Here is a 111,536-nt window from a genome sequence, read left to right as displayed (position 1 = left end):
CTCCTCCCAGTACACCTCCAGGTGCGGGTACGCCTTGCCGGCCTCGGTGAGGGCGTCGCGGAAGCCCTTCATGGTGCGGCGGCGGCCCTGGGCGCCGGAGACGCCCTCGACGGGCGGGCGTACCGAAGTGGCCTCGGCGACCGGAAGGTTGTCCAGGCTCAGGCCCGGTCCGGGACGGAAGGAGTACCAGGCCTCGGCGAACTTGCGCGGGTCGTTGGAGACCTGACGGCCGCGCCACTCGCTGACCTTGCCGACCACGACGCACTCGCCGGTGCGGGTGTGCTGCCATTCCAGGGCGACGTGACCGCAGTCGTCGGCGAGCAGGAACTTGCGCAGCACGCCGGAGCTGGCGCCGCCGAGGGTGTTGCGGTGGCCCGGGAGCATCACCGAGAAGATCAGCTTGAGCAGGACGGACTTGCCGCCGCCGTTCTCCAGGAAGAGCACGCCGGCCGGCGCGGGTCGCCGGGGCGGGCCGGTGGGCTCCTCCTCGAAGAACTCCGCCTGGGCGGGCGCCGGGTGGGGCACCGGTTCGCCGACTCCGCGCAGGTCGAGCACGGTGTCGGCGTAGCGCGCGCCGGCGGGCCCGATGGAGTAGAGGCGGATCCGGGACAGCTCGTACATTTCGGCGGACTCTCGTGGTCTCTGGGAGGTCGTACGGAGGGCGGGGCGGGGCGGGCCGGGGCGGCTCAGGCGTGGAAGGGGAGCCCGGCGTCGGCGGCGAGGTCCAGGTCGTCGCCCTCGGGCGGCGGCAGGAGGGTGGGGGAACCGTCACCGACGGGGACCACGCCGAGTTCCAGGAGCTCGGCCATGGCCGAACTGCCCGCCATGTCGCGGACCTGGAGCTGGTAGCGGGGGGTGGTGCGGTAGGTGCCGCCGGAGTCGTCGCCGGTGCGCTGGAGGAAGCCGGACTCGGTGAGGAACGCGGCGGCCTTGCCGACGATGCCGGTGGTGGAGCCGGCGAGGCGGCGGGCGTCCTTGGTGGCCCCGGTCGCGCTGCGGCGCGTCCAGACCCGCCAGGCGGCCTCCAGGCCGGGGGCGTCGGAGGCCGGGTCGGTGTTCTCGCCGAGCTCCCCGGCGCGTTCCTCCAGGCGGCGGCAGGTCTGCCGGACGAAGGAGTCGACCCCGTTGACGGTGATCCGGCCGATGTAGCCGTCGTCGGCGAGGTCCTCGGGGCGGGGGAAGGCCAGGGCGGCCACGGCGAGGTGGGCGAGGCCGTGCAGGAAGCGGTCGCCGCCGTCGGCGGCGGTGCGACGCGCGTAGTCGCCCATGCGGACGGCGAAGACGGAGTCCTCCCCGGCGGCGACGGCCATCCCGGCGCGCGGGGACACCTCCAGGACGACGAGTCCGAGCCCGGTGGCGACGGCGTCGGCGAGCCGGCCGAAACCGGGGTCCTCGCGGTAGCGGCGCAGCAGTTCCGCGTACTCGGCGTCGCGGGCGGGCAGCAGCTTGGGCTGGAGCCCGAAGGCGACGAGCCGGGCCGCGTCCGCGGCGTCGGCGGGGGTGAGGGCCCCGGAGGAGACGGCCGCGACGGGCGCCGACGCCGCGACGGGCTCGGTCCACGCGGGGTGCTCGGCGTGGTGGTCGCTCACGGGTGGGTCTCCTCGGCGGTGCGGTGGTGGTTCCGTGCGGTGGTTCCGGGCCCGGCCGTACGCGACGTGCGGGGCGTGCGCGACGTGCGGGCCGCCTGGACGGCGGGCCGTACGGGCGCGCCGGCGGCGGTACGGGCGTCGGGGGCGGGGGCGCGGCCGGCCCGGGTGGGGGTCATGCCGCCTCCGAACGGTCCGCGGCCATGCCGGCGGCGTCCAGGAGGGCGGTGCCGACGATGAGGTCGGCGCCGCCGAACTCGGGGTCGTCGAGCCGGGTCCCGTCGTCCACGGCGAACAGCAACCGCTCCTCTCCCTGCCGGTACGCCGTGCCCACCGCGGGGCTCGCCGCGTGGACGGCCAGCAGCGCCACCAGGTAGGGCAGTTCCGGGTCGCTGCGGCGGGCTTCGGCCAGCAGTCCGGACAGCCGGCGCGGGGCGTCGTGGGGCAGGTCCAGGAGCCGGGTCGCGGCGGCGAGCTGCTCGTCGCTGAAGCGGCTGTCGTCGGGGGTGGCGATGAGGTCGGGCTCCGGCATCTCCACGCCCAGGTGTTCCCGCTCCAGCGGCGGGGTCAGCAGGATCTCGACGAGGTCGGCGACGCGCACCGAGACGGGCGTGCGCAGGCCGGTGCCGGCTGCGAAGAAGGCGTCGGTGACCCGGACGGCCTGTTCGAGCGGCAGGGGCAGCACCGGGGCCACCAGTTGGCCGTACAGGTCGATCCCGGAGCGCGGCGCGGGGGCGGCGAAGGCCTGCCGGTCCTGCTCGGCGCGGAACAGCGGGCCGGCGTCCAGCAGTCGGGACTGGAGCTGGGTGTGGCGGCGGATGCAGTCCTTGACGATGTCGACCAGCTCGGCGGCGCGCCGCTTGTTGTCGGGGTCCTCGGCCTCGTCGCGGGCCTTGCGGATGTTGGTGAGGATCGCGTTCTCGTGCCGGTAGCGGTCGGCGACGTGGTCGAGGGCCTCGGCGATCATGTCGGGGACGGCCTGGAGCCAGTCCACGGCCCGGACGTTGCGCCGCGTCGCGTCGAGGGTGCGCCGCAGGGTCTCCGCGTACTGGACGGTGCGGTAGCGGGCCTGCTCGGCCGCCAGCTGGGCGTCGGCGAGCCGGCCGCGGCTGATCAGCACCTCCAGCTTGACCTCGGCGGCGATCTGCGCGCTGGTGACATCGGTGTCGAGGGCTCCGACCAGGACGTTGACCGCCTCGTCCGTGGTGCGCAGGTACACCGCGCCGCCGTAGCCGGGGACCTCCTCGATCAGCTTGAAGTCGTAGTCGCGACGGACGTAGACCCCGTCGGACCCGAAGGTGCCGTAGATCGCGCGGAACCCGCGGTCCACGCTGCCGACGTTGATCAGGTTCTCCAGCACCCAGCGGGCGACCCGCTCGTGCTCGGCCGCCGGACGGGACGGCGCCTGGGCCGCGACGCGCGGCAGCAGCCTGGCCACTATCTGCTCGGCGTCCGCGCCGGTGTCGAAGTCCATGTTGAGCGTGACCAGGTCGATCGCGGACAGCGCGACCTCCGCCATCGCGTAGACCCCGTACTCGCCGGCCAGATTGGCCTTGCGGACGTCGAGGTCGTGCAGCGGGGCGGTGCAGGCGAGGGCGCGCAGCCGCCGGGCCAGGCCCTCGTCGGCGGCCGGGCCCGGCGCCGGGGACGGAAGGGTCTTCGCCGGGGCAGGGAGAGTCACGACGGAAAGACTAGGCGCTGACACGGACAACATCCCAAACAGCATGGTTCGGCCGGATCGTCCCCGGCGCCGTGGAAGGCCGGGGCCCCGCTGTTCTACGCTCGCGGCATGGCTTCCATGATCACACCCCGCGCGGCCGCGATCGACCTCAACGCCGACCTCGGCGAGGGCTTCGGGAGGTGGACGTTGACCGACGACGAGGCGCTGTTGTCGGTGGTGACGAGCGCGAACGTGGCCTGCGGCTTCCACGCGGGCGATCCTTCGATCATGCGCCGGGTCTGCGAACTGGCCGCCGAGCGCGGCGTACGGATCGGCGCGCAGGTCTCGTACCGCGACCTGGCGGGCTTCGGGCGCCGGTCGATGGACGTGCCGCCGGGCGAACTGGCGGACGAGGTGGCGTATCAGATCGGGGCGCTGGAGGTGTTCGCGCGGGCCGCCGGGTCCCGGGTGTCGTACGTGAAACCGCACGGCGCGCTGTACAACCGCGCCGTCCACGACGCGGGCCAGGCGGCCGCCGTCGTCGCCGGGATCCGCCTCGCGGCCGGGGCGGCGGGCCTGCCGGTCCTGGGCCTGCCCGGTTCGCTGCTGCTGACCGCCGCCCGCAACGCCGGCCTGGACGCCGTGCCGGAGGCCTTCGCCGACCGGGCGTACACGGCCCTCGGCACCCTGCTCCCGCGCGGCGAACCGGGCGCGGTGCTCCACGACCCGGACGTGGTGGTCGCCCGGGCCGTCCGGATGGCCGCCGAGGGCGCCGTCACGGCCGCCGACGGGACCCCGGTCGCGGTCGCGGCGCGCTCCCTGTGCCTGCACGGCGACACCCCGGGCGCCGCCGACCTCGCCCGCCGGGTCCGCGAGGCCCTGGCCGGCGCCGGGGTCGAAGTGGAGGCCTTCGCGTGAGGATGAACCCGCTGCCGGTGGGCGACCGCGGACTCCTGATCGAGGTGGGCTCGGCCGCCGAGGTCGCCGCCCTGCACGCCGAGGTGCTGCGCCGGCGTGACGCGGGCGAGCTGACCGGCGTACGGGACGTGGTGCCCGCCGCCCGGACCGTCCTGTTGGACGGGGTGCGCGACCCCGGACCACTGGCCGGGCGGATCGCCCGTTGGGAGGTCCCGCCGCTCGCGGAGAGCGAGGGGCCGCTGGTCACCGTCCCCGTCCGCTACGACGGCCCCGACCTCGCGGAGGTGGCCGCCGCGTGGCGGGTGGCGCCGGACGAGGTCCCGGGGCTGGTCGGCGCCACCCTCTTCCGGGTGGCCTTCTGCGGGTTCGCCCCCGGCTTCGGCTACCTGACCGGGCTGCCCCCGCACCTGCACCTGCCCCGCCGCGCCACGCCCCGTACGGCCGTCCCGGCCGGCTCCCTCGCCCTGGCCGGCGAGTACGCGGGCGTCTACCCGCGCTCCTCCCCCGGCGGCTGGCAGCTGATCGGCTCCACCGACGCGGTGCTGTGGGACCCCGCCCGACAACCGGCCGCCCTGTTCGCACCCGGGGTACGGGTCCGGTTCACCGAGAGCACCTCATGAGCGGGCTGCTGGTGCTGCGCCCGGGGGCCCTGACCACAGTGCAGGACCTCGGCCGGCCCGGGTACGCCCACCTCGGGGTGCCCCGGTCCGGCGCACTCGACGCCGGGGCGCACGCCCTGGCCAACCGGCTGCTGGGCAACCCGCCCGACGCGGCGGCGCTGGAGACCACCCTCGACGGCGTCCGCCTGCGCGCACTGACCCCGGTGACGGTGGCCGTGACGGGCGCTCCCTGCGCGGTACGGATCTCCGGTCGCCCGGCGGCCTGGGGAGCGCCGGTCCGGCTCCCGGCGGGGGCGGAGCTGGACGTGGGCCGGGCGGAGCCGGGAGTGCGCAGCTACGTCGCGGTGCGGGGTGGGTTCCGCGTCCCGCCGGTGCTGGGCAGTCGCTCGACGGACCTGCTGTCAGGACTGGGCCCGGCCGTCCTGACGTCCGGAACGCTGCTCCCGGTGGGCACGCCGGGCCCGGATCCGATCCACGGGGCGGACGCCCTGCGGGTGCCGGGTCCGCCGACCGAACTGGTCCTGCCGCTGAGCCTGGGCCCCAGGGCCGACTGGTTCACGGCGTCCTCGCTGCGGGCGCTGCTCACCTCGACGTACCGGGTGTCGGCGGCGTCGAACCGGATCGGCCTGCGCACGGAGGCCGGCCCCCCGCTGGCCCGCGACCGGGCGGGCGAGCTACCGAGCGAGGGCATGGTCCTCGGAGCCGTCCAGGTCCCCCCGGACGGCCTCCCGGTCCTGTTCCTGGCCGACCACCCGGTGACGGGCGGCTACCCGGTGGTCGGCGTCGTCCCCGAGGGCCCACCCCTGAACGCCGCCGCCCAGGCCCGCCCGGGCACCCGGGTGCGGTTCGTGGGGGCGTAGGGGAATGGGGTGGGGGTGGGGTGGGGGGCTCCGGGGCAGCGGGACCATGGCGGTCGGCCGGGGTCGGGGGTGGTCGGTGCGCCCTGGGTCGGGGTCGGAATGGGTCCGGGGGCTTCCCGCCAGTCCACTGTCCTTCCGTTTCGGTCCGGTCCCTCAAGGGCGCTCCCTTCGGTCGCGTCGCTTCGCGATGGCCTTCGGCCACCCTTGACCGACCGGCCCGAAACGAAATGCCAAAGACTGTCGGGAAGCCCCCGAGGAACGGCATGGGGGACCAAGAGGCAGGAGCGGGTCCGTCAGGGATGAGACGAGGGGACGGGCGTCGGCCGGCAGGGCATGCGGGCACGTCACAGCCCCTCTCCACACCCGACAGACGACCAAAGGCCCCATACCCGCCCGTCAGGACGACGAGAGGGGCCTGGATTGCAGGTGGGCGGGGCGGCTACGCGCCTTCGCTCGTCTCGGCATCCGGCGGTTGTGAACTGCTGCGGGTTGGCCCACGCGGTCAGCGCGGCGATGCGACCAGGCCTGTCGCGATGAGTTCCTTGGTGCGGTTGACCGCTTCCGAGATGTCGGGGTGGCGGCCCGCAGGCGGGAAGAAGTCGACCGCACCCACCGCTCCGTGGTTCGCCCACAGGCAGGTGGTCATGGGGTGGGAATTCCAGACGTTCTGCTGGCAGGTGAGTGCGGCCGTCGTCGTGGTGACCGTCGTGGCCTCGCCGACCAGGGTTCGTTCGCTCTCCTTCGCCAGTGACTCGGTGTACACGTCCTTGACGGTCTTGAGCGGGTCCGGGACGGCTTCGTAGAGGTCGTACTCGGCCGCGATGTGAGGTGCGGCCACGGTGCGTCCTTCGATGGCGAGACTGATCCGGTCCGATCCGTAGCAGGTGTACTCCTCGGAATCGTTCTTGCCCTTGTGCTTGGGCAGTGAGTCGTCCGTCTGAGCACGGAGCCCGTACCGGAGCGAACCACGGACACGGTCACAGGTTATGTCCTTCACCGTGGGCACCCGGGGCTCGTCGTACCGGATTCCCGTGTCCTTGCCGAGCGGCTCGGACTCCGGCTCCGAGGAGCTGCCACCACACCCCGCCAGCACCAGAACCATCCCCACAGCCCCGATGGCGCCCTTCCATCCGCGCACGTCCGCGTCCCCCACTCTTCATACGATCCGGTGATCAACTCCGAACCATATAGGTGGGCACCCGGCGGTCCCCCCGCACGTCCCCGCCCACCTGCAATCCAGGTCTCTCTCGTCGTCCTGACGGGCGGGTAGGGGGCCTTTGGTCGTCTGTCGGGTGTGGAGAGGGGCTGTGACGTGCCCGCATGCCCTGCCGGCCGACGCCCGTCCCCTCGTCTCGTCCCTGACGGACCCGCTCCTGCCTACTCGTCCCCCATGCCGTTCCTCGGGGGCTTCCCGACAGTCTTTGGCATTTCGTTTCGGGCCGGTCGGTCAAGGGTGGCCAAAGGCCATCGCGAAGCGACGCGACCGCAGGGAGCGCCCTTGAGGGACCGGACCGAAACGGAAGGACAGTGGACTGGCGGGAAGCCCCCGGACCCATTCCGACCCCGACCGAGGGTGCGCCGCCCACCCCCGACCCCGACCGACCGCCATGATCCCGCCCCGCCCCGCCCCGCCCCCCGAGCGACTCCTATAGCGCTACACCGCGGACTCCGGTGTGATGCGGCTGCGGACCGCCGACTGGACGTCCTCCTCCTCCGCCGGGTCCGTCGCCAGGCGGCGCAGGCGCGGGGTGACGCGGGCGTCCGCGGTCTCCGCGTGGCGGGCCGCGACCTCGCGGGTCGTCTCCTCGCAGTCCCAGAGGCATTCGACGGCGAAGCCGGCCGCGAAGGTCGGGTCCGTGCTGGCCAGGGCCCGGGCGGCGCGACCGCGCAGGTGGGAGGAGGCCGTCTCGCGGTAGATGTGGCGCAGCACCGGGGCGGCGCAGCCGATGGAGAGCCGGCCCGCGCCGTCCACGAGGGTGAAGAGGCGGATCGTGTCCGGGCCGGAGCCGCGGACGGTGGAACGCAGGGCTCCGAGGACGAGGGTGGCGTCCCCGGGCCCGCCTCGGGCCGCGAGGAGGGCTGCCGCGGCCGCTCCGAGGGCGTCGGGGCGGTGGATCCAGCGGCGGGCCCGGTCGAGGGCGGCGGGCCCGCACATGCGCTCGTAGGCGGCCACGGCGGGCTCGTCCCCGGCGGCTTCGATGAGGTCCAGGACGGCCGGGTTCTCCGGTTCGGCGAGGACCAGGTGGTGCAGGGCGGTGGCGCGGGCGGCCTCGCCCGAGGCTCCGGCGGCGGCCGCGAGGATGGCGGAGCGGTCCTCGGGCGCGGCCACGGCGGCGAGGCAGCGGGCCGCGGGTACGTGCAGCGGGGTGCCGCGGCGCAGTCCCTCGGCGGCCCAGTCGAAGACGGCCTGGACCCCCCAGCCGGGTCGGGGGCCGCTGGGCGTCATCTGGCGCTGCCAGCGGTCGAAGGAGCCCTGCTGGCGGGCGGCGCGCAGCCGCTCCCCGTACGCGGGCAGTTCCTCCCACAGACACCACGGGCGGGGCTCGTAGGCGTCGCGCACGGCGGCGGCCAGCCGCGCCTCGCCATCGGGGTCGCCGGGGAAGCGGGCGAGTACGGGCTCGGCGAGGGAGCGCAGGCCTTCGTCGTCGTCGCGCAGGGCGAGTTCGTCGAGGGCCCAGGCCCAGTTCGTGCCGGAGGCGGCGTACCGGCGCAGCAGCATGAGCGCGTCGTCGCGTCCGTAGGAGGCCAGGTGGCCGAGGACGGACAGCGCGAGGCCGGTCCGGTGGTCCTCCTCGTCGAGGAGGTCCTCGGCGTCGAAGAGGTGGGTCTCGATGGCGCCGAGGGGGCCGTCGAGGTCCAGGTACAGGCGGGCGTAGTACAGCGAGCGGTTCTCGACCTGCCAGTCCTGGCGCGGGTCGCGGAGCACGCACTGGTCGAGGGCCGCGAGGGCCTCGGGCCGGGGCGCCGCGAGGGCGTGCAGCGTGCCGTCGCCGCGGCCCCGCTGGAGGAGCCCGAGCAGCGTGCCGCTCGGCGCTATGACTGGTTCGAACATGGGAATGGCCTCAAATCAAGCTGGGGACGCAACCGGGAATCGGGATTCACAGGGCCGCGTAACAGCATGTGAGGACGTTCGCCGTCATGTTCCGCTCGATGTAGACCATTGCCTTCTCACTCTCGTCGGTGCTTCGCGACCGTGACGGCCGGTGCGGCAGGGGTGGGTGTGGACACCCGTCGTGTCCAGCCCGCTCCTGCCCGTCCGTCATGTCCGCGAATCGAATCCGACGCCATGATGACCCAGGCGGTTTGTGTGCCGCGACCACATTTAAGGCCGCTGTGACCAACCCGTGAGGTCGCGGGCCCGTCCTGGCCCGGGCTGGGCGCGGGAAAAAGCGGATTACTTGGCTCCGAAGAGTTCCAGCAGGTCGGCCTTGGCGAACATGCGGGCCGTGTCCACGGCGGACGGCGTTCCGGCGTTCGGGTCGGCCCCGCCGGCGAGCAGCGCGCGGATGACGGCCTCCTCGCCCTTGAAGACGGCTCCGGCGAGCGGGGTCTGGCCGCGGTCGTTGGCGCGGTCGGCTTCGGCGCCGCGGGTGAGGAGGGCCGTGACGGCCTCGGCGTGCCCGTGGTAGGCGGCGAGCATGACGAGGGTGTCGCCGCGGTCGTTGGTGAGGTTCGCGGGCACGCCCGCGTCGAGGTAGGCGGCCAGGCTCTCGGTCTCACCCTGACGGGCGAGGTCGAAGATCTTGGTGGCCAGTTCGATGACGTCCTCGTCGGGAGCGTCCTGGTGCTCACTCATCGGTCGTACCGCCTTTCACTCGCTGCTTGCTGGCAAGAGTTTCCCCAGGCCGCGGGGGCAGGGGGATGCACGGCACTGCGTCCGTACGGGTGAATCGCCAGGGTAGCGCCCGTTCCGGGACATGGTGGGGGCGTCTCAAGGCAAGGATCCCGGCCGACACCCTCCGGGGCGGACGCGCCAGCCGGGAGGGGCCGGTCAAGTGAAAAACGTGCCGATTCACCCGTATGCACCTTTTGTCGCATTGATACTTGCTGTGAGCCTGGAAGAACTGATGGTGACCGTCCCCACCCACCAGGAGAACTGCTCATGGTCCTGTCCATTTCAGGTGTCGTCCTGCTCGGCATCATCTGCTTCCTCTTCTTCAAGAAGGACGGGATGAAGCTGACGCACGCGTTCGTCTGCGCGCTCTTCGGCTTCTTCCTCGCCGGTTCCGCCATCGCGCCGAGCATCACGGCGAGCACGGCGAGCCTCGCGAGCCTTCTCGGCGGGATCAAGCTCTAGACCGCCTCGACCGCACCGTCCCGCACGACCCACAACTCCAGGAGACGACCGTGGCACGGCGCCCACTCCCCCGAATCCTCAGCAGCGGCACCCCGTCGCTCGCGCGGGGCCGCGACCTGGCTCGCTCGGCCGCCGACAACGCCACGGACGTCCTCCATCCGCTCCTCGTCATCGGACGAGGGCTGCGCGTCCTGGCCTCCACCGGGCGGCGCAAGTGGGCCGAGACCCCCAAGGACAAGCGTGGTCCCGCGCTGTTCCTGGGGGCGGCCTGCGCCCTCGCCGTCGGCCTCGTCCCCTACGGACCGCTCCTCGCCCTGATCACCCTCATGGCGGCGGCGGCCTGGCAGGGACGCGACCGCACCCCCGTCAGAACGGGACCCAGCGACTCCGAGGGCGAGCGCCTCGGCGCCCTCTACGAAGCCCTCGTGCCGTACTTCTCCATCGCCGAGGACCCGAGCCCCCTGTTCGCCCACGGCGGCAGCTGGGACGAGGCCTTCAGCGGCTACGAGTTCGACGGGGCCGGCCGCCTCACCCGGCTCCTGATCCGCTACCCCGCCTACTTCACCGACGGCGAGGCCGCCGCACGGGCCCGGATCGAGGCCCTGCTGCACGCCAAGTCCGGGCGCGGCCGGGAGTACCTCTTCGACTGGGACGAGGAGGGCAACCAGCTGTGCCTGAGCGTGCTGGCGGCGCTGCCGACCGGCATCGCCGCCCAGCCGTTCGTGACCTCGCCCGGCGAGACCGTCCTCGGCTTCACCGACGCCGGCGGGGTGCAGCGCACCCTGCCCGTCGTGGAGGGGGACGAGCCCCGTGACGTACCGCCCGTGCTCTGGCGTACGGGGCCCCGCTCCACCGAACCCCACCTGTTGGCCGTCGGCACGCCCGGCAGCGGCACCTCGAGCCTGCTGCGCTCGATCGCCCTGCAGGCCCTGCGCCACGACGGGGACGTCCTCGTCGTGGAGGGCGGCGGCAGCGGCGAGTACACCTGCCTGTCCGGCCGGGAGGGCGTGCTCGCCGTCGAGTGCGGGCCGACCGGGGCCCTGGCCACCCTGGAGTGGGCGGCCCAGGAGACCGAGCGGCGCCTGATCGCCACGCACCGGGCCCGCGAGGCGGGTCGTCCCGCGCCGGACGACACCCGGCGCCCGTTGTGGGTCCTGCTGGACCGACCCAGCGTGCTCGCGCACCTCGCGGCCGCCGACGGACGGCCCGACCCGCTCGCCCAGCTCCAGGTGCCGCTGCGGCACGGCCGCGCCGCGCACATCACGGTGGTCGTGGCCGAACAGTTCGAGCACCTTGAACTCCTGAACGACGCCGTCTGGCAGCACACCCGGGCCCGGGTCGTCCTCGGGCCCGCGACCGTCCAGCAGATCACCGATGTCCTCGGGCTGCCGCCGCACACCACCCCCACCCCGCAGCTCCCGCCCGGGCGCGGCTACGCCCGACTGGGTGTCGGCCCGGTGCACCGCCTCCAGGTGCCGGCGACGCCGGACCCGTACGACGACGCCGCCCACCCCGCCTACCGGCAGGCGGTGCTGGAGCTGCTGCCGCAACGCCGGGGCGCGGGCGCCGAGGAGCCGGCCGGCCGGGAGGAGGCCCCCCGGGAGGAGCACGCCACCCTCTCCGGGCAGTTGCGGGCGCAGCCGCCCGCGCAGGCCCAGGGGCCGTCGATCGACGCCTCCGAGATCCCGGAGGTCCCGGCCGACGCGCCGTGAGGCCGCGGATCAGGCCACGAAGGTACGGGGCGGCTCCGCGCCGCCCCCGCCGGCCCCGGTACCGACCAGGCGGGCCGCCGCCGCCAACCGCGCGGCGGCCTCGTCGGCCACCGGGCCGCCCACGGTGAACGGCAGCCGTACGTAGCCCTCGAAGGCCCCGTCGACACCGAACCGGGGCCCCGAGGGCACGCGTACGCCGACCCGCTCCCCCACCTCGGCGAGCCGCGACCCGGACAGGCCGCCCGCCCTGGCCCACAGGGTCAGCCCGCCCCGGGGCACCTCGAACTCCCAATCGGGCAGTTCCCGGCGCACGGCGGCGACCAGCGCGTCCCGGTTGCCCCGGGCCTGCTCCCGGCGGATGCCGACGGCCTCCTCCCAGCCCCCGGTCCGCATCAACCAGTTCACCGCGAGCTGTTCCAGGACCGGGGTGCCGAGGTCGGCGTAGGCGCGCGCCGCGACGAGGCTGCGGATGACGTCGGGAGCGGCGCGGACCCAGCCGATCCGCATCCCCGCCCAGAAGGCCTTGCTGGCGGATCCGACGGTGACGACGGTGCTGCCGGCGGGGTCGAAGGAGCAGACCGGCCGCGGCATGGCCTGCTCCGGGTCCAGCCGGAGCTCGGCCATGGTCTCGTCGGCGATCAGGACGGTTCCCGCCGAGCGGGCCGCCTCGACCATCGCGCGCCGCTGCTCGTCGGAGGCCAGCGCCCCGGTCGGGTTGTGGAAGTCGGCGACGACGTAGGCCAGCCGTGGGGCGGAGTCCCGCAGCACCTGCCGCCAGACGTCCATGTCCCAGCCGGTCAGCCCCTCGGCCATGGCGACGGGCACGAGGCGGACCCCGGCGGCGCGCATGAGCTGGAGGATGTTGGCGTAGGACGGGGACTCGACGGCGATCCGCTCGCCCCGTCCCGCGAAGAGGCTGCAGATGGCGTCGATGGCCCCCATGGCCCCGGTGGTGACCATGATCTGCTCGGGCATGGTCGGGATGCCGCGCTCGGTGTAGCGGTCGGCGAGCATCCGGCGCAGCGCGGGCAGCCCGGCCGGGTAGTCCCCGTGGGTGTGCGCGTACGGCGGGAGTTCCTCCAGGGCGCCTTGGACGGCCTTGGTGAGCCAGGGCTCGGGGGCCGGGAGCGCGGCGCAGCCGAGGTCGATCATCGAGCCGAGGGACTCGGGCGGCAGGGGTTCCAGGCCGCGGGCCGGCAGCGGGTTGCCTGCCGGTACGGAGGTCCAGCTGCCCGCGCCGCGGCGGGATTCCAGGAAGCCCTCACCGCGCAGGGCCTCATAGGCAGCGGCGACGGTGGTCCGGCTGAGCGAGAGGGCGACGGCGAGTTCCCGTTCGGCGGGCAGCCGGGCGGCGACGGGGACGCGGCCTTCCAGGACGAGCAGGCGGATGCCGTCGGCCAGGGTGCGGTACGCGGGCGGCTTGCGGGTGCCGGGTGCGCCGGGACGCTCCTGTTGCGAGCCGATGAGCCGGGCGAGCTGCGCGGCACCGACCGCTGAGGTCCACTGAGCCATGACGTCGGGCCACCTTCGTCGAATTGGCCCCGTCCGGCGGGGTTCGGGGCCGGTATTGGATTGACTGCGCGGGCCCAGGGTGTCACGGCGCGGTCCATTCGGGCCAGGTGGGGCTGCGCGTTCACCGGGTGGCCATGCGGCTGCTGCCGATCGGGGGGACGCAGGAGGCATACTGCGGCCGTGACTCACGTACGCCTTCGCCACCCGTATCTGGACCACCCGGCTCCAATTCCCTTCGCCCACCGGGGCGGGGCCGCGGACGGGCTGGAGAACACCGCCGCCGCCTTCCGCAGGGCCTCCGAGGCCGGGTACCGGTACTTCGAGACCGACGTGCACGCGACGGCCGACGGGAAGCTCGTCGCCTTCCACGACGCGACGCTGGACCGGGTGACGGACGGGAGCGGGCGGATCGCCGAGCTGCCCTGGAAGCGGCTGCGGGAGGTCCGGGTGGCGGGGAGCGAACCGCTGCCGCTGTTCGAGGAGCTGCTGGAGGAGTTCCCGGACGCCCGCTGGAACATCGACCTGAAGGCCGAGTCGGCGCTGCACCCGCTGGTCAACCTGATCGCCCGCGCCGGGATCTGGGACCGGGTGTGCGTGGGCTCGTTCTCGGAGAGCCGGGTGGCCCGGGCGCAGAAGGTCGCGGGCCCGCGGCTGGCGACCTCGTACGGGGTGCGCGGGGTGGTGGGGCTGCGGCTGCGCTCGTACGCGATCCCCGCGGCCCTGCGGGTCGGGGCGGTGGCGGCGCAGGTTCCGGAGGTGCAGGCGGGGATCCGGGTGGTCGACCGGCGGTTCGTGCGCACGGCGCACGAGCGGGGCCTCCAGGTGCACGTGTGGACCGTGAACGAACCGGAACGCATGGAGGCTCTGCTCGACCTGGGTGTCGATGGCATCATGACCGACCGGATCGACATCCTGCGCACGGTCCTGGACCGGCGCGGCGCCTGGGCCTGACGTGCTCCCGGGCCGCCGCGCCCGGGTCGGCGGGCCGGACGGTACGGGGACCAGCGAGGGGGCGCTCATGAGCGAGCGGACGGACAGCAGAACGGAACCCGGCGCGGAGGACGGCGGAGCCGCCGCCGCGCGCAAGCGCGAGCAGCACGGCTGGTACGTCTACGACTTCGCCTGCTCGGTCTACTCGACGAGCGTGCTGACGGTGTTCCTCGGCCCGTACCTGACCGCGGTGGCGAAGGCGGCCGCGGACGCCGAGGGCTACGTCCACCCGCTGGGCATACCCGTGCGGGCCGGGTCGTTCTTCGCCTACTCGGTGTCGGCGTCGGTGATCCTGGCCGTACTGATCATGCCGCTGGTGGGCGCCGCGGCGGACCGCGGTGGGCGCAAGAAGCCGCTGCTGGCGGTGGCCGCGTACACGGGCGCGGCGGCGACGGCCGGCATGTTCTTCCTGGACGGTGACCGCTATCTGCTGGGCGGTCTGCTGCTGATCGTCGCGAACGCCTCGCTGGCGGTCTCGATGGTGCTCTACAACGCCTTCCTGCCCCAGATCGCCACGCCCGAGGAGCGGGACACGGTCTCCTCGCGGGGCTGGGCCTTCGGCTACACCTCGGGCGCCTTCGTCCTGCTGCTGAACCTGGTGCTGTTCCAGGGGCACGACGCCTTCGGACTCTCCGAGGGCGAGGCGGTGCGGATCTGTCTGGCGTCGGCGGGCGTGTGGTGGGGTGCGTTCGCGATCATCCCGCTGCGCAGGCTGCGCGACCGGGCCGTGGTCAAGGAGGGCGGCGGCGCGCCCGCGGTCAGCGGCTGGCGCCAGCTCGTCGCGACGCTGAAGGACATGCGGCGCTATCCCCTGACCCTGTCCTTCCTGCTGGCCTACCTGGTCTACAACGACGGGGTGCAGACGGTCATCTCGCAGGCTTCGGTGTACGGCTCGGAGGAACTGGAGCTGGAGCAGTCCACGCTGATCGTGGCGGTGCTGCTGGTCCAGGTGCTGGCGGTGGCGGGCGCCCTGGGGATGGGCCGGCTCGCCCGGACGTACGGGGCCAAGCGGACGATCCTCGGTTCGCTCGTCGCGTGGACGCTCACCCTGGCGGCCGGCTACTTCCTGCCGGCCCGGACCCCGGTGTGGTTCTTCGCCCTGGCCGCGATGATCGGACTGGTCCTCGGGGGCAGCCAGGCCCTGTCCCGCTCCCTGTTCTCGCACCTGGTGCCGGCGGGCAAGGAGGCCGAGTACTTCTCCGCGTACGAGATGAGCGACCGCGGTCTGAGCTGGATCGGACCGCTGGTCTTCGGCCTGACCTTCCAGCTCACGGGCAGCTACCGCGACGCGATCATCTCGTTGGTGGTCTTCTTCGCACTGGGTTTCGTGCTCCTCGCGAGGGTGCCGGTGCGGCGTGCGGTGGAGGCGGCGGGGAATCCTGTTCCCGAGCGGGTCTGAGGGTGGATCCGGCCTGGACGCGGATACGAATTCGGAACGAATTTCGACGTTGAAGCGAAGGGCCGGTAGTGTACGCCTTTGGCCTGCCAGCCGGACCGTTACTGCGCGCTCGAGAAGTGTGGACGTTGGGTGACATCTGCTGCCAGATGTGACAAAACGGGCAGTGGTGGGTACAACAAGGGGCGGCACGACGGGCGACGCACGACCCGGAGCGGGAATCTATACCGCCGACCGGACGTTGACCGGATGACGACGACAGCGACACCTGTCCTGTGGGCGACAAGCCCGGGAGGCACGATTCATGAGTGAGCGAGCTCTCCGCGGTACGCGGCTCGTGGTTACCAGCTACGAGACGGACCGCGGCATCGATCTGGCCCCGCGCCAGGCGGTGGAGTACGCATGCCAGAACGGACATCGATTTGAGATGCCGTTCTCGGTAGAGGCAGAAATTCCGCCGGAGTGGGAGTGCAAGGCGTGCGGCGCCATGGCACTCCTGGTGGACGGGGACGGGCCCGAAGAGAAGAAGGGCAAGCCTGCGCGAACGCACTGGGACATGCTCATGGAGCGACGCACCCGCGAGGAGCTGGAGGAGGTGCTGGCCGAGAGGCTGGCCGTCCTGCGTTCCGGCGCCATGAACATTGCCGTGCATCCGCGGGACAGCCGCAAGTCCGCCTGACAACGGACGAGGATCACGCAATAAGCCGAGGGGCCCCGCCACACAAAGTGGCGGGGCCCCTCGGCTTTTCCGTGCTCGCGGCTCTCGCGCGCTCCCGCGTCCTACGGGGCCAGCGGCGGCCGGTAGGAGGTGTCCGGGCCCTGCTGCCGGCCCGGGCCGTCCTCGCGGATGACCTCGCCCGGTACGACCTTGCCGTCGGGGTGGTGGATGCGGGCCTGGGTGAAGGCGTCGCCGAGGCTGCCGGGGGTGGCGGACGCCATCCTGCGCTCCACGGCGCGCTCGGTCCGGCGGGCGATCAGGGCCCGCACCGGCGGCAGCAGCAGGAGCAGCGCGGCCACGTCCGAGAGCATGCCGGGCAGGATGAACAGCAGTCCGGCCAGCATGGTCAGGCCGTTGCCCGAGCCCTTGGTGGGCTGCGGGGAGGGAACCTGGCCGGCCATGGCCTGCTCCTGGGCCTGCTGGAAGGTCCGGGTCAGGTTCTGGAAGGCGCGCCGCCCGGCCCGCTTGATGAGCACCACGCCGAGCAGCATGGAGCCGGCGATCAGGAGCGCGACGGTGAGGCCGCCGGCCGCGTCGGCGACCAGGCCGAGCAGCCAGATCTCCAGGATGAGCCAGGCGGCGACCGCCAGGGGGATGAAGGTACGGGCGGGCGAGCGCCGCCGGGGGGCCGTCGAAATGCCGGTCGTCATACCACCCAGTGTGCCTGGGCCGGGTTAAGAACGAGCTCAGTCGCAGGTACCGGGCTTCCCCTAGGGGAAGCCCGGACCTCGCGACACGGGGCCGGACCTGCGCGAACGACGCGCAGAACGGTCGCGCGGGACCCGGGCGGGGTCAGGAGGGGCGCTTGCCCGTCAGCTTCGCGGCGCGCTCCTTGAAGCCCCACTGGGTGACCCGCCACAGGGCCTCGACCACGATGTCCTTGCTCATCTTGCTGTCGCCGAGCTCGCGCTCCACGAAGGTGATGGGCACCTCCACCACGCGGAAGCCCGCGCGGACGGCGCGACGCGCCAGGTCGACCTGGAAGCAGTAACCGGCGGACGCGACCTCGTCCAGGCCGAGCCCCTCCAGGGTCTCGCGGCGAAACGCCCGGTATCCGCCGGTGACGTCGCGGATCGGCACGTCCAGCATGAGCCGCGAGTAGGTGGACCCGCCGCGGGAGAGGAACTCCCGGCTCTTGGGCCAGTTGACGACCCGACCGCCCGGCACCCAGCGGGAGCCCAGGACGAGGTCGGCGCCCTGGAGCGCCGTCAGCAGGCGGGGCAGTTCCTCGGGCTGGTGGGAGCCGTCGGCGTCCATCTCTACGATGACCCCGTAGCCGTGCTCCAGGCCCCAGGCGAAGCCCGCGAGGTAGGCGGCCCCGAGGCCCTCCTTGCCCTTGCGGTGCAGGACGTGCACGTGCTGGTCGTCGGCGGCCAGCTCGTCCGCGAGCTTGCCGGTCCCGTCGGGGCTGTTGTCGTCCGCGACGAGGACGTGGGCCTCGGGGACAGCGGCGCGCACCCGGCCGACGATGAGGCCGATGTTCTCCGCCTCGTTGTACGTCGGAATGATCACCAGGGTGGTGCCGAGCGGTCCGCTGGTCCGCTGTCCGCCGTCGCTCACTTGGTCCCCTTGCATGTTTTCGCGTCCAGCCCGCCTGGTACGTCCCGTCACTACTGGATGATTTTAGAACAGCGATCGGGGCCGGCGGGCCTTCGGGCCGGCTCGGCCCCCCGCTGGCTGCGGGTCGCCGTGACCGTTGTCTACTGGACCGCCGGGCCCCGATCCGGAGCCACCTGCCGGCCGGCGAAACCTTCCCTCGCCCCCGAGGCGCGGGTGCGCTGAGCAGACGGCTCCGTCCGGTACGGGCGTCCTGTGGTGGACCCGGCCGAACCTATCCGGCCCCGGGCGCCCGGACCGAACCGAGGCCGGGCGGATCACCCCTGTGGCCGTACGAATGCCTCCCGGCCGCCGACGACCGTCGCGAGGCACACCGGCAGGTCGGCGCCGGGGCTCAGATCGGGCAGGCCGGGGGTGCCGGAGCGCGGGTCGGTGGACCAGCGGGCGACCCGGTCGTCGGGGGCCTGGACCACCAGCTCCCGGGTCTGCCAGACGGCGTAGTCGGCGGGGGCCCCGGGAACGAGGACGCCCGCGTCGTCCCGGCCCATGGCCCGCCAGCCGCCCCGGGTGTGCGCCGCGAAGGCGGCCCGTACGGAGATCCGGTGCTCGGGGGTGCGGTGGAAGGCGGCCGCGCGGACGGTCCCCCACGGGTCGAGGGGGGTCACGGGCGCGTCCGAGCCGAAGGCGAGCGGGACGCCGGCCTTGAGCATGGCCGCGTACGGGTTCAGGGTCCGCGCACGGTCAGCGCCCAGCCGGTCCGCGTACATGCCGTCCTCCCCGCCCCAGGCCGCGTCGAAGGCGGGCTGCACGGAGGCGGTCAGGCCGAGTTCCGCGAAGGCGGCGATGGTCGCCGGGGTCATCATCTCGGCGTGCTCGACGCGGTGCCGGGCCGCCCGGATCCGGGCGGGGCCGACCTCCTCGGCCGCCGCGCGGACCCCGTCGACGACGGCGGTGAGGGCGGCGTCCCCGATCGCGTGGAACCCGGCCTGGAGGCCGGCCCGTGTGCAGGCCGCGACGTGCTCGGCGACCTCGGCGGCGCTCAGGTAGCCCGTCCCGGTGTGCGGGGCGTCGGTGTACGGGGCGTGCAGGCAGGCCGTGTGGGAGCCGAGCGCCCCGTCCACGAAGAGGTCACCGGCGGCGCCGACCGCTCCGAGCGCCTTGGCCCGGTCGAGGTCCCGGTCGGCCCAGTAGCCGAAGACCCGCGGTCCCGGGCGCTCGGCCGCCAGCTCCAGCAGGGCCGTGAAGTCCTCCTCGGAGGAGATGTCCGGTCCGCCGCACTCGTGCACGGAGCCGATGCCGAGGGAGGCCGCCCGGTCCAGGGCGGCCCGCTGGGCCTCCGCGCGCTGGGCGGGGGTGACCGCGGCCAGCGCCGCCCGGCGCACGGCGTGGTGGTCGTCGCGGGTCAGCGGCTCGTCCCCGTCGGGCCGTACCGCGGGCACCAGGGCCAGCAGGGCGGTGGTGACGACCGCCGAGTGGACGTCGATGCGGCTGAGGTAGAGCGGGCGGCCGCCGGTCGCCGCGTCGAGTTCCGCCCGGCGCGGGGCACGGCGTTCGGGCCAGCGGGCGGCGTCCCAGCCGTGCCCGAGCAGGACCCGGTCGGTGGGCCGGGCAGCGGCGTACGCCCGTACGAGTTCCAGCGCGTCCGGCAGCGAGCGGGCGCCCGTGAGGTCCAGGCCGGTGAGGGCGAGTCCGGCGGAGGTGGTGTGGACGTGCGCGTCGGTGAAGGCGGGGGTGACGAGCGCCCCGTCGAGGTCGACGACCTCGTCGACGCCCTGCGCGAAGGCGTCGGCGGCGCCCTCGGAGCCGACCCAGGCGATGTGCCCGCGCTCGACGACCATCGCGGTGGCGAACGGGTCGGCGGGGCTGTGCACCTCACCGCCGCGCAGGAGGACGGTACGGGCGGGTGCGGTGGCTCCGGCGGCGTCGGCGGAGGCGGCGGTGCGGTCAGTCATGCGGACCAGTCTGGCCCCTGGGCCGGCCCCGCCGGGACCCGGGTGGGCGGCCGGCGCCGGCCCGCGGGTCAGACCCGGGGCGGGCGGGCCTCGTAAGGGGTGGAGAGGACGACGGTCGTGCGGGTGGAGACGTGGGCCAGGGCGCGCAGTCGGCCCAGGAGGTCCTCCAGCTCCAGCGGCGTGGCCACCCGGACCTTGAGGATGTAGTTCTCGTCGCCCGCGACGCTGTGGCAGGCCTCGATCTCGGGGACGCCGGCCAGCCGGTCCGCGATGTCGTCGGGCGCGCTGGGGTCGAACGGCTTGACCGAGATGAAGGCGGTCAGGGGCAGCCCGACGGCCTCCGGGTCGACCACGGCCGCGTAGCCGCGGATCACTCCGCGCTGCTCCAGACGGCGTACTCGCTGATGGACCGCCGACGTGGACAGTCCGGTGGCCTTGCCCAGATCCGTGTAGCTCATCCGCCCGTCCCGCACGAGCAGATCAACGATCTGGCGGTCCAGCTCCTCCATTGCGCTCATAGCCGCTCAACCTACGGCCCAGAACCGCTCCAGGCACAGCGCTGTCCACGCAGAAGTGGCACCTGCGGCGGGCATGTGACGAATGCCACAGGCGTGTACGGGCGTACACCGCGCGCGTGTGGTTACTCGTGCCGCGCGACGGGAAGTGCTTGCTGTGGCCGTGGCCGAAGAACCTGACCGCCCGGCCCATCCAAGGGGGAATACATCCATGCTGAACACCAAGCGCGCCGGTCGCACCGAACCGGAGCCCCTGGAACTGCTCGACAACGCGTACGCCGAGGACGACGACCACCTCGAATCCGAGGACTTCGACGTCCACCACGCGGTCTGCCCCGACTGCGCGCAGTCGATCGCCCTCGTCGCGGACGAGGAGCGCCTGCCGCAGCACGCGCTGTGCCTGACCCCGTGGAACCCCTTCGGGCTCACGGTGTGCGCGGGCACCGGGCGGCCGGTCGCGGACGCGCTTCCCATCCTGGGCCTGCTCCAGTCGGAGCAGCAGGAGCTGGAGGCCGTCGTCCGCATCGACCTGCCGCAGGGCCTGGACTGGCGGACGCAGCCCTTCTCCCACGTGGGCGGCCCGGGTTCGCGTCCGGTCCGGTGGGCGGCGGCCCCGCCGCCACAGATGCGTCGGCACGCGCAGGCCGCCTGAGCCGGACTACCAGTACGTTCCCTGCACCATGGCGGCGAGTGCGGCATGGTGCAGGATCAGGCCGTCGGGGTCCGCGGGGACCTCGACCTCGCCGAAGTACGCCTGCCGGTAGGCGATGCGCAGCATCACGATGCCGTGCCGCAGGGCGGCGTAGAGGGTGTGGAACTCCATGTCCCGCGGGACGTGGCCGGTCAGTTCCGCGTAGCGGCGTTCCAGGTCCTCGCGGCGCAGGAAGTCCGGCAGGCCCGGCTGGCCGAAGCCGACGGTCAGGTCCTGGAAGAAGCGGTGCAGGAAGACCGTCCAGCCCAGGTCGACCTCGCGCGGGGCGCAGGCGGCCATTTCCCAGTCCAGGACCGCGACGGGTTCGAAGCCGTCGGGCTGGTAGATGACGTTCCCGATGCGGGCGTCGCCCCAGTTGAGGACGGGTTCGCCCTCGTCGGCGGGCCAGAGCTCCTCCAACCGGTCGAACGCGCGCTCGACGAGCGGCGAACGGGCCAGGCCGTCGACCACCCACGCGTAGTAGGCGTGCTGCGCGTCGACGTGTCGGCGCAGCGGACTGCCCTCGCCCGGTGGCAGCAGGAACGTCGCCTCCTCGGCCGGGAAGCCGTCGTGCAGGCGTGCCAGCAGCGAGACGCTGGCCTCCTGGAGCACCGCGCGTTCGGCGTCGGTCGCGGCGTGCAGCCAGTTGCCCTCGTACGTGTAGGGCATCACGTCGGGCGGTACGCGGCCCTCGGCGCGGGCCATGACGAAGAACGGGGCGCCCAGCGGTGCCGGATCCTCCTCCAGCCACTGCACGCGCGGTACGGGCAGGTCGGTGTGGCGGGCGACGAGGTCCATCACGCGGTGCTGGCGCGGCATGTCGTAGGTGGGGAACACGGTGTAGGCGGCCGGGTCGGCGGCGAGCCGCAGGGCGCACTCCCGCAGCGGGGTGCGCGGGTGTTCGATGTCGAAGAGCAGGGTCTCGCTCGACATGCCGTTGGAGCCCGGGACGTGGACGTTGGTGACGCGGGCGCCGGGGAGCCGTACGTCGAGCCAGGCGGCGAGGCGCCGGGCGAGTTCCTCGGGCTCGCGGGTGGAGGTGCGGGGGCGGGGAGCGGTGGCGGCCATGACCGGCCCTTCCTTCGGGGCTGCGGGCAGCGGGGTCAGGGGGCGACGGAGGAGTAGTCCGTGAAGCCGGTGGGGTCGTGGCGGCCGAAGCTGCCGTGTTCGAAGATCCCGTGGCCGATCCGGCCGTCGAGGGTGAACCGGGCCGCATGGTCGGTGACGCCGAAGGCGGCCATCGGGTGGGCGGTGGGATCGGAGAGGTCGTAGACGCGGCGGTCGGTCCAGCCGCGACCCTGCCAGCTGCCGTGCTGCCAGTCGTCGGCGGGCGGGTAGCCGGCGCCGACGGCGAGCGGGGAGGAGGCGAGGATCTCGACGCCCAGTTCCAGCGGCTTGCGGGAGGGATCGGTGAGGTGGACGACCGCGCTCTCGGGGTGGCGGGTGCCCGGCCGGTAGCGGATCTCGGTGTGCGGCCAGCCGAGCTGGACGTCGTGGCGGCCACTGCCCTCGGGGAAGACCTGTACGGCCTCGTTGAGGGTGCGGTGGCCGTCGGCGTCCTCCTGGGCGATGACCATGAGGAAGCGGTCCTCGAAGCGGACCGGGATCCAGAGCCAGTGGAAGCCTTCGGGCCGGTGCTCCTGCGCCGCCCTCCCGCCGTCCTCGCCGGGGATCGGGCGCACGCCCCAACTTCGGTCGCGGGTGCCGGTCCACTCCCCCGCGGTCAGGGTGATCTCCTCGCCGCCGGCCCGGATGCGGCCGGTGACATCGCCCGCCTGGACGAAGCGGCGGCCCTCCAGCATCAGCCGGTCGCCGCGGCGCTGGACGTGGTGGGGCTCCCAGACGGCGGGGAAGGCGCCGGTCCAGGTGAGGTCGTACGAGAGCCCGTCGGGATCCGCCGGGTCGGGGTCGCACCGGAGGGTGAACTTCCGGAGGGGGACGTCGACGGTGACGGACAGCGGGCCGACGGAGAGGTTCATCCGGTCGTCGGTGAGGGCGTCGGAGGCCCGCACGGCGCGGAGTTGGTCACCGGTGCGCAGCGTGGCGTAGGCGTCGATGACCCCGGCGTTGGGATAGACCCCGAGGCCCAGGATGAGGACGGCCCGGCCGGCGTGGTCGAAGACGTGGAAGATGCAGCGGTCGTAGGCGTTGCGGTCGCCGCTGACGAGGTGCTTCATCGACAAAGGGGCCTGGTGGACGGGGTATTCGTCGAGGGGGACGGGACGGTCCGCGGGCATGGCAAACCTCCAGGGCACGGGGGCGGGGCGCTGCACGGCAAATATGACGGTACGTCAGAAACTTGGCGGGGGGCCATAGTTGTGGCACATCCTGACAGTGCGGCACGGTCGGCCAGGGCGGGCTCCGGCCCGCGCCGACGCACCCCTCGCGCCCCGGCGTGCGCCGGGGCGGCGGCCGTGCGCGGGGGCGGCCGGTGGGAGGGGTCGAACGGATGGGCGGGGCCGGCCGGCGATTACCCGGGGCGGACGCGCCGCGTTGCCCCGGCATGAGCACGGTTGAGTCCTCCCCGTCACGGACGGGACGCCGCAGGCGGCCCACACCGCCCGGATTCGAAGAATCGGTTCAGCAGGCGGAACGTCACCTCGGGGACCGGCCGCCGGCGGCGGACCGGTCACAGGCCGAGCGCCGACAGGCGGAACGTCTCCAGGCCGAACGCCTGCAAGCCGAACGGTTGCAGGCCGAGCGCCTCCAGGCGGGCCGGTCGGCGACGGAACGGCCGCCGGGCGAGGTCCGGCAGCCGGGCCGGCAGCGTCACCCCGATCCGCCCATCTACCTCGACCTGATCGCCCGCTGGACCGAGGCGGGCCGCACCCTGCCGGGGCGGCGCGACCCCGAATGGCACCGGGTCGCCTCGTCGCCGATCTGGCCGAGCGGCCCCTTGTACGGCGGCTGACCGCGCGGGCGGGGCCGGGGGCGGGGAGCCGACCCCGTCAGGCGGGACCGGGGCCGGGGCGGGCGCGGTGGCCGCCCCCGCCTCCGCCCGGACCCGGGCCGCGGGGCCGCGCACGGCGGCTGCGGTGCTCGGCGCCCCGTCCGACGGCCCGGCCCGGATCGCGGCTCCGCGGAGGCCCGCCCCGCGGGGGCCGCGCGCCCGCAGCCCGGAGCGGGTCGCGGGGCCGCGTACGGCCGCCGGGCGGCTCGGCCCTCCACGGGGCCGCATGCGGCGGCCCGTCCCGGAGTCCCCGGCGGGGGTCGTGTCAGCGGGTTTCGGGGCCGGCCAGGTGACGGGCGATGACCATGCGCTGGATCTGGTTGGTGCCCTCCACGATCTGGAGCACCTTCGCCTCGCGCATCAGCCGCTCGACGGGGAAGTCCGCCGTGTAGCCGTAGCCGCCGAGGACCTGGACGGCGTCCGTGGTCACGGACATCGCCGCGTCGGTGCAGAACAGCTTCGCCATCGCGGCCTGCCGGGAGAACGGCTTGCCCGCGTCCCGCAGTCGCGCGGCGGCCAGGTAAAGGGCGCGGCCCGCCTCGATCTTGGTGGCCATGTCGGCCAGCATGAAGCGCAGGCCCTGGAAGTCGGCGATGGGGTGCCCGAACTGCTTGCGGCCCAGCGCGTACGCGAGGGCCTCGTCCAGGGCGGCCTGCGCGACACCGATGGCACAGGCGGCGATGCCGAGGCGGCCCGCGTCGAGTGCGGCCAGCGCGATGGTGAAGCCCTGGCCCTCGTCGCCGATCCGCCGCGCGTCGGGGACCCGTACGCCGTCGAAGTGAAGCTGGGCGGTGGGCGAGCCCTTCATGCCCATCTTCTTCTCGGGGACGGCCGCCGTCAGGCCCGGGGCGTCGCCCGGGACCAGGAAGGCCGTGATGCCCTTGGGGCCCGGCACGCCGGTGCGCGCCAGGACGGTGTAGAAGTCGGCGACCCCGCCGTGGGTGATCCAGGCCTTGGTGCCGGTGATCACCCAGTCGTCGCCGTCACGGACGGCCTTGGTGCTGAGCGAGGCGGCGTCCGAGCCGGCGGCCGGCTCGGACAGGCAGTAGGCGCCGAGCAGCCCGCCGCCGAGCATGTCGGGCAGATGGGCGCCGCGCTGCTCCTTGGTGCCGTAGCCGGCGAGGCCGTGGCAGGCCAGGGAGTGGACGCTGACGCCGAGGCCGACCGTCAGACGGGCCGCCGCGAGCTCCTCCAGGACCTGGAGGTAGACCTCGTACGGCTGCTCACCACCGCCGAACTCACCGGCGTACGGGAGACCGAGCAGCCCGGACTCGGACAGCAGGGTGAAGACCTCGCGGGGGAACCGGCCGGCCTCCTCCTCGTCGGAGGCGAGGGGGCGGATCTCCCTCTGGGCGATCTCGCGCACGAGCGCCAGGAGGTCGCGGGACTCCTCGGTGGGCAGCTGACGGTCCACCGTCTGTGGGGCGCGGTCGGTCATGGCGGCGCTCTCCTCCCTGGTCGGGCACGGCGGCGACGCGTGAGGTGTGGGACGCGCCGCCGGGTCTCGGTGCTCTCACAACCGACACGGCCCTCCCGGGTCACGGAAGGGCTCGAAGAGCGGCTGCGGCGGGTTGAGTATGCCCGATCAGACGCTTTCCGTCACCGGTGCTTGATCATCACCGTGGCCGAGGGGGTTCGACGCTCCGTCCAGTGCCGGCGGAGGGGCGGGACACTGCGGGACGAACTCCTCGATCACGGTCAGCGTCGCACGGAGCTGGCGGGCGAGCAGCGCTCCGACGGCCGCCCGGTCGGGTTGCCCCTCCGCTCCCATGGCGCCGATCCAGTCCAGCGTGACGCCCTCGACGCCGGAGAGCCAGCCGACGAGGGCGAGGCGGGCGAGCGGCGGGACGGTACGGGTGCCGTAGGCGCCCTCCGCGATGGTGGCCGTCAGTTCCTCGCGCACCGCGTCCCGGATCGCGAGCACCTCCGCGTCCGAACCGACGCCTCCGGTGACGATCGTGCGGTAGGCGGCGTGGTGGTGCTCGGCGTAGTGGAGGTAGCCGTCGATGGTGCGGCGGACGCGCTCGACGCCGGGGAGGTCCGTGTCCCGGCCGGCGCGGGCGACGAGTTCGGCGACGGAGTCCTCGACGATGGCGAGGTAGTAGCCGCGCTTGCTCGTGAAGTAGTAGTAGATCAGCCCCTTGGCGACGCCGGCCTGCTTGGCGATGTCGTCCATGGAGAGGGCGTCGTAGGAGGTGCTGTCGAACAACTTGCGGCCGGTGGCTATGAGTTCGGCCCGCCGAACCTGCGAACGCCCGGTCCTGCCCCGCTGTTGACTATTATTCAAATTCAGCCCTAGCCTCGAACTGCCACAGGATGCCCGCAGTATGGCAGACCTGCGTGCCCGAGCCGGCTCGGCTCAGTTCCTCCGCACATCCCCGCGCACCGGACGACGTACGGGAGGCACCACCATGGGCAAGGACGGGAAATCGGCCCCGTTGGGCCGGGTCCACTGGAGGAGGTCGGCGCTCGTCGCCCTGCCCGCGCTCGTCGCGGTCGGGGTGCTGGGAACGGTCATGGCCCAGGGCGCGCTCGCCGCGTCCTTCGCCGTCTCGGGGACCGCTTTCCAGGTCTCCTCCTCGAAGCTGACCAGCAAGGGGCTGGCCTCGTACGTACAGACGGACCGTTCCGTCGACGGCACGGGGCACCCGGTGGCCCTGCTCGGGATCGGGGACGCCACCCTCACCGACATCTGCCAGTCCGCGCAGGTGGACACCCCGCTGGGCAAGGTGGTCTTCAAGCTGACGGCGGGCGGTCCGGCCGGGGAGGTGACCGCCAGCAGCCTGATCATCGACGGGGAGGACCTCGACGGCGACGCCACCTTCGGCACGGCCCAGATCGGCCGGGACGCCTCCACGCTCGACCAGGTGGAGGGGGTACGGGGCGAGCCGGGCAGGTTCGGGCTCCAGGCCGGGAACATCGAGGTGGTCGGCGTGAAGTCACACGCCTGGTCCGCCACCGGCGGGAACTTCCGGCTCAAGGGTCTGCGGGTCGCCGTGGGCCTGGACGGCCGCACGTGCTTCCCGTAGCACTCCGCGGGCGGCTTCCGCTGCCGGAGCGGCGGCGGCGGCTGCGGACCTGGCGGCGCACCCGGCCGTTCTGGGGCGGGCTGCTGCTGGTGCTGGGCGGGGTCGAACTGCTGCTGGTGCCGCTGTCCCCGTTGGCCGTGCTGGTCAGCCTCGGTCCGGGCGGGATCGCCGCCATCGGGATCGGGGTCGCGCTGATCGTCGCGGGGCTGTTCCTGTGGTTCCTGCCGCAGTCCCGCTCCTACGTGTCGATCCACGCGCTGCTGCTGTCGGTGCTGTCCTTCGTGGCGACCAACCTGGGCGGGTTCCTCGTCGGGATGCTCCTCGGCATCGCGGGCGGCGCCCTCGCCTTCGGGTGGACGCCGGACTCCGGGGCCCGGGACGGGGACGACGCCCCGCAGGACGGGGCGCGGGAGTGGGCCGGGGAGGGCGGTGGGCCGAGGGCGATGGCCGCGGCGCTGCCGGTGGCGTTGCTGGCCGCACTGGCGACGGGCGCTCCGGCGGAGGGCCGGGCCGAGGCGGCGTCGTCGGTGACGGGGGCGCCGGTGGTCGCGCGGACTCCCCCGACCGTCACGACCTCGTTGTTCGCGCCGCGGGGGTTCGCCCTCGCCGGGGTCACCGAGGTGCACACGGTGGACGGGCCGCGCAGGGTCCTCGTGCTCAAGATGGCCGCGGCGTCGCTGAGCGACTACCGGCTGCGCACCCGGGACGGGGGCGAGGAGTACGGGCTGGCCGCGCGCTCCCTCGAACTGCGGGGCGACGTGACCTTGTACCTGACGCGGTTCAGCGGGTGCATCGAGGGGCTGCTGTGCGTGACGTTCAGCCCCGACGGGCTGCCCGCTCCCCCGGTCATCCCGCCGTTCGTCTTCATGACGCGGGTCAGCGCCGAACAGGCCCTGGTGACCTCCGACGTGATCGTCACCGACGGGCTGCGCCTGGAGGCCTCGTAGGGCCTCCCGGCGGGAGCTACATCCAGCCGACCTGGGTGACGAACATGGCGACGACCACCACGAGGGTCCAGCCGAGCACGTGCTCCAGCCACGAGGAGCCCTCGTCGGGCCCGCCGGTGGCGACGGTTGCGGGGCCGGCGGCGTTGAAGGTGGCGCTGTCTGCGGTCATGCCGTCCAATGTGCCGGCGTGCGCGGCCGTCGCGGTAGGACGTCCGTCACTGGTGGCGCGCGTCACGTCGCCGGGCCCCGGCCGGGCCCGGCGGGCTGCGGCCGGGACCCGGCGGCGGGTACCGCGTACGGTCAGGTCATGCCGTCACGCCGGCGGCCGCCCATGGCCACCATGGCCAGACCGAGGCAGAGGGCGATGGCACCGGTGATGATGTTGCTGACCACGCTGCGGGTCGTGTCCATCTCACCGGCGATGACCCACGGGGCGATGATCGTCCAGGCGCCGATCGCGACGGCCGTCCAGGCCATCGCGTGGGTGCGCTCGTACGCCGACCCGAGTCCGCCCATGCACAGGCAGAACGCCAGGCCGGCGATGAGGTTGTTGATGGCCAGCGGCGAGAGCGCGCTGAACCCCGCGATCCACGGCGAGGCGGCCAGGTACAGGCCGGTGATCAGGGCCAGTGCCTCGACTGCCTGCGCCGCGGGAGTGCTGGTCACCCGCTCGAACCTGGTCCGCATTTCGGCGAGGTCCGGGTGGCTTTCGATTCTCGGATGGGTGGTCATGGCGGGCTGCCTCCTACGAGAAGCCTTATGTGCCCTTTATCCCCATATTCCGACTTTTGACCCATCCGTGCCAGAGGGCATTTTCACAACACGCCGACCGCCTTCAACGCGGCGGCCTGGACCGGACCCGGGCGGGCCGGACCGTAGAGGTAACAGATGCCCCCGGTCCCGGAGACGGTCTTCCCGGCGGCGTTGTGGCGCTTGGTGCGCAACCAGTTGTTCTCCCACTCCCGACGCTTGTAGACGCGGCGGACCGCCGGGTTGTCGGGTGAGTTGGGGTCGTTGGCGATCACGTCCCCGGCAGCGGTGAAGCCGATCACGGTCATCAGGTGGCCGGCCGTTCCGTAGCCCGCCCCGGTGAGTTCCTCGGCGCGGAAGGACTGGGAGGTGATGACCGGGATGCCGGCGCGAACCAGGGTCTCCAGGTCGGCGAGGGAGGTGAGCCGGGTGACGACGCCCGCGAGGCCCCGGTAGGTCGCGGCGTAGGCGGCGTTGAAGGGCCAGTTGCCGCAGCCCTTGTACGCGGCGTCGTAGGTGGAGCGGGCCGCGTGGCAGACCTGGGGGTCCCGGTAGGAGGTGTTGACCCAGGACAGCGCCTTCGCGGAGGCCCGGCCGCCCCAGAACTCCACGACCATCTGGGAGGAGGTGGGGCTGCACCAGGCCTCGCCGCCGTTGTCGTACTCCGGGTACCGACCGGCGTGGATCTCCTGCGAGTAGCGCGGGACCTTCAGCTCGTGGGCCTTCCCGGAGGGCGCGGAGGCGGCGACGGCGAACCGGTCGGGGACGTCAGAGACCATCGCGCCGGCCAGCCGGACGGTGGGGCTCCGGTCGGCGCCGGGCTTGCGGTACAGGGTCAGGCGCAGTTGCCAGTCCCTGATCCGGATGCCGGAGGCGGGGTTGTCGACGGCCAGGCTGTCGGTCCACACGGTGGTCCTGCCGTCGGTCTGGCCGTCGACGGAGGTGCGGCGGATGTCGCCGTCGCCGGCGGCCCATCGGCCCATCACGTACCAGGGGCCGACCTTGCCGTCGGTGTAGGTGCCGCGCAGTTCGATCTGGATCCAGGTGCCGGCGGGTGTGAGGGCGTTCCAGGACGCGATGGCCTCGGTGGCGGGGACCGTCGAGCGGTGGACGGGCGAGGTCCAGGTGGCGTACTCCCAGGTGGCCTTCCTGGCCGTGTGGGGGTCGGTGTAGGTGGTGCGACCCGCCGCGGTCCCGATCTCCAGGCCGGGGCGGGCGCCGCCGACGGCGGTGGTGCCGTCGTGGGTGCCCGCCCGCCAGTGGGCGAGGGAGTACCAGAAGCGGTTGTCGACGGTCCGGGTGGTGGCGGTCGCGGTGGCGTCGGCGCCGGGGGCCGCGGGCCCGGGCAGCGGTCCGGATCCCGGCTCGGAGGACGGGGCCGGGGCGGCCGAGGCCCGTCCCCCGGGAAGGCCGACCGTGGTGGCGGCGGCGAGGGCGACGGCCAGCAGGGCCCGGCGCGGCGTGGGTGCGGTCATCGGCGTTGGCCCCCAGGGCTCGGTGCGGTGGATCGGCTCGTCCACCCTTCCAGTTCCCGCAGGCCGTGGGCCGAAGCCACGGGCACGTGTCGGGGTGAACGGACCCCTCCGAACGAGCGCCCTAAGCTGGCCGGGTGGAGCCACAGCAGTCACTTGAGTCACTCGCGCGGGAGCTCGCCGCCCTGCCTCCCTCCCTCGGCCCGGTCCGACTGATCGGCGTCGACGGGCACGCCGGATCGGGGAAGAGCACGTTCGCGGGCAGGCTCGCCGACGCCTTGGACGGGGCGCCGGTGCTGCACCTCGACGACGTGGCCACGCATGAGGAGCTCTTCGACTGGTGGGGCCGGTTGGACGCGCAGGTGCTGGAGCCGCTGGCGGCCGGCCGGGCCGCCCACTGGGCCCCGTACGACTGGGTGGAGCGGCGCTTCGGGCCGGAGCGGGTGCTGGAGCCGGCGCCGGTGGTGCTCGTCGAGGGGGTCGGCGCCGGCCGGCGGGCCCTGCGGCCGTCGCTGGCGCGGCTGCTGTGGATGGAGACCGCCCGTGAGACCTCCTGGGGGCGCGGGAGGAACCGGGACGGGCGCGAACTTTCCGACTTCTGGGACGGATGGGAGCGCGCCGAGCGCGCGCACTTCTCGGACGACCCTTCGCGCCCCTTCGCCGACACCCTGGTACGCCAGAGCGGTACGGGATACGAGTGGACTTCAGGGGCTGGTGCGGCCTCGGGAACGGCCGCTTCCGTCACCGAGAGCGACGGGCTGCCCCAGGCCTGAGCGGGCTCCGCGCACCGGCGCCCGGGGGCCTCCTCCGACCTGCTTGACCACGCCCCGGCGACGGCCTTACGTTCTGAATGCGCGGTCCGCGAAGGCCGCCGCGGACACGAAGCCCCCGGTTGTTCCCCCGTGACCGGGGGCTTCGTTCTGCCCCGATCACAGCCCCCGACCGGCGCTCCGCGGGCCGCTCCGCCGCCGATTCTCACCGTGCGTTACCATGCGCGTTCGGAGCGCACGCGCGTCCCGTCCCCGTCGCACCCTGGGTAAGGTGCGTCACCGCAGGTACGATGCAGCCCTGATTTCATCGGCGGGGTGGACAACTCGCGTGCGCAGCGCGGGGGTTGCCGCGTACCACGGGGCTGGCTTGTGGGGGATGTGATGGACTTCGGCATGCCGGGCAGCGCACACGCCCCGGCCGAACTCGCCTGGCTGCGCGGAGTGGACGCCTGCACCATGGGCGCCTATCCGCAGGCCGAGGAGGAGTTCCGGACGGCCGTGAGGTTCGACCCCGCCATGGCCGACGCCTGGCTGGGCCTGCACGCGCTCCGCGTGGACACCACGAACGCCCTGCTGCGCATGTACGCGCACCGGGACCGCTTCGGCGAGCAGCGGGCGCGCCACCGGCGGACGCTCAACTCCTGGTACTGGTTGGGCTGGTGGGTGCAGCCGGTGCTGGAGAGTCGGCGCGACCTGCTGCTGGCCCACGCCTCGCACTGGCTGGACGGCCGGCACGTGCCGGAGCTGGACCAGGCCCTCGCCGCGCTGCCGCCGGTGGACGCCGACCCGCAGGTGCGGTTCCTGCACGCCTGCCGGGCCTACCTGGTCAAGGACTGGGAGCAGTTGGTGCGGCACACCGAGCCGCTGGTGGACGATCCGCTGCTGGGCATCGAGGCGGGCCTGTTCGGCGGGATGGCCCGGGTGCGGCTGGAGATGTACGGGCAGGCCGAGCCGATGCTGTCGGCGGCGTTGATGCGCTGTCGCAGCGAACAGCCACAGCGCAAGGAGCTGCGGTACTGGCTGGCGCGGGCGCACGAGGGCACCGGGCGCAGCGCCGCCGCCCTGCCGCTGTACCGGGCGGTGCACCGGGTGGATCCGGCGTTCATGGACACCGCGGCCCGGCTGACGGCCATCGCCGACAGCAGCGACCCCGACGACATGGCCGGGTGCGCGGGGCTCTCCGGGCACGTCACCGAGGGGCTGGCGGGGCACGGCCTGTCGACGGCGGGCGGGGACTACGCGGCGGTGGCGCTCGGCGACCCCTTCCAGGACATCGCGGCGGACGGGCAGGTGGACCCGGATCCGCCGACGCCGCTGGACCCGCCCACCGAGCAGCGTTTCGTACCGTCGGCGGGTACGGGGGGGCTGGAGGGCGTACGGCACAAGGTGTCCGTGCCATCGCAGGGCGCCCCGGCCGGGCTGCCGGCCGGACCCGCCGATCCGCAGGCGTTGGCGCAGGCGCTCGCCGAGCTGGAGCGGATGGTGGGGCTCGATCCGGTGAAGCGGCAGGTCAAGGCGTTGTCGGCGCAGCTGCACATGGCCAGGCTGCGGGCGGCGCAGGGGTTGCCGGTGCAGCCGCCGAAGCGCCACTTCGTGTTCTCGGGCCCCTCGGGCACCGGCAAGACCACGGTGGCGCGGATCCTGGGGCGGGTGTTCTACGCCCTGGGGCTGCTCGGCGGCGACCATCTGGTGGAGGCTCAACGGGCTGATCTGGTAGGCGAGTTCCTCGGGCAGACCGCGGTGAAGGCGAACGAGCTGATCGATTCGGCGATCGGGGGCGTGCTGTTCGTCGACGAGGCGTACAGCCTGTCCAACTCCGGCTACAGCAAGGGTGACGCGTACGGGGACGAGGCGCTCCAGGTGCTGCTGAAGCGGGCGGAGGACAACCGGGACCACCTGGTGGTGATCCTGGCCGGCTATCCGGCGGGGATGGACCGGCTCCTCGGCGCGAACCCGGGGCTGTCCTCGCGGTTCACCACGCGGGTGGATTTCCCGAGCTACCGGCCGCCGGAACTCACCTCGATCGGCGGCGTGTTGGCCGAGGCGAACGGGGACCGGTGGGACGAGGAGGCCGTGGAGGAACTGCGCAGCATCAGCGGGCACGTCGTCGAGCAGGGCTGGATCGACGAATTGGGCAACGGCCGCTTCCTGCGCACCCTGTACGAGAAGAGCTGCGCCTACCGGGACCTGCGGCTGGCGGGCTTCGCCGGTGAGCCCTCGCGCGACGACCTGGCGACGCTGCGGCTGGCGGACCTGATGCAGGCGTACGGGGAGGTCCTGTCGGGCCGCGGCCCCCAGGAGCGGCCGGAGTCACCGCCGCTCTAGGGCCTGTTGCCGGGCTCCCCCGCGGTCCCGGTGTCGGGCGCGGCTCCGTAGCGGTCGGCGAGCGCCCCGGCGCGCTCGCGCAGGCCGGCGCGCAGCCACTGCGGGGTCAGGGCTTCGGCGTGCGTGGCGAGCTGCCACAGCGCCCATTCGGCGTGACGGGCGTCCTGGAACGTCACGGTCAGCCGGGGCCACCCGTCCGGGTCGGCCTCTTCGGCGAGCACGTCCAGCGCGGTGTCCAGCAGTTCCTCGCGCCGCGCCGGGTCCACGCGTACCCGCACGGTGACCTGGTCACCGCCCGTCCGGAACCGCGTGCTGCGGTCCTGCCAGGCCCGGTCGAGGTCGACCCGCTCCGGGCGCCGCGCGGGTTCGTCGAGTTCCTCGGCGGCCAGTACCCGGGACAGCCGGTAGGTGCGGTCGGCGCCCTCTCGCGTGGCCAGCAGGTAGCCCCGCTCCCGCACGGTGACCAGGCCGATCGGGTCCACCGTGCGCCACTGCGCAGGCCGGCCCGTGGCCGCGTAGCGGATGCGCAGCCGGTGTCCGGCGAAGACCGCGCGCCTGACCTCGGAGACGACTGCGTCGGGCAGTTCCTCGGCGACGACGCGGCGCGCGAGGAGGTCGGTCTCCGGGTCGATGAGGAGGCGTTCGGCCACGCCGGTCGCGGTGTCCCGGTGGCTGTCGGGCAGCGCGTCGACCACCTTGAGCATGGCGGAGGCGAGCGCCGAGCCGAGGCCGAACGCCTGGGCGCCGCGCCGCGATCCGGCGACCAGCAGGGCGAGCGACTCGTCGTGGTTGAGCCCGGTCAGTTCGGTCCGGAACCCGGGCAGCAGCGCGAACCCGCCGTGTCGGCCGCGTTCGGCGTGGACGGGGACGCCGGCCGCGGACAGCGCCTCCATGTCGCGCAGCACCGTGCGGGTGGAGACCTCCAGCTCGCGGGCCAGGGTGGCCGCGGACAGCCGACCGCGCCGGCGCATCAGCAGCACCAGGGAGACCAGCCGATCAGCGCGCATGCGAAAACCCTATCGGCATACACGACACAGGATGTCGTGATTGGTTGGGAGGCTTTTCGAAGCGACGCCGAGGACGGCCCTGGCCGGGCCGAGGGGCGGACGTACGTACCCACCCGGGGTCGACGAATCGAATGGAGCGGACATGACGACGCAGCGCACGGCGGTCAACCCGTGGACGTGGTCGGTGGAACTGGGCTACAACCAGGGCGAGGTCGTCTCCGGGCAGACCCGGACCCTGTACTGCTCCGGGCAGACCGCGATGGACGCGGACGGCAAGCCCCGGCACGACGGTGACATGGCGGCGCAGTTGGCGCTGAGCCTGGACAACCTGGAGGCCGTGCTCGGCGCCGCCGAGATGTCCCTGGGGAACCTGGTGCGGCTCAACGTCCACACCACGGACGTCGACCTGCTCTTCCAGCACTACGGCGTACTGGCGGCGCGGTTGGGGGCCGCCCGCGTGGCGCCCGCCACCACCATGCTCGGGGTGAGCCGGCTGGCGATCCCCACCCTGCTGGTCGAGCTGGAGGGGACCGCCGTCGCCTGACCGGGGCGGTACGCGACGCCGGCCCGACCCCGGCGCCCCGGAGGGCGGCGGGGCCGGGCCGGCGGTGTCGCGGTCCGGGCCGGGGCTACGCGCTGCGGGCGTAGCTGCGGTGGGCGGGGTCGCGGACCTCGCCCACCAGCATCTCCAGGACGTCCTCCAGGGCGACGAGGCCGAGGACGCGCCCGGCCGGGTCGGCGACCTGCGCCAGGTGGGTGGCGTCGCGCCGCATGACGCTGAGGGCGTCGTCCAGGGGGAGGGTCGAGCACAGGGTGGTCATCCGGCGCCAGACCCGTTGGGGCACGGCCCGCTCGCGGTCCTCCAGGTCGAGCACGTCCTTCACGTGCAGGTAGCCCATGAAGGCGCCGGTGTCGGAGCGGACCGGGAAGCGGGAGTAACCCGTGCGGACGGTCAGCTGCTCGATCTGGCGGGGGGTCACCGCCGGACCGACGGTGACGAGCCGTTCCCGGGACAGCAGGACATCGGTGACGGGTCGGCTGCCCAGTTCCAGCGCGTCCTCAAGGCGCTCCTGTTCGACCGACCCGAGGAACCCGGCCTGCCGGGAGTCCTCGACGAGCCGGCCGAGCTGGGCGGAGGTGTAGACGGCCTCGACCTCGTCCTTGGGCTCGACCTTGAAGAGCCGCAGGACGAGCGCGGCGCAGGCCCCGAGCGCGGCGGTGACCGGTCCGCACACCCGGGCGAAGGCGACCAGGCCGGGGCTGAACCACAGGGCGGTCCGTTCCGGGGCCGCCATCGCCAGGTTCTTCGGGACCATCTCGCCGATCACCAGGTGCAGGAAGACCACGGCGGACAGCGCGAAGGCGTAGCCGAGGGGGTGGATCAGTCCCTGCGGGACGTGGAGGGCGTGGAAGACGGGCTCCAGCAGCCTGGCCACGGTGGGCTCGGCGACCGCGCCGAGGGTGATCGAGCAGAGGGTGATGCCGAACTGGGCGGCGGCCATCATGCGCGGCAGGTTCTCCAGCCCGTACAGCACTTGGCGGGCCCGCTTGGATCCGGCCGCGAGGGGCTCGATCTGGCTGCGGCGTACGGAGACGAGCGCGAACTCGGCTCCGACGAAGAAGCCGTTGGCGAGGACCAGGAGCAGGGCGAAGAGGAGTTGGAGGACGTTCATCGGGCAGCGCCTTCCAGCTCGGCCGGGGCTCCGGCGGGGTCCGCGGCGCGGACGGCCCCGGACCGGGCGCCCCGGTCGGCCCCGCCCCGGTCGGCCCCGCTCCGGTCGGCCCCGGGAAGGGAGCCGTACGGGCCACTGGCGGGGACCGTCGTCAGCCGGACGAGCCGTACGCGTTCGGCGCGGTTGCGGCCGACCTGGCGGACGGACAGCTTCCAGCCGGGGAGTTCGGCCCGGTCCCCGGGAGCGGGGATGCGGCCGAGCAGGTCGGCGACGAGACCGGCGACGGTTTCGTAGGGGCCCTCGGGGACTTCCAGGCCTATGCGGCGCAGGGTGTGGACGCGGCAGCTGCCGTCGGCCTCCCAGGAGGGGCGGCCGTCCTCGGGGGGTGCGGCGGCCAGTTCGGGGTGGCCGTCCTCGGCGAGGTCGTGCTCGTCGCGGACCTCGCCGACGAGTTCCTCCACGATGTCCTCCAGGGTGACCACGCCGGCGGTGCCGCCGTACTCGTCGACCACCACTGCCATCGGCTGTTCGCTGCGCAGCCGTTCCAGCAGCGGCTGCACCGGCAGGGAGCCGGGCACCAGCAGCGGAGCGACGCAGATCCGGCCGACGGGGGTGCGGGAGCGGTGCGCCTCGGGTACCGCGAGGGCGTCCTTGAGGTGGACCACCCCGGTGATCTCGTCGATGCGTTCGCGGTACACCGGGAAGCGGGACAGCCCGGTGGCCCGGGTCAGGTTCAGCACGTCGGCCGCGGTGGCCGTGTGCTGGAGGGCACTGACCTTCACGCGGGGGGTCATGACGTGCTGGGCGGTGAGCCCGCCCAGCGACAGGGTCCGTACGAAGAGGTCGGCGGTGTCCTGTTCGAGGGCGCCGGCCTGGGCCGAATGGCGGACCAGGGAGACCAGTTCGCCGGGGGTCCGGGCGGAGGCCATCTCCTCGGTCGGCTCCACTCCCAGGGCCCGTACGAGACGGTTCGCGACGGAGTTGAGGCCGGCGATGACGGGCCGGAAGGCCCGGGAGAACACCTGCTGGGGGCCGGCGACGAAGCGGGCCACCTGGAGCGGGCGGGAGACCGCCCAGTTCTTCGGGACGAGCTCGCCGACGACCATCTGGACGGCGGAGGCGAGCAGCATGCCTATGACGACGGCGATGCCGGGGACGGCGCCCCGGGGCAGACCCGTCGCGGCGATCGGCCCGGACAGCAGGGCGGCGAGGGCCGGTTCGGCCAGCATGCCGACGACGAGGGAGGTGATGGTGATGCCGAGCTGGGTGCCGGAGAGCTGGAAGGACAGCTCCCGCAGGGCTTCGACGACCGTGCGGGCACGGCGGTCCCCCTCGGCGGCGGCGCGTTCGGCCTCGGGTCTCTCCACGGTGACGAGGCCGAATTCGGCCGCCACGAAGAAACCGTTGGCGAGGATCAGGGCGAAGGCCGCCAGGAGCAGGAGTAGCGGGGTGGTCATGCCGCCGCCTCCGGGGGGAGGGCGGCGCGGGTACTACCGGACGATCCGTCCATTGCTGGAGGGAGTCACTCCTCTGGTCGCAGGTGCCCACGGGCCTCGGGGTCCCGGGGCGTGTGGGAGGGCGCACGGCGGCGCCCCGCCACCAGGGTAGTCACTGGGATCGCGGCCGCAATGGGACGCAGCGGCGAGGCCCGGTGGGCTAGTGGTCGTTTGCGCCGGTTCCCCTGGTTTCGGCCAGGGCGCGCAGGGCGCGGGCGTCGCCGATCGCCTGGGCCTTGGCGACGCCGGGCTGGATGCCGAGGACGGGCAGGCTGGTGCCGTCGCTGAGGTCCAGGAACACCCACGGGTCGCCCGGTCGGAGGTTGACGCGCAGGATCTGCGCCCATTCCAGGCGGCGGGTGGTCGTCAGGTTGATGACGGTGACCCCGCCCTCGTCGGCGACCACCTTGGGGCGGCTGAGCAGCACGAGGACGGAGCTGAGCAGGGCGGCGGTGAAGACGAAGCTGACGCGCTCGCCCGCGCTGAGCTTCTCCAGCAGCAGCGCGACGGTGGTGATCGTCGCGAACATGGCGAGCCCGACGCTCAGCAGCACGGCCCGCGTCCGGTTCGGCCGGAAGGTGACCGGCAGGGTGGGCGTTGCGGGCTGGGCGGCGGACTCGGCCATGGGTGCGCTCGGTTCTGCGAGGAGGTGGAGGGGACGTCTGCTGCCCGCGGGCAAGCTGTCAGAGGCGGCAGGCGTGGATCGAGGTGGTGAGGATCGCGCGCGCGCCGAGCTCGTACAGGTCGTCCATGATCCGCTGGGCTTCCTTGGCGGGGACCATCGCGCGGACGGCGACCCAGCCCTCGTTGTGCAGCGGGGAGATCGTCGGCGACTCCAGGCCGGGGGTGAGGGCGACCGCGCGCTCCAAGTGCTCGGCGCGGCAGTCGTAGTCCATCATCACGTAGCTGCGGGCCACCAGGACGCCCTGGAGGCGGCGCAGGAACTGCGCGACCTTCGGGTCGTCGGTGCCGGCTCCGGTGCGGCGGATGACGGTCGCCTCGGACTTGAGGATCGGCTCGCCGATGACCTCCAGGCCGGCGTTGCGCAGGCTGGTGCCGGTCTCGACGACGTCCGCGATGATCTGGGCGACGCCGAGCTCGATCGCCGTCTCGACGGCGCCGTCGAGGTGGACGATGGAGGCGTCGATGCCGATCTCGGCGAGGTGCTTGGCGACGATTCCCTCGTACGAGGTCGCGATCGTCATCCCGCCGAAGTCCTCGGGGCCCTTCGCGGTGCCGGGCTTGGTGGCGTAGCGGAAGGTGGAGCGCCCGAAGTTCAGCGGGAGGATCTCCTCGGCGTTGGCCCCGGAGTCCAGCAGCAGGTCACGGCCGGTGATGCCGATGTCGAGCTTGCCCGAGGCGACGTAGATCGCGATGTCCTTCGGGCGGAGGTAGAAGAACTCCACCTCGTTCTCCGGGTCGACCGTGACGAGTTCCTTGGACTCCTTGCGCTGGCGGTAGCCGGCCTCATGGAGCATCGCCGACGCCGCTCCGGAGAGTGAGCCCTTGTTGGGGACGGCGATGCGCAGCATGGGGCTTCCTTTGGTGCGTAGGTGCGTAGGTGCGTAGGTGCGAAAGGGTGTGGGCGGGGGGCCCGTGGACGAGCTCCGGCCTAGAGGTGCGCGTAGACGTCGTCGAGGGAGATCCCGCGCGCCACCATCATCACCTGGACGTGGTAGAGCAGCTGGGAGATCTCCTCGGCGGCGGCTTCCTTGCCCTCGTACTCGGCGGCCATCCAGACCTCGGCGGCCTCCTCGACGACCTTCTTGCCGATGGCATGGACGCCCTTGCCGACGAGCTCGGCGGTGCGGGAGGTGCTGGGGTCGCCGGTGGCGGCCTTGAGCTGGAGCTCGGTGAAGAGCTCTTCGAAGGTCTTGGAGGTGTTCGCCATGATGGTCCTCAGAATAAGGGGTCCCCCGCTGCCACTCAGCGCCAGGGTTCGCTGACCGTCCGCAGGGTCATGGCGGTGGAGACGGCGGCGGTGACCGCTTCGTGCCCCTTGTCCTCGTTCGACCCTTCGAGCCCGGCACGGTCCAGCGCCTGCTCGTCGTTGTCGCAGGTCAGAACGCCGAAGCCGACGGGAACTCCGGTGTCGATCGACACCTGCACCAGGCCTTGGGTGACGCCCTGGCACACGTAGTCGAAGTGCGGGGTGCCGCCGCGGATGACCACTCCGAGGGCGACGATGGCATCGTAACCGCGACCGGCGAGTACCTTCGCCACGACCGGGAGCTCGAAGCTGCCGGGGACGCGGAGCAGGGTGGGCTCGTCGATGCCCAGCTCGTGCAGGGCCCGCAGGGCCCCGTCGACCAGCCCGTCCATGACCTTCTCGTGCCACTGGGCAGCGATCACGGCGACCCGGAGGTCTCCGCAGTTCTTCACGCTCAGTTCGGGTGCGCCCTTGCCGCTCACAGCTCTGCTCCTCGATGGTTCGTGTGCCGGTGTGTACGTGGTGTGGTGCGGGGTGTGCGGTGTTACTGGTTGCCGCAGGCGGAGGTGGCCACGGCCCCCTCCAGCCAGGGCAGGTCGTGCCCCATCCGGTCCCGCTTGGTGCGCAGGTACCGCAGGTTGTGCTCGCCCGCCTCGACCGGCATCGGCTCCCGGCCGGTGACCGTGATGCCGTGCCGGACCAGCGCGGCGGACTTGTCGGGGTTGTTGGTCAGCAGACGGACGCTGTGCACGCCGAGGTCGGCGAGGATCTGGGCGCCGGCCCCGTAGTCGCGGGCGTCGGCGGGGAGTCCCAGTTCCAGGTTGGCGTCCAGGGTGTCGCGGCCGCGTTCCTGGAGTTCGTAGGCGCGCAGCTTGGAGAGCAGTCCGATGCCGCGGCCCTCGTGCCCGCGCAGGTAGACGACGACGCCGCGGCCCTCCGCCTGGATGCGGCCCATGGAGGCGTGCAGCTGGGGTCCGCAGTCGCAGCGCTGGGACTGGAAGATGTCGCCGGTGAGGCACTCGGAGTGCATGCGGACCAGGACGTCCGAGCCGTCGCCGATGTCGCCGTGGACGAGGGCGACGTGCTCGACGCCGTCCACGGTGGAGCGGAAGCCGTACGCGGTGAACGCGCCGAACGCGGTCGGCAGGCTGACCTCGGCCTCGCGGCGCACGGTGGGCTCGGCGGAGCGGCGGTAGGCGATCAGGTCCTCGATGGAGATGATCGTCAGGCCGTGCTTGCGGGCGAAGGGGATCAGTTCGGGCAGCCGCAGCATGACGCCGTCCTCGCCGGCGATCTCCACGATGGCGCCGGCCGGGCGCAGGCCCGCGAGGCGGGCGAGGTCGACGGCGGCCTCGGTGTGGCCGTTGCGGACCAGCACGCCGCCGGGCTTGGCGCGCAGCGGGAAGACGTGCCCGGGGCGGACGAAGTCGGACGGCTCGCTCACACCGTTGGCCAGCAGGCGCAGCGTGGTGGCCCGATCGGCCGCGGAGATGCCGGTGCTGACGCCGTGGGCGGCGCTCGCGTCGACGGAGACGGTGAAGGCCGTCTGCATGGACTCGGTGTTGTGCTGGACCATCTGCGGGAGTTCCAGCCGGTCCAGCTCGGAGCCCTCCATGGGCGCGCAGATCAGGCCGCGGCACTCGCTCATCATGAACGCGATGATCTCGGGGGTGGCCTTCTCGGCGGCGATGACGAGGTCGCCCTCGTTCTCGCGGTCCTCGTCGTCGACGACGACGATCGGCCGACCGGCGGCGATGTCACGGATGGCCTGCTCGACGGGGTCGAGCCGGAAGGTCTCCCGCGGCTCGGCTTCGGGCACGTCCGGCACGGGCTTGAGGGTGGTCATGCCGTTGCTCCTTCGAGGGCCGGGGCAGGGGTGGTGCGCGAGCGCTGGTACCAGTCGTACGCGCCCCACAGGACGAGGGCGAAGTAGACGACGTAGACGAGGCCGGAGAACGCCAGGCCGCTGTTGAAGGCGAGGGGGACGCCCACCAGGTCGACGAGCAGCCAGGCGAACCAGAACTCGACGAGGCCGCGGGCCTGGGCCACCATCGCGACGATCGTGCCGACGAAGATGTAGGCGTCGGCCCACGGGCTCCAGGACAGCGACGGGACGAGCGTGAACAGGCCGCCGACGGCGAGGGTGCCGGCCGCCGCTCCGGCGAGGAGCAGGCCGCGCTCCTTCCAGGTGGCGGTGCGCACGGCGATGGAGCCGTCCTGGGCCTTCTGCCGGCCGAGCTGCCAGGCGCGCCAGCCCCAGATCGCCACGGAGATCACCAGGAGCTGCTTGCCGATGCCGCCGGCGAGCTGCGCGGAGGCGTAGGCGGCGACGAGGATCAGGCCGGAGAGGAGCTGGGCGGGCCAGGTCCATATGGAGCGCCGCCAGCCGAGGGCGAGGGCGGCCAGGCCCATCAGGTTGCCGATCATGTCGGACCAGATGACCTTCTGCCCGAAGACCTCGAAGGCCTCCGCGTTGAGCCAGGTCAGGGCGCTCATCGCTGCTCCCCCTCGGTGTGGAGCGGGTCGACGCCGGCGGCCATGAGGCGTTCGACGTACTTCGCGAGGACGTCGACCTCCAGGTTGACCCGGTCGCCGGGCTGCTTGATGCCCAGGGTGGTCAGCGCGAGGGTGGTGGGGATGAGGCTGATGGTGAAGTGGTCGGCGCCGGCCTCGACGACGGTGAGGCTGACGCCGTCGACGGTGATCGAGCCCTTCTCCACGACGTACCGCGCCAGGTGCGCCGGGAGGGCGACCTTGACGAGTTCCCAGTGCTCGGAGGGGGTGCGGGAGAGGATCTCGCCGGTGCCGTCCACGTGTCCCTGCACCAGGTGGCCGCCCAGGCGCCCGCCGAGGGCCATCGGGCGCTCCAGGTTGACCCGGGAGCCCTGGGTGAGGGATCCGAGGCTGGAGCGGTTCAGGGTCTCCTGCATGACGTCGGCGGTGAACTCGCCGTCGGCGCTCTCCACGACGGTCAGGCAGACGCCGTTGACGGCGATCGAGTCACCGTGCTTGGCGCCCTCGGTCACGACCGGGCCGCGCAGGCGGAAGCGGGAGGCTTCGGCGAGCGGCTCGACGGCGGTGACCTCGCCCAGTTCTTCGACGATTCCGGTGAACACTCAGTGCTCCTTGGGGGCGGTGGGGCGGGAGGGGTGTGTGGGTGTGGCGGTGATGCGGATGTCCGTGCCGAGGCGGGTCGTCCCGGTGAGGGTGAGCCGGAGTGCCTCGGTGATGGTCGTGATCCCGGCGTCGGCGAGGGCGGCGGGGCCGGCGCCGAGCAGGACGGGCGCGAGGTAGCCGACGACCTTGTCGACGGCGCCGGCGGCGACGAAGGCGCCCGCCAGGGTGGAGCCGCCTTCGAGGAGGACGGAGCGCACGCCACGCCCGTGCAGTTCGGCGAGCAGGGCCTCGATCGACAGCCCGCGCTCGTCGTGGGGCAGTCGGACCAGGTCCACGCCGGGCAGGTGGTCGGTGTCGGCGTCCTTGCCGACGGCGATCAGGGTCGGGGCGGCGTCGTCGAGGACGCGTGCGGTGGGGCGGACGCCCGCGTGGGTGTCGAGGACGACCCGCAGCGGCTGGACCGCTCCCTCGACGCCGCGCACGGCGAGGTGCGGGTCGTCGGCGCGCAGGGTTCCGGCGCCGACGACGACGGCGTCGGCCTCGGCGCGCAGCCGGTGGACGTCGGCGCGGGACTCGGCGCAGGTGATCCAGCGGCTGGTGCCGTCGGCGGCCGCGGTCCGGCCGTCGAGGGTGGCCGCGTACTTCCACAGGACGTGGGGGCGGCCGAGGCGTACGGAGGTCAGCCAGGCGGCGTTGCCCTCCTCGGCCTCGTCCGCGAGGAGCCCGGCCCCGGTGTCGATCCCGGCGGCGCGCAGGGTGGCGCCTCCGCCGCTGGCCTGCGGGTTCGGGTCGGCGACGGCGTACACCACGCGGCTGACGCCGGCGTCGATGAGGGCCTGGGCGCAGGGACCCGTACGGCCGGTGTGGTTGCAGGGTTCGAGGGTGACGTACGCGGTGCCACCTCGGGCGGCGTCGCCCGCGGCGCGCAGGGCGTTCACCTCGGCGTGCGGGCCGCCGGCCCGCTGGTGCCAGCCCTCGCCGACGACGTTGCCGGCGGGGTCGGTGATGACGCAGCCGACGACGGGGTTGGGGCTGGTGGAGCCGAGTCCGCGGGCGGCGAGCCCTATGGCCCGACGCATGGCGGTGACGCTCGGGTCGGGTGCTGCCTGCGCGGCGTGTGTCGCCACCGGGTCCTCCTGCCTCATCGGGCACGGACTCCGGGGCCTGTCGGGATACGACAGATGAAGCGGGTAGCACACGCGGGGACGCCTGGGCCGGATGCACGGTCCGTTCGAGACGTATCCGGTGGGGATACGCTGCTGGACCGCCGACGGCGGCGTACCGGTGACTGGCCCGCCGCGCACTGCCTCCCATCCGGACTTTAACCGTCGGTCCAGGAATTTCACCTGGTCAACCGGCCGCTGGCTGCGGACGGGTCGCGGACTATAACCGCCGGTTCGGAATTGCACCGACCCCGGAGTGCGCTGCTACTGGTACTAGGGCCAGTCTGCCACGGGTGATCGGCGGCCATGCGAGTGAATCGCTGTGGCCTGGGTCACAAACAAGCCGTTCTCGAGCGGTGGCGGCGCGCGACCTGTAAGCCATCCGGCGGCGCCGGGGCGCACGCGTCGCCGGCGGCGTGACCGTGCCCCGCCGGCGCGGCGCACGCGTCCCGCACGCGCCGGACCGGCACTCCCGAGCGGCCGTTGGTCCAGACCTATTGACGGGTTGGTCTAGTCCTCTTAACGTTCCCTTCATCTTCCCCGGGAGCCGGCCCTGCCGACGTGCGCACGTCTCAGGCCAACCAGCGCCATTTTTCTGCTTGTTGCTGCACGTTGTGTCCTGCCATCCTCCCCTCCCCAGGAGGCACAATGCTGTCCCCCACTCGTACGAGAGCGATGCTGCTGGCATCCGGTGCCGTCATCGCCGGCCTGCTGGTCGGCGGGCTCTCCGCAGGCGTCTCGCACGCCGCCGACAACGAGAGCTGTCGCCCCGACGGGCTGTACAAGACCCCCGGGGTCGACGTTCCGTACTGCTCGGTCTACGACTCCGAAGGCCGCGAGAAGATGGGCGCCGACCACCAGCGGCGCGTCATCGGCTACTTCACCGGCTGGCGCACCGGCAAGGACGGCACCCCCGCCTACCTCGCCAACAACATCCCGTGGTCGAAGATCACGCACATCAACTACGCCTTCGCGCACGTCGGTTCCGACAACAAGATCTCCGTCGGCGCGGACAACGCGAACAACGCGGCCACCGGGATGACCTGGCCGGGCGTCGCGGGTGCGGAAATGGACCCGTCGCTCCCCTACAAGGGCCACTTCAACCAGCTGACGAAGTTCAAGAAGCAGTACCCGAACGTCAAGACGCTGATTTCGGTGGGTGGTTGGGCCGAGACCGGCGGCTACTTCGGGGACGACGGCAACCGGGTCAACTCCGGCGGCTTCTACTCGATGGCCACCAACGCCGACGGCTCGGTGAACCAGGCCGGCATCGACACCTTCGCGAACTCCTCCGTCGACTTCATCCGCAAGTACGGGTTCAACGGCGTCGACATCGACTACGAGTACCCGACCACGATGAAGGACGCGGGCAACCCGCTCGACTGGCAGCTCGCCAACGCCCGCCGCGCGGGCCTGGTCAAGGGCTACGACGCCCTGATGAAGAGCCTGCGCGAGAAGCTCGACCGGGCCGGCGCCACCGACGGCAAGCACTACATACTGACCGTCGCCGCCCCCTCCTCCGGCTACCTGCTGCGGGGCATGGAGACCTTCCAGATGCAGAAGTATCTGGACTACGTCAACATCATGTCCTACGACCTGCACGGTGCGTGGAACGAGTACGTCGGCCCGAACGCCTCGCTGTTCGACGACGGCAAGGACGCCGAGCTGGCCGCCGCGAACGTCTACGGCAGCTCTCAGTACGGCGGCATCGGCTACCTCAACACCGACTGGGCCTACCACTACTTCCGCGGCTCGATGCCGGCCGGCCGCATCAACATCGGCCTGCCGTACTACACCCGCGGCCACAAGAACGTCCAGGGCGGCACCGACGGGCTGTGGGGCAAGGCCTCCGCGACCACCTGCCCGGCCGGCGCGGGTCTGACCAAGTGCGGTGACGGCGCGACCGGCATCGACAACCTGTGGCACGACAAGGACACCAACGGGGTCGAGTCCCCGGCGGGCTCCAACCCGATGTGGCACGCCAAGAACCTGGAGAAGGGGATCGTCGGCGACTACGTCACCAAGTACGGATTCCCGGCGAACACGACGCTGACCGGCACCTACGTCCGCAAGTACGACTCGACGCTGGTCGCGCCGTGGCTGTGGAACGCGCAGAAGAAGGTCTTCCTCTCCACCGAGGACGAGCAGTCGGTCGCCGCGAAGGCGGACTACGTGGTCAACCGCGGCATCGGCGGCACCATGGTGTGGGAGATGGCGGGCGACTACGGCTGGAACGCCGCCAAGGGCCAGTACGAGATCGGTGACACGCTCACCACGCTGATGTACGACAAGTTCAAGGCGGCCACCCCGTACGGCGCGAAGAAGTCCAACACCGCGCTGCCGACCCAGGCCGTGGACGTGAAGGCGGAGTTCACCGAGTTCAAGCTCGGCGACTCCAACTACCCGCTCACCCCGAAGGTCAAGATCACCAACAACACGAAGTCGGCGCTGCCGGGCGGCACCGAGTTCCAGTTCGACTACTCGACCTCGGCCCCGAGCAACGCCTCGGACCAGTCGGGCTTCGGCACCAAGGTGATCAAGAGCGACCACACCGGCAGCAACGTGGGCGGTCTGAAGGGCGACTTCCACCGGGTCTCGCTGAAGCTCCCGGCGTGGCAGTCGCTCGCCCCGGGCGCCTCGGTCGACCTGGCCTTCAACTACTACCTGCCGGTGTCCACCCCGTCCAACTGGACGGTGAACATCTCCGGTACGACGTACGCCTTCGCCGGTGACCTGGCGCGCGGCACCACGGTCGTGGAGCCGGGCGGCACGCAGCCGCCGACCACTCCCCCGACCACCCCGCCCACCACGCCGCCGACGACCCCGCCGACCACGCCTCCGACGACCCCGCCGGGCGGCACGTGCACCAACCCGGCGTACGTGGCCGGCCAGGTGTACAACACCGGCAACGTCGTCTCGCACAACGGCCGCAACTGGAAGGCCCAGTGGTGGACGCAGAACGAGGCTCCCGGCACCACCGGCGAGTGGGGCGTCTGGAAGGACCAGGGCGCCTGCTGACACCCGGTGCCTGAGCACCACTGAACGCCGAGCATGAGACCCGGTGGCCCGGCGGCCACCGGGTCCTCGTGCGTGCGGGGCACCTTCTTCGGATTCCGCCGCGGGTTTTCGGATGTCCGCCGCGGGGCTGTCACGTTTCGCGGGCCCGTTCTGTCCCACTGGTGTACGCACCCCCGTGGAAAGGACGGACACGCCATGAGCACGATCCTCGTCACCGGTGGCACCGGGAACCTCGGAGCCCTCGTCGTCGAGCGGCTGCGGGACCGGGGCCACGAGGTCCGGGTACTGAGCCGGCACGCGCAGGACCACCCGGTCGACCTGCGGGACGGCAAGGGACTGGACGCGGCGATGGCCGGCGTCGACGTGGTCGTCCACTGCGCGAGCAGCCCGCGCGGGGGCGACGAGACGGCCGCCCGGCACCTGGTCGCGGCGGCCGGGCGCGCGGGCGGCGTCACCAACCTCGTGTACGTCTCGATCGTCGGGGTGGACGTGGTGCCGCTCGGGTACTACCGCTCGAAGCTGGCGGTGGAACGGCTGCTGGAAGCCTCCGGGCTCGGGATCACGATCCTGCGGACCACCCAGTTCCACGACCTGGTGGCGCAGCTGGTGGACGCGGCGGCGAAACTGCCGGTGGCCCTGCTGCCGAAGGGCGTACGGGTCCAGCCGATCGCCGCGGCCGAGGTCGCGGACCGGCTCGCGGAGCTGGCGGTCCCCCGCCCGGCGGGCCGGGTCCCGGACATGGGCGGCCCCGAGGTGCGCGGCCTGCCCGAGCTGGGCCGCGCCCGCCTCGCGGCGACCGGCAGGCGGCGCCGGGTGGTCGCGGTCCCGCTCGCCGGGAAGACGTACGCGGCGTTCCGCGCCGGCGGCAACCTGGCCCCGTCGCACGCGGTGGGCCGAACCACCTTCGCGGAGTACCTGCGGGGCGTGCGGGGCTGAGCGGGGGGCGGGCGGGCGTGGGCGCCGGGGCGCAGGGCGGGACGGAAGCCGGGGCGGGAGTGCGGCGGGGACACGCGCCGCGACCCGTCAGGTGCCGAAGAGGATCGTCTGGGCGGCTTCGCGGGCGGCCAGGAGGGCGCCCTCCATGACGGCCGGGCCGCCGAGGGCGGTGGCGCGGACCGTCGTCGGGACGGGGGTCAGCGTGGTGAGGCGGCGCTCGACCCGGGCGGCGAGGGCGGCGCCGCCCGCCCGGCCGAGCTCACCGCCGAGCACCACGCAGCCCGGGTCGAGGATCGCCGCGACGGCCGCAGCCCCGAGCGCGAGCCGTTCGGCGAGGGCGTCGAGGAAGGCGTCCCCCGCCGCCCCGGCGACGGCCTCCTCCACCGGTCCGCGGAAGCCGTGTTCCACCGCGAGGGCCGTCACCGCCGCACGCCCCGCCAAGGCGTGGAAGCCGTCGCCGCAGTCGCCCGCGGAGGGCAGCCCGGCGGTGCCGGGGACCGGGAGGAAGCCGATCTCGCCGGCCCCGCCGGAGGCGCCCCGGCGCAGCCGGCCGTCCAGGACGACGGCGGCGCCCACCCCGGCGCCGAGCCACAGCAGGACGAAGGAGTCCAGGTCGCGGGCGGCGCCGACGCGCTGTTCCGCCAAGGCCGCCAGGTTGGTCTCGTTCTCCACCACCACCTTGGCCGGCAGCCGCCGTTGGAGGGCCGTCACCAGGTCCCGGTGCCAGGACGGCAGCCCGATGGTGTCGCCGAGCTCGCCGCTGGCCGGGGCCACCAGGCCCGGCGCGCCGACGACGACGGTGTGCAGCCGCTCGGCGCCCGCCTCGCGGGTCAGTGCCTCCAGCCGCGCCACCGCCTCCTCGACGGCGTCGACGGGCAGCGCCGCCCGGGCCAGGGGCCGGCCGAGCAGGTCGGTGACCACCGCCGTCGCGCTGTCCGTCCGTACGTCCAGCGCGGCCAGGTGGGCCCGGCGGGCGACGATCCCGTACAGGCGGGCGTTGGGGCCGCGGCGCTGTTCGCCCGACTCCCCCACGACCTCGATGAGCCCCGCGCCGGCGAGCCGCTCGACGAGGTCGGCGACGGAAGGACGGGACAGCCCGGTCAGCTGCTTGAGCTGGGCCGCCGTCAGCGGCCCCTCGGCCTGGAGGAGTTCCAGCGCGAGCCGGTCGTTCATGGCCCGGGCCGTGCTCGGCGAGGCGGGGGACGGGGCGGCGGCGGTCGTCAGCACCTTGGCAGGGGTCACGGCGCCCATCTTAGGGAGGTTCACGGCACTAACCATCAGGAAGGGTCCCTGATAGTTTACGTCCATGACCGGGGACACCGACCTCAGCCCGGCGCGACTGCGCCACGCCCGCTTCGCGATCGCCGCCGTCTTCTGCACGCACGGCGCCGTGACCGGCTCCTTCGCCACCCGCATCCCGTGGATCCAGGACCACGCCCAGCTCGGCTCGGGCACCCTGGGCCTCGCCCTCGCCTTCCCCGCCCTCGGCGCGGCGCTCGCGATGCCGCTGGCCGGGCGGATCAACCACCGCTTCGGCGCGCGCTCCGCGCTGCGCGGGCTGCTCTGCCTGTGGACCCTGTCCCTGATCCTGCCCGCCCTCGCGCCGAACCTGGTCACCCTCTGCGCGGCGCTCTTCGTGTACGGGGCCACCGCGGGCATGTCGGACGTGGCGATGAACGCGCTCGGCGTGGAGACCGAGAACCGGCTCGGCCGCTCGATCATGTCCTCGCTGCACGGCATGTGGAGCGTGGGCGCGCTGCTCGGTTCGGCCGCCGGTACGGTCGCCGCGCACCTGGGGGCCGATGCCCGGCTGCACCACGCGGTGGTCGCGCTCGCCCTGACCGCGGTCGGGTTGGTCGCCGTGCGGGGCGTGCTGGACCTGAAGGGCGATCAGGAGGCGCAGGCGCCGCCGCACTTCACGCTGCCGCCGAGGTCGGCCCTGCTGATCGGCGCCATCGGCTTCTGCGCGGTCTTCGCCGAGGGGGCGAGCCTGGACTGGTCGGCGGTGTACCTGCGGGACGTGCTGCACACGGACGCGGGCCTGGCCGCCGCCTCCACCACCGCCTTCGCGCTGACCATGGCCGTGGCGCGGCTCGTCGGGGACCGGGTCGTGGACCGGTTCGGGGCGGTGCGCACCGTACGGGCGGGGGGCGTACTGGCCACCCTGGGCGGCGTGCTGGTGGTCGCGGTCCGGCATCCGGCGGGGGCCCTGGCGGGCTTCGCGCTGATCGGGCTCGGCATCGCGGTGGTGGTTCCGCTGGCCTTCGCGGCGGCGGGCCGCAGCGGGCCGGCCCCGGCCCAGGCCATCGCGGGCGTCGCCACGATCACCTACACCTCGGGGTTGATCGCGCCGTCGGCGATCGGCGCGGTCGCCGACGCGACCTCGCTGGTGGTGTCGTTCGGGCTGGTCACGGTGCTGGCGTTCGCGCTGGTTCTGGGGGCCGCCGTGCTGCGGCCGAAGCAGGCGGCGGGCTCGACCGATCCCATCAATCGGGACGAACCAGCACCTATCGGCCCGTAACATGGCGGCTGGCGCGCCGCGGTGAGCGAGCGGCGGACCGCCAGGATGCTAGACGGGCTGCGGGAACGGAAGTGGTGGAACATGGGCTTCGGCGTGCGCTGGACCCTGCACGGAGACGGGCGGACCCCCGCCCCCGGCGCGGTGGTACGGCCGGACGAGCGGCTGTCGTGGCCGCGCACCGCCGGGCTCGGGGCCCAGCACGTCGTCGCGATGTTCGGCGCGAGCTTCGTCGCCCCGGTCCTGATGGGCCTGGATCCCAATCTGGCCATCATGATGTCCGGTGTCGCGACGGCCATCTTCATGCTCGCGACGCGCGGCCGGGTCCCCTCCTACCTGGGCTGCTCGCTGTCCTTCGTGGGCGTCGCGGCGGCCATCCGGGCGGGCGGTGGGGACAGCGCCGTCGTCACCGGCGCGGTGTTCGTGGTCGGCGCAGCCCTGTTCCTGGCGGGCCTGGCCGTCCAGCGGTTCGGCGCGCGGATCATCCACGCGGCCATGCCGCCGGTGGTGACGGGCGCGGTCGTGATGCTGATCGGCTTCAACCTGGCGCCGGTGACGGCCGCGACGTACTGGCCGCAGGACCAGTGGACGGCACTGCTGACCATGCTGTTCACCGGCCTCGCGGTGGTGTGCCTGCGCGGGTTCTGGTCGCGCATCGCGATCTTCCTCGGGCTGCTCTTCGGGTACGCGATCTCCTGGATCTTCGACCTGGTCTTCGGCCGGATCCACTCTCCAATGGGCGGGCCGGAGGCCGTCGACCACTGGCGCCTCGACCTGACCGGCGTCGGCAAGGCCGAGTGGATCGGGCTGCCGTCCTTCCACGCGCCGGCCTTCGAGTGGTCGGCGATCCTGATCGCGCTGCCGGTCGTGATCGCGCTGATCGCCGAGAACGCCGGGCACATCAAGGCCGTCGGCGAGATGACCGGGGACCCGCTCGACGACAAGCTCGGCACCGCCATCGCGGCGGACGGCGCCGCGTCGATGCTCTCCACGGCGGTCGGCGGCCCGCCCAACACCACCTACTCCGAGAACATCGGGGTGATGGCCGCCACCCGCGTCTACTCCACCGCGGCCTACTGGGCGGCGGCCGGGTTCGCGCTGCTCTTCGGCCTGTGCCCCAAGTTCGGCGCGGTCGTCGCCGCGATCCCGGGCGGGGTGCTGGGCGGCATCACCGTGATCCTCTACGGCATGATCGGCCTGCTCGGCGCCCAGATCTGGCTCAACGGCCGCGTCGACCTGCGCAATCCGCTGAACCTGGTGCCGGCCGCCGCGGGCATCATCATCGGTGTGGGCGGGGTCAAGTTGCAGATCACCGACAGCTTCGAGCTGGGTGGCATCGCCCTCGGCACCATCGTGGTGATCACCGGCTACCACACGCTGCGCTACTTCGCCCCGGCCCACCTGAAGGCACAGGAACCACTGCTGGACTCGGGCACCTCGGCGTACGACGAGGGCTCCGCCGGCGCCGCCGACGACTCCGGCGACAAGCGGGGTTGACGGAGTTTCGCCCGAACCGGGGAAGCCCACGGCCAAGTTCCCCGCACGGCCCGCCCGGGCTGCGACGCTGCCCCCATGGAAGCGGTACTCGCGCGGATGCGCGCCCTCGACGAGCGGCTCCCCGCGCAGGACGGCGTCGCCGTCTTCAACCGGGTGTACCTGACGGTGACGCAGACCCTGCACCACCGCATCGAACGCGGGGAGTTCCCCGCGCCCCGGACCGCACGGACCCTGAGCGTACGGTTCGCCGAGCACTACCTGAGGGCGGTGGAGGCCGACCGGGCGCCGGCCTGCTGGCGGCCACTGCTCCAGTACCGCCGCCACCCGGGGGTGCGGCCGCTCCAGCACGCGCTGGCCGGGATCAACGCGCACATCGGCCACGACCTGGCGCTGGCGGTGGTGTCGACGTGCCGGGCACTGGACTGCGCGCCGGCCGCCCTGGAGGCCGACTTCGACCGGGTCGGGGACACCCTGGTGGCCCTGGAGGAGCAGATCCGGGAGGACCTGATGCCCGGCCCCGACCTGCTGGAGGTCGCCGATCCGCTGACGCACCTGCTCGGCTCCTGGAGCCTGGAACGCGCCCGCGACGGCGCCTGGTCGGCCGCCCGGCTGCTGTGGACGCTGCGCCGCGCACCGGACCTGGCCGAGGAGTTCCGCGCGTCCCTGGACGCGGGCGTCGGCCTGGTGGGCCGCTGCCTCCTCACCCCGACGGCCACGACCCCCCACCGCACCCCGTGGGCCCCCGCCCTCCGATGACCGACGGCCGAAGGCCCCCTGCCGGGTCACGCGGGCGCCGCCGCGATGAGCGGCGGGCCGGGCGGGCCGGGTGCCGATCAGGTCGACAGGCCCGGGCCCGCTGCGCCACGGCGTGCAGGGCCCTGACGTCCTCGGGTGCGAAGCGCCCCGAGGAGACGGCCGCCGCCGCGGCGGCTCCGGCCCGTTCGGCGACCGCCGCGTACGGGGCCACGGCCGCCCCGGGCCCCTCGGGCAGTCCCCCACTTGACGCCCCGAAAGCCTTATGATCATGGCATGTTGATCGCCCGTTCGTCGCAGGAAGCGCACCTCTACATGGACCTGCGTGCCTGTGTGTGCGGCGCGACAGCGTTCGATCGGGAGCACCGGTTGGAGGACCGGGAGGGCGTCCTCGTCAGCGTCTACGAGGGCACCTGCCCGCAATGCGGCCGTACGCGCTCGTACGCGTTCACGATGAACGACGACCGGCCCGTCCCCCCGCCCTCCTTCGGCGGACCCGAGCCCTCGCAGATCATCGACCCGGGCGAGTTCCTGTGGGTCCACGACGAGGTCGCGGAGGAATCCGGTCTGCGGCTCCTGAACACCCCTCGCGACACGCACCACGAGCTGCGGCCTGGCACCGCGTACGCGCTCGCCGCGCTCGAAGAGGTCGCCAAGTTCCTGCCGGAGGGCGCCGACCGGATCCCCGAAGACCGGTTCACCTCCGAGCGGGGCCGGGAGACCTACGCGCTGGACCCCTCAAGGTTCAAGCGCAAGGACATCGAATTCGCGCTGGGGCTGTCGCGGACGATCCTCGCGGGCATCGAAGAATCCACCCCGCCCCAGGACTGAGCACGACATCGGTCCGCCCCCACGCGCTGTTCGCGTGGGGGCGGCCCGATGTCGTGGGTGGTGCCGGGGGGTCAGTCCTCCGGGAGTTCGACCGGGGAGATCTCGTCGTAGACGTCGCCCGGGCCCGGGTTGGTGTTGTCGGTGGAGCCGCCGAGGTGGTGCATGACGCCCCACACCGCGTTGAGGGCGGTCTGGACGGCGCCCTCGGCCCAGCCGGCCGTCCAGGAGATGTCGTCGCCCGCGAGGAAGATGCCGCGCTTGTCCTCGGGGAGGCGGTCCTGCATGAAGTGGGTGAACAGGCGCCGCTGGTAGCGGTAGTGGCCCGGGAGGTTGGCCTTGAACGCGCCCATGAAGTAGGGCTCGTTCTCCCAGGACACGGTCACCGGGTTGCCGATGATGTGGCGGCGGATGTCGACCTTGGGGTAGATCTCGCCGAGGGACTTCAGCATGACCTCCATCCGCTCGTTCGCGGACAGCGGCAGCCACTTCAGGCTGTCGTCGCACCAGGTGTACGAGAGGCAGATGACGGCGGGCTTGTCCGGGCCGTTGTCCAGCAGGTAGGTGCCGCGGGTCATGCGGTCCGTCAGGGTCATCGACATGACGTCGCGACCGGTCGGGTTCCCGGCGTCGTCGACGGCCTTGTCGAGCCAGAAGGGGCGGTCGACCGGGATGAAGAGCTTGCTGGACTCCATGTAGTGGGTGCGCTCGATCGCCGTCCAGTGGTCGATCGGGAACAGCGTGTCGTCACAGGCGATCTTGGAGAGCAGCATCCAGGACTGGGCCGTGAAGATCGCGGCGCGGTAGGTGCGGATGTCGCCGGACGCGTCCGTGACCGTGATGCGGTTGCCCGCGGTGCGGTGCAGGCGGGTGACCGCCGGGCGCGGGGTGCCGTCGTGCAGCGTGGACAGCGAGGTGCCCTGGGCCCAGTGGACGATCTTCTCGGGCTCGCGCTCCCACAGGCGCAGCGGGAGCTGCTGCGAGCCGCCGACGATGCCGCGGTGGTGGTCGTCGGCCTCGGTGTAGACGACGCGGAGGATCTCCAGGATGGAGTTCGGGAAGTCGGTGTCCCAGCCGCCGGTGCCGAAGCCGACCTGGCCGAAGATCTCGCGCTTGCGGAAGGACTGGAAGGCCTCGGACTTGCACAGGAAGCCGTAGAAGGTCTCGTCGTCGAGCTTCTCGACGAGCTTCGCCCAGATCTCGCGGATGCGCGGGACGTCCCGCTCGCGCATCGCGGTGTTCATGTCGGAGAAGTCGGCGCCCTCGTCGAGGCAGGCGTTCCACGCGGCGGCCACGTCGCGGTAGACCTGCGGGAGGTCGGCGATGGTCTCGGCGTAGTGGGTCTCGCCCTTGAGGTCGACGACCGTCGAGGGGGTGGCCTCGGCGAGCGGGTTCGGGAAGGGCTCGGTGACGAGGCCGACGAGGTCGATGTAGTGCTGGAGCGCGGTGGAGGACGGCGGGAAGCGCATGGCGCCCATCTCCGCGGTCAGTTCCTCGGTGCCGGCGCCCTCGAAGCCGACGGTGCGCAGCCGACCGCCGATCTGGTCGGCCTCGTACACGACGGGCTTGAGGCCCATCTTCATCAGCTCGTAGGCCGAGATGATGCCGGACAGCCCGCCGCCGATGACGGCGACCTCGGTGCCGAACTCCGTCGCCGGTATCTGGCCCAGGCCCGCCGGGTGGGCGAGGAAGTCGTCGTAGGCGTACGGGAAGTCCGGCCCGAACATGGTGATCGGGGGCTGACCGTCGCTGTGCGGGACGGCGGTGGTGGGCACCGTGGACGTCATGGGGGTACGTCTCCTTGCGGGCAGAGCAGGCAGGGCGGGAAGGAAGGGGGGCGTCAGGGGTGTCGACGGTCAGACGAGGGAGGCGTAGAGCCCCGGACGGCGGTCGCGCAGGTACGGGTTGGTCTCGCGCGAGGCGGCCAGCAGCTCGGCGTCGACCTCCGCGAACGCGAGCTCCTCGGCGCGGCCGGCCCGGGTGCGGGTGACTCCGTCGGGGCCGGCGAGGCAGCTGAGGCCGACGAACTCGAACTCGCCCTCGGGGCCCGTCCGGTTGACGTACGCGATGTACATCTGGTTCTCGAAGGCCCGGACGGGGACCAGCTGTTCGGCGACGAACTGGAACGGGTGCATCTGCGCGGTCGGAACCAGGAGGAGGTCGGTTCCGGCGAGCGCGTGCGCCCGGACGTTCTCCGGGAACTCCACGTCGTAGCAGATCATGATGCCGACGCGGAGGCCGCCCAGGTCCGCCTGGACGACGGGGGTGTCGCCGGGGGTGAAGGCGTCCTGTTCGAAGCCGCCGAAGAGGTGGGTCTTGCGGTAGTTCGCGAGCGCCGTCCCGTCGGGGCCGATGAGCTGCGCCGCGTTGAAGACCGCCCCGTCGGCCGCCAGCTCCGGGTAGGCGTACAGGACGGCCAGTCCGTGCCGGCGGGCGATCTCGCCGACGGCGACGGCGGACGGGCCGTCGGCCGGTTCGGCGAGACCGGGGATGTCCTGGAGGTCCAGCGCGTAGCCGGTCAGGAACATCTCCGAGGTCACGAGGAGCCCGGCCCCGCCCTGTGCGGCGCGCGCCGCGGCCTCGTCGAGCTGCTTGAGGTTCTCGGCGGTGTCGCCGAGCCGTCCGGAGCTCTGGAGGAGGGCGGTGCGCAGCGGGGGCATGGGCGTACCTCTGTGACAGGTGGGGTGGGGTCGTAACACGGTACGTTCGCGCGTTCGATCGCGACAAGCCGTCACCGTTGCGCTGGGCGCATCGATTCGTTGCGCGTTCGGCGGCCCGTACGGCGATTCGTTGCGCGGCCCCCTCCCCGGGGGGTTCGGGGGTCCCCGAACCCCCCGGTCAGGCGGCCGCGCCGAAGGCCGGGTGGGCCCGCAGCCGACGTACGTAGGACCGGGCGTGCGGCCCCGCGGCGGGCAGGACGGTCGGGTCGATGAGGGCTACCCACAGGTCCACGTCGGCGAGGGTCGGCCGGTCCCCCAGGGCGTACGGGTGCAGGGCGAGCCGGCGGTCCAGGAGGTCCAGGGCGGCGGACCGCTCGGCGTGCGGCGCGTCCCCGTCGAGGAGGGCCCCGACGGCAGCGGCGTGCCGGGCGGGAACGGGCGGGCTCAGGTCTGGGCGGCCGGCGAGCCGGACGGCGAGGTCGTCGAGGATGTCGGGGGTGTGGTTGCTGACGACGCGGCCGCTCCAGGTGTCGCACAGGGCGGGCACGGCGAGGGCGCCGTCGTAGTGGTGCCCGGCGGCCTCGTAGGCCCGGCGCAGGGCGGCGTGGGTGGCGGGCGGGCCGAGCAGGGTGGTGCCGACGCAGCCGGTCAGGCCCAGCAGGGCGAGGGCGGTCCGCACGCGCAGCGAGCGGGGACAGCCGGTGGAGAGGTACAGGTGGTAGCGGTGCGGGGCCGGGGAGAACCCGGCGCCGATCCGACCGCGCGGGGCCGGCACGGGGGCGGTGCGGGGCATGAGCATCGGAACCATGACGACATCTCCTGTTGCCCTTCCCCTGGCCGGGGAGGGACGGGTCGGGCGGCCGGTGGCCGCCGCGCACGTGGCCCGGTCCCGACGCCGCGCGAACGCGACTGCCGGTACGGGGCGGGGACGGGCGGGGCGGGGACCTGGACGGGCAGGACGGACGGGGACGGGTGGGCGCGGGTGGGCGGGACGGACGGAGGTGGGGGCGCGGGCAGGCGGGCGCGGGCAGCAGCGGTGGGGCCGGAAGGTCAGGGCGACAGGCCCGGGGTCGCCGGTACGGGAGGGCGGGCCGGTGGCAGGTCGGCGGGCGCGCCGGTGGGCGGCCCCGGAGCGGCCTCACCCCGGGTGCGGGCAGCCCGTGGGACCCGGCGCACGCCGGAAGGCGGGTGCGGCCCGGGAAACCGGCGGGAGCCGGCAGGGGGTGTGGTCGGTCAGCGACGCGGTGCGGCGAAGGAACTGCAGACGCGCAGCAGGTCGATGTGGAGGCGCCGGGTCAGCCACCAGCGCCGCAGGGTCCGTGCCCCCGCGCCGGGTGTGCCGGTCGTCTCCACCGCTCGCATGTCACCTGCTCCTCGGGGCCCGGGCATAACCTGCCCGTGGCGGGCGCTGACGGCAACGGCCGTCCCCCGCAGTCTCCTGGCGTCGTGCGGGGGCCGTCAAGAAGGCGGACGCAGCGGCCCCGCTCCGACGGAAGGATCCCCGCGCACCATGCCCACCGACAACTCCCCCTCTCCGCTGGACAATCCGGTCTGGACGGCCCTGACCGGAACGCACCGCCCCTTCGCCCAGTTCGCCGGCTCCGACCCGACCGGCGCGACCGGCGGCCTCGCCGCCCGCTACCTCCCGGAAGCGAACCCGTTCTCGGCGCTCTCGGACCCGGACGACCCGCGTTCCTGGGCGGCCCTGGCCGAGCTGGCCGGTCCCGGCGAGGTCGTGTGGCTGACCGGGCTGCCGACCCCGCCGCCCGGTTGGGAGACCGTCGCGTCCATACCCGGCGTACAGCTGGACGGCCGGGCGGTGCCCGCCGAGGCCGCGCCCGAGGCGGTCCGGCTCGGACCCGCCGACGTCCCGGAGATGCTGGAGCTGGTCCGGCTGACCGAGCCGGGGCCGTTCCTGCCGCGCACCGTGGAACTGGGCGCGTACCTCGGGATCCGGCACGAGGGCCGGCTCGTGGCCATGGCGGGTGAACGCATGCGGCCGCCCGGCTGGGCGGAGATCAGCGCGGTGTGCACCCACCCCGAGCACCGCGGCAGGGGCCTGGCGGGGCGCCTGGTCCGGGCGGTCGCGGCCGTCGTGCGGGAGCGCGGGGACAGCCCCTTCCTGCACGCGGCCGCGGCGAACGCCGGCGCCGTGCGGCTCTACCGGTCGATGGGGTTCGTCCTGCGCCGCGAGCCGGTCTTCATCGGGCTGCGCACTCCGGGCTCCCCCGACCCCAGCGGGCCGGAAACGAAGCCTTAACACGGCCTTCATTGAGTGTCGCGACGCCCTGACATAGCGTCGACGGAACGGGAGCGTGGGCGGCGGACGAGCGGCCGGGGCGGTGAACACCCAGCAGATCAGAGGCCGTTCGTCCGCCCGCCCCGCTCCCGTACTCCTGCCGCACGAACGGGCCGGACCGATAAGCGGGTCCGCCCCGCGCTCCGACGGGCGCCGCGGTCGCTTCTCCCGCCGGGTCGATCGACCGGCGTCCCGGCAGCGGGTTTCAGTGGGTTGCGAGTGGTCACACGCGCAAGGACAACCCACGGAAAGGAAACCCCGCCATGAACGACGTCCAGCAGCTGCCCGGAACCCCGCACCAGAACTGGGACTGGCAGTCCCGCGCCGCCTGTCGGGAGCTGGGGTCCGCCCCCTTCTTCCATCCCGCGGGCGAGCGGGGCGAGGAGCGCGAGGAGCGGGACGAGGCCGCCAAGCGGATCTGCGGGACCTGCCCGGTGCGGGCCGCCTGCCTGGAGCACGCGCTGCAGACGCGCGAACCGTTCGGGGTGTGGGGCGGACTGACGGAGGAGGAGCGCCGCGCCCTGCTCGGCCGCCCCGCCCGCCCCTCCCTCGTGTGAAACGTGTGAACCGTGTCAACCGTATGGCCCCTGGGATACCTGTGAGGCCTGTGAGACCTGCGGCCCCTATGGTCCCTGCGGCTCGTGCGGGTTGCGCGATCCGTGCGACCTACGGGTGTGCCCGGTCCCACGCGCGGGCGAACAGCTCGTGCACCGGCCCCGGCGGCAACAACCGCAGCAGTGGGGCGTGCAGGACCTTCAGTGAGGCCGAGACCCGGTGGTCCGCCAGTTTGGCGCTCTCCAACGGAATGTGCGGGGCCTTGAGATCCGTCCACTGCCCCGGCGGGAACACCGTGCGGCCCGCTCGGGCCCGCTTGGCCGCCTCCACCGCCCCCGTCGCCAACAGCTCCGCCTGCGCGGCCTTGTGCCGGGCCGCCGTCCAGCCGTTCCAGCGGCGGACGTTGCGGTCGGTGGGTCGGGCGAGAGTCAGCAACTGGAGATACAGGGCCGCGGCGTCCGCGCCGACGCCGAGTGTCCGCGCCGCCCGCGCGACCGGATCGGGAGCGCTGAGCGCCGGATCGTTCTCGTAGCCGCCCGGCGGTACGGGCGTGGTGGCCGCCCGGTCGACGAGCCGGGCGAGTCCGTCGAGCAGCTCGCGCAGCGCCCGCAGATCCGTGAGCAGCCAGGGCCGGTCCACGCCGGCGGCCAGCCGTTCCGCCCGCTCCAGCCCTTCCGGCCGGGTGAGGGACAGGGGCCGGAGGAAGGTGTTTCCGGCGGGCACGGCGACCACGAACAGCCCGTCGTCGACGGCCGTGGAGACCTCGGTGACGTTCTCCCCGAGCGGGTGCGGGCACGGCAGCACCGGGCCGCGGTACGGGGTGAAGAGCGGGTCGGCGGCGGCCGTCCGGGCCAGGTCCTCGAAGCGGCCCAGGGGGACGAGGGCGTCGGGGCCGTCGAGGTGGGTGCGCAACCGCTCGTACAGGGCGAGCGCGCCCTTGGCGGCCGGGTCCCCGACGGGGCGTTCCGTCAGGGCCCAGGTGATGACGGAGGCGGCCGTGCGGTGGGCCGGTTCGCCGGGCCGTACCTCCCTGCCGGCCGCGCCGTCGGGGCCGGCGTGGTGCAGGCCGAGGCCGCCGATGCGGTCGCCGACCAGGACGTAACCGGCCTCGCCGAAGGGCTCGGCGGCGGGGGCCCGGCCGGCGGGCAGGCTGCGGGCCCAGTCGTCGCCGAGGCCCAGCTCCGCGTCCAGCGCGGCGGCGAGCTCCTCGTCGGCGTTCTCCTCGGCGCCCAGCAGCCCGGTCCAGGCCGCGGCCATCCGGGAGGCGGCCGCGACGGCCCCCTGCGGTTCCCACAGTTCGGCGGGGTCCCGGGGCACGCCCGCCGCGAGGACCTGCCGCCGCCCGGTGTCGCCGAGGCGGCGGCAGAGGGCGTCGTACTGCTCGATCAGGGGCTTCTTGACCTTGTACGGGGCTCCGCCGAGCAGGGTCAGGTGGTGGCCGTGGTCCTCGCGGCCCGGGAACCCGGCGAGGACGAGGGCCGCCACGGCCGCCCGTACGCCGGTCAGGCGGACGAAGGTGTCCGCCGCCGAGGGCGGGACGGGGACCGGGCCGCGGCCGGCGAGGAGTTCGAGGAGGCGGGGCAGGCGGGCCGCGTCGTCCTCGGTGACGGTGGAGGTCCGGCAGTCCTCGGCGCCCTCGGGTGCCGGGTCGGCGGCCCGCTGGAGGAACCGGGCCGTCCCGTTGCGGACGGCTCCGGAGGCCAGGGTGTGCCCGGCGGCGCGGTGGGCGTCCAGGGCGGCCGGGTCGGCCCGGCCGGTGCGCCAGGTGCCGCCCGCTTCGGCGAAGGGCTGGCCGCTCCACGTCGCCAGCAGGGCGGCGAGGGCCTCCCGTTCCTCGGCCGGGGTGGTCTCGGCCGCGGCCCGCCACGCGACGGCTCCGATGCCGCCGACCAGGACCTCCCAGTCGTCGGGGTCGGCGGGTCGGGCGAGGGCGCGGGTGTCGTCGTCGATCTCCCCGCGCAGGTGGCGGCCGTCGGCGGCGACGGCGGTGAGCAGTGCGGGCTGCGGCTGGGGCGCGGGCCTCTGGTGGCGGCGGTGCTCGGCGAGCAGTCCGTACAGGGCGGGCGTCAGGGCGGTGTCGGGGATCTCGGCGGGCAGTGTGACGGCGGGTTCGGCGCGCATCACGGCCACGCGCCGGGTCAGTTCGCGGCGGCGGCGCAGGACGTCGGCGGCGAGTCGGGCGGCGCGGGCCACGCCTTCGGCGACGCGGGGTTCGAGGGGGCCGGGCAGGGCGGGCGCAGGGTCGTCGCGCAGGGCCGCTTCGAGGAGGGCCCGTACGGCGGTGTCCTCGACGGTGCGCAGGGCCTTGGAGGAGGCCTCGTCGCGCGGGGTGAGGAAGTGCCAGAAGGCGGGCGGCGGGACGGGGCCGGCCGCGTCGCCGAAGCCGGGGGTGCGGCGCCGGTCGGAGCCGGGGAAGCCCTGGACCTGCCACAGCAGCGAGTTGTCCTCGGCGGCGTGCACGCGGACGGTTTCCTGACCGACGAGCACGGCGTCCTCGCCGCCCTCGGGCATCCGGACGATCGCCCAGGGGCGGAGTCCGAAGCGGGCGGTGCGGTAGTGGGCGCTCCGGCCGTCGATGCCTTCGAGGAGGAACTCCCGGGGGGAGGGACCCGGGTGGGGGGTCCGGTTGAGGACGCGGAACCCGACGAGGGCGCCGTGCTGTCCGAGGGGGGAGGCGGGGGCGTCCGGGGGCAGGGCGGCGAGGGTCTGGAGGTCGCCGAAGAGTTCGGTGCCGGGCGGCGGGGCGGTCGCCGTATGGAAGGCGGGCGGGACGCGGTCGGCGGTCCGGGCGCCGGTGACGGGGTCGAGGCGGGCCCAGCCGCTCCAGCCGGTGAAGGTGTCGGAGCCCCAGACGCGCAGGCCGTCGCCCATCTGGACGTCGGCGGAGCCGATCCCGCTCCGGTCGCCGGGGCGCAGGACGCGGGTGCCGTCGTGCCGGCCCGTGCCGTCGGGGGTGGCGAAGTGGTAGCCGAGGCCGCCCTGGATCATGCCGCCGTAGCGGCGCAGGCCGAGCTTGTCCTCGGGTTCGAAGACCTCGTCGGGGCGGTCGGCCCAGCAGGCGTGCTCGCCGAAGCCGCCCCGGGGGGTGGTGCTCCAGGCGATGAGGAACTGTCCGCCCACGTGGTGCACCGTGTGCGAGGTCGCGTCGTCGGGGAGGCGGAAGGCGCAGCGGTGGCGGGGGCCGGCGTGGTCGACGGTGACGGCCCGGTCGGGGCCGTAGACGGTGAGCAGCGGCCAGGTGCTGGTGACTCCGGTGACCCCGTCGGGTCCGCCGAGTTCCCGGACGGCGTCCTCCAGGGCGGGCCAGCCGTGTTCCTCGGGGAGTCCGGCGCGCAGGGCGCGGGCGAGGGGGCCGGTCAGGTCGAGGCCGGCGAGGGCTTCGTCGATGCCGTCGAGGGCGCGGGCGGTGGGCCGGTCGAGCAGGGTGCGCAGCTCGTCCACGGCTTCGTCGGCCGCCGCGAGGCCGCCGCCGCGCAGGGCGGTGAGCAGGGTCTCGACGCGGCCGTGGACCTCGGCGGTGATGCCGGGGTTGTGCGGGAGCCGGGTGATGGCGGTGCCGGCGGCGCGCAGTGCGGCGTGGACGGTGCCTTCCAGGCGGGGGCCGAACACCGGGTCGGCGGCGAGGGCCTTGAGGTCGCGCCGCGGGCCGGGGTCGCGGAACACGAGCTCCACGGCGGCGCCGGGGTCCTCGACGGGGAGCTCCTCGGCGAGGCAGGCGTCCAGCAGTTCGGCGTCCAGGCCGGGCCACTGGTAGCGGTCCTCGTGGAGGCGCAGGGGGGCGCCGGCGGCGCGCAGCCGGGGGGCGAAGCGGGTGAGCAGGTCGAACAGTTCGGGGGGCATGGCCTGGCGCCTGACGCCTCCGCCGCCGGCGGGGCGGTGGGAGTAGCGGCGGGTGAACTGCCCGAACCAGGCGGCGAACCCGCCCTCGGGGGTGACGCGTCCGGCGGTGGCGGCGTCGGCGGCGCCGCAGGCGAGCAGGAGCCGCAGCCAGCCGGAGGCGTCGCCGCGGGTCTCGGGGAACAGGTCGAGGAGCAGGGCGTTGACGTCGTCGGTCGGGGGGTGCGCGGCGAGCAGGTCCCGGGCGGCGTCGAGCAGCCGGTCGGGGACGTCCTTGCCGCGGGCGGCGCCCAGGACGAGGCCGAGCACCCGGGCCTCCTCGGCGGGGTCCGCCGCGGCGCCGCGGGCGGAGAGCCGGACGCGGCGGGCCAGGTCCGCGGGGAGCGCGGCGGGTGAGGCGGCCCAGGCGGTGAGGACCCGTACGTACTCCTCGTGCGCGGCGGGGCCGTCCAGGGTGGCGGCGAGCCAGGCCTGGTGGCCGCTGAGCTCGGTGGCGGGCAGGGCGCCGGCGCGGGCGAAGAGGAGCAGGTTGGCGCGGTGGTGGTCGGGATCGACGGGGAGCCCGTGGGTGCGTTCGGCGGTGCGGGCCAGGGCGTAGGCGCGGGCGGCGGAGCGCGGGTGCCAGCCGATGAGCCGGTGGCCGATGGTGTCCCAGAACCAGGGCAGGTGGGCGGGGTCCAGGTTCCGTACGCGCCGTTCCAGGCCGTCCAGGAAGCGGCCGGGCTTCTGGTGGGCGACGTGGAAGCCGCCGAGGGCCTCGTCGAGCAGCGCGACGGCGGCCGCTTCGGCCGCCGGGTCGTGCGCGCGGGCCCAGTCGGTGTAGAGGACCGAGGTGCGCGGCAGGGCCGGCAGCGGGATCTGGATCTTCATGCCGCCGATCCTGACACGGCCCGGTGACAGGCTCCGGGCCGAGGGGACGGGGCCGCCGGCGGGGCCGTGGATCAGGCCGGGGCGCCCGAGGTGAAGCGGCGCAGCAGCGGGGAGAGGACGAGGACGGACTTGGTGCGTTCCACGAAGGGTTCGCCCGCGATGCGCTCCAGGACGCGCTCGAAGTGCCTCATGTCGGAGGCGAAGACCTGGACGAGGGCGTCCGCGTCGCCGGTGACGGTCGACGCGGACACCACCTCGGGATACCGCTCCAACCCCCGCCGGATGTCGTCCGGCGAGGTGTTGTGGCGACAGTAGATCTCGATGAAGCCCTCGGTCTCCCAGCCCATCGCGGCGGGGTCCACGCGGACCGTGAAGCCGGTGATGGCTCCTTCTGCCCGCAGCCGGTCCACGCGGCGTTTCACGGCGGGGGCGGAGAGTCCGACCTCGGAGCCGATGTCCGCGTAGGAACGGCGGGCGTCCTCGGCGAGGGCGTGCACGATGCGTTCGTCGAGATCGTTCAGTCGCACTGCGGGTGGATCACTTCTCTGCTGTGGCCAGTCGGGAGCGGCGGATGCCGTACAGGAAGTAGACCACGAGGCCCACGGCCATCCAGCCACCGAAGACGACCCACGTCGGGGTGTCCAGGCTGAACATCATGTAGCCGCAGGTGAGCAGGCCGAGGATCGGGGTGACGGGGAACAGCGCCACCTTGAACGTGCGCGGCATGTCGGGACGGGTGAAGCGCAGGATGACGACGGCGACGTTGACGAGGCCGAAGGCGAAGAGCGTGCCGATGCTTGTGGCGTCGGCGAGCTTGCCCAGGGGGATGAAGGCGGCCAGCGTCCCGCAGAACAGGGAGACGATCACGACGTTCGCGCGGGGGGCGCCGGTCTTCGGGTTGACCTTGGCGAAGACCTTGGGGACGAGGCCGTCGCGGGACATCGCGAAGAGGATGCGGGTCTGGCCGTAGAGCACGGCGAAGACGACGGAGGCGATGGCGACCACGGCGCCGGCGGCGAGGACGACGCCCCAGAAGGTGTGGCCGGAGACGTCGGTCATGATCTGGGCGAGCGCGGCCTCGGTGCCCTCGAAGTCCTGCCAGGGCATGGCGCCGACGGCGACGAAGGCGACGAGGACGTAGAGCACGGTGACGATCAGCAGCGAGAGCATGATCGCGCGGGGCAGGTCGCGCTTGGGGTTCTTGGCCTCTTCACCCGCGGTGGAGGCGGCGTCGAAGCCGATGTACGAGAAGAACAGCGTGGCCGCGCCGGCGCTGATGCCGGTGATGCCGAGCGGGGCGAGGGGGGCGTAGTTGCCGGCCTTGATGCCCAGGAAGCCGATGCCGATGAAGAGCAGCAGGGTGACGATCTTCACCGCGACCATGATCGTGTTGATCCGGGCGCTCTCCTTGGCGCCGCGCATCAGGAAGACCATGGCGAGCAGGACGACGACCAGCGCGGGCAGGTTGATGAACCCGCCTTCGCCGAGGGGCGCCGAGACCGCCTCGGGGATGGTGACGCCTATCGTGCCGTCGAGGAGTTCGTTGAGGTACTCGCCCCAGCCGACGGCGACCGCCGCGACGGACACGCCGTACTCCAGGACCAGGCACCAGCCGCAGACCCAGGCGACGAGCTCGCCCATGGTGGCGTAGGAGTACGAGTACGAGGAACCGGAGACCGGGACCGATCCGGCCAGCTCCGCGTAGGACAGGGCGGAGAAGAGCGCGGTCAGACCCGCGATGACGAAGGAGATCGTCACGGCCGGGCCGGCCTTGGGCGCGGCGCTGCCGAGGACGACGAAGATGCCGGTGCCCAGGGTGGCGCCGATGCTGATCATCGTCAGCTGCCACATGGTGAGGGAGCGGCGCAGCGAGCCGCCCTCGCCCTGACCGCCCTCGGCGACCAGCTGCTCGACCGGCTTGCGGCGCAGCAAAGGATGGGCAGGCTTGCGCGGCTCGGAGGTGAGCGGTGGCGCCTGGCCGGTTTCGAGCACGGGGGACTCCTTTGATGCTGCGGGTGACACTGCGGGTGGGGATTCAGGCGTCGACCGCAGCGGTCCGGAGCAGGAGCAGGCCGACGGAAAGCCGGTCTGGGCATGGGGACCGCCGAGCAGGCGGTCCACGCCACTCCACGTACAGCGAGTGAGCCTACGAGCTGAGTGATACCGCCCGTAATGCACCATCCTTGCACATTGGCGAACGATCGTTGCGCGGATCTGTCCGGGATGGTCCTTTGTTGCGCGCGGATGATCGATCACTGCGCGGGGACCCTCGACGGGGTTTCTTGACACTTCGTCAGATCTGTCGGAACGTGCCGCCCGGACGCGTCCGCGCCGACGCCGCCGACACTCCCCCGGGGTCGGAACCGGCCACTCCGGGGTACGGGTCAAGCGGTGGCCCCGACGACACCCGACCGGAGCGGCACCCCGTACCCGTACCCATACCCGTACCCGTACCCCACGACCGGAGGCGAAGAGTGAGCGAACCGAGCCCGGGCCCCGACGCCCCGTGGCAGGACCCCGAGCCCTTCCTGCGCGGGGTCGCCTGGCTGGACAAGGGGCGGCCCGTGCGCGCCGACCCGGCGGACACCATGCGGCTGCCCTGGGACACCGGTGAGCGGGCCACGCTCCCCATAGGGGTCCGCCTGGAGTTCACCACCCGCACCGCGCACGCCGTGGAGGTCCGCTACCGGGCGACCGTGCCCGGCCCCACCGACGCGCTGCGCGACCTCGCGCACGGCTTCGCCCTGTGGAACCGGCACGGGCTGCTCGGCGAGGTCTTCACCGAGCCGGCCGCGGAGTCCGTCGTACGCCTCGAACTCCCGCGCGGCGCGGGCCCCTTCACCCTGCATCCACCCGAGGCGCAGTCCCCGCTGATCCTCGGCCTGCGCGGCATCGGGGGCTCCCTCGCGCCCGCCCCCGCCGCCCCGCGCTGGGTCGTCCACGGTGACTCCATCACCGAGGGCTGGTGGTCCACCCGGCCCGCCCACGGCTGGCCGGCCGTCACCGGTCGCACCCTCGGCTGGGACACCGTCAACCTCGGCTACGCGGGCGCCGCGCGCGGCGAACTCGCCACCGCCGAGCAGCTCTCCGCGCTCCCCGCCGACGTCCTGACCCTCGCCTTCGGCACCAACTGCTGGTCCCGCGTGCCCTACTCGGCCCCGCTGCTCTACGAGACCACCCGCGCGTTCCTCGACCTCATCCGCCAGGGCCACCCCCGAACCCCCCTGCTGCTCGTCTCCCCCCTGCTGCGCCCCGACGCCGAACGCACCCCGAACCGCCTCGGTGCCACCCTGGGCGCCCTGCGCGACGCGATGGAGCGGGCGACCCGCGACCGGATCGCCGCCGGGGACGGCCGGCTGGCCCTGCTTCCCGGCCGTGACCTGCTGGGACCCGAGCACCTCGCGGACGGCCTGCACCCCAACGACACCGGACACCAGGTCCTCGGCCTCGCTGTGGTCACGGCCCTGCGGCGGTCCGGGTTCGACGGGAGGTGAGTGAAACAGCTCATACGGATCGAGCTGAACGGATCCCTCCCCCGGCCCCGTGTCCTCCGCAAGTTGCCGAGGTCCGGCGACGGACACCGGCAGACCCGACACGTGGGAGAGATCAACATGGGCATCAAGCGCGGAACTTCCCTGGCTGCGGTCGCGATCGTCGTCACCCTCGCGGCGACGGCCTGCGGCGGCACCGACAAGGCGGCCGACAACACGAAGCCCGCCGGAGCCGCCGCCGCAGCCCCGGCTCCCGCCTCCGACCCGTACGGCGACGAGCAGCCCGCGCAGGACGCCCCGGGCAACGAGGCCAAGCCCGCCGGACAGCTGAACTCCTCCACCACCGAGCAGCTCGGCGCCGTCCTCACCGACAGCGCCGGGTTCACCCTCTACCGCTTCGACAAGGACACCGCCAAGCCGCCGGCCGCCAACTGCGACGGCGACTGCGCCAAGACCTGGCCGGTGGTCGCCGCCGGCGACGTCACGGCCGCCTCGGGCATGGACGCCTCCGTGCTGGGCGAGGTGGTCCGCAAGGACGGCAGCAAGCAGCTGACGGTGGGCGGCTGGCCCGCGTACCGCTTCGCCAAGGACACCAAGCCGGGCGACCTGAACGGGCAGGGCGTCGGCGGCACCTGGTTCGCCCTCGCCCCCGACGGCAAGAAGGCCGCGAAGGGCGCCGCAGGCGCTTCCCCGGCTCCCGCCCCGGTAGCGGCCGGCGGCGCCCTGACCGTCGCCAAGGACCCCAAGCTCGGGGACCACATCGTCGACGGCAAGGGCATGACGGTCTACCGCTTCAAGCCGGACACCGCCTGGCCGATGGTCTCCAAGTGCACCGGCGACTGCCTCGCCAAGTGGCCGGCGGTCCCCCCGGTCGAGAAGGGCAACGCCAAGGGCATCGTCGAGAAGAACTACCTGGTCCTCGACCGCCCGGACGGCGTGAAGCAGCAGACCGTCGACTGCTGGCCCGTCTACACCTTCACCGGTGACAAGAACCCCGGTGACACCAACGGGCAGGGCGTCGGCGGCACCTGGTACGCCGTCTCCCCCGACGGCAAGCTGATCACCGTCAAGTAGCCCGTCCCGAACCGCGCGGCCCCCGCCCCCCTCCCCCCTGGGCCGGGGCCGCGCACCGTCGCCCGCCGGGACCGGAGCCCGCGCGGGCCGGTCCGGGGCGGGGGCCCGACCGTAGAATCGGCGCATGCTGCGCGCCTTGGCCGTCGATGACGAGAAGCCCCTGCTGGAGGAACTCCTCTACCTGTTGCGCTCGGACCCCCGGGTGAGCAGCGCGGAGGGCGCGTCCGACGCCACCGAGGCGCTGCGCCGCATCACCCGGGCGCTGGAGAGCGGCCCGGAGGGTCCCGACGGCATCGACGTGGTGTTCCTGGACATCCAGATGGCCGGACTGACCGGCCTGGACATCGCCCGGCTGCTGGCCGGGTTCGCCCGGCCGCCGCTCATCGTGTTCGTCACCGCCCACGAGGGCTTCGCCGTCCAGGCCTTCGACCTCAAGGCCATCGACTACGTGCTCAAGCCGGTGCGCCCCGAGCGACTGGCCGAGGCCGTCCGCCGGGCCCGCGCCCAACTCGGCGGCCCCCCGCCGCCGGCGGATCCCGCGACCGACCCGACGCTCACGGACCCCGCGGCCGTCGCCGCGCCGGCCGCCGGACCGGTGGCCGCTCCCGGCCCCCGCGGGGCGGCCCCCGAGATGGGCGCCACCGACCGCACCCCGGACCACATCGCCGTCGAACTGGGCGGGATCACCCGGTTCGTGGCCATCGCGGACATCGCCCACGTCGAGGCCCAGGGCGACTACGCCCGGCTGCACACCGACGGCGCCAGCCACCTCGTCCGCATCCCGCTGTCCACGCTGGAGGAACGCTGGGCGGCCCGGGGGTTCGTACGGATCCACCGGCGGCACCTGGTGGCGCTGGGCCGCATCGACGAACTGCGCCTGGATTCCGGCACCACCAGCGTCCGCGTCGGATCGGCGGAACTCCAGGTCAGCCGGCGGCACGCGCGCGAACTCCGGGACCTGCTGATGCGCCGGGCGACGGGCTGACCGCTCCCCCGGCACGCCCCGGCGACCGCACGACCGTCCGGCGTGCCAGGACGCCGTTCGTCGCGCCGGGACGGGCGTACGGCGATCCGCCGGGCCCGTCGACCGCACCGCCCCCGAGGACCGCCGGATCCCCGCCGGGCCGCGCGTATCGTGGATCTTCCGGGCCGGGAGGAGCGAGATGTCCGAGATCGAGGCGCTGCTCGACGCGCTGACCGGACTGCCCCGCACCCGGCCGGCCGGCCCCGCCGAGGCCGAGGCGCTGCTGGCCCGACTGCGCAGCGCGGCCGCCCGCTGGGCCGACGTCCTGTACGAGGCCCGCGAGGGCACCCACCGGCAGCTGCCGCCCCGCGCGGAGGCGGCTCTGACGCTGGCGTTCCGGCGCGCGGAGGAGTCGTACGTCGAGCTGGAGATCGCCCTGCGCGACTGCGCGGAGCACCGCGACCCGGCCCGCTGAGGCCCCGGCCCGCGCGGGCCGCCGGCGGACGGTCCCCCCGGGCGCGTCCCACCCGTACGGGGTGATCGCATCGTGTCTGTCGCCCGGCGCGGGACGGTACGTAGACTCCGCTCACCCCTCCCCCGTCGAAGGACAACCGGTGAACCAGACCTACGCGCTGACCGCGGTCACCGTCGTCGTCCTGGTCACGGTCCTCGTCGGCGCGCTGGGACTGCGAATATCGCGGACCACCTCGGACTTCTACGTCGCCTCGCGCACCGTGGGCCCCCGCCTCAACGCGGCGGCCATCAGCGGGGAGTACCTCTCCGCCGCCTCCTTCCTCGGCGTCGCCGGACTGGTGCTGCTCCAGGGGCCGGAGATGCTTTGGTACCCGGTCGGGTACACCGCCGGATACCTGGTGCTGCTGGTGCTGGTCGCGGCCCCGCTGCGACGGTCGGGCGCCTACACGCTGCCCGACTTCGCCGAGGACCGGCTCCAGTCGCGGGCGGTGCGGCGGATCGCGGTGCTGTTCGTCCTCGGCGTCGGCTGGCTGTACCTGCTCCCGCAGTTGCAGGGCGCCGGGTTGACCCTGGAGATCCTGACCGGCGCCCCGCACTGGGCGGGCGGGGTCGTCGTCGCCCTCGTGGTGACGGCGGCCGTCGCGGCGGGCGGCATGCGCAGCATCACCTTCGTCCAGGCCTTCCAGTACTGGCTCAAGCTGACCGCCCTGCTGGTGCCCGCGTTCTTCCTGATCGCCGCGTGGGCCGGGGACGGCGCGCCGCGCGCCTCCTTCGACGCCCCGGCGGTGTTCCGCGAGCACGCCTCCGTCACGCTCGCCGAGGACGTCCGGCTGTCGCTGGAGGCGCCGCTGACCGTGACGGTGACGGGCCGGATCGACGGAACCCCGTACTCGGCCGCCCCGGTCGCCCTGTCGGCCGGTGGGCACACCGCCGAGGCCGGCACCCGCCTGGAGTTCGTCCCGGGCAGCGTGGTTCCCGGAGCCCGTGCGGGCACCGACACCGACGCCGCGCCCAGTTGGTCGGCGCCGCTGTCCGGGGACCGGCGCGAGCACCGGCTGTACGCCACGTACGGGCTGATCCTGGCCACGTTCCTCGGCACGATGGGCCTGCCGCACGTCGCGGTGCGCTTCTACACCAGCCCGGACGGGCGGGCCGCGCGGCGCACCACGCTGGTCGTGCTCGCCCTGCTCGGGGTGTTCTACCTGCTGCCGCAGGTGTACGGGGCGCTGGGCCGGATCTACGCGCCCGAGCTGGCTCTGACCGGGGACGCGGACGCGGCGGTGCTGGTGCTGCCCGAGCGGATGCTGGGCGGGCTGCTCGGTGAGCTGCTGGGGGCGCTGCTGGCCGGGGGCGCGTTCGCGGCGTTCCTGTCGACGGCCTCGGGGCTGACCGTGGCCGTGGCCGGCGTCCTGCACCAGGACGTGCTGCCGCGGCGCGGGGTGGGGACGTTCCGCCTGGCCGTGGTCGTCGCGATGGCGGTGCCGCTGGCCGGCTCGGTGGCGGCCACCCAGGTGCCGGTCGCGGACGCGGTGGGACTCGCCTTCGCCGTGTCGGCGTCCTCGTTCTGTCCGTTGCTCGTGCTGGGCATCTGGTGGCGCGCCCTGACCCCGCCGGGCGCGGTCGCCGGGCTGCTCATCGGGGGCGGGGCGGCGTTGGGCGCGGTCCTGGCCACCCGGGTCGGGTTGGCCCCCACCGGCTGGGCGCACGCCCTGTTGGCCTGGCCGGCGGTGTGGTCGGTGCCGCTGGGGTTCCTCACGATGGTGGTGGTGTCCCTGGGGACCCGGTCGCGGATCCCGGCCGGTACGGCGGCGTCGCTGGCCCGGCTGCACCTGCCGGAGGCCGTGGCCGTGGACCGGACGGCCGGGGGGCTTCGGTGACCGGGGCGGTGCTCGTGGCACTGGGCGCGGCGGGCGGGGCGCTGCTCCTGGGCCTGGGCTGGGCCGCCGGGCGGCGGCACGCGGTGCGCGGGGAACGGGCGGCCGGGCTGGACCTGGGCACGCCCGTCGAGCGGGCCACCTTCCACACCCTGCACACCGCTTCGTTGGCCGCTCCCCCGCTGCGCGCCGGGCTCACGGAGGACGCCGCCCGCAAGGCCGCGCGGAGGCTGCGTTCCCTGCTGGGCACGGAAGCCCTGTGCCTGACGGACCGGGAGTCGGTGCTGGCCTGGGACGGCCCGGGCGCCGACCACCACGAGCGGCGGGCGATGGACCGGGTCGCTCAGGTACTGGAGTCGGGGCGCAGCCAGAGCGTGCGGACGGACTGCCAGCGGCTGGACTGCCCGTTGAAGTGGGCGGTGTTCGCGCCGCTGACCGGTGAGGACGGGATGCTGGGGGCGCTCGTCGCCTACGGGTCGCGGGAGTCGGCGGTGCTGGTGCGGGCCGCGACGGAGGTGGCGCGCTGGGTGTCGGTGCAGTTGGAGCTGTCGGAGCTGGACCGGGCGCGAACCCGCCTCATGGAGGCGGAGATCAAGGCGCTGCGGGCGCAGATCTCCCCGCACTTCATCTTCAACTCCCTCGCCGCGATCGCCTCGTTCGTGCGGACGGATCCGGAGCGGGCCCGGGAACTGCTGCTGGAGTTCGCGGACTTCACCCGGTACTCCTTCCGGCGGCACGGGGACTTCACGACGCTGGCCGACGAGCTGCGTTCGATCGAGCAGTACCTGGCGTTGGCGGGTGCCCGCTTCGGTGACCGGCTGAAGGTCACCTTGCAGGTGGCGCCGGAGGTGTTGCCGGTGGCGCTGCCGTTCCTGTGCGTCCAGCCGCTGGTGGAGAACGCCGTGAAGCACGGGCTGGAGAACACCACCGGGGAGTGCCGGATCACGATCGCCGCCAGGGACGCCGGCTCGGAGGCGATCCTGACCATCGAGGACAACGGCGTCGGGATGGACCCGGGCCTGTTGCGGCGGATCCTGGCCGGGGAGTCCCCCGGCCCGGTCGGGATCGGGTTGCCCAACGTCGACGAGCGGATGCGCCAGGTCTACGGGGACGATTACGGCCTCGTCATCGAGACGGCCGTCGGCGCCGGCATGAAGATCACCGTACGGATTCCCAAGTACCGTGCGGGCGTCCACAGTTCGGGCCCCGGTGGCAGCCGCCCGGGCTCCGGACGCGGCGACGGGCGGGCGGGGCGCCCCGACGACGGGCGACGCGGTTCGGCCTGACCGGAGTACGCCGGTGGCCCCGGTCCGCCCCCTTGCGGGGTGGGACCGGGGCCACCGGCGGTACGGGTGGGACTAGCTCCAGCTGGCGTGGAGCGGCTTGCCCTCGGCGTAGCCGGCCGCGGACTGGATGCCGACGACGGCGTTCTCCTCGAACTCCGCGAGGGAGCCCGCACCGGCGTAGGTGCAGGAGGAGCGGACACCGGCGATGATCGAGTCGATCAGGTCCTCGACGCCCGGGCGGGTCGGGTCGAGGAACATGCGCGAGGTGGAGATGCCCTCTTCGAACAGCGCCTTGCGGGCGCGGTCGTAGGCGGACTCCTCGGAGGTGCGGTTGCGCACGGCGCGGGCCGAGGCCATGCCGAAGGACTCCTTGTAGAAGCGCCCGTCGGCGGACTGCTGGAGGTCGCCCGGGGACTCGTACGTACCGGCGAACCAGGAGCCGATCATGACGTTGGACGCGCCGGCCGCGAGGGCCATCGCCACGTCGCGCGGGTGACGGACGCCGCCGTCGGCCCAGACGTGCTTGCCGTACTTCTTCGCCTCGGCGGCGCACTCCAGGACCGCGGAGAACTGCGGGCGGCCCACGCCGGTCATCATGCGGGTGGTGCACATGGCGCCGGGGCCCACACCGACCTTGATGATGTCGGCGCCGGCCTCGATGAGGTCCTTGACGCCCTCGGCGGCGACGATGTTGCCGGCGACGATCGGGACCTGCGGGTCCAGCGCGCGGACGGCCTTGATCGCGTTGATCATCGATTCCTGGTGGCCGTGCGCGGTGTCGATGACGATGGTGTCCGCGCCGGCGTCGAGCAGCTGCTTGGCCTTGGCGACGAAGTCGCCGTTGATGCCGACGGCCGCGGCGATGCGCAGCTTGCCGTTGGCGTCGGTGGCCGGGGTGTAGAGGGTGGCCCGCAGGGCGCCCTTGCGGGTCAGGATGCCGACCAGCTTGCCGTCCTTGTCGACGGCCGGGGCCAGCTTGCGGTGGCCCGCGTCGAGCTGGTTGAAGGCGTCGCGGGGGTCCATGTCGGCGTCGATGAGCAGGAGCTCCTTCGACATGACCTCGGAGAGCTGGGTGAAGCGGTCGACGCCGGTCAGGTCGTGCTCGGTGACGACGCCGAGCGGGCGGCCCTCGGCGTCGATGACGACGCCGGCGCCGTGGGCGCGCTTGGGCAGCAGGGAGATCGCGTCGGCGACGGTCTGGGAAGGGGCCAGCGTGATCGGGGTGTCGAGCACGAGGTGGCGGGTCTTCACCCAGGAGATGACGTCGGTGACGACCTCGATCGGGATGTCCTGCGGGATGACGACGATCCCGCCGCGGCGGGCGACGGTCTCGGCCATCCGGCGGCCCGCGATGGCGGTCATATTGGCCACGACCAGTGGAATGGCGGTGCCGGTGCCGTCGGGCGAGGACAGGTCGACGCCCTGGCGGGAACCGACCGCGGAGCGGCTCGGCACCATGAACACATCGTCGTACGTCAGGTCGTACGGCGGCTTCAGGTCATTGAGGAAACGCACGTGCTGAACATCCCAGTCGTTCGAAGGATCCTTCTATGGCCTCGACAGGGCAGTCGAGGAAACGCACGTACTTCATTCTCCCATGACCGGGGGTTCACGCCGCCCGGGCCGATCGTCCAGGACATTCCGGACCGGCTGGTCCTTTCCTACGGGACCTTCGTCCCGCGCTCCCGGGTCTTGCGATCAAGGCGGCACCGGACGCAACGTTGATTACATGATTACAGCCGACGGGAGCGAGGAGCTCCGCACCTGGTTCGCCGAGCGCCTGCCGGCGGACGTCTACGAGTCCCTCGTCTCGGTCACGGTCGACCGGGAGGAGATCACGGTCGTCGGAACGCTCCCGGCGGCCGAGTCGATCGAGGAGTTCCGCGAACGGACCCGCGAGCGGCGCGTGGAGGTGGCCCGGGCGGCTCAGGAGCTCTACCGCCGCAAGGTCGCCTGGGGCGTGCGCGCCGGCGAGGAGACCGTCCTCTTCACGCACCTGGCGGTTCCCGTCATGACCCGGCTGCGCCAGAACGAGCGCCAGGTCCTCGACACCCTCGTCGCGGGCGGCGTGGCGCGCAGCCGGGCCGACGCGCTGGCCTGGTGCGTACGCCTGGTCGGGGACAACGCCGACCCGTGGCTCTGCGAACTGCGCGACGCGCTCGACCGGGTCCACCGGGTCCGGGCGCGGGGTCCGGACGTCACCGGGTCCGGGCCCGCATGATCCGAAGGCCCATCGGGCACCCATGATCCACGCAGGGGGTCCGACACCATCCGCTCACGGGGAGAGACGCACACCATGACCACCACCGTCGAGTACATCCGCTACCGGATCGCCCTGGGCGACCAGGAGGCGTTCGAGCAGGCGTACGCCCGGGGGGCCGACGCCCTGGCGGCGGCGCCCGAGTGCGTCGACTACGAACTGGCCCGCTGCGAGGAGGAGCCGGAGCGCTACGTCCTGCGCATCCGCTGGACGTCGGTCGACGCCCACCTGAACGGCTTCCGCAAGGGCGAGCACTTCCCGGCGTTCTTCAGCGCGATCCGCCCGTACGTCACGGCCATCGAGGAGATGCAGCACTACCGGGTGACCGGCGTGGCGGGCCCGGGAAAGGCGGCCGACCGGTCATGAGCGGCACGCCCACGATCTACGAATGGATGGGCGGCGAGCAGGCGATGATCCGCCTCACGGACGCCTTCTACGCGCACGCCGTGCGGGACGAGGTACTGGCCCCGGTCTTCGCGGGCATGGACGCCGGGCACCCCCGGCACGTCGCGGTCTGGCTGTCGGAGGTGTTCGGCGGCCCGTCCGACTATTCGGCCCACCACGGCGGGCACCAGCACATGGCCACCCGGCACCTGGGCCGTGCCATCACCGAGAAGCAGCGCCGCCGTTGGGTGGACCTGCTGCTGGACACCGCCGACGAGGTCGAGCTGCCCACGGACCCCGAGTTCCGGGCGGTGTTCGTCTACTACATCGAGTGGGGCACCCGGATGGCCCTGCTCTACTCGGGCCCCAACCCGCCCCCGGTGAACGCGGCGGAGGTGCCCGTCTGGTCCTGGGGCCGGACGCCGCCGTGGATCCCCAAGGAGTCCGACTCCGACTGAGCGCGGGGGCGGCGGACCCGCTCCCGCGCACGTCCCGCCCAGGCCCCGCCCGGGCCGTCAGCTTCCGGTGTCGTCGCGGCGCGTCCGGGCCGGGGCGGCGCTCGCGGGTCCCGCGAGCAGCACGGTGAGGGGCGGGCGGCCGTCGTCGTCCTGCCGCCAGAAGTCGACGGCCTCCTCCAGGACCTCCCGCAGGGTCTCCCAGTCCGCCGGACGGGCTTCGGCGTACTGGGCCCAGGACGTGACGACGAGCAGCCGGCCGGGGGCGGGCGGCAGCCAGGAGAGGTCGCTGAGCACGTCGGCGAGGGCGTCCCAGTTGGCGCCGAACCATTCGGGGGCCCGCAGCGCGCGCCCGCAGCGGCGCATCAGCGCGGTCTTGCTCCGGACGCCCTCCAGGTCGAGCCGTACGGTCGTCCAGCCCGCCTCCTCGGCGGCCGCGAGGGCGGGGGCGAGCGGCTGCGGGTCCAGGGTCATCGGAGAACCGCCTTGAAGGTCTCGTAGTGGTCGTCCGTGTAGTAGAACTCCCCGCCCTGCCCCGTCACGATCCGCCGGGCCCCGCGGTCCCGTTCGCCCGGTGTCCTCACGGTGAACTCGTGGTAGTAGCCGCGCTTCTGCTTCGGCAGGACCTTCTCGAAGTTCCCGAAGACGGTGCCGTCCTGCCGGTACGCGTACGGTCCGCCCTTGTCGATCAGGGCGAGCACTTCACGCGCCTGCTGCGGCAGCGCGTCGGCGCGTACGGTCGCCATCCCGCGGACCCACCCGGGCAGCGCGGAACGTCCCGTGGGCTCGCCGCCGGAGGAGGCCTCGGCGGTGGCGGCAGGCGGGGCCGGGGCGGATTCACCGCCGCAGCCCACCACACCGGCCGTCGCGGCACAGAGGAGCAGCGTCCCCAGCACGCGCAGCAGTGATCGGGACACGCTCCGAAAGATCATGCACCGATCGTGCCAAATATCCGATTCGCTCGCGAATCGCCCGGTCGCGTCAGAGTGCGGCCATCTTGGTGTACGGACTCAGGACGCGGCACTGGATCGAACCGAAGTCGACGAGAACGGCGATTCCCTCCTCAACACCGACGACACGGCCGAGGCCGTGCTCATCGTGAGTCACCCGGTCGCCGACGCTGAACTGCCGGAGCGGCGGTTCCACGGGGGCCTTGAACGGGCTGGACGGCAAATGGCGGCGAGGTACTGCTGACTTAGTCATTGAATCCAGTATGCGCCCCCGGGGGCGCCTCGCGGTCCGCTGTTCGGGTCTCGATTCCGGCACCATCCCGATCACTGGACCGGGAATGAGGGGCGGCCGGCCCGGTCAGTCGTCGGGGTCGGCCCGGTCCAGCGCCGGGCGCAGCCCCGGAGCCGACTCCGTCAGCAGGTAGTCGGCGACCGCGGTGTCCGTAACGAGGCTGGTCACCAAGCCGGAACGGAGGACCGCGCCGATGGCGGAAGCCTTGCGCAACCCGCCCGCGATGGCCACGACCTCGGGGATCCGACGCAACCGGTCGGCCTCCACGGTGATGCACCGCTCGCCCAGGTCCCGGCCCACCCGGCGCCCGTCGGCGTCGAACAGATGGGCGGACATTTCGGCCGCGACGCCGAGCGAGGCGTAGTGCGCCCGCTCCTCGTCGGTCAGCATGTCGTGGACGGTCGAAATGCCGGGCTCCCAGGAGCCGATCGACACGGCCGCGACGGTCACCTTGTCGAAGTACTCGAAGGCCCGCGCGATCCCGGTCTGACCGCGCAGCGCGGCCGCCGTCGCGGGGTCGGGCAGCAGCATCGGCGCGTAGATGGGGTGCGCGTCGCCGCCGGACACCTGCGCGGCCCTGCGCACGGCCTCCACCGAGCCGCGCTCGGCGGTGCCGGCGTCGTACACGCCGGTCAGCTGGACGACGGTGCACGGGGGCAGCCGGTGCAGCGAGGCGGCCATGTGGATGGTGGAGCGCCCCCACGCAAGCCCGAGCACGTCGCCCTCGTTGACGAGCTCGCCCAGCAGGTCGGCCGCGACAGCACCGAGGTTCTCCGGGTCCGGGGCGTCCTCGGTGGCGTCGGCCGGCGATTCCACCACGACGGCGTGCCGCAGCCCGTACCGGGCGCGGAGCGCGTCGGAGCGCTCCGCGTCCAGTTCCGCCGGCACCCGGATCTCGATGCGCACGAGGTCACGTTCGAGGGCGGTCTCCAGGACCCGGGCCACCTTGAAGCGGCTCACGCCGAACTCCTCGGCGATCTGGATCTTGGACTTGCCCTCCAGGTAGAAGCGGCGCGCCATGGCCGCCGCCTGCACCAGCTCCGCGGGTCCCATCCGCAGGGCTGACCGTCCCGCCGACATTGCAGACACCGCGTTCTCCTCACTGCTGTTCACACTGTCGTGTTCACACTCTCGACTCGCCGTTCATCCTGTCAGATCCGACGGCCGTTGATCAGCCTGGACGGCTTCCGTTCATCGAGCTGTTCACCAACGCTCGACTCAGTGGTCGCAACCCCATGGTGCGGCGGCGATCGCCGCACCCGCCTGCTCGCGCAGGGTGCGCACCGCGGCGGCGGGATCGACCGCTCCGTACACCGCGCTGCCGGCCACGAACACGTCCGCGCCGGCCTCCGCGACCCGCTCGATCGTCGAGGCCGAGACCCCGCCGTCGACCTGGAGCCACAGGTCCAGACCGTGCTTGGCGATCAGCTCACGGGTGCGGCGCACCTTGGGCAGCATGATGTCCAGGAACGACTGCCCGCCGAAGCCCGGTTCGACCGTCATGATCAGCACCATGTCGAGCTCGGGGAGGATGTCCTCGTACTGCTCGATCGGGGTGCCCGGCTTGAGCGCCATGCCGGCTCGGGCGCCCTTGGCCCGGATCTCGCGGGCGAGGCGCACCGGCGCGGCGGCGGCCTCGGCGTGGAAGGTCACCGATCCGGCGCCGGCCTCCACGTACTGCGGGGCCCAGCGGTCCGGGTCCTCGATCATGAGGTGCAGGTCGAGCGGGATGTCCGTGGCGCGGCTGAGCGACTCCACGATCGGCATGCCCAGGGTCAGGTTCGGGACGAAGTGGTTGTCCATGACGTCGACGTGCAACCAGTCGGCTCCCTCGACCGCCCTCGCCTCCTCGGCGAGTCGGGCGAAGTCGGCGGACAGGATGCTGGGATTGATCTGAACGGCCATGCCCCCAAGCCTGCCATGCCCTCGGTCACTTCCGGCCATGGCCCCGGAACTCTTCGTCGTGGTAGCGACGCTTAACTGATCATGAATCATTTTTCACTTGCCGTTCGGTGTGATGCCGGTCCAACGTTGTGTCCATGACAGTCGCCGTCCGGCGGCGCGAGGTCACCCCCGAGGAGTCGCACCCGGCATGGCATCCGCTCCCTCCCCGGCGACAGACGACAACACCGGCAACCTGCCCGCCCACCCCGCCGGCCCCACCCCACCGCCCGGCGACCCGTGGCGCAGCAAGGACTTCCGTGCCCTCTTCGGCGCCACGACCCTCAACCAGTTCGCCTCCAACGCGGGCCACGTCGCCGTCCCCCTCCTCGCCCTGACCGCCCTGGACGCGAGCGCCGGCCAGGTCGGCGCCCTCGCCGCGCTCTCGACCGCGGCCTTCCTCCTGATCGGCCTGCCGGCCGGCGCCTGGGTGGACCGCCTGCGCACCCGCGAGGTCCTCGTGGCCGCCGACCTCGCCCGCGCCGTGCTCCTGGCCTCCCTCCCGCTGTCCTGGTGGCTGGGCGCGCTGACCCTGCCCCAGCTCCACGTCGTCGTCCTGCTCACCGGCTGCGCCACCGTCTTCTGCGAAGTCGGCGCCCAGAGCGTGCTGCCCCGGCTGGTCGGCCGGGACGGCCTGGTCCGGGCGAACGCGGCCGTGGTGACCCTGATGGCCGTCGGGAACATCGCCGGCCGGGGCGCCGGCGGCGCCCTGATCGCCCTGCTGACCGCGCCCCTCGCCCTGGCCTGCTCCGCCGCCTGCTACTTCGTCTCCGCGCTCGGGATGCTGCGGATCCGGCCCGCGCCGGCGCCGACCCCCACCGGGCGGACCCCGCTGCGCACCCGGATCGCCGAAGGGCTGCGGCACGTACTGGGCCACCCGGAGCTGCGCGCCCTGGTTCTGGCGGCGGGCCTGAACAACCTGGGCGGGGCCTTCCTCAACGCCATGCTCCCGGTCCTGTTCGTACGGGAACTCGGGCTCTCCCCCGCCGCCCTCGGCCTGTTCTGGGCCGCCGGCGGTGCCGGGCTGCTGCTCGGCGCCCGCCTGGCCCGCCCGCTCTCCGCCCGGGTCGGCTACGGCCGCACCCTGGTGCTGACCCTGACCCCGGCGGCCCTGCTCGTGCCGCTGCTGGACCGGGGGGCGTGGCTCTGGCTCGCCGGGGCCGGGTGGCTGCTGTGCATGGCGAAGATCGGCTGCGACAACGTCCTCGGGGTGAGCCTGCGCCAGCACCTCACCCCGGATCCGCTCCTGGGCCGCATGAACGCCACCTTCCGCTTCATCCTGACCGGCGCGCTCGCCGTCGGCTCCGCCGCCTCGGGCCTCGTCGCGGAGCTCACCACCCTCCACACGGCCCTGTGGACCGGCGCCGTCGTCCTCTCCCTCTCCTTCGTCCCGATGCTCCTGTCCCCGCTCCGCGATCGCCGGACGGGCCCGCAGCGCACGGCCTAGGGTCGGGCCGCCGCCCGCAGCCACCACCCCCGCCCCTTGCGCACCACCTCATGGAGGACGACCGCGCAGAGCCGCCCGCTGGGACACCGGGACCTGTCCGTTTCCGAGATCGGCTACGGCGCCTGGGGGCATCGGCGCGGCCGGCCGGCAGGGGCCACCGAGGACGAGTCGGCGCGCGCCCTGCACCGGGCGGCCATGCGCACCGTGGGCACCGTGGAACGCAACACCGCCGTCGGCGACGGCCGTCCGCTCTCCCCCGAGCGGATCGCGCTCCTCGCCCGGCACCGCCGGGAGCGCGCGGGGCCGTGTCGGTAGCATGCCCAGGCATGATCACAAGCAGGGAAGACGGCTACGAACTCTCCACCGACCCCGACCGGCTCGACCTCGACGCGGTCCACCACTGGCTCTCCACCGACGCGTTCTGGGCGCTGGGGCGCAGTCGCGAAACGGTCGAACGGTCGGTGCGCGGCTCCCTCAACTTCGGCGCCTACGACGCCTCGGGCGCGCAGGTCGGCTACGCGCGCGTCGTCACCGACCTGGCCACCTTCGCCTGGCTCTGCGACGTCTACGTGGCCCCCGCGCACCGCGGCAAGGGCCTCGGCACCCGGCTGGCCGCCGCCGTGCGCGACCACCTCGCCCCGTACGCGCTCACCCGCGTCCTGCTCTCCACCCTCGACGCCCACGAGGTCTACGCGAAGGTCGGCTTCGTCCCCTTCCCGGAACCCGAGAGGTTGATGGTCTGGAGTCCGGGGGCGGCCCCGGCACAGCACCGCTCCCCCGCCCCGGGCGGGGACTCGACCGGTGCGAAGGGGCCGACGGGGCCGGGATCCCCGCCGCCCGGGAGCGGAAGCGACTGACCGGCCGTTACGCCGTGCGCCGCAGCAGCGCCAAGTACATGGCGTCCGTGCCGTGCAGGTGCGGCCACAGCTGGACGTCCGGGCCGTCGCCCAGCGCCGGTACGCCCGACATGTACGGGCGGGCGTCGATCAGTTCGGCCGCCACCGGCGCCGCCGCGGCGCCCCGGCCCTTCAGGACGTCCTCCACGACCACCCGGGTCTCCGCCAGGTGCGGGGAACAGGTCGCGTAGCCGACGACGCCACCCACCCGCACCGCGGCCAGCGCCTGCCGGAGCAGCCCGCGCTGGAGCGGCGCGAAGCCCTCGAGGTCTTCGGGACGCCGCCGCCAGCGGGCTTCCGGGCGGCGCCGGAGCGCGCCCAGACCGGAGCAGGGGACGTCCACCAGGACCCGGTCGAAGGAGCCCGGCAGCCACGGGGGCCGCGTGCCGTCGGCCGCGATGACCTGGTACGGGCCGGGGTTGCCGGCCAGCGCCTGCCCCACGAGCCTCGCCCGGTGCGGCTGCTTCTCGGAGGCCAGCAGGAACGCCCCGCGCTGCGCGGCCAGCGCGCCCAGCAGGGCCGCCTTGCCGCCCGGGCCGGCGCAGCCGTCGAGCCAGCGCGCGTCGCGGCCCTCGATCGGTACCGCCGCCAGGGCCATCGCCACCAGCTGGCTGCCCTCGTCCTGCACACCGGCGCGTCCGTCGCGGACCGCCTCCAGCGCGCCCGGCTCGCCGCCCTCGGCCATCCGGACGGCGTACGGGGACCAGCGGCCCGGCAGCGCCGAGTCCTCCCCGACCGCCTCCAGCAGTTCCTCGGGGGTGGACCGGCCCGGGCGGGCCACCAGCGTCACCTCGGGGCGTTCGTTGTCGGCTTCGAGGAGGTCCTCGATGCCGGCGCGCCCGCCGCCCAGCGCGTCCCACAGGGCGCTGACGACCCAGCGGGGGTGGGAGTGGTACACCGCGAGGTGTTCCTCGGCGTCGTCCTCGTACGGCGGGGCCACCCGCTCCAGCCAGCCGTCCAGGTCGTGCGCGGAGATCTTGCGGAGCACCGCGTTCACGAACTTGGCCCGGCCGTCGCCGAGGACCACCCGGGCCAGTTCGACGCTGGCCGACACCGCGGCGTGGGTGGGGATGCGGGTGCCCAGGAGCTGGTGCGCGCCGAGCGAGAGCACGTCCAGCACCGGCGGGTCCACCTCCCGCAGGGGCCGGTCGATGCAGGCCTTGATCACCGCGTCGTAGGTGCCCTGGCGCCGCAGCGTCCCGTAGACGAGCTCGGTGGCCAGGGCCGCGTCGCGCGCCTGGAAGGTCTCGTCCTTGCGGGCCTTGCGCAGCAGCGGGGGCAGGACGAGGTTCGCGTACGCGTCGCGCTCGTCCACCGCCCGGAGCACTTCGAAGGCCAGCATCCGGACGGGGTCCTTCTGCGGCCGGCGGTAGGGCTTGCCCGGCTTGCCGGACGGCTTGCCGTCGCCGGCGGGACGCCGGGCGGGCTGACGAGGCTGTTCGCTCACGTGAAAGGTGCTCCGGAGGTACGAGTGCTGCGAATGTGCGGTGGAGGTGCGGACGGCCGGGCCGTCGGATCCGCGCGGGCGCGCCCGCGCGGGGCGTCACCGCCGGGTTCAGCCTACGTCGGCTCCGCCGAGGCGCTCGCCGGGCGCGATCCGCACCCCGCGCGCCCAGTCGGCGGCCTTCATCGGCTTCTTGCCCTGCGGCTGGACCCAGAGCAGCTCGACGGCGTGCGAGCCGGTGCCGACGTGGACGTTGTTCTTGGCCGGGGCGAGCACGCCGGGCTCCAGGTCCGTGCGGTCCGGCACCGGGCCGACGGAGATCAGCTTGAGCCGCTCGCCGCGGAAGACGGTCCACGCGCCCGGGGCCGGGGTGCAGCCGCGGACGACGCGGTCGACGCGCAGCGCGGGGGCGGCCCAGTCGATCCGGGCGTCCTCGACGGTGATCTTCGACGCGTGGGACACCCCGTCGGCGGGCTGTTCCACGGCGCGCAGCGTGCCGTCCTCGATGCCGTCCATGGTCGCCGCGAGCAGGCCGGCGCCGGCGAAGGCGAGGCGGGTCAGCAGGTCGCCGCTGGTGTCGGTCGGGCGGACGTCCTCGGTGAGGATCCCGAAGACCGGGCCGGTGTCGAGGCCTTCCTCGATGCGGAACGTGGAGGCGCCGGTGACCTCGTCGCCGGCCATGACGGAGTGCTGCACGGGGGCGGCCCCGCGCCAGGCGGGCAGCAGGGAGAAGTGCAGGTTGACCCATCCGTGGCGGGGAATGTCCAGGGCGCTCTTGGGGAGCAGCGCGCCGTAGGCCACGACCGGGCAGCAGTCCGGGGCGATCTCGCGCAGCCGGGCCTGGAACTCCTCGTCGCGCGGGCGGGCGGGCCTGAGGATCTCGATCCCGGCCTCCTCAGCACGCTGCGCGACGGGACTGGCGACCAGTCGGCGACCGCGTCCGGCGGGTGCGTCGGGCCGTGTGACGACGGCGGCGACCTCGTGCCGCCCGGAGGCGAGGAGGGCGTCCAGGGCGGGCACGGCGACCTCGGGGGTGCCTGCGAAGACCAGCTTCACTTGGGTCCTACCTCGCTATCCGGGCTGTCAGCAGCACACCAGTCTATGGGGCCCCCGCGAGGCCGCCCACCTGCGGCCCCGAGGGGGCGTACGCGGACCCGCGCGCCTCTCGCATATGCCGACACGCCCCCAGTGCGTGACCTGGGCGCCGGGTGACGCGTTGGTCAAGAGAGATTGACCGAAACGGGCCGCGCATTGAGAACGGTGTCCGCGGCCCCATCCGCTCTTCAGCACCGGTTCGAGAGGCTTCTCCATGGCCGACCACGCCACCCATGACGCCCAAGCACGGGCCAGCCTGCACCTCCTGGTGCGGGACATCGAGCGGGTTCGCCGGCAAGTGGACGCTCTGCGTACGCTCACCGCGCAGCTCGGCAACGTGTACCGCCCGCGCCGCTCCGGGCCCTCCACGGGGTTCGTCGTCTACGGCAGGGCACCGGCACCCACCGTCCGCCTCGCGCAGGAACTCCGGGACAGCGTCGAGACGCTGGTCACCGCGGCCGTGGACTTCGACCGCTCGCTCGGGTTCTCGTGGGACGCCGTCGGCTCGGCGCTCGGTGTGACCAAGCAGGCGGTGCACCGCCGCTACGGGGCCCGTCGCGCGCAGACCGCCGAGTCCGCGGAGCAGCCGGCCGAGGGCACCACCACCCGGACCCTGGGCCCGCTGCCCACGATCCCGGCGGCCCGCTCCGTTCCGCCGCAGCCCGTACGCGAGGACTCCGCGGCCGGGGCCCCGGCCTCGTCGGCCGCGCCGGCTCCGCGGACCCCGGCCTTCCCCGGTCCGCGGGGCGGCTGACCGGGAGCCCGCCGCCGGGTCGCCGACCCCCGACGGCCGGCCCCGATTTCCGCACCACCCGCCCCCGGCGGGGTGACCGCACCGGTCACCCCGCCGGGGGCGGCCGCGTACCCGGGCCTCCCCCGGGATCCCGACCGGGCGCCGAGACACGTCGCGCGGCGGACCGGGCCCCCCGCCGCCGGTCAGCCGATGTCCGGCGGGTCGACGCGGACCCGGATCGCCTCCGCCGCCGGGACCCCGCGCGCCATCCGGGCGGCCTGCGCCGACTTGAGGGCGGCGGCCAGCGCGGCCCCGCTCCCGGGCGGGACCCGTACCAGCGCCCGCTCGCCGGGCGAGGGCTCACCGCGCCGGCCGGGCAGCGGCACCGGGCCCAGGACCTCCGCGTCTGGCGGCAGGGCGGCGGCCGTGAGGAAGGCCTCCAGGGCGTCCGCCCGGCCGGCCACGGCGGCCATCCGGGAGACCGGCGGGAACCCCAGCTGAGCGCGTTCCGCGAGTTCCCGTACGGCGTGCCCCACCGGGTCCCAGCGGACCAGGGCCTGCACGGGCCGCAGCGTCGGCTCGGCGACCACCACCACCTGCCCGTCGGCCCGCACCAGGGCGGACGCGGCGATCCAGCGGCGCAGCGCCTCCTCCCCCGCCCGCAGGTCGGGCCGGGTCAGCATGGCCCAGCCGTCGAGGAGCAGCGCGGCCGCGTAACCGGCGCCCGTCGCCACCGGTTCGGCGCCCGGGGTGCACACCACGAGCGCCGGCCGGTCGGGTACCTCGTCCAGCACGTGGTCGCGCCCGGAGGTCCGTACGGGCACGGCCGGAAAGGCCCGCCCGAGCTCTTCGGCGGTGCGCCGGGCGCCCACCACCTGGGCCCGCAGCCGGAACCCGCCGCACTCCTCGCAGTGCCAGGCCGGCTCCGCGCGCCCGCACCACCCGCAGTGCAGGTCCCGCTGGTCGGGGGCCTCCAGCGGTCCGGCGCACACCGTGCAGCGGGCCGGGGCGCGGCAGCGTTCGCAGGCGAGGCGGGGCACGTAGCCGCGGCGCGGCACCTGGACCAGGACGGGGCCGGACCTGAGGCCCTCGCGGACGGTCTCCCAGGCCAGGCTGGGCAGTCTCGCGGCCCGGGCCGCGCCGTCGCGGGCCAGGAGTTCGTCGCCCACGGTCCGGATCCGGGGCACCGCGGCGCGGACCGTCGCCCGGTCGGCGATCAGCGGCCGGGCCCAACCCGACTCGACCAGCTGGGCGGCCTCCACGGTGCAACTGGTGCTGCCGGCGAGGAACCCGCAACCGTCGGTGACCGCGCGCAGCTCCAGTACCTCCCGGACGTGCGGGAAGGGGGCGTGGTCGTCGGAGTGACTGGAGTCGCCGTCGTCCCAGACGGCGACGAGCCCGAGGTCACGCACGGGGGCGAACATCGCGGCGCGGGTGCCGACGACGGCGCGCACGGAACCCCGGCTGACCGCCAGCCATTGCCGGTAGCGCTTCTCGGGGCCGGATTCGGCGGTGAGCAACGCGTGCCGGCCTTCGCCGAGCAGGGCGGTCAGGGCGGCGTCGACCCGGGAGGCGGTGCGCCCGTCGGGAACGACGGCGAGGGCGCCGCGGCCGGAGGCGAGGGTGGCCGCCATGGCGCGGGCCAGTTCGTCCGCCCAGCCGGGGCCGGGCAGGGCGGTCCACACGGCGCGCGGGGTGCCGCCGCCGGCGAGGGCGCGCAGGAAGCCGGGACCGGCGCCGTAGCGCTCCCAGCCCGCGGGTTCGGGCGCGGGGGGCGGGGGCAGCGGCTCGGGCGAGGGCTTGCCCTCGGCGCGGGCGTTGCGCGGGGGCAGGGCGAGCTGGAGGACGTCGGCGAGGCTGCCGGCGTACCGGTCGGCGACGGCCTGCGTGAGGGCCAGCATGCGGGGGCCGAGGACCACCTCGGGCGAGACGACCTGGGCCAGGGCGGCCAGCGCCCCGTCGTAGTCGGACTCGGCGAGCCGCTCGACGATGAACCCGTCGATGAGGCCGCCGCCTTCGCGGCGGCCGCCGTGCACCCGGTGGGAGCCGGCTCCGAACCGGACCCGGACGCGGACGCCGGGCTGCGCCACCTCGGCGAGTTCGGCGGGCACGGCGTAGTCGAACGGCCGGTCGAGGTGCAGGACGCCCTTGTTGACGAGGACCCGGGCGACCGGGAGTTCCTCGGCGAGGGCGGCTCCGCGCCAGGTCCGCGGTTTGGCCTTGGGCGCCTTGGCCTTCGCCTCGGCGACCATCTCCCGGATCAGGGCGAGCTGTTCCGGCGGGGAATCGTTCGCGCTGCTCACCCTGCATTCTTACCAAACGCCACCGACAACGAACGGCCCCGGACCGATGGGTCCGGGGCCGTTCGTCAGGTGCGGTATCCCGCGGGGCCGCTTACAGACCGGCGGCGGCGCGCAGGGCGTCGACGCGGTCGGTGCGCTCCCAGGTGAAGTCGGGGAGCTCGCGGCCGAAGTGGCCGTACGCGGCGGTCTGCGCGTAGATCGGGCGCAGCAGGTCCAGGTCGCGGATGATGGCGGCCGGGCGGAGGTCGAAGACCTGGCCGATGGCGTCCTCGATCTTCTGGACGTCGACCTTGGCGGTGCCGAAGGTCTCCACGAACAGGCCCACGGGCTCGGCCTTGCCGATCGCGTACGCGACCTGGACCTCGCAGCGCGAGGCCAGACCGGCGGCGACCACGTTCTTGGCGACCCAGCGCATCGCGTACGCGGCCGAGCGGTCGACCTTGGACGGGTCCTTGCCGGAGAAGGCGCCGCCGCCGTGGCGGGCCATGCCGCCGTAGGTGTCGATGATGATCTTGCGGCCGGTGAGGCCGGCGTCGCCCATCGGGCCGCCGATCTCGAAGCGACCGGTCGGGTTCACCAGCAGCCGGTAGCCCTCGGTGTCCAGCTTGATGCCGTCCTCGACGAGCTGCGCCAGCACGTGCTCCACGACGAACTCGCGGATGTCGGGCGCGAGCAGCGAGTCCAGGTCGATGTCCGCGGCGTGCTGCGAGGACACGACGACGGTGTCGAGGCGGACCGCCTTGTCCCCGTCGTACTCGATGGTGACCTGCGTCTTGCCGTCGGGACGCAGGTACGGGATGGTCCCGTTCTTGCGGACCTCGGACAGGCGGCGGGAGAGCTTGTGCGCGATGTGGATCGGCAGCGGCATCAGCTCGGGGGTCTCGTCGCAGGCGTAGCCGAACATCAGGCCCTGGTCGCCGGCGCCCTGCTTGTCGAGCTCGTCCTCGTCGCCTTCGACCCGCTTCTCGTAGGCGGTGTCGACGCCCTGCGCGATGTCCGGGGACTGCGCGCCGATGGACACCGAGACGCCGCAGGAGGCGCCGTCGAAGCCCTTCTTCGATGAGTCGTAGCCGATCTCGAGGATCTTCTCGCGGACGAGCTGCGCGATCGGCGCGTACGCCTTCGTCGTCACCTCGCCCGCGATGTGCACGAGACCGGTCGTGATGAGAGTCTCCACGGCCACACGCGAGGTGGGGTCCTCGGTGAGGAGCGCGTCGAGGATCGTGTCGCTGATCTGGTCAGCGATCTTGTCGGGGTGACCCTCGGTCACGGACTCCGAGGTGAACAAGCGACGGGACACAACGCTCCCTGGGGTTGCAGCGGCTGCTGGCTGATCATTTGGCGGAACCACATCGGGGGCTGCGCCCGATCACGTTCCTGGTGCAGTTTATCGGTCGCCACCGTTTGCCGGACCACCCGTCTCGCCTTATGGGAGCCATGTGACCTGCGGCACTCCATTCTTACGCACCCGGCGGCCCGCGAAAAGGGCGACGCTCAGTCGCGTCGGCCGGCCCGCGCGGGCGCGAGCCGCGGGACGACCTGGTCCCAGATCATTTCGGCCAGGGCTTCCTTCGGACCATGGGGAACGGACGTCTCGGTGCCGTCGGAGGCGAGGATGACCGCCTCGTTCTCCTCCGAACCGAAGGTCTTGCTCTCCCCCACCTCGTTGACCACGAGGAGGTCGCAACCCTTGCGACGGAGCTTCGCGCGGCCGTTGGCGAGGACGTCGTCGGTCTCGGCGGCGAAGCCGACGACGATCTGTCCGTCCGTCGCCCGCTCGGCGGAGATCTCCGCGAGCACGTCGGGATTGCGTACGAGGGCCACCGGCTCGGGCTCCCGCCCGTCCTGCTTCTTGATCTTGCCGTCCGCGTACCGGGCGGGCCGGAAGTCGGCGACGGCGGCCGCCATCACCACGGCATCGGCGTCCGCGGCGGCCTCGAGCACCGCTTCGCGCAGCTGGAGGGCCGTGCCCACGCGGACGACGTCCGCCCCGGCCGGGTCGGCGAGGGCCGTGTTGGCGGCGATCAGGGTGACCCGGGCGCCCCGGGCGACGGCGGTCCGGGCGAGGGCGTAGCCCTGCTTGCCGGAGGAGCGGTTGCCGAGGAAGCGGACGGGGTCCAGGGGCTCGCGCGTCCCGCCGGCGCTGATCACGACGTGCCGGCCGGCGAGGTCCGGCTCGCCGACGCCCCGGGCCAGGACCGTGCGGCAGACCTCGAAGATCTCCTCGGGGTCGGGCAGCCGTCCCTTGCCGGTGTCCTTGCCGGTGAGCCGCCCGACGGCGGGCTCGATGACGAGGGCGCCGCGCCGGCGCAGCGTGGCGAGGTTCTCCTGGGTGGCGGGGTGCTCCCACATCTCGGTGTGCATCGCGGGCGCGAAGACGACCGGACAGCGGGCCGTGAGGAGCGTGTTCGTCAGGAGGTCGTCGGCCAGTCCGTGGGCGGCCTTGGCCAGCATGTCGGCGGTGGCCGGGGCGACGACGACGAGGTCGGCGGACTGGCCGATGCGCACGTGGGGCACCTCGTGGACGGTCTCCCAGACCTGTGTGGAGGCCGGGTTCCCGGAGAGCGCGGCCCAGGTGGCCTCGCCGACGAAGTTCAGGGACGCCGCCGTCGGCACCACCCGTACGTCGTGTCCGGACTCGGTCAGCCGGCGCAGCAGTTCGCAGGCCTTGTAGGCGGCGATCCCGCCGCTGACCCCCAGCACGACCTTCGGCTTACCCACCACGCACTCCCCTTCAGGATCGATCTGTCGGTGACACCCGTCAGACCCGTCAGAGCTATGACACACCACAGGCCCGGCAGATGTTCTGCCGGGCCTGTGGTGAAGGAATCTCGGTGCCTTACTGAGCCGGGGCCTCGATGGCCTCGGAGGTCAGCAGACCCGCGTTGATCTCGCGCAGCGCGATCGAAAGCGGCTTCTCGTGGACGTGGGTGTCCACCAGCGGGCCGACGTACTCCAGCAGGCCCTCGCCGAGCTGGGAGTAGTACGCGTTGATCTGACGCGCGCGCTTGGCCGCGTAGATCACGAGGCTGTACTTCGAGTCCGTGGCCTCGAGCAGCTCGTCGATCGGCGGGTTGATGATGCCCTCGGGCGCAGTGATGGAAGAGGACACGCTCTACCTTCCGAAGATGGGTGAATGATCGAACGATCAAGAACTGATCGCGACCACAGGGTGGATCACATGCCTGATCGCGTAGCGGATCGCACGTTGAACGAGATGAAATCGATCAACGATCGATCGTTCAACGATCAGACGACATTCATCAAGGCTAGCAGCTCGCGCGCCACGTCCTCGACGGAGGTGTTGACCAGGGTGGTGTCGAACTCGGATTCGGCAGCGAGTTCGATCTTGGCGGTCGCGAGACGGCGCTCGATGACCTCCGCGGTCTCGGTGCCGCGGCCGGTGAGCCGGCGGACCAGTTCGTCCCAGCTCGGAGGGGCCAGGAAGACCAGCTGGGCGTCGGGCTTGGACTCGCGGACGAGCCGGGCGCCCTGAAGGTCGATCTCCAGCAGTACGGGCTCGCCGTTGTCCAGGCGCTCCAGCACCGCGCCGCGCGGTGTGCCGTAGCGGTTGCCCGCGAACTCGGCCCACTCCAGCAGCTCGCCGTTGGCGATCAGCTTGTCGAACTCGTCGTCGTTGACGAAGAAGTAGTGGACTCCGTGTCGCTCACCGGGCCGCGGCTTGCGGGTGGTGGCCGACACCGAGAGCCATACCTCGGGGTGGACTGTACGCATATGCGCGACGACCGTGCTCTTGCCGACCCCCGAGGGGCCGGAGAGCACGGTCAGCCGCGGACGAACCTCTGCTGCCATAGAGCGATTATCCAGGTTCTCGGGACTGCCTGAGAACGCCGGGAGAACTTCGGGCAACGCCTCAGGCGTTGCTACCGCCGAACTCGCGCTCCAGAGAGGCGATCTGGTTGGAACCGAGACCTCGGACACGCCGGGACTCGGAGATGCCGAGGCGCTCCATGAGCTGCTTGGCGCGGACCTTGCCGACGCCGGGCAGCGACTCCAGAAGGGCGGAGACCTTCATCTTGCCGATGACGTCGTTCTCCTGACCCATCTTGATGACGTCGTGGAGAGTGGCGCCGGAGTGCTTGAGTCGATTCTTCACCTCGGCCCGCTCCCGGCGAGCCGCGGCGGCCTTTTCGAGCGCTGCTGCGCGCTGTTCAGGGGTAAGGGGCGGAAGAGCCACGCCTACGTCACCTCGGATGTCGAACTGTCGGATACGGACCGGCACGGAGCCCTTGGGCACCACGCCGGGCGAGCCCCCGAACAGCGACGAAAATCGTTCGCTGCTCGTTCACTCTGGTCGGAGACTAGCGGCCAAGGCCGCTCCAGTCAGCGAGAACGGACGAAAAGTCCTGGTCAGCCTCCACTGAACCGTACATCACGGACAAAGTACCCCGGTTTTGTCCGAGGAAAGACGTTCGAATTTCGTCAGGCCGTGCCACGGACCCGGTCGGCGGCGCCCGCGAAGCACTCGATTCCGCGTCCCGGGACGGCCGTACGTGACCTTGCCCACCCGGGAACGCCGACGGGGCCGGCCGCGGCAAAGCGGTCCGGCCCCGTCGGTCCCGATTGCTCCCGGCGCGCTACCCGGCGACGGCCGCGCGGACCTCGTCGGCGAAGCCCTTCGCGGCGGCGCGCAGGGCCGCCGCGTCCGGGCCGTGCTTCAGGACGCCCCGCGAGACGTTCGGCACGACGTTGCCGACGGCCCGGCCGAAGACGGCCGGCAGGTCGGCGGCCGTCGCGCCCTGGGCGCCGATGCCGGGGGCCAGCAGCGGACCGTTGATGTCGAGGTCGAAGGACGACAGGTCGCCGAGGGTGGCGCCGACCACCGCGCCGAAGGAGCCCATCGGCTCGGATCCGGCGTTCTCCGCCGCCAGGTGCGCCAGCATCGTCGCGCCGATGGTGCGGCCGTCCTCGCGCAGCGCCCGCTGGACCTCGGCGCCCTCCGGGTTGGAGGTGAGGGCGAGGACGAACAGGCCCGCGCCGGACTCCCGCGCCAGGTCGACGGCCGGCTTCAGCGAGCCGTAGCCGAGGTAGGGGGACACCGTCAGGGCGTCCGAGAACAGCGGCGAGGACGGGTCCAGGAAGGCGGCGGCGTAGGCGGCCATCGTCGAGCCGATGTCCCCGCGCTTGGCGTCCATCACGACCAGGGTCCCGGCCGCGCGCGCGTCCGCGACGGTCTTCTCCAGCACGGCGACGCCGCGGGAGCCGAACCGTTCGAAGAAGGCGGCCTGCGGCTTGAAGACGGCGACCTCCTGCGCGAGGGCCTCCACGACGGTGCGGGAGAACCGCTCCAGGCCCGCGATGTCGTCGGCCAGGCCCCAGGAGGCCAGCAGGGCGGCGTGCGGGTCGATGCCGACGCACAGCGGACCCCGCGCGTCCATGGCGGCGCGCAGACGGGTTCCGAAGGGGATCACGGGGGTCAGGGGGCTCACAGCGCGGCCTTCCGGGTCTCGGCGCCCACGGCCTCGGCCAGGGTCGCGTACGGGCTGTTGGCCAGGCGTGCGGCCAGGCCCTTGTGGATGGCGCGGGCGTAGAACGGGCCCTCGTAGATGAAGGCGCTGTAGCCCTGGATCAGGGTGGCGCCCGCGAGGATGCGCTGCCAGGCGTCCTCGGCGTTCTCGATGCCGCCCACGCCCACCAGGACGATCCGGTCGCCGACGCGCGCGTACAGGCGGCGCAGGACCTCCAGGGAGCGCTCCTTGACCGGCGCCCCGGACAGTCCGCCGGTCTCCTTCACCAGGGTCGGGGAGGACTTCAGGCCCAGCCCCTCGCGGGCGATGGTGGTGTTCGTGGCGATGATGCCGTCCAGGCCGAGCTCCAGGGCGAGGTCGGCGACCGCGTCGACGTCCTCGTCCGCCAGGTCGGGCGCGATCTTGACCAGGAGCGGGACCCGCCGGTCGGTGACCGCCCGGTCGGCGGCCTCGCGGACGGCGGTGAGCAGCGGGCGCAGCGACTCGGTCGCCTGGAGGTTGCGCAGGCCCGGGGTGTTCGGCGAGGAGACGTTGACCACGAGGTAGTCCGCGTGGCGGGCCAAGCGCTCGGTGGACAGGACGTAGTCGGCGGCGGCCTCGGCCTCGGGGACGACCTTGGTCTTGCCGATGTTGACGCCGACGACGGTCCGGAAGACCGGGTTGCGGGCCGCGAGGCGTTCGGCGACGGCCTCGGAGCCCTCGTTGTTGAAGCCCATGCGGTTGATCAGGGCCCGGTCGGCGACGAGGCGGAACAGCCGCTTCTTGGGGTTGCCGGGCTGGGCCAGGCCGGTGACCGTGCCGATCTCGACGTGGTCGAAGCCGAGCATCGACATCCCGTCGATGGCGACGGCGTTCTTGTCGAAGCCGGCGGCGAGGCCGAAGGGGCCGTGCATCCGCAGGCCGAGGGCCTCGGTGCGGAGCTCCTCGTGGCGGGGGGCGAGCGCGGCCGCGACGAAGGTGCGCAGGACGGGGGTGCGGGCGGCGAGGCGGATCCAGCGGAAGGCCGCGTAGTGGGCCTGCTCCGGGTCCATCCGCTTGAAGACCAGGTTGAAGAAGAGCTTGTACATCGTCGAGAGGATCCCTCTGCGCTCATGGAAAGGGGGACACCCGTCGTGAAACCGGTGTCCCCCCTCCCGTGTCCGGGCTGTACGGGTGTTAGTCGCGGGCCGCGGTCAGTCGCTCCGCGTGCTCCTGGAGGGAGCACACGCCCACGTCGCCGCGGTTGAGCGCGTCGATGCCCTGGACGGCGGCGGCGAGCGCCTGGACCGTCGTCAGGCACGGGACGCTGCGCGCCACGGCCGCCGTGCGGATCTCGTAGCCGTCGAGGCGGCCACCGGTGCCGTACGGGGTGTTGACGATCAGGTCGACCTGGCCGTCGTGGATCAGCTGGACGATGTTCTTCTCGCCGTCCGGGCCCTCGCCCTCGCTGAGCTTGCGCACGACGGTGGCGTTGATGCCGTTGCGGCGCAGCACCTCGGCCGTGCCGGAGGTGGCCATCAGCTCGAAGCCGTGGGCGACGAGCTCGCGCGCCGGGAAGATCATCGTGCGCTTGTCGCGGTTGGCGACGGAGATGAAGGCGCGGCCCTTGGTGGGCAGCGGGCCGTAGGCCCCGGCCTGCGACTTGGCGTACGCCGTGCCGAAGACGGAGTCGATGCCCATGACCTCGCCGGTGGAGCGCATCTCCGGGCCGAGGACCGTGTCGACGCCGCGGCCGTGGATGTCGCGGAAGCGCGACCACGGCATGACGGCCTCCTTGACGGAGATCGGCGCGTCGAGCGGCAGGGTGCCGCCGTCGCCGTTCCTGGGCAGCATGCCCTCTTCGCGCAGCTCGGCGATGGTGGTGCCGAGCGAGATGCGGGCGGCGGCCTTCGCGAGCGGGACGGCGGTCGCCTTCGAGGTGAAGGGGACGGTCCGGGAGGCGCGCGGGTTGGCCTCCAGGACGTAGAGGATGTCGCCGGCCATCGCGAACTGGATGTTGATCAGGCCGCGGACGCCGACGCCCTTGGCGATCGCCTCGGTGGAGGCGCGCAGGCGCTTGATGTCGTGCCCGCCGAGAGTAATCGGGGGCAGGGCGCAGGCCGAGTCGCCGGAGTGGATGCCGGCTTCCTCGATGTGCTCCATGACGCCGCCGAGGTAGAGCTCGGTGCCGTCGTAGAGGGCGTCGACGTCGATCTCGATGGCGTCGTCGAGGAAGCGGTCGACCAGCACGGGGCGGGTCGGGGAGATCTCGGTGGACTCGGCGATGTACGACTCCAGCCGGGTCTCGTCGTAGACGATCTCCATGCCGCGACCGCCGAGCACGTACGAGGGGCGCACCAGGACCGGGTAGCCGATCTCGTCGGCGATGGCCTTGGCACCCGCGAAGGTGGTGGCCGTGCCGTGCTTGGGGGCCGGCAGGCCGGCGTCGGCGAGGACCTGGCCGAAGGCGCCGCGGTCCTCGGCAGCGTGGATGGCCTCCGGGGAGGTGCCGACGACGGGGACGCCGTTGTCCTTGAGGGCCTGGGCGAGGCCGAGGGGGGTCTGGCCGCCGAGCTGGACGATGACACCGGCGATGGGGCCGGCCAGCGACTCGGCGTGGACGATCTCCAGCACGTCTTCGAGCGTGAGCGGCTCGAAGTACAGGCGGTCGGAGGTGTCGTAGTCCGTCGAGACGGTCTCGGGGTTGCAGTTGACCATCACGGTCTCGTAGCCGGCGTCGCTGAGCGCGAAGGAGGCGTGGACGCAGGAGTAGTCGAACTCGATGCCCTGGCCGATGCGGTTCGGGCCGGAGCCCAGGATGATCACCGCGGGCTTGGTGCGCGGGGCGACCTCGGACTCCTCGTCGTAGGACGAGTAGAAGTACGGGGTCTTCGCGGCGAACTCGGCGGCGCAGGTGTCGACCGTCTTGTAGACCGGGCGGACGCCCAGGGCGTGCCGGACCTCGCGGACGACGTCCTCGCGCAGGCCGCGGATCTCCGCGATCTGGTGGTCGGAGAAGCCGTGGCGCTTGGCCTCGGCGAGCAGTTCCGGCCGGAGCTTCTCGGCGGCGGCCAGGTCGTCCGCGATCTCCTTGATGAGGAAGAGCTGGTCGACGAACCAGGGGTCGATCTTCGTGTACTCGAAGACCTCTTCCTGGGTGGCGCCGGCGCGGATGGCCTGCATGACGGTGTTGATGCGGCCGTCGGTGGGGCGGACCGCGGTGGCGAGCAGCTCCTCCTTGTCGCCGGTGGGGCCGACGAAGGTGAACTGCGAGCCCTTCTTCTCCAGCGAGCGCAGGGCCTTCTGCAGGGCTTCGGTGAAGTTGCGGCCGATGGCCATGGCCTCGCCGACCGACTTCATGGTGGTGGTGAGGGTGGCGTCGGCCAGCGGGAACTTCTCGAAGGCGAAGCGCGGGGCCTTGACGACGACGTAGTCGAGGGACGGCTCGAAGGAGGCCGGCGTCTTCTCGGTGATGTCGTTGGGGACCTCGTCGAGCGTGTAGCCGATGGCCAGCTTGGCGGCGATCTTGGCGATCGGGAAGCCGGTGGCCTTCGAGGCGAGCGCCGAGGAGCGCGAGACGCGCGGGTTCATCTCGATGACGATGACGCGGCCGTCGGTCGGGTCGATCGCGAACTGGATGTTGCAGCCGCCGGTGTCGACGCCGACCTCGCGGATGATCGCGATGCCGATGTCGCGCAGCCGCTGGTACTCGCGGTCGGTGAGCGTCATCGCCGGGGCGACGGTGATGGAGTCGCCGGTGTGGACGCCCATCGGGTCGAAGTTCTCGATGGAGCAGACGACGACGACGTTGTCCTTGGTGTCGCGCATCAGCTCCAGCTCGTACTCCTTCCAGCCGAGGATGGACTCCTCCAGGAGCACCTCGGTGGTCGGGGAGAGCGTGAGGCCCTGGCCGGCGATGCGGCGCAGCTCGTCCTCGTCGTGGGCGAAGCCGGAGCCGGCGCCGCCCATGGTGAAGGAGGGGCGGACGACGACGGGGTAGCCGCCGAGGGTGTCGACGCCCTCGATGACGTCGTCCATCGTGTGGCAGATGACCGAGCGGGCGGACTCGCCGTAGCCGATCTTGGCCTTGACGGCCTCGACGACGCCCTTGAAGAGCTCGCGGTCCTCGCCCTTGTTGATGGCCTCGACGTTGGCGCCGATGAGCTCGACGCCGTACTTCTCCAGCACACCCTGCTCGTGCATGGAGATCGCGGTGTTGAGCGCGGTCTGGCCGCCGAGGGTGGGCAGGAGCGCGTCGGGGCGCTCCTTGGCGATGATCTTCTCGACGAACTCGGGGGTGATCGGCTCGACGTACGTGGCGTCGGCGATCTCCGGGTCGGTCATGATCGTCGCCGGGTTGGAGTTCACCAGGATGACCCGCAGGCCCTCGGCCTTGAGGATGCGGCAGGCCTGGGTACCGGAGTAGTCGAACTCGGCTGCCTGGCCGATGACGATCGGGCCGGAGCCGATGACCAGGACGGACTGGATATCGGTGCGCTTAGGCACGCTCGGCCTCCATCAGATTCACGAAACGGTCGAAGAGGTACGCGGCGTCGTGCGGGCCGGCGGCCGCCTCGGGGTGGTACTGGACGGAGAAGGCCGGCTGGTCGAGCAGCTGGAGGCCTTCGACGACCTGGTCGTTCAGGCAGACGTGGGATACCTCGGCGCGGCCGTAGGGGGTCTCGGACACCTTGTCGAGGGGCGCGTCGACGGCGAAGCCGTGGTTGTGCGCGGTGACCTCGACCTTGCCGGTGGTGCGGTCCTGGACCGGCTGGTTGATGCCGCGGTGGCCGTACTTCAGCTTGTAGGTGCCGAAGCCGAGCGCGCGGCCCAGGATCTGGTTGCCGAAGCAGATGCCGAACAGCGGCGTCCTGCGGGCGAGGACGCCCTGCATGACGGCGACGGGTCCGTCGGCGGTGGCCGGGTCGCCCGGGCCGTTGGAGAAGAACACGCCGTCCGGGTTGACCGCGTACACGTCCTCGACGGTGGCGGTGGCGGGCAGCACGTGCACCTCGATGCCGCGCTCGGCCATCCGGTGCGGGGTCATGCCCTTGATGCCGAGGTCGATCGCGGCGACGGTGAACTTCTTCTCGCCGATGGCGGGGACGACGTACGTCTCCTTGGTGGCGACCTCGGCGGAGAGGTTGGCGCCCTTCATCTGCGGGGCTTCCTTGACGCGGGCCAGCAGCGTCTCGTCGCGCACGCCCGTCCAGGCGTCGCCGGAGAAGATGCCGACGCGCATGGCGCCGCGCTCGCGCAGGTGGCGGGTCAGGGCGCGGGTGTCGATGCCGGAGATCCCGACGACTCCCTGCTTGACGAGCTCCTCGTCCAGCGAGCGCCGCGAGCGCCAGTTGGAGGGGACGCGGGCGGGGTCGCGCACGACGTAGCCGGCGACCCAGATGCGGGAGGACTCGGGGTCCTCGTCGTTGACGCCGGTGTTGCCCACGTGCGGGGCGGTCATCACGACGACCTGCCGGTGGTACGACGGGTCGGTGAGGGTTTCCTGGTAACCGGTCATTCCGGTGGAGAACACGGCCTCGCCGAAGGTCTCCCCCACAGCGCCGTAGGCACGGCCGCGGAAGATGCGACCGTCCTCCAGGACGAGTACGGCGGGAGCTTTGGCTGCTCCCCTGGTGGAGGTCGTCATCGTTCGGCGCCTTCCGTCGTGATGGATGAGTTCTGTGTTACTAGCGTGTCGATGCTTCGAACCCAGGCGGCGTGTTCGGCCGCGCGGTCGGAGCGGAATCCGGAGTCGATCAGCTTGTCGCCGTGCGCCCATGTGACGACGAGCAGACCGCCCTCGGTGAGTACCTTGCCCGCGATTCCCTTGTCGAGGCGGGCGCCGCGCAGCTGCGCGGCCGGTACGAAGAAGTCGGTGGCACCCGGTCGGACCACGTCCAGGCCCGCGTCGGTGAGCGTGAGCTCGACCCGGCTGCGGACGCCCAGACCGTGGGCGACGATCCGGTCCAGCCACTGCCCGGCGGTGGTCGAACCGTGGTAGCGGCCGGTGAGCGCCAGCCGGTGCTCGGGGAGTCCGTCGGGTGCGACGGGCAGCTCCGGCAGATCGCTCTGCAGTGCGCCGCGCCATTTCCAGCCCTGCCGCATCAGCCAGTACACGAACGCGATGAAGACGAGCAGACCGATCACCCACGCGATGCGGGCGCCCCAGTCCGTCACCTCGGCCGACTGTCGCTCGGCAGCCTCTGCGGCCAGTTGGATTACTGCAGGTGTCACGCCAGTTTCCCGTCCACGACCGTTGCCCGGCCCCGCAGGAAGGTATGAGTGACGCGCCCCGGCAGCTCACGGCCCTCGTAAGGCGTGTTGCGGCTGCGGGAGGCGAAGTGTGCGGGGTCCACGACACCACGGTACGAGGTATCGACCAAGGTCAGGTTCGCGGGTTCACCTGCCGAGACGGGTCGCCCGTGGTTCTCCAGGCCACCGATGCGCGCCGGGGCGAAGGACATCCGCTCCGCGACGCCCGCCCAGTCGAGCAGTCCGGTCTCGACCATCGTCTGCTGGACGACGGACAGCGCGGTCTCCAGGCCGACCATGCCCATGGCGGCCGCGGCCCACTCGCAGTCCTTGTCCTCGTGCGGGTGCGGGGCGTGGTCGGTGGCGACGATGTCGATCGTGCCGTCGGCGAGCGCCTCGCGCAGGGCCAGCACGTCGCGCTCGGTGCGCAGCGGCGGGTTGACCTTGTAGACCGCGTTGTACGAGCGGACGAGCTCGTCGGTGAGGAGCAGGTGGTGCGGGGTGACCTCGGCGGTGACGTCGATGCCGCGGGACTTGGCCCAGCGGACGATCTCGACGGAGCCGGCGGTGGAGAGGTGGCAGATGTGCACGCGGGAGCCGACGTGCTCGGCGAGCAGGACGTCGCGGGCGATGATCGACTCCTCCGCCACGGCCGGCCAGCCGCCGAGGCCGAGCTCGGCCGAGACGATGCCCTCGTTCATCTGGGCGCCCTCGGTGAGGCGGGGCTCCTGGGCGTGCTGGGCGACGACGCCGCCGAAGGCCTTCACGTACTCCAGGGCTCGGCGCATGATCACGGCGTCGTCGACGCACTTGCCGTCGTCGGAGAAGACGGTGACGCGGGCGGCGGAGTCGTGCATGGCGCCCAGCTCGGAGAGCTGCTTGCCCTCCAGGCCGACGGTGACGGCGCCGATGGGCTGCACGTCGCAGTAGCCGGACTCCTTGCCCAGGCGCCACACCTGCTCGACGACGCCGGCGGTGTCGGCGACCGGGAAGGTGTTCGCCATGGCGAACACGGCGGTGAAGCCGCCGGAGGCCGCGGCGCGGGTGCCGGTCAGCACGGTCTCGCTGTCCTCGCGGCCGGGCTCGCGCAGGTGGGTGTGCAGGTCGACGAGACCCGGCAGGAGGACCTGCCCCGCGGCCTCGATGACGGTCGCGCCCTCGGCGGACAGGTCCCGCCCGACCTCGGCGATGGTCTCGCCGTCGATCAGGACGTCCTGTGCCTCGCCACCGAGTACCTTCGCGCCACGGATAAGGATCTTGCTCATGGTTACTTGCTCTCCTCGGTACGGGCGGCGGCGGGGGTGGTGGTGACGGCGGGCTCGGAGCCTCCGAGCAGCAGGTACAGGACGGCCATCCGGGTGGAGACACCGTTGGCGACCTGCTCGACGGCCGTGCAGCGGTCGGAGTCGGCGACCTGGGCGGTGATCTCCATGCCGCGGTTCATCGGGCCGGGGTGCATGACGATGGCGTGCTCGGGCATCCGGGCCATCCGCTCGCCGTCGAGCCCGTACCGGCGGGAGTACTCGCGCTCGGTCGGGAAGAAGGCGGCGTTCATGCGTTCGCGCTGCACACGCAGCATCATGACCGCGTCGGACTTCGGCAGCACCTCGTCGAGGTTGTACGAGACCTCGCAGGGCCAGCTCTCGACGCCGATCGGCACCAGCGTGGGCGGGGCCACCACGGTGACCTCGGCGCCCAGCGTGTGGAGCAGCAGGACGTTGGAGCGGGCGACCCGACTGTGCAGGACGTCGCCGACGATCGTGATCCGGCGACCGGAGAGGTCCTTGCCGAGCCCGGCGTCGCGGCCGACCAGGCGGCGGCGCATGGTGAAGGCGTCCAGCAGGGCCTGGGTGGGGTGCTCGTGGGTGCCATCGCCGGCGTTGACCACGGCGGAGTCGATCCAGCCGGAGGTCGCGAGCCGGTAGGGGGCGCCGGAGGCGTGGTGGCGGATGACCACGGCGTCCGCGCCCATGGCCTCCAGGGTCAGCGCCGTGTCCTTCAGGGATTCGCCCTTGGAAACGGACGAACCCTTGGCGGAGAAGTTGATGACGTCCGCGGACAGCCGCTTGGCGGCGGCCTCGAAGGAGATCCGGGTGCGGGTCGAGTCCTCGAAGAAGAGGTTGACGACCGTGAGGCCGCGCAGGGTGGGCAGCTTCTTGATCGGCCGGTCCGCGACGCGGGCCATCTCCTCGGCGGTGTCGAGGATCAGGACGGCGTCGTCGCGGGTGAGGTCGGCGGCCGAGATGAGGTGGCGCTTCATCTGGATGGCTCCGTAGGTCGGGAGGGAGGGCGGGCTGGCGGGCGCGCCGGGGTACGGGCAGGGCGAACCGCGGTACGGACCCCGCTGCGCGGGGACCCGGACCGGTGGGCGCTACTGCTGTCCGGCTGCCTGGGCGGTCCGCTGGCCGAGCAGTACGGCGTCTCGGCCGTCCTCCTCCTGGAGCTGGACCTTGACGGTCTCCCGCAGCGACGTGGGGAGGTTCTTGCCGACGTAGTCGGCGCGGATGGGCAGCTCGCGGTGGCCGCGGTCGACGAGGACCGCGAGCTGCACGGCGCGCGGGCGGCCGATCGCGCCGAGGGCGTCGAGGGCGGCGCGGATGGTGCGGCCGGAGAAGAGCACGTCGTCGACGAGGATCACGAGGCGGCCGTCGATGTCGTCGCCGGGGATCTCCGTGCGGCCGATCGCCCGGGCGGGCTTCAGACGCAGGTCGTCGCGGTACATGGTGATGTCGAGGGAGCCGACCGGAATCTTGGTACCGGTGATCTCTTCGAGCTTCTCGGCCAGCCGGCGGGCGAGGAAGACACCGCGGGTCGGAATGCCGAGGAGGACCACGTCGTCGGCGCCCTTGGCGCGTTCGACGATCTCGTGGGCGATGCGCGTCAGGACCCGGGCGATGTCCTGGGCGTCCAGGACGGGGCGCATCGGGTTCTGGTCGGGCGGGGAAAGCTGGGTGTCCATGAAAAGGACCTCCTTCTCCGCCTCACGGGACGGACCTTAAAGGACGTCTGACGTACGTCCTCCACCGTAGCAGGGGCCCGCGCGGGGGCCCGCACCGGACCCGGGCCGAGCCCCTCCCGGGTGGGTGCCGCCGAGCATTCGGCTTGACGCATCCACGTAACGCTGCGTAACCTCACAGTGAGTTACCAGCCGCGCGGCGGAGCCGCACGTTGTCCAATGTCGTCACAGCGTCACAGCGTCCGGGAGCGTTATGTCCAGCGAATACGCCAAACAGCTCGGGGCCAAGCTCCGGGCCATCCGCACCCAGCAGGGCCTTTCCCTCCACGGTGTCGAGGAGAAGTCCCAGGGCCGGTGGAAGGCCGTGGTGGTCGGTTCCTACGAGCGCGGGGACCGCGCCGTGACCGTCCAGCGTCTTGCCGAGCTGGCCGACTTCTACGGGGTGCCGGTGCAGGAGCTGCTTCCGGGTACGACTCCCGGCGGAGCGGCCGAGCCGCCGCCGAAGCTGCGCCTCGACCTGGAGCGCCTGGCGGGCGTGCCCGCCGAGAAGGCCGGCCCGCTCCAGCGTTACGCCGCCACGATCCAGAGCCAGCGCGGCGACTACAACGGCAAGGTGCTGTCGATCCGCCAGGACGACCTGCGCACCCTGGCCGTCATCTACGACCAGTCCCCCTCGGTCCTGACCGAGCAGCTGATCAGCTGGGGCGTACTGGACGCCGACGCGCGGCGCGCGGTGGCACACGAGGACGTCTAGTCCCCGGGGCCGTCCCGGCCCAGCAGAAACGTTTACCGGTGGGTGCCGGGTCCCGATGGGGGCCCGGCACCCACCGGCTTTTTCACGTCCGCGTCGTGGGCCGGGCAGCGGCCCCGCCCACGACCAACGGAAGGGCCCGCAGCGCGTTCGCTGCGGGCCCTTCCGTGAGCGCGGTGCCGCGCCTCAGCTCTCGCTGCGGCGCAGGTTCGGCTTGAGGTCCTTGAAGCGGCCGAGGAGCCCGTTCACGAACGACGGGGAGTCGTCCGTGGAGAACTCCTTGGCGAGCTGGACGGCCTCGTCGATGGCCACGGCGTCCGGGGTCTCGTCGACCCAGATCAGCTCGTAGGCACCCAGCCGCAGGATGTTCCGGTCGACGACCGGCATGCGGTCGAGCTCCCAGTCCACGGCGTAGGTGATGATCAGATCGTCGATCCGGTTCACCTTATCGGCGTAACCCTCGACGAGATCCATCGTGAAGGCGGCGACCGACGGCTGCCGGTCGTCCGACCGCGAGTGGCGGATCCAGTCCGCGAGGACCTCGCGCACGGGAACACCGCGCTGGTCGGCCTCGAAGAGGATCTGGAAAGCGCGCTTGCGCGCGTTGCTCCGGGCAGCCACGGTTAGCTGTTCACCCGGCCGAGGTAGGAGCTCGTGCGGGTGTCGACCTTGATCTTCTCGCCCGTGGTGACGAAGAGCGGGACCTGGATCTCGTGACCGGTCTCCAGCTTGGCGGGCTTGGTGCCGCCGGTGGAGCGGTCGCCCTGGACGCCCGGGTCGGTGTGCTCGATGACGAGCTCGACGGCGGCCGGCAGCTCGACGTAGAGCACCTCGCCCTCGTGCTGGGCCACGGAGGCGGTGAAGCCCTCGATCAGGAAGTTGGCGGCGTCGCCGACGGCCTTCTTGTCGACCATCAGCTGGTCGAAGGTGCTCATGTCCATGAAGACGAAGTACTCGCCGTCCATGTACGAGAACTGCATGTCACGGCGGTCGATGGTGGCCGTCTCGACCTTCGTGCCGGCGTTGAAGGTCTTGTCGACGACCTTGCCGGAGAGCACGTGCTTGAGCTTGGTGCGCACGAAGGCCGGGCCCTTGCCGGGCTTGACGTGCTGGAACTCGACGACGGACCAGAGCTGGTCACCGTCGAGCTTGAGCACCATGCCGTTCTTGAGGTCGTTCGTGGAAGCCACGGTTGCGGAATCTCCTGCACTGGAAGACCAAGGGTGCGCACTCCCGGCCCGGCAACGCGGGCTAGAGCGCGAGCAGCTCCTTGGTCGTAATGGTGAGTAGCTCGGGACCGCCGTCCGCCTCGGGGCGCACGACGAGCGTGTCATCGATCCGGACACCTCCCCGGCCCGGGAGGTGAACCCCCGGTTCGACGGTGACCGGCACGCAAGCGTCCAGTTTACCCATTGCCGTAGGTGCAAGCTGCGGGTCCTCGTCGATTTCGAGACCGACCCCGTGTCCCATCCACCCGGCGAGGGCCTCGCCGTGCCCCGCGGAGTCCAGTACGGAGCGCGCCGCGCGGTCGACGTCACGGTACGCGGCGCCCGGCAGCAGGGACTCCCGGCCGGCCCGCTGGGCGGCGAAGACGAGGTCGTAGAGCTCGATCTGCCAGTCGGCCGGGGTGGTGCCGATCACGAAGGTGCGGCCGATCTCGCAACGGTAGCCGCGGTAGTTCGCGCCCAGGCAGACGGAGAGGAAGTCGCCCTCCTCCACCCGCCGGTCGGACGGCCGGTGCCGGGAGCGCCCGGAGTGCGGGCCGGTGCCGACGGAGGTCGGGAAGGCGGGCCCGTCGGCGCCGTGGTCGACGAGGCGCCGTTCCAGCTCCAGGGCGAGGTGGCGCTCGGTCCGGCCGACGAGGATCGACTCCAGCAGTTCCCCGAGGGCCTGGTCGGCGATCTCGGCGGCGATCCGCAGGCAGGCGATCTCGTCCTCGTCCTTGACCAGCCGCTGTTGTTCCACCGCCGATCCGAGGTCGGCCAGGCGCAGCCGGGGCGCGACGGAGTGCAGGGCGCGGTGCCGGCCGACGGTCAGGTGGTGTTCCTCGACGGCGAGGGATTCCGCCCGCACGGACGCCGCCATGTCGGCCGCGGCCACCGCGGGGTCCGCACCGGGGCTCGGCAGTACGGAGAGCCGCAGGTGTTCGTCCAGACGCCCCTCGTCGGCCTCGCCGGTGGGGGCGCCCGCGCAGAACATCACGTCCTCGGCCGGTCCGACCAGCAGGACGGCGTCCAGCGGGGACGCCCCGGTGAGGTAGCGGACGTTCGCCGGACGCGTGATCAGGGCGGCTGAGTTGCCCGCCGCTGCGCAGCGGTCGCGGAGCAGGCCCCTGCGGGCCGCGTACACGTCTGACATGTCTTCGAGCGTACGAGCGCCCGGCCCATCCGGCCCGGCGAGCGCGTCCGCACGGGGCCGGGCGGCGCGCCCCGACCCCCGTACCGCTCCCGTCCCCCTCCCGGCCGTCCCCGCCCGTTCCCGGCCCGGGCGGCCGGGCTACCAGGTCCCGGGGGTGGCCAGGGCCCGTGCGAGGGCCTCGTCGAGGGCGCGGGCGGTGCCCTCCACATCGAGGTGGGAGTTGTCGATGATCGGCAGGCCGGATCCGTACCAGCCGGCCATCCGGCCGTGGATGCGGGCGACTTCCTCGTCGGAGAGCCTGCGGTTGCCCGATCGGGCGGCGTTGCGGTCCAGGACGATCTCCAGGCCCGGCAGCAGCACCACGGGCAGCAGCCCGGGGCCCACGTGCCGTTTCCAGCCCCCGAGCCCCACCACCGGCCGGTCGGGGAAGACGGCGTCGTCGAGGATGCAGGAGATGCCGTTGGCCAGGAAGTTGCGGGCGGCGAACCCGCAGGTGCGGCGGGCGAGGCGGTACTGGGCCTCGGAGTGCTCGTTCCAGCCGGTCTGCGGGTCCGCGAAGCCCGAGCAGACCCATTCGCGGACGTCGTCCAGGCTGATGTGCGCGGTCGGCACGGGGCGGGTGCCCGCCCAGTGCCGGGCCACGGTGGTCTTCCCCGCGCCCGCCGGGCCGATGAGCAGCACCGCGAGGGTGGCCCCGCCCGTGCCGGGCGGGGGCGGCCCGGCCGGCGCGGGCACGGCCGGGGGCAGCGGGACGTGTCCCGTGGCGTCGGGCACCGGGGTCACCGGCCAGCCCTGCGCCGGGGGTATCGGCGGCTGCGGGGGCGCCGCCGGGTGTTGTCCCGGCGGACCCCAGCCCCCCACTCCGTGCTGCATCCGCGCCACTCCGTCTCGTTCAGGCGACTGATGCGAGAACGTTATCTCAGGCCGTGACCTCTTCCGCCAGCGCACGGAGCGCCAGCCGGTAGGAGCCCAGGCCGAAGCCCGCCACGGTGCCGGTCGCCACGGCCGCGATGACCGAGGTGTGCCGGAACTCCTCGCGGGCGTACGGGTTGGAGATGTGCACCTCGATGAGCGGCGCGGTGCGCTGCGCCGCCGCGTCCCGCATGGCGTACGAGTAGTGCGTGAAGGCACCCGGGTTGATCACGACCGGGGTCTTGTCGTCCGCCGCCTCGTGCAGCCAGCGGACCATCTCGCCCTCGTCGTTGGTCTCGCGGACCTCCACGTCGAAGCCGAGCTCCGTGCCCAGGGCGCGGCAGCTCTCGACGAGTCCGGCGTACGAGGTGGCCCCGTACACGTCGGGTTCGCGGGACCCGAGCCGACCCAGGTTCGGGCCGTTCAGGACGAGTACCCGCCTCACGCCGCGACCTCGCCGAAGGCGGCGAACAGCACGGCCGGGTCGGGGCCTTCCAGGACGGTCGGCTTGCCGAGCCCGTCGAGCACGATGAAGCGCAGCAGGTCGCCGCGGGACTTCTTGTCGAGCTTCATCGTCTCCAGCAGCTTGGGCCACTGGTCGCCGCGGTAGGTCAGCGGCAGTCCGACGGAGGCCAGCACGGCCTTGTGCCGGTCGGCGGTCGCGTCGTCGAGGCGCCCGGCGAGCCGGCCGAGTTCGGCGGCGAAGACCATGCCGACGGAAACGGCCGCGCCGTGGCGCCACTTGTAGCGCTCGTTCTTCTCGATGGCGTGCGCGAGGGTGTGGCCGTAGTTGAGGATCTCCCGCAGTCCGGCTTCCTTGAGGTCGCTGGAGACCACGTCGGCCTTGACCCGGATCGAGCGGACGATCAGCTCGGCGGTGTGCGGGCCGGCGGGCGTGCGGGCCGCCTGCGGGTCCTCCTCGATCAGGTCGAGGATCACCGGGTCGGTGATGAAACCGGCCTTGATGATCTCGGCGAGGCCGCTGACGTAGTCGTTGACCGGCAGCGAGTCCAGCGCCGCCAGGTCGCAGAGCACACCGGCCGGCGGGTGGAACGAGCCGACGAGGTTCTTGCCCTCGGCGGTGTTGATGCCGGTCTTGCCGCCGACGGCCGCGTCGACCATCGCCAGGACGGTGGTCGGAACCGCGATCCATCGCACCCCGCGCAGCCAGGTGGCCGCGACGAAGCCCGCGAGGTCGGTGGTGGCGCCGCCGCCCACGCCGACGATCACGTCGGTACGGGTGAAGCCGGACTGACCGAGCGCCTTCCAGCAGTACGCGGCGACCTCGACGGTCTTGGCCTCCTCGGCGTTCGGCACCTGGATGGCGACGGCCTCGTAGCCCTGCGCCGCCAGGTCGTCCCGCAGCGCCTCACCGGTCGAGGCCAGCGCCTCGGGGTGGATCACCGCGACCCGCTGTGCCTTCGTGCCGATCAGGCTGCCCAGCTCGCCGAGCAGCTGCCGGCCGACCAGCACGTCGTACGCGTCGTGCCCGGCGCTCGCGCCGACGTTGATCCGCGTCACCTGGTCTGTCATACGTCCTTCAACTCCAGAGCGTCGAGGACCGCCTGGGCGACCTCTTCGGGGGTGCGGTCGTCGGTGGCCACCACGACGCGCGCGACTTCGGTGTACAGGGGGCGCCGGGCCTCCATCAGCTCGCGCCACTGGCGGCGCGGGTTGACGGCGAGCAGCGGTCGGGCGGCGCCGAGGCCGACGCGGCGCACGGCCTCCTCGACGTCCATCGACAGGTAGGCGACGGGCAGTCCGGCGAGCAGGCCGCGGGTGCCCTCGTCGAGGACGGCGCCGCCGCCGAGGGCGAGGACTCCGGCGTGCTCGGCGACGGCGGCCGCGACGGCCCGCCGCTCCAGCGCACGGAAGTACGGCTCGCCCTCGTCGACGAACAGGTCGGAGATCTCCCGGCCCTGGGCGGCGACGATGTCGGCGTCCGTGTCCCGGTAGGGGACGCCCAGCCGTTCGGCGAGCAGGCCTCCCACCGTGGACTTGCCGGACCCCATGGGGCCGACGAGGACGACCAGTGGTCCGCCCGTCACCGGATCTGCAGGTTGTCGAGGTAGGAGCGGACGTTGCGGCGGGTCTCGGGGACCGAGTCGCCGCCGAACTTCTCCACCACGGCGTCGGCGAGGACGAGGGCGACCATGGCCTCGGCGACGATGCCCGCCGCCGGGACGGCACAGACGTCGGAGCGCTGGTGGTGGGCCACCGTCGCCTCTCCGGTCGCCACGTCCACGGTGGCCAGCGCCCGCGGCACGGTCGCGATGGGCTTCATCGCGGCCCGTACGCGCAGCAGTTCACCGGTGGTCAGACCGCCCTCGGTGCCGCCGGCGCGGCCGGAGGTCCGCTTGAGGCCCTCGGGCGTGGAGACGATCTCGTCGTGGGCCTTCGAGCCGGGCACGCGGGCCAGGTCGAAGCCGTCGCCGACCTCGACGCCCTTGATGGCCTGGATGCCCATGAGGGCGGCGGCGAGGCGCGCGTCGAGACGGCGGTCCCAGTGGACGTGCGAGCCGAGGCCGACGGGCACGCCGTAGGCGAGGACCTCGACGACGCCGCCGAGGGTGTCGCCGTCCTTGTGGGCCTGGTCGATCTCGGCGACCATCGCCTTGCTCGCGTCGGCGTCGAGGCAGCGCACCGGGTCGGCGTCGAGCTTGTCGACGTCGGCGGGGGTCGGGTAGACGCCGTACGGGGCCTTGGCCGCGGCCAGTTCCACCACGTGGGAGACGATCTCGATGCCGGCGACCTCCTTGATGAAGGAGCGGGCGACGGCGCCGAGGGCGACGCGGGCGGCGGTCTCACGGGCGCTGGCGCGCTCCAGGATCGGCCGGGCCTCGTCGAAGCCGTACTTCTGCATGCCCGCGAGGTCGGCGTGGCCGGGGCGCGGGCGGGTGAGCGGCGCGTTGCGGCCGGTCTCCTTGAGCAGCGACGGGTCGACCGGGTCGGCCGACATCACGGTCTCCCACTTGGGCCACTCGGTGTTGCCGATCATGACCGCGATCGGGGAGCCCTGGGACAGGCCGTGCCGGACGCCGCCGAGGAAGGTGATCTCGTCCTGCTCGAACTTCATCCGGGCACCGCGGCCATAGCCGAGCCGGCGCCGGGCCAGGTGGTCGGCCACCAGCTCGGTGGTGACCGGGACGCCGGCGGGAAGACCCTCCAGCGTCGCGACCAGTGCCGGTCCGTGCGACTCTCCTGCGGTCAGCCAACGCAACCTGCTCAACGATGCTCCTCATGCTCGCGCCTGGCACAGCGATGGCGCGATCGGGTGCGCGGCCCTGACCCGCCGTACCCGATCCTCCCATGTCCGGAGCGATGTATCGGGCCCCGGTCCAGCTATCGGACGCTTCGTCCGTCAGGTGAACGCCCGGCCGGCCGGAGCCGGACCGGATCCGTCGGCGAGGGGGGGGACCGGGCCGTCTAGCGCCGGGCGAGGGCCCGCTCGCCCGCGGCGCGCATCGCCGCGAGCGGTCCGGGGCGGCCGGTCATCGCGCCGACCTGGAGCACCGCTTGGTGGACCAGCAGGTCCAGGCCGCCGATGACCTGGCCGCCGCGCGCGGACCAGGCCGCCGCCAGAGCGGTCGGCCAGGGGTCGTAGAGGACGTCGAAGAGCGTCCCGGCGCCCTCGGGGACGGACGCCGCCAGGGAGTCCGTCGTACCGGCCGGGGTGGTCGCGATGACCAGCGGTGCGTCGAGCGCCTCGGCCGCGTCCGACCAGTCCGCGGTGCGTACGGGTACGCCGAGCCGGTCGCCCCACCGGTGCATCTCCTCGGCGCGGGCGCGCGAGCGGACGTACGCGGTGACCTCGCCCGTGCAGATCCGGGAGAGGGCGGCCAACGCCGAGGAGGCGGTGGCGCCCGCTCCGAGGACGGCCGCGGCGGGCACCTTCTCGACGCCCCGCTCGTGCAGGGCCGCGATGATGCCCGGGATGTCGGTGTTGTCGCCGAGGCGACGGCCGTCCTCGGTCAGGACGACCGTGTTGACCGCCTCCACCGAGGCCGCGGTGTCGCTGACGCCGTCGAGCAGCGCGATGATCGCCCGCTTGAGCGGCATCGTCAGCGACAGCCCGGCCCACTCGGGGCCGAGGCCGCCCACGAACGCCGGGAGGGCGGCCTCGTCGATCTCGAAGCGGTCGTAGGACCAGTCGTCGAGGCCGAGCTCCCGGTAGGCGGCGCGGTGCAGCACCGGTGAGAGGGAGTGCTCGATGGGCGAACCCAGCACCGCGGCCCGTATCCGTGACATGTCGTGCCTATCCGCCGTTCTTCTGGTTCTGCCGCGCGAGGAACTCGTCCACCAGCTTCTGGTGCTCCTCGTAGGTCTTGGTGAAGGTCGTCGTCTTGCTGTCGACCGACACGAAGAACATCCAACCGCCGTGGTCGGGGTTGAGCGTGGCGCTCAACGCTTCCTCGCCGGGGTTCCCGATCGGACCGGGGGGCAGTCCCTTGACGAAGTGCGTGTTGTAGGGGTGGTCGAGCGCCCTGGCTTCCTTGATGTTGAAGTTCAGGTGGCTGGTGCGCTTGATGTAGTTGTAGGTCGAGTCGAACTCGATCTTCTGGTTGGTGACGTCGTTCGTCTTCTTCAAGCGGTTGTAGACGACCTCGGACATCTTCCGGAAGTCCTCGTGGTGCTTGCCCTCGGCGTTGACGAGGCTGGCGACCGTGATCACCTGGAGCGGGTTCTCCAGGCCGAGTTCCTTGGCCTTGCCCTCGACGCCCAGCTCGGTGTACTTGTCGGACGCGTTCTTGACCATCTGCCGGAGGATCGTCTCGGGCGTGCTGTCCTTACCGATGTCGTAGCGCGCCGGGAAGAGGAAGCCCTCCAGCGGGTCGATGAGCTTGGGGTTGTTGCCGGCCCAGGCGGGCAGACCGAGGTTCTTGGCATCGCGCTTGGCGATCTCCTCGGTGGTGCCGGCCTGCTTCCCGAGGCGCTTGTCGATGAGCTCGTAGACCTCGTAGGTCCGCTTGCCCTCCGGCACGGTGAGCACGTTCAGCTTGCTCGGGTCCAGCATGACGGCGACGGCGGCCGAGGCCGACATCTTCTTCTTGAGCGGGTAGACGCCCGGCTGGATCGCCTTGCCCTTGGCACCGGCGGCGGCCGTGAACGCGTCGACGCTCGCGACGATGCCGTTCTTCTTCAGGATGTTGCCGATCTGAGCGACGGTGGACCCCTGGGGGATCTCCACGTCGATCGCCTCGCCGCTGCCCTCGCCCGCGAAGTCGGCGGCCGTGGCGAACCGCTCCTTGATGTAGCTGTAGCCGTAGTAGCCGCCACCGCCGATGACACCGACGATGACGACGGCCGCGATCAGGCAGGCGGTGCCGCTGCGCTTCTTTTCCTTGGTCTTCTTGCCGCCGCCGCCCTTGCGATCGCCCCTGCGACCGCGCGGCTCGTCGTCGTCGCCCCCGCCGCCCGCGGCGAGCAGCCCGTCCTCGGACTCCTCCTCCGGCTCGTCGACCGGCTCCGGCTCCAGGTGCCGTCTGCCGGGCGGCTGCGGCGGCGGGTAGGCGCCCTCGGTGGTGTACAGGTCGGGGGCCTCACCGGAGTAGCCGGCGACGGCCTGCTGCGCGTACGGGTCGGCCACCGCGTAGGGGTCGGCCTGCACGGCTGCCGCCGCGTACTGGCCCTGGCCGGTGTCCCAGCCCTGGGCGTCGTACACCGGCTGTTGCGACTGGACCGGTTGCTGGGCCTGCTGCTGGGGCTGGGCCTGCTGCTGGACACCGGGGTGCTGCGGGGCCCAGCCCTGCTGCTGCTCCGCGTACTGGGGGTACGGGGCGGCGGCGTACTGCTGCTGGTACTGCGGTTCCTGGTACTGGGGGTCCTGGTACTGCTGCGGACCTCCCTGGTACTGCGGTACCTGCTGCTCCGGGTACGGGTACGGGGGTACCTGCTCCTGGTACTGCGGCGCCTGCTGCTGCGGTGCGCCGCCGTACGGCACCTGACCCTGCTGGGCCTGGTGCGCGGTCCACCCCTGGTCCCCGTAAAGGGGATCCTCGGGGTGCCACGGTTCGGAGCCGCCGCCCCGGCCATACTCAGTCATCGGTCCCCTAGAGCCGCGAGACGAAGGCCACGGCCTTTCGTCGGCCGCGACACCCGGTTCCGCCTCTTTA

Annotated in this window: 106 protein-coding genes, 1 pseudogene and 1 riboswitch (1 of these 108 running past the window's edge); of the genes and pseudogenes, 37 read left to right on the top strand and 70 right to left on the bottom strand. The window is 73.0% G+C overall.

What is annotated here, in order from left to right:
- From ACFY0I_RS23635 to ACFY0I_RS23620, 4 genes are all read right to left on the bottom strand, one after another.
- Positions 1-621: the beginning of a hypothetical protein gene (locus ACFY0I_RS23635; RefSeq protein WP_388899106.1), read on the bottom strand. Its footprint begins 4,041 nt before the window's first position; only the first 621 of its 4,662 coding nucleotides appear in the window; the start codon lies at positions 619-621; the stop codon falls past the left edge of the window.
- 65 nt (positions 622-686) lie between these two features.
- On the bottom strand, positions 687-1,589 hold the full coding sequence (locus ACFY0I_RS23630; protein ID WP_388899103.1) for a hypothetical protein: 903 nt from the start codon (positions 1,587-1,589) through the stop codon (positions 687-689).
- On the bottom strand, positions 1,586-1,765 hold the full coding sequence (locus tag ACFY0I_RS23625; protein ID WP_388899100.1) for a hypothetical protein: 180 nt from the start codon (positions 1,763-1,765) through the stop codon (positions 1,586-1,588). Before ACFY0I_RS23625 ends, ACFY0I_RS23630 begins: the two co-directional genes overlap by 4 nt.
- A complete protein-coding gene (locus ACFY0I_RS23620; protein WP_388899097.1) occupies positions 1,762-3,312 on the bottom strand; it encodes a hypothetical protein in 1,551 nt (516 codons plus the stop codon). Before ACFY0I_RS23620 ends, ACFY0I_RS23625 begins: the two co-directional genes overlap by 4 nt.
- A gap of 72 nt (positions 3,313-3,384) precedes the next feature.
- Here ACFY0I_RS23620 and ACFY0I_RS23615 point away from each other — a divergent pair, with 72 nt between their 5' ends.
- From ACFY0I_RS23615 to ACFY0I_RS23605, 3 genes are read left to right on the top strand one after another with little or no spacing between them, the layout of a single operon-like run.
- A complete protein-coding gene (locus ACFY0I_RS23615) occupies positions 3,385-4,164 on the top strand; it encodes a LamB/YcsF family protein (RefSeq protein ID WP_388899195.1) in 780 nt (259 codons plus the stop codon).
- A gap of 2 nt (positions 4,165-4,166) precedes the next feature.
- On the top strand, positions 4,167-4,784 hold the full coding sequence (locus ACFY0I_RS23610) for an allophanate hydrolase subunit 1 (RefSeq protein WP_388899192.1): 618 nt from the start codon (positions 4,167-4,169) through the stop codon (positions 4,782-4,784).
- Complete coding sequence (locus ACFY0I_RS23605; protein WP_388899094.1) at positions 4,781-5,644, top strand: biotin-dependent carboxyltransferase family protein; 864 nt, start codon at positions 4,781-4,783, stop codon at positions 5,642-5,644. Before ACFY0I_RS23610 ends, ACFY0I_RS23605 begins: the two co-directional genes overlap by 4 nt.
- Positions 5,645-6,146: 502 nt before the next feature.
- Here the strand turns inward: ACFY0I_RS23605 and ACFY0I_RS23600 are convergent.
- The 3 genes from ACFY0I_RS23600 to ACFY0I_RS23590 all read right to left on the bottom strand — a co-directional run bounded on the left by ACFY0I_RS23600 (position 6,147) and on the right by ACFY0I_RS23590 (position 9,440).
- Positions 6,147-6,782 carry a hypothetical protein gene (locus ACFY0I_RS23600; RefSeq protein ID WP_388899091.1) on the bottom strand — a complete coding sequence of 212 codons (636 nt, stop codon included), beginning with the start codon at positions 6,780-6,782 and terminating at the stop codon, positions 6,147-6,149.
- Between the two features lie 516 nt (positions 6,783-7,298).
- Positions 7,299-8,696, bottom strand: coding sequence for a HEAT repeat domain-containing protein (locus ACFY0I_RS23595; RefSeq protein ID WP_388899089.1), 1,398 nt, complete (start codon positions 8,694-8,696; stop codon positions 7,299-7,301).
- 342 nt (positions 8,697-9,038) lie between these two features.
- Positions 9,039-9,440 (bottom strand): ankyrin repeat domain-containing protein, encoded by a 402-nt coding sequence (locus ACFY0I_RS23590; RefSeq protein ID WP_388899086.1) that lies wholly within the window; start codon positions 9,438-9,440, stop codon positions 9,039-9,041.
- 306 nt (positions 9,441-9,746) lie between these two features.
- Here ACFY0I_RS23590 and ACFY0I_RS23585 point away from each other — a divergent pair, with 306 nt between their 5' ends.
- Entirely contained in the window at positions 9,747-9,941 is a 195-nt protein-coding gene (locus ACFY0I_RS23585) for a hypothetical protein (RefSeq protein WP_007262923.1), read from the top strand.
- A gap of 50 nt (positions 9,942-9,991) precedes the next feature.
- Positions 9,992-11,653, top strand: a complete 1,662-nt coding sequence (locus ACFY0I_RS23580) for a hypothetical protein (RefSeq protein WP_388899083.1) — start codon at positions 9,992-9,994, stop codon at positions 11,651-11,653.
- A gap of 9 nt (positions 11,654-11,662) precedes the next feature.
- On the opposite strand, the gene ACFY0I_RS23575 is transcribed toward ACFY0I_RS23580, so the two are convergent.
- Entirely contained in the window at positions 11,663-13,165 is a 1,503-nt protein-coding gene (locus ACFY0I_RS23575; RefSeq protein ID WP_388899080.1) for a PLP-dependent aminotransferase family protein, read from the bottom strand.
- Positions 13,166-13,345: 180 nt separating this feature from the next.
- Between ACFY0I_RS23575 and ACFY0I_RS23570 the strand changes: the two genes are divergently transcribed.
- The 3 genes from ACFY0I_RS23570 to ACFY0I_RS23560 all read left to right on the top strand — a co-directional run bounded on the left by ACFY0I_RS23570 (position 13,346) and on the right by ACFY0I_RS23560 (position 16,230).
- Positions 13,346-14,116, top strand: a complete 771-nt coding sequence (locus ACFY0I_RS23570) for a glycerophosphodiester phosphodiesterase (RefSeq protein ID WP_388899078.1) — start codon at positions 13,346-13,348, stop codon at positions 14,114-14,116.
- A gap of 67 nt (positions 14,117-14,183) precedes the next feature.
- Entirely contained in the window at positions 14,184-15,554 is a 1,371-nt protein-coding gene (locus tag ACFY0I_RS23565) for an MFS transporter (RefSeq protein WP_388899074.1), read from the top strand.
- Between the two features lie 301 nt (positions 15,555-15,855).
- Positions 15,856-16,230: an RNA polymerase-binding protein RbpA gene (locus tag ACFY0I_RS23560; protein WP_007262928.1), complete on the top strand. Its 375-nt coding sequence runs from the start codon at positions 15,856-15,858 to the stop codon at positions 16,228-16,230.
- Positions 16,231-16,331: 101 nt separating this feature from the next.
- On the opposite strand, the gene fxsA is transcribed toward ACFY0I_RS23560, so the two are convergent.
- The 4 genes from fxsA to ACFY0I_RS23540 all read right to left on the bottom strand — a co-directional run bounded on the left by fxsA (position 16,332) and on the right by ACFY0I_RS23540 (position 20,287).
- Positions 16,332-16,919, bottom strand: coding sequence for an FxsA family membrane protein (gene fxsA, locus ACFY0I_RS23555; RefSeq protein ID WP_388899071.1), 588 nt, complete (start codon positions 16,917-16,919; stop codon positions 16,332-16,334).
- Between the two features lie 142 nt (positions 16,920-17,061).
- The gene (locus ACFY0I_RS23550) at positions 17,062-17,844 is read right to left on the bottom strand and encodes a polyprenol monophosphomannose synthase (RefSeq protein ID WP_388899069.1); all 783 of its coding nucleotides are present in this window, start codon (positions 17,842-17,844) and stop codon (positions 17,062-17,064) included.
- A gap of 299 nt (positions 17,845-18,143) precedes the next feature.
- Positions 18,144-19,778, bottom strand: a complete 1,635-nt coding sequence (locus tag ACFY0I_RS23545; RefSeq protein WP_388899066.1) for an amidohydrolase — start codon at positions 19,776-19,778, stop codon at positions 18,144-18,146.
- 68 nt (positions 19,779-19,846) lie between these two features.
- Positions 19,847-20,287 carry an Lrp/AsnC family transcriptional regulator gene (locus ACFY0I_RS23540; RefSeq protein WP_030011705.1) on the bottom strand — a complete coding sequence of 147 codons (441 nt, stop codon included), beginning with the start codon at positions 20,285-20,287 and terminating at the stop codon, positions 19,847-19,849.
- Between the two features lie 217 nt (positions 20,288-20,504).
- Here ACFY0I_RS23540 and ACFY0I_RS23535 point away from each other — a divergent pair, with 217 nt between their 5' ends.
- Positions 20,505-20,945 carry a hypothetical protein gene (locus ACFY0I_RS23535; RefSeq protein WP_388899063.1) on the top strand — a complete coding sequence of 147 codons (441 nt, stop codon included), beginning with the start codon at positions 20,505-20,507 and terminating at the stop codon, positions 20,943-20,945.
- Between the two features lie 6 nt (positions 20,946-20,951).
- On the opposite strand, the gene ACFY0I_RS23530 is transcribed toward ACFY0I_RS23535, so the two are convergent.
- Together ACFY0I_RS23530 and ACFY0I_RS23525 are read right to left on the bottom strand one after the other, a co-directional pair.
- Positions 20,952-22,052 (bottom strand): phosphotransferase family protein, encoded by a 1,101-nt coding sequence (locus ACFY0I_RS23530; RefSeq protein ID WP_388899060.1) that lies wholly within the window; start codon positions 22,050-22,052, stop codon positions 20,952-20,954.
- 35 nt (positions 22,053-22,087) lie between these two features.
- Positions 22,088-23,221: a hypothetical protein gene (locus ACFY0I_RS23525; RefSeq protein ID WP_388899057.1), complete on the bottom strand. Its 1,134-nt coding sequence runs from the start codon at positions 23,219-23,221 to the stop codon at positions 22,088-22,090.
- 266 nt (positions 23,222-23,487) lie between these two features.
- On the opposite strand from ACFY0I_RS23525, the gene ACFY0I_RS23520 reads away from it, so the two are divergent.
- Positions 23,488-23,895 carry a hypothetical protein gene (locus tag ACFY0I_RS23520; protein ID WP_388899054.1) on the top strand — a complete coding sequence of 136 codons (408 nt, stop codon included), beginning with the start codon at positions 23,488-23,490 and terminating at the stop codon, positions 23,893-23,895.
- 304 nt (positions 23,896-24,199) lie between these two features.
- On the opposite strand, the gene ACFY0I_RS23515 is transcribed toward ACFY0I_RS23520, so the two are convergent.
- Positions 24,200-25,372: an acyl-CoA dehydrogenase family protein gene (locus tag ACFY0I_RS23515; protein WP_388899052.1), complete on the bottom strand. Its 1,173-nt coding sequence runs from the start codon at positions 25,370-25,372 to the stop codon at positions 24,200-24,202.
- Between the two features lie 147 nt (positions 25,373-25,519).
- The gene (locus tag ACFY0I_RS23510; protein ID WP_388899049.1) at positions 25,520-26,221 is read right to left on the bottom strand and encodes a TetR/AcrR family transcriptional regulator; all 702 of its coding nucleotides are present in this window, start codon (positions 26,219-26,221) and stop codon (positions 25,520-25,522) included.
- Between the two features lie 40 nt (positions 26,222-26,261).
- Here ACFY0I_RS23510 and ACFY0I_RS23505 point away from each other — a divergent pair, with 40 nt between their 5' ends.
- Positions 26,262-26,963, top strand: a complete 702-nt coding sequence (locus ACFY0I_RS23505; protein ID WP_388899047.1) for a DUF6230 family protein — start codon at positions 26,262-26,264, stop codon at positions 26,961-26,963.
- A complete protein-coding gene (locus tag ACFY0I_RS23500; RefSeq protein WP_388899044.1) occupies positions 26,951-27,910 on the top strand; it encodes a DUF6114 domain-containing protein in 960 nt (319 codons plus the stop codon). The genes ACFY0I_RS23505 and ACFY0I_RS23500 overlap by 13 nt, the downstream gene beginning before the upstream one ends.
- A 16-nt stretch (positions 27,911-27,926) precedes the next feature.
- Here ACFY0I_RS23500 and ACFY0I_RS23495 read toward each other — a convergent pair whose 3' ends face one another.
- From ACFY0I_RS23495 to ACFY0I_RS23485, 3 genes are all read right to left on the bottom strand, one after another.
- Positions 27,927-28,079: an SCO1431 family membrane protein gene (locus ACFY0I_RS23495; RefSeq protein ID WP_388899041.1), complete on the bottom strand. Its 153-nt coding sequence runs from the start codon at positions 28,077-28,079 to the stop codon at positions 27,927-27,929.
- A gap of 131 nt (positions 28,080-28,210) precedes the next feature.
- A complete protein-coding gene (locus tag ACFY0I_RS23490) occupies positions 28,211-28,642 on the bottom strand; it encodes an SPW repeat protein (protein WP_388899038.1) in 432 nt (143 codons plus the stop codon).
- Between the two features lie 83 nt (positions 28,643-28,725).
- The gene (locus tag ACFY0I_RS23485; RefSeq protein ID WP_388899035.1) at positions 28,726-30,135 is read right to left on the bottom strand and encodes a peptidase C39 family protein; all 1,410 of its coding nucleotides are present in this window, start codon (positions 30,133-30,135) and stop codon (positions 28,726-28,728) included.
- Between the two features lie 134 nt (positions 30,136-30,269).
- Between ACFY0I_RS23485 and ACFY0I_RS23480 the strand changes: the two genes are divergently transcribed.
- Positions 30,270-30,905 carry a uridine kinase gene (locus ACFY0I_RS23480; RefSeq protein ID WP_388899032.1) on the top strand — a complete coding sequence of 212 codons (636 nt, stop codon included), beginning with the start codon at positions 30,270-30,272 and terminating at the stop codon, positions 30,903-30,905.
- 378 nt (positions 30,906-31,283) lie between these two features.
- Positions 31,284-33,227 carry an AAA family ATPase gene (locus ACFY0I_RS23475; protein ID WP_388899029.1) on the top strand — a complete coding sequence of 648 codons (1,944 nt, stop codon included), beginning with the start codon at positions 31,284-31,286 and terminating at the stop codon, positions 33,225-33,227.
- On the opposite strand, the gene ACFY0I_RS23470 is transcribed toward ACFY0I_RS23475, so the two are convergent.
- Positions 33,224-34,234 (bottom strand): helix-turn-helix transcriptional regulator, encoded by a 1,011-nt coding sequence (locus tag ACFY0I_RS23470; protein WP_388899026.1) that lies wholly within the window; start codon positions 34,232-34,234, stop codon positions 33,224-33,226. The genes ACFY0I_RS23475 and ACFY0I_RS23470 overlap by 4 nt on opposite strands.
- 142 nt (positions 34,235-34,376) lie before the next feature.
- Between ACFY0I_RS23470 and ACFY0I_RS23465 the strand changes: the two genes are divergently transcribed.
- On the top strand, positions 34,377-34,778 hold the full coding sequence (locus ACFY0I_RS23465; RefSeq protein ID WP_388899024.1) for a RidA family protein: 402 nt from the start codon (positions 34,377-34,379) through the stop codon (positions 34,776-34,778).
- Between the two features lie 85 nt (positions 34,779-34,863).
- Here the strand turns inward: ACFY0I_RS23465 and ACFY0I_RS23460 are convergent, their stop codons facing one another.
- From ACFY0I_RS23460 to ribD, 10 genes are all read right to left on the bottom strand, one after another.
- Positions 34,864-35,907, bottom strand: a complete 1,044-nt coding sequence (locus ACFY0I_RS23460) for a hemolysin family protein (protein WP_388899021.1) — start codon at positions 35,905-35,907, stop codon at positions 34,864-34,866.
- Positions 35,904-37,364 (bottom strand): hemolysin family protein, encoded by a 1,461-nt coding sequence (locus ACFY0I_RS23455; protein WP_388899018.1) that lies wholly within the window; start codon positions 37,362-37,364, stop codon positions 35,904-35,906. The genes ACFY0I_RS23460 and ACFY0I_RS23455 overlap by 4 nt, the downstream gene beginning before the upstream one ends.
- 199 nt (positions 37,365-37,563) lie before the next feature.
- Positions 37,564-38,028, bottom strand: a complete 465-nt coding sequence (locus ACFY0I_RS23450) for a PH domain-containing protein (RefSeq protein WP_388899015.1) — start codon at positions 38,026-38,028, stop codon at positions 37,564-37,566.
- 58 nt (positions 38,029-38,086) lie between these two features.
- Positions 38,087-38,935 (bottom strand): ATP phosphoribosyltransferase, encoded by an 849-nt coding sequence (gene hisG / locus ACFY0I_RS23445; RefSeq protein ID WP_388899012.1) that lies wholly within the window; start codon positions 38,933-38,935, stop codon positions 38,087-38,089.
- A gap of 80 nt (positions 38,936-39,015) precedes the next feature.
- Positions 39,016-39,294: a phosphoribosyl-ATP diphosphatase gene (locus tag ACFY0I_RS23440; RefSeq protein ID WP_281205179.1), complete on the bottom strand. Its 279-nt coding sequence runs from the start codon at positions 39,292-39,294 to the stop codon at positions 39,016-39,018.
- Positions 39,295-39,329: 35 nt separating this feature from the next.
- Positions 39,330-39,815 (bottom strand): 6,7-dimethyl-8-ribityllumazine synthase, encoded by a 486-nt coding sequence (gene ribH / locus ACFY0I_RS23435; protein ID WP_007262951.1) that lies wholly within the window; start codon positions 39,813-39,815, stop codon positions 39,330-39,332.
- A gap of 62 nt (positions 39,816-39,877) precedes the next feature.
- Positions 39,878-41,179 carry a bifunctional 3,4-dihydroxy-2-butanone-4-phosphate synthase/GTP cyclohydrolase II gene (locus tag ACFY0I_RS23430; protein WP_388899009.1) on the bottom strand — a complete coding sequence of 434 codons (1,302 nt, stop codon included), beginning with the start codon at positions 41,177-41,179 and terminating at the stop codon, positions 39,878-39,880.
- Positions 41,176-41,829 (bottom strand): nicotinamide mononucleotide transporter family protein, encoded by a 654-nt coding sequence (locus ACFY0I_RS23425; protein WP_362883623.1) that lies wholly within the window; start codon positions 41,827-41,829, stop codon positions 41,176-41,178. The genes ACFY0I_RS23430 and ACFY0I_RS23425 overlap by 4 nt, the downstream gene beginning before the upstream one ends.
- Positions 41,826-42,449: a riboflavin synthase gene (locus ACFY0I_RS23420; protein WP_388899004.1), complete on the bottom strand. Its 624-nt coding sequence runs from the start codon at positions 42,447-42,449 to the stop codon at positions 41,826-41,828. Before ACFY0I_RS23420 ends, ACFY0I_RS23425 begins: the two co-directional genes overlap by 4 nt.
- Entirely contained in the window at positions 42,450-43,529 is a 1,080-nt protein-coding gene (gene ribD, locus ACFY0I_RS23415) for a bifunctional diaminohydroxyphosphoribosylaminopyrimidine deaminase/5-amino-6-(5-phosphoribosylamino)uracil reductase RibD (RefSeq protein WP_388899189.1), read from the bottom strand.
- 217 nt (positions 43,530-43,746) lie between these two features.
- Positions 43,747-43,877, bottom strand: a riboswitch (FMN riboswitch).
- Positions 43,878-44,261: 384 nt separating this feature from the next.
- On the opposite strand from ribD, the gene ACFY0I_RS23410 reads away from it, so the two are divergent.
- Together ACFY0I_RS23410 and ACFY0I_RS23405 are read left to right on the top strand one after the other, a co-directional pair.
- A complete protein-coding gene (locus ACFY0I_RS23410) occupies positions 44,262-46,631 on the top strand; it encodes a chitinase C-terminal domain-containing protein (RefSeq protein WP_388899000.1) in 2,370 nt (789 codons plus the stop codon).
- A gap of 195 nt (positions 46,632-46,826) precedes the next feature.
- The gene (locus ACFY0I_RS23405; protein ID WP_388898997.1) at positions 46,827-47,567 is read left to right on the top strand and encodes an SDR family oxidoreductase; all 741 of its coding nucleotides are present in this window, start codon (positions 46,827-46,829) and stop codon (positions 47,565-47,567) included.
- A gap of 87 nt (positions 47,568-47,654) precedes the next feature.
- Here the strand turns inward: ACFY0I_RS23405 and ACFY0I_RS23400 are convergent, their stop codons facing one another.
- Complete coding sequence (locus ACFY0I_RS23400) at positions 47,655-48,818, bottom strand: ROK family transcriptional regulator (RefSeq protein WP_388899186.1); 1,164 nt, start codon at positions 48,816-48,818, stop codon at positions 47,655-47,657.
- A 55-nt stretch (positions 48,819-48,873) separates the two neighbouring features.
- Here ACFY0I_RS23400 and ACFY0I_RS23395 point away from each other — a divergent pair, with 55 nt between their 5' ends.
- The 4 genes from ACFY0I_RS23395 to ACFY0I_RS23380 all read left to right on the top strand — a co-directional run bounded on the left by ACFY0I_RS23395 (position 48,874) and on the right by ACFY0I_RS23380 (position 53,166).
- Positions 48,874-50,088, top strand: coding sequence for an MFS transporter (locus ACFY0I_RS23395; protein WP_388898995.1), 1,215 nt, complete (start codon positions 48,874-48,876; stop codon positions 50,086-50,088).
- A gap of 81 nt (positions 50,089-50,169) precedes the next feature.
- A complete protein-coding gene (locus tag ACFY0I_RS23390; protein ID WP_388899183.1) occupies positions 50,170-51,582 on the top strand; it encodes a uracil-xanthine permease family protein in 1,413 nt (470 codons plus the stop codon).
- A 75-nt stretch (positions 51,583-51,657) separates the two neighbouring features.
- Positions 51,658-52,338 carry a DUF5995 family protein gene (locus ACFY0I_RS23385; RefSeq protein WP_388898993.1) on the top strand — a complete coding sequence of 227 codons (681 nt, stop codon included), beginning with the start codon at positions 51,658-51,660 and terminating at the stop codon, positions 52,336-52,338.
- A 273-nt stretch (positions 52,339-52,611) separates the two neighbouring features.
- A complete protein-coding gene (locus ACFY0I_RS23380; protein ID WP_388898990.1) occupies positions 52,612-53,166 on the top strand; it encodes a hypothetical protein in 555 nt (184 codons plus the stop codon).
- Between the two features lie 71 nt (positions 53,167-53,237).
- Here ACFY0I_RS23380 and ACFY0I_RS23375 read toward each other — a convergent pair whose 3' ends face one another.
- The 4 genes from ACFY0I_RS23375 to ACFY0I_RS23360 form a co-directional block, all read right to left on the bottom strand.
- Positions 53,238-54,950, bottom strand: a complete 1,713-nt coding sequence (locus tag ACFY0I_RS23375; protein ID WP_388898987.1) for a flavin monoamine oxidase family protein — start codon at positions 54,948-54,950, stop codon at positions 53,238-53,240.
- A gap of 69 nt (positions 54,951-55,019) precedes the next feature.
- Complete coding sequence (locus tag ACFY0I_RS23370) at positions 55,020-55,823, bottom strand: carbon-nitrogen hydrolase family protein (RefSeq protein WP_388898984.1); 804 nt, start codon at positions 55,821-55,823, stop codon at positions 55,020-55,022.
- A 178-nt stretch (positions 55,824-56,001) separates the two neighbouring features.
- Complete coding sequence (locus ACFY0I_RS23365) at positions 56,002-56,631, bottom strand: glutathione S-transferase C-terminal domain-containing protein (RefSeq protein WP_388898981.1); 630 nt, start codon at positions 56,629-56,631, stop codon at positions 56,002-56,004.
- A 425-nt stretch (positions 56,632-57,056) separates the two neighbouring features.
- Positions 57,057-57,185 carry a hypothetical protein gene (locus tag ACFY0I_RS23360; RefSeq protein ID WP_388898978.1) on the bottom strand — a complete coding sequence of 43 codons (129 nt, stop codon included), beginning with the start codon at positions 57,183-57,185 and terminating at the stop codon, positions 57,057-57,059.
- Between the two features lie 148 nt (positions 57,186-57,333).
- Between ACFY0I_RS23360 and ACFY0I_RS23355 the strand changes: the two genes are divergently transcribed.
- Together ACFY0I_RS23355 and ACFY0I_RS23350 are read left to right on the top strand one after the other, a co-directional pair.
- Positions 57,334-58,083 (top strand): GNAT family N-acetyltransferase, encoded by a 750-nt coding sequence (locus tag ACFY0I_RS23355; protein WP_388898975.1) that lies wholly within the window; start codon positions 57,334-57,336, stop codon positions 58,081-58,083.
- Positions 58,084-58,385: 302 nt separating this feature from the next.
- The gene (locus ACFY0I_RS23350) at positions 58,386-58,679 is read left to right on the top strand and encodes a WhiB family transcriptional regulator (RefSeq protein ID WP_388898972.1); all 294 of its coding nucleotides are present in this window, start codon (positions 58,386-58,388) and stop codon (positions 58,677-58,679) included.
- Positions 58,680-58,788: 109 nt separating this feature from the next.
- On the opposite strand, the gene ACFY0I_RS23345 is transcribed toward ACFY0I_RS23350, so the two are convergent.
- The 3 genes from ACFY0I_RS23345 to ACFY0I_RS23335 form a co-directional block, all read right to left on the bottom strand.
- On the bottom strand, positions 58,789-63,384 hold the full coding sequence (locus ACFY0I_RS23345) for a hypothetical protein (RefSeq protein WP_388898970.1): 4,596 nt from the start codon (positions 63,382-63,384) through the stop codon (positions 58,789-58,791).
- A gap of 71 nt (positions 63,385-63,455) precedes the next feature.
- Positions 63,456-63,911: an Lrp/AsnC family transcriptional regulator gene (locus ACFY0I_RS23340; RefSeq protein ID WP_007262967.1), complete on the bottom strand. Its 456-nt coding sequence runs from the start codon at positions 63,909-63,911 to the stop codon at positions 63,456-63,458.
- Positions 63,912-63,921: 10 nt separating this feature from the next.
- Positions 63,922-65,376, bottom strand: a complete 1,455-nt coding sequence (locus tag ACFY0I_RS23335; RefSeq protein ID WP_388898967.1) for an amino acid transporter — start codon at positions 65,374-65,376, stop codon at positions 63,922-63,924.
- A gap of 482 nt (positions 65,377-65,858) precedes the next feature.
- Here ACFY0I_RS23335 and ACFY0I_RS23330 point away from each other — a divergent pair, with 482 nt between their 5' ends.
- The 6 genes from ACFY0I_RS23330 to ACFY0I_RS23305 all read left to right on the top strand — a co-directional run bounded on the left by ACFY0I_RS23330 (position 65,859) and on the right by ACFY0I_RS23305 (position 72,547).
- Positions 65,859-66,878 carry a GDSL-type esterase/lipase family protein gene (locus ACFY0I_RS23330; protein ID WP_388898964.1) on the top strand — a complete coding sequence of 340 codons (1,020 nt, stop codon included), beginning with the start codon at positions 65,859-65,861 and terminating at the stop codon, positions 66,876-66,878.
- A 117-nt stretch (positions 66,879-66,995) separates the two neighbouring features.
- A complete protein-coding gene (locus ACFY0I_RS23325; protein ID WP_388899180.1) occupies positions 66,996-67,949 on the top strand; it encodes an SCO0930 family lipoprotein in 954 nt (317 codons plus the stop codon).
- 124 nt (positions 67,950-68,073) lie between these two features.
- On the top strand, positions 68,074-68,934 hold the full coding sequence (locus tag ACFY0I_RS23320) for a LytR/AlgR family response regulator transcription factor (RefSeq protein ID WP_388898961.1): 861 nt from the start codon (positions 68,074-68,076) through the stop codon (positions 68,932-68,934).
- Between the two features lie 178 nt (positions 68,935-69,112).
- Positions 69,113-69,388, top strand: coding sequence for a hypothetical protein (locus ACFY0I_RS23315; protein WP_388898958.1), 276 nt, complete (start codon positions 69,113-69,115; stop codon positions 69,386-69,388).
- Between the two features lie 139 nt (positions 69,389-69,527).
- A complete protein-coding gene (locus tag ACFY0I_RS23310) occupies positions 69,528-71,264 on the top strand; it encodes a cation acetate symporter (protein ID WP_388898957.1) in 1,737 nt (578 codons plus the stop codon).
- Positions 71,261-72,547, top strand: a complete 1,287-nt coding sequence (locus tag ACFY0I_RS23305) for a sensor histidine kinase (protein WP_388898954.1) — start codon at positions 71,261-71,263, stop codon at positions 72,545-72,547. Before ACFY0I_RS23310 ends, ACFY0I_RS23305 begins: the two co-directional genes overlap by 4 nt.
- A 72-nt stretch (positions 72,548-72,619) precedes the next feature.
- Here ACFY0I_RS23305 and ACFY0I_RS23300 read toward each other — a convergent pair whose 3' ends face one another.
- Positions 72,620-74,062 carry a GuaB1 family IMP dehydrogenase-related protein gene (locus ACFY0I_RS23300; protein ID WP_388898951.1) on the bottom strand — a complete coding sequence of 481 codons (1,443 nt, stop codon included), beginning with the start codon at positions 74,060-74,062 and terminating at the stop codon, positions 72,620-72,622.
- A gap of 214 nt (positions 74,063-74,276) precedes the next feature.
- Here ACFY0I_RS23300 and ACFY0I_RS23295 point away from each other — a divergent pair, with 214 nt between their 5' ends.
- The 3 genes from ACFY0I_RS23295 to ACFY0I_RS23285 all read left to right on the top strand — a co-directional run bounded on the left by ACFY0I_RS23295 (position 74,277) and on the right by ACFY0I_RS23285 (position 75,649).
- Positions 74,277-74,768, top strand: coding sequence for a hypothetical protein (locus ACFY0I_RS23295; RefSeq protein WP_388898948.1), 492 nt, complete (start codon positions 74,277-74,279; stop codon positions 74,766-74,768).
- 75 nt (positions 74,769-74,843) lie between these two features.
- Complete coding sequence (locus ACFY0I_RS23290) at positions 74,844-75,173, top strand: putative quinol monooxygenase (RefSeq protein WP_388898945.1); 330 nt, start codon at positions 74,844-74,846, stop codon at positions 75,171-75,173.
- Positions 75,170-75,649, top strand: coding sequence for a group II truncated hemoglobin (locus ACFY0I_RS23285; RefSeq protein WP_388898942.1), 480 nt, complete (start codon positions 75,170-75,172; stop codon positions 75,647-75,649). Before ACFY0I_RS23290 ends, ACFY0I_RS23285 begins: the two co-directional genes overlap by 4 nt.
- Before the next feature lie 57 nt (positions 75,650-75,706).
- Here the strand turns inward: ACFY0I_RS23285 and ACFY0I_RS23280 are convergent, their stop codons facing one another.
- The 5 genes from ACFY0I_RS23280 to rpe form a co-directional block, all read right to left on the bottom strand.
- The gene (locus tag ACFY0I_RS23280) at positions 75,707-76,120 is read right to left on the bottom strand and encodes a barstar family protein (protein ID WP_388898939.1); all 414 of its coding nucleotides are present in this window, start codon (positions 76,118-76,120) and stop codon (positions 75,707-75,709) included.
- On the bottom strand, positions 76,117-76,578 hold the full coding sequence (locus tag ACFY0I_RS23275; protein WP_388898936.1) for a ribonuclease domain-containing protein: 462 nt from the start codon (positions 76,576-76,578) through the stop codon (positions 76,117-76,119). The genes ACFY0I_RS23280 and ACFY0I_RS23275 overlap by 4 nt, the downstream gene beginning before the upstream one ends.
- Positions 76,579-76,627: 49 nt before the next feature.
- A complete protein-coding gene (locus ACFY0I_RS23270; RefSeq protein WP_281205152.1) occupies positions 76,628-76,849 on the bottom strand; it encodes a CarD family transcriptional regulator in 222 nt (73 codons plus the stop codon).
- 105 nt (positions 76,850-76,954) lie between these two features.
- Positions 76,955-77,968: a sugar-binding transcriptional regulator gene (locus ACFY0I_RS23265; protein ID WP_281205210.1), complete on the bottom strand. Its 1,014-nt coding sequence runs from the start codon at positions 77,966-77,968 to the stop codon at positions 76,955-76,957.
- Positions 77,969-78,106: 138 nt separating this feature from the next.
- On the bottom strand, positions 78,107-78,793 hold the full coding sequence (rpe, locus tag ACFY0I_RS23260; protein WP_388898933.1) for a ribulose-phosphate 3-epimerase: 687 nt from the start codon (positions 78,791-78,793) through the stop codon (positions 78,107-78,109).
- 187 nt (positions 78,794-78,980) lie between these two features.
- On the opposite strand from rpe, the gene ACFY0I_RS23255 reads away from it, so the two are divergent.
- The 3 genes and pseudogenes from ACFY0I_RS23255 to ACFY0I_RS23245 form a co-directional block, all read left to right on the top strand.
- Positions 78,981-80,276 carry an MFS transporter gene (locus tag ACFY0I_RS23255; protein WP_388898930.1) on the top strand — a complete coding sequence of 432 codons (1,296 nt, stop codon included), beginning with the start codon at positions 78,981-78,983 and terminating at the stop codon, positions 80,274-80,276.
- A gap of 36 nt (positions 80,277-80,312) precedes the next feature.
- Positions 80,313-80,591: a hypothetical protein gene (locus ACFY0I_RS23250; RefSeq protein ID WP_388898927.1), complete on the top strand. Its 279-nt coding sequence runs from the start codon at positions 80,313-80,315 to the stop codon at positions 80,589-80,591.
- An 11-nt stretch (positions 80,592-80,602) separates the two neighbouring features.
- A pseudogene (locus tag ACFY0I_RS23245) lies at positions 80,603-81,022 on the top strand (GNAT family N-acetyltransferase); the annotation flags it as partial.
- A 118-nt stretch (positions 81,023-81,140) separates the two neighbouring features.
- On the opposite strand, the gene ACFY0I_RS23240 reads toward ACFY0I_RS23245, so the two are convergent.
- Positions 81,141-82,619, bottom strand: coding sequence for an RsmB/NOP family class I SAM-dependent RNA methyltransferase (locus tag ACFY0I_RS23240; protein ID WP_388898925.1), 1,479 nt, complete (start codon positions 82,617-82,619; stop codon positions 81,141-81,143).
- A 108-nt stretch (positions 82,620-82,727) separates the two neighbouring features.
- Complete coding sequence (gene fmt, locus ACFY0I_RS23235) at positions 82,728-83,672, bottom strand: methionyl-tRNA formyltransferase (protein WP_388898922.1); 945 nt, start codon at positions 83,670-83,672, stop codon at positions 82,728-82,730.
- Between the two features lie 253 nt (positions 83,673-83,925).
- Between fmt and ACFY0I_RS23230 the strand changes: the two genes are divergently transcribed.
- Positions 83,926-84,465: a hypothetical protein gene (locus ACFY0I_RS23230; protein ID WP_388898919.1), complete on the top strand. Its 540-nt coding sequence runs from the start codon at positions 83,926-83,928 to the stop codon at positions 84,463-84,465.
- 182 nt (positions 84,466-84,647) lie between these two features.
- Here ACFY0I_RS23230 and ACFY0I_RS23225 read toward each other — a convergent pair whose 3' ends face one another.
- The 14 genes from ACFY0I_RS23225 to pyrR form a co-directional block, all read right to left on the bottom strand.
- Positions 84,648-86,747, bottom strand: a complete 2,100-nt coding sequence (locus ACFY0I_RS23225; protein WP_388898916.1) for a primosomal protein N' — start codon at positions 86,745-86,747, stop codon at positions 84,648-84,650.
- A 91-nt stretch (positions 86,748-86,838) separates the two neighbouring features.
- On the bottom strand, positions 86,839-88,047 hold the full coding sequence (gene metK, locus ACFY0I_RS23220; protein WP_388898914.1) for a methionine adenosyltransferase: 1,209 nt from the start codon (positions 88,045-88,047) through the stop codon (positions 86,839-86,841).
- A gap of 194 nt (positions 88,048-88,241) precedes the next feature.
- Positions 88,242-89,468 carry a bifunctional phosphopantothenoylcysteine decarboxylase/phosphopantothenate--cysteine ligase CoaBC gene (gene coaBC, locus ACFY0I_RS23215; protein WP_388898911.1) on the bottom strand — a complete coding sequence of 409 codons (1,227 nt, stop codon included), beginning with the start codon at positions 89,466-89,468 and terminating at the stop codon, positions 88,242-88,244.
- A gap of 118 nt (positions 89,469-89,586) precedes the next feature.
- Complete coding sequence (gene rpoZ / locus ACFY0I_RS23210) at positions 89,587-89,859, bottom strand: DNA-directed RNA polymerase subunit omega (RefSeq protein WP_004948662.1); 273 nt, start codon at positions 89,857-89,859, stop codon at positions 89,587-89,589.
- Between the two features lie 137 nt (positions 89,860-89,996).
- Positions 89,997-90,560, bottom strand: coding sequence for a guanylate kinase (gene gmk / locus ACFY0I_RS23205; RefSeq protein ID WP_362884650.1), 564 nt, complete (start codon positions 90,558-90,560; stop codon positions 89,997-89,999).
- Positions 90,561-90,621: 61 nt separating this feature from the next.
- A complete protein-coding gene (gene mihF, locus ACFY0I_RS23200) occupies positions 90,622-90,945 on the bottom strand; it encodes an integration host factor, actinobacterial type (protein ID WP_281205769.1) in 324 nt (107 codons plus the stop codon).
- 400 nt (positions 90,946-91,345) lie between these two features.
- Entirely contained in the window at positions 91,346-92,188 is an 843-nt protein-coding gene (gene pyrF / locus ACFY0I_RS23195; protein WP_388899178.1) for an orotidine-5'-phosphate decarboxylase, read from the bottom strand.
- A 5-nt stretch (positions 92,189-92,193) separates the two neighbouring features.
- Entirely contained in the window at positions 92,194-93,303 is a 1,110-nt protein-coding gene (locus ACFY0I_RS23190) for a quinone-dependent dihydroorotate dehydrogenase (RefSeq protein ID WP_388898906.1), read from the bottom strand.
- 88 nt (positions 93,304-93,391) lie between these two features.
- The gene (gene carB, locus ACFY0I_RS23185) at positions 93,392-96,700 is read right to left on the bottom strand and encodes a carbamoyl-phosphate synthase large subunit (protein ID WP_388898904.1); all 3,309 of its coding nucleotides are present in this window, start codon (positions 96,698-96,700) and stop codon (positions 93,392-93,394) included.
- Positions 96,693-97,841 carry a glutamine-hydrolyzing carbamoyl-phosphate synthase small subunit gene (carA, locus tag ACFY0I_RS23180; RefSeq protein WP_388898901.1) on the bottom strand — a complete coding sequence of 383 codons (1,149 nt, stop codon included), beginning with the start codon at positions 97,839-97,841 and terminating at the stop codon, positions 96,693-96,695. Before carA ends, carB begins: the two co-directional genes overlap by 8 nt.
- A complete protein-coding gene (locus tag ACFY0I_RS23175) occupies positions 97,838-98,428 on the bottom strand; it encodes a hypothetical protein (protein ID WP_384002247.1) in 591 nt (196 codons plus the stop codon). The genes carA and ACFY0I_RS23175 overlap by 4 nt, the downstream gene beginning before the upstream one ends.
- A complete protein-coding gene (locus ACFY0I_RS23170) occupies positions 98,425-99,711 on the bottom strand; it encodes a dihydroorotase (protein ID WP_388898898.1) in 1,287 nt (428 codons plus the stop codon). Before ACFY0I_RS23170 ends, ACFY0I_RS23175 begins: the two co-directional genes overlap by 4 nt.
- Before the next feature lie 2 nt (positions 99,712-99,713).
- Positions 99,714-100,706: an aspartate carbamoyltransferase catalytic subunit gene (locus tag ACFY0I_RS23165; RefSeq protein WP_362883372.1), complete on the bottom strand. Its 993-nt coding sequence runs from the start codon at positions 100,704-100,706 to the stop codon at positions 99,714-99,716.
- Positions 100,707-100,817: 111 nt separating this feature from the next.
- A complete protein-coding gene (pyrR, locus tag ACFY0I_RS23160) occupies positions 100,818-101,405 on the bottom strand; it encodes a bifunctional pyr operon transcriptional regulator/uracil phosphoribosyltransferase PyrR (protein ID WP_388898895.1) in 588 nt (195 codons plus the stop codon).
- A 250-nt stretch (positions 101,406-101,655) separates the two neighbouring features.
- Here pyrR and bldD point away from each other — a divergent pair, with 250 nt between their 5' ends.
- Positions 101,656-102,156, top strand: a complete 501-nt coding sequence (gene bldD / locus ACFY0I_RS23155) for a transcriptional regulator BldD (RefSeq protein ID WP_030026184.1) — start codon at positions 101,656-101,658, stop codon at positions 102,154-102,156.
- Positions 102,157-102,339: 183 nt separating this feature from the next.
- Here the strand turns inward: bldD and nusB are convergent, their stop codons facing one another.
- The 10 genes from nusB to mltG all read right to left on the bottom strand — a co-directional run bounded on the left by nusB (position 102,340) and on the right by mltG (position 111,466).
- Positions 102,340-102,774 carry a transcription antitermination factor NusB gene (nusB, locus tag ACFY0I_RS23150; protein ID WP_362883375.1) on the bottom strand — a complete coding sequence of 145 codons (435 nt, stop codon included), beginning with the start codon at positions 102,772-102,774 and terminating at the stop codon, positions 102,340-102,342.
- Positions 102,775-102,776: 2 nt separating this feature from the next.
- On the bottom strand, positions 102,777-103,343 hold the full coding sequence (gene efp, locus ACFY0I_RS23145; RefSeq protein ID WP_281205779.1) for an elongation factor P: 567 nt from the start codon (positions 103,341-103,343) through the stop codon (positions 102,777-102,779).
- Between the two features lie 61 nt (positions 103,344-103,404).
- On the bottom strand, positions 103,405-104,511 hold the full coding sequence (locus ACFY0I_RS23140; RefSeq protein ID WP_388898891.1) for an aminopeptidase P family protein: 1,107 nt from the start codon (positions 104,509-104,511) through the stop codon (positions 103,405-103,407).
- A 138-nt stretch (positions 104,512-104,649) separates the two neighbouring features.
- Positions 104,650-105,384: an AAA family ATPase gene (locus tag ACFY0I_RS23135; protein ID WP_388898888.1), complete on the bottom strand. Its 735-nt coding sequence runs from the start codon at positions 105,382-105,384 to the stop codon at positions 104,650-104,652.
- Positions 105,385-105,430: 46 nt separating this feature from the next.
- Positions 105,431-105,868 carry a type II 3-dehydroquinate dehydratase gene (gene aroQ / locus ACFY0I_RS23130; RefSeq protein ID WP_388898885.1) on the bottom strand — a complete coding sequence of 146 codons (438 nt, stop codon included), beginning with the start codon at positions 105,866-105,868 and terminating at the stop codon, positions 105,431-105,433.
- A complete protein-coding gene (gene aroB / locus ACFY0I_RS23125) occupies positions 105,865-106,956 on the bottom strand; it encodes a 3-dehydroquinate synthase (protein WP_388898882.1) in 1,092 nt (363 codons plus the stop codon). The genes aroQ and aroB overlap by 4 nt, the downstream gene beginning before the upstream one ends.
- A complete protein-coding gene (locus ACFY0I_RS23120; RefSeq protein ID WP_388898879.1) occupies positions 106,953-107,471 on the bottom strand; it encodes a shikimate kinase in 519 nt (172 codons plus the stop codon). Before ACFY0I_RS23120 ends, aroB begins: the two co-directional genes overlap by 4 nt.
- Positions 107,468-108,652, bottom strand: coding sequence for a chorismate synthase (gene aroC / locus ACFY0I_RS23115; protein ID WP_385571947.1), 1,185 nt, complete (start codon positions 108,650-108,652; stop codon positions 107,468-107,470). The genes ACFY0I_RS23120 and aroC overlap by 4 nt, the downstream gene beginning before the upstream one ends.
- A 197-nt stretch (positions 108,653-108,849) precedes the next feature.
- Positions 108,850-109,671 carry a shikimate dehydrogenase gene (locus ACFY0I_RS23110; RefSeq protein WP_388898875.1) on the bottom strand — a complete coding sequence of 274 codons (822 nt, stop codon included), beginning with the start codon at positions 109,669-109,671 and terminating at the stop codon, positions 108,850-108,852.
- A 7-nt stretch (positions 109,672-109,678) separates the two neighbouring features.
- A complete protein-coding gene (mltG, locus tag ACFY0I_RS23105) occupies positions 109,679-111,466 on the bottom strand; it encodes an endolytic transglycosylase MltG (protein WP_388898872.1) in 1,788 nt (595 codons plus the stop codon).
- Positions 111,467-111,536: the final 70 nt, after the last annotated feature.

The sequence above is a fragment of the Streptomyces sp. NPDC001568 genome, from assembly GCF_042893755.1.
GTDB lineage: Bacteria > Actinomycetota > Actinomycetes > Streptomycetales > Streptomycetaceae > Streptomyces.
The sequence above is the reverse complement of the archived record's forward strand: the minus strand, read 5'-3'. Positions and strand labels throughout refer to the sequence as shown.

Bases quoted from the DNA above. Each gene is read 5' to 3' on its own strand.
- ACFY0I_RS23625 (WP_388899100.1), bottom strand. From the start codon at position 1,765: ATGACCCCCACCCGGGCCGGCCGCGCCCCCGCCCCCGACGCCCGTACC.
- ACFY0I_RS23620 (WP_388899097.1), bottom strand. From the start codon at position 3,312: ATGCTGTTTGGGATGTTGTCCGTGTCAGCGCCTAGTCTTTCCGTCGTG.
- ACFY0I_RS23615 (WP_388899195.1), top strand. From the start codon at position 3,385: ATGATCACACCCCGCGCGGCCGCGATCGACCTCAACGCCGACCTCGGC.
- ACFY0I_RS23610 (WP_388899192.1), top strand. From the start codon at position 4,167: ATGAACCCGCTGCCGGTGGGCGACCGCGGACTCCTGATCGAGGTGGGC.
- ACFY0I_RS23605 (WP_388899094.1), top strand. From the start codon at position 4,781: ATGAGCGGGCTGCTGGTGCTGCGCCCGGGGGCCCTGACCACAGTGCAG.
- ACFY0I_RS23595 (WP_388899089.1), bottom strand. From the start codon at position 8,696: ATGTTCGAACCAGTCATAGCGCCGAGCGGCACGCTGCTCGGGCTCCTC.
- ACFY0I_RS23590 (WP_388899086.1), bottom strand. From the start codon at position 9,440: ATGAGTGAGCACCAGGACGCTCCCGACGAGGACGTCATCGAACTGGCC.
- ACFY0I_RS23585 (WP_007262923.1), top strand. From the start codon at position 9,747: ATGGTCCTGTCCATTTCAGGTGTCGTCCTGCTCGGCATCATCTGCTTC.
- ACFY0I_RS23575 (WP_388899080.1), bottom strand. From the start codon at position 13,165: ATGGCTCAGTGGACCTCAGCGGTCGGTGCCGCGCAGCTCGCCCGGCTC.
- ACFY0I_RS23565 (WP_388899074.1), top strand. From the start codon at position 14,184: ATGAGCGAGCGGACGGACAGCAGAACGGAACCCGGCGCGGAGGACGGC.
- ACFY0I_RS23560 (WP_007262928.1), top strand. From the start codon at position 15,856: ATGAGTGAGCGAGCTCTCCGCGGTACGCGGCTCGTGGTTACCAGCTAC.
- fxsA (WP_388899071.1), bottom strand. From the start codon at position 16,919: ATGACGACCGGCATTTCGACGGCCCCCCGGCGGCGCTCGCCCGCCCGT.
- ACFY0I_RS23550 (WP_388899069.1), bottom strand. From the start codon at position 17,844: ATGCAAGGGGACCAAGTGAGCGACGGCGGACAGCGGACCAGCGGACCG.
- ACFY0I_RS23545 (WP_388899066.1), bottom strand. From the start codon at position 19,778: ATGACTGACCGCACCGCCGCCTCCGCCGACGCCGCCGGAGCCACCGCA.
- ACFY0I_RS23540 (WP_030011705.1), bottom strand. From the start codon at position 20,287: ATGGAGGAGCTGGACCGCCAGATCGTTGATCTGCTCGTGCGGGACGGG.
- ACFY0I_RS23535 (WP_388899063.1), top strand. From the start codon at position 20,505: ATGCTGAACACCAAGCGCGCCGGTCGCACCGAACCGGAGCCCCTGGAA.
- ACFY0I_RS23530 (WP_388899060.1), bottom strand. From the start codon at position 22,052: ATGGCCGCCACCGCTCCCCGCCCCCGCACCTCCACCCGCGAGCCCGAG.
- ACFY0I_RS23525 (WP_388899057.1), bottom strand. From the start codon at position 23,221: ATGCCCGCGGACCGTCCCGTCCCCCTCGACGAATACCCCGTCCACCAG.
- ACFY0I_RS23520 (WP_388899054.1), top strand. From the start codon at position 23,488: ATGAGCACGGTTGAGTCCTCCCCGTCACGGACGGGACGCCGCAGGCGG.
- ACFY0I_RS23515 (WP_388899052.1), bottom strand. From the start codon at position 25,372: ATGACCGACCGCGCCCCACAGACGGTGGACCGTCAGCTGCCCACCGAG.
- ACFY0I_RS23505 (WP_388899047.1), top strand. From the start codon at position 26,262: ATGGCAGACCTGCGTGCCCGAGCCGGCTCGGCTCAGTTCCTCCGCACA.
- ACFY0I_RS23495 (WP_388899041.1), bottom strand. From the start codon at position 28,079: ATGACCGCAGACAGCGCCACCTTCAACGCCGCCGGCCCCGCAACCGTC.
- ACFY0I_RS23490 (WP_388899038.1), bottom strand. From the start codon at position 28,642: ATGACCACCCATCCGAGAATCGAAAGCCACCCGGACCTCGCCGAAATG.
- ACFY0I_RS23485 (WP_388899035.1), bottom strand. From the start codon at position 30,135: ATGACCGCACCCACGCCGCGCCGGGCCCTGCTGGCCGTCGCCCTCGCC.
- ACFY0I_RS23475 (WP_388899029.1), top strand. From the start codon at position 31,284: ATGGACTTCGGCATGCCGGGCAGCGCACACGCCCCGGCCGAACTCGCC.
- ACFY0I_RS23470 (WP_388899026.1), bottom strand. From the start codon at position 34,234: ATGCGCGCTGATCGGCTGGTCTCCCTGGTGCTGCTGATGCGCCGGCGC.
- ACFY0I_RS23465 (WP_388899024.1), top strand. From the start codon at position 34,377: ATGACGACGCAGCGCACGGCGGTCAACCCGTGGACGTGGTCGGTGGAA.
- ACFY0I_RS23460 (WP_388899021.1), bottom strand. From the start codon at position 35,907: ATGAACGTCCTCCAACTCCTCTTCGCCCTGCTCCTGGTCCTCGCCAAC.
- ACFY0I_RS23455 (WP_388899018.1), bottom strand. From the start codon at position 37,364: ATGACCACCCCGCTACTCCTGCTCCTGGCGGCCTTCGCCCTGATCCTC.
- ACFY0I_RS23450 (WP_388899015.1), bottom strand. From the start codon at position 38,028: ATGGCCGAGTCCGCCGCCCAGCCCGCAACGCCCACCCTGCCGGTCACC.
- hisG (WP_388899012.1), bottom strand. From the start codon at position 38,935: ATGCTGCGCATCGCCGTCCCCAACAAGGGCTCACTCTCCGGAGCGGCG.
- ACFY0I_RS23440 (WP_281205179.1), bottom strand. From the start codon at position 39,294: ATGGCGAACACCTCCAAGACCTTCGAAGAGCTCTTCACCGAGCTCCAG.
- ACFY0I_RS23430 (WP_388899009.1), bottom strand. From the start codon at position 41,179: ATGACCACCCTCAAGCCCGTGCCGGACGTGCCCGAAGCCGAGCCGCGG.
- ACFY0I_RS23425 (WP_362883623.1), bottom strand. From the start codon at position 41,829: ATGAGCGCCCTGACCTGGCTCAACGCGGAGGCCTTCGAGGTCTTCGGG.
- ribD (WP_388899189.1), bottom strand. From the start codon at position 43,529: ATGCGTCGGGCCATAGGGCTCGCCGCCCGCGGACTCGGCTCCACCAGC.
- ACFY0I_RS23410 (WP_388899000.1), top strand. From the start codon at position 44,262: ATGCTGTCCCCCACTCGTACGAGAGCGATGCTGCTGGCATCCGGTGCC.
- ACFY0I_RS23405 (WP_388898997.1), top strand. From the start codon at position 46,827: ATGAGCACGATCCTCGTCACCGGTGGCACCGGGAACCTCGGAGCCCTC.
- ACFY0I_RS23400 (WP_388899186.1), bottom strand. From the start codon at position 48,818: ATGGGCGCCGTGACCCCTGCCAAGGTGCTGACGACCGCCGCCGCCCCG.
- ACFY0I_RS23395 (WP_388898995.1), top strand. From the start codon at position 48,874: ATGACCGGGGACACCGACCTCAGCCCGGCGCGACTGCGCCACGCCCGC.
- ACFY0I_RS23390 (WP_388899183.1), top strand. From the start codon at position 50,170: ATGGGCTTCGGCGTGCGCTGGACCCTGCACGGAGACGGGCGGACCCCC.
- ACFY0I_RS23385 (WP_388898993.1), top strand. From the start codon at position 51,658: ATGGAAGCGGTACTCGCGCGGATGCGCGCCCTCGACGAGCGGCTCCCC.
- ACFY0I_RS23380 (WP_388898990.1), top strand. From the start codon at position 52,612: ATGTTGATCGCCCGTTCGTCGCAGGAAGCGCACCTCTACATGGACCTG.
- ACFY0I_RS23375 (WP_388898987.1), bottom strand. From the start codon at position 54,950: ATGACGTCCACGGTGCCCACCACCGCCGTCCCGCACAGCGACGGTCAG.
- ACFY0I_RS23370 (WP_388898984.1), bottom strand. From the start codon at position 55,823: ATGCCCCCGCTGCGCACCGCCCTCCTCCAGAGCTCCGGACGGCTCGGC.
- ACFY0I_RS23365 (WP_388898981.1), bottom strand. From the start codon at position 56,631: ATGGTTCCGATGCTCATGCCCCGCACCGCCCCCGTGCCGGCCCCGCGC.
- ACFY0I_RS23360 (WP_388898978.1), bottom strand. From the start codon at position 57,185: ATGCGAGCGGTGGAGACGACCGGCACACCCGGCGCGGGGGCACGGACC.
- ACFY0I_RS23355 (WP_388898975.1), top strand. From the start codon at position 57,334: ATGCCCACCGACAACTCCCCCTCTCCGCTGGACAATCCGGTCTGGACG.
- ACFY0I_RS23350 (WP_388898972.1), top strand. From the start codon at position 58,386: ATGAACGACGTCCAGCAGCTGCCCGGAACCCCGCACCAGAACTGGGAC.
- ACFY0I_RS23345 (WP_388898970.1), bottom strand. From the start codon at position 63,384: ATGAAGATCCAGATCCCGCTGCCGGCCCTGCCGCGCACCTCGGTCCTC.
- ACFY0I_RS23325 (WP_388899180.1), top strand. From the start codon at position 66,996: ATGGGCATCAAGCGCGGAACTTCCCTGGCTGCGGTCGCGATCGTCGTC.
- ACFY0I_RS23320 (WP_388898961.1), top strand. From the start codon at position 68,074: ATGCTGCGCGCCTTGGCCGTCGATGACGAGAAGCCCCTGCTGGAGGAA.
- ACFY0I_RS23315 (WP_388898958.1), top strand. From the start codon at position 69,113: ATGTCCGAGATCGAGGCGCTGCTCGACGCGCTGACCGGACTGCCCCGC.
- ACFY0I_RS23295 (WP_388898948.1), top strand. From the start codon at position 74,277: ATGATTACAGCCGACGGGAGCGAGGAGCTCCGCACCTGGTTCGCCGAG.
- ACFY0I_RS23290 (WP_388898945.1), top strand. From the start codon at position 74,844: ATGACCACCACCGTCGAGTACATCCGCTACCGGATCGCCCTGGGCGAC.
- ACFY0I_RS23285 (WP_388898942.1), top strand. From the start codon at position 75,170: ATGAGCGGCACGCCCACGATCTACGAATGGATGGGCGGCGAGCAGGCG.
- ACFY0I_RS23280 (WP_388898939.1), bottom strand. From the start codon at position 76,120: ATGACCCTGGACCCGCAGCCGCTCGCCCCCGCCCTCGCGGCCGCCGAG.
- ACFY0I_RS23275 (WP_388898936.1), bottom strand. From the start codon at position 76,578: ATGATCTTTCGGAGCGTGTCCCGATCACTGCTGCGCGTGCTGGGGACG.
- ACFY0I_RS23270 (WP_281205152.1), bottom strand. From the start codon at position 76,849: ATGACTAAGTCAGCAGTACCTCGCCGCCATTTGCCGTCCAGCCCGTTC.
- ACFY0I_RS23265 (WP_281205210.1), bottom strand. From the start codon at position 77,968: ATGTCGGCGGGACGGTCAGCCCTGCGGATGGGACCCGCGGAGCTGGTG.
- rpe (WP_388898933.1), bottom strand. From the start codon at position 78,793: ATGGCCGTTCAGATCAATCCCAGCATCCTGTCCGCCGACTTCGCCCGA.
- ACFY0I_RS23255 (WP_388898930.1), top strand. From the start codon at position 78,981: ATGGCATCCGCTCCCTCCCCGGCGACAGACGACAACACCGGCAACCTG.
- ACFY0I_RS23230 (WP_388898919.1), top strand. From the start codon at position 83,926: ATGGCCGACCACGCCACCCATGACGCCCAAGCACGGGCCAGCCTGCAC.
- gmk (WP_362884650.1), bottom strand. From the start codon at position 90,560: ATGGCAGCAGAGGTTCGTCCGCGGCTGACCGTGCTCTCCGGCCCCTCG.
- ACFY0I_RS23190 (WP_388898906.1), bottom strand. From the start codon at position 93,303: ATGTACAAGCTCTTCTTCAACCTGGTCTTCAAGCGGATGGACCCGGAG.
- carA (WP_388898901.1), bottom strand. From the start codon at position 97,841: ATGACGACCTCCACCAGGGGAGCAGCCAAAGCTCCCGCCGTACTCGTC.
- ACFY0I_RS23170 (WP_388898898.1), bottom strand. From the start codon at position 99,711: ATGAGCAAGATCCTTATCCGTGGCGCGAAGGTACTCGGTGGCGAGGCA.
- ACFY0I_RS23165 (WP_362883372.1), bottom strand. From the start codon at position 100,706: ATGAAGCGCCACCTCATCTCGGCCGCCGACCTCACCCGCGACGACGCC.
- pyrR (WP_388898895.1), bottom strand. From the start codon at position 101,405: ATGGACACCCAGCTTTCCCCGCCCGACCAGAACCCGATGCGCCCCGTC.
- bldD (WP_030026184.1), top strand. From the start codon at position 101,656: ATGTCCAGCGAATACGCCAAACAGCTCGGGGCCAAGCTCCGGGCCATC.
- ACFY0I_RS23140 (WP_388898891.1), bottom strand. From the start codon at position 104,511: ATGTCAGACGTGTACGCGGCCCGCAGGGGCCTGCTCCGCGACCGCTGC.
- ACFY0I_RS23135 (WP_388898888.1), bottom strand. From the start codon at position 105,384: ATGCAGCACGGAGTGGGGGGCTGGGGTCCGCCGGGACAACACCCGGCG.
- aroB (WP_388898882.1), bottom strand. From the start codon at position 106,956: ATGACAGACCAGGTGACGCGGATCAACGTCGGCGCGAGCGCCGGGCAC.
- ACFY0I_RS23110 (WP_388898875.1), bottom strand. From the start codon at position 109,671: ATGTCACGGATACGGGCCGCGGTGCTGGGTTCGCCCATCGAGCACTCC.
- mltG (WP_388898872.1), bottom strand. From the start codon at position 111,466: ATGACTGAGTATGGCCGGGGCGGCGGCTCCGAACCGTGGCACCCCGAG.